This is a genomic window from Mesorhizobium sp. Root695 (assembly GCF_001428185.1).
GTDB lineage: Bacteria > Pseudomonadota > Alphaproteobacteria > Rhizobiales > Rhizobiaceae > Mesorhizobium.
In genome coordinates this window covers 167,524-277,884 of record NZ_LMHO01000042.1, presented here as the reverse complement: position 1 = coordinate 277,884, position 110,361 = coordinate 167,524, and the positions used below count along the sequence as shown (strand labels likewise).

117 protein-coding genes, 1 tRNA gene, 1 other RNA gene and 2 pseudogenes (2 of these 121 cut by a window edge) are annotated in these 110,361 nt (G+C 61.9%); 77 read left to right on the top strand and 44 right to left on the bottom strand.

Annotated elements, in window-relative coordinates; genetic code table 11:
- Positions 1–891, bottom strand: partial view of a DUF6538 domain-containing protein gene (locus ASD99_RS26690; protein WP_156389085.1) — the 5' portion only. Its footprint begins 741 nt before the window's first position; the window shows 891 of its 1,632 coding nt (coding positions 1–891); its start codon is at positions 889–891; the stop codon falls past the left edge of the window.
- Between the two features lie 85 nt (positions 892–976).
- A tRNA-Ser gene (locus ASD99_RS26685) sits at positions 977–1,066 on the bottom strand.
- A 408-nt stretch (positions 1,067–1,474) separates the two neighbouring features.
- Between ASD99_RS26685 and ASD99_RS26680 the strand changes: the two genes are divergently transcribed.
- The 4 genes from ASD99_RS26680 (at position 1,475) to ASD99_RS26665 (ending at position 3,785) form a co-directional block, all read left to right on the top strand.
- Entirely contained in the window at positions 1,475–2,158 is a 684-nt protein-coding gene (locus ASD99_RS26680; RefSeq protein ID WP_056586210.1) for a 50S ribosomal protein L21, read from the top strand.
- 98 nt (positions 2,159–2,256) lie between these two features.
- The gene (gene rpmA / locus ASD99_RS26675) at positions 2,257–2,526 is read left to right on the top strand and encodes a 50S ribosomal protein L27 (protein ID WP_015315190.1); all 270 of its coding nucleotides are present in this window, start codon (positions 2,257–2,259) and stop codon (positions 2,524–2,526) included.
- Positions 2,527–2,645: 119 nt separating this feature from the next.
- Positions 2,646–3,233, top strand: a complete 588-nt coding sequence (locus ASD99_RS26670) for a GNAT family N-acetyltransferase (protein WP_056586213.1) — start codon at positions 2,646–2,648, stop codon at positions 3,231–3,233.
- A gap of 21 nt (positions 3,234–3,254) precedes the next feature.
- A complete protein-coding gene (locus ASD99_RS26665) occupies positions 3,255–3,785 on the top strand; it encodes a GNAT family N-acetyltransferase (RefSeq protein ID WP_056586216.1) in 531 nt (176 codons plus the stop codon).
- Positions 3,786–3,792: 7 nt separating this feature from the next.
- On the opposite strand, the gene ASD99_RS26660 is transcribed toward ASD99_RS26665, so the two are convergent.
- Positions 3,793–4,662, bottom strand: a complete 870-nt coding sequence (locus ASD99_RS26660; RefSeq protein WP_057145409.1) for an endonuclease/exonuclease/phosphatase family protein — start codon at positions 4,660–4,662, stop codon at positions 3,793–3,795.
- A 134-nt stretch (positions 4,663–4,796) separates the two neighbouring features.
- Here ASD99_RS26660 and obgE point away from each other — a divergent pair, with 134 nt between their 5' ends.
- The 5 genes from obgE (at position 4,797) to ASD99_RS26635 (ending at position 10,307) form a co-directional block, all read left to right on the top strand.
- Entirely contained in the window at positions 4,797–5,828 is a 1,032-nt protein-coding gene (obgE, locus tag ASD99_RS26655; protein WP_056586222.1) for a GTPase ObgE, read from the top strand.
- A gap of 4 nt (positions 5,829–5,832) precedes the next feature.
- Positions 5,833–7,008 (top strand): glutamate 5-kinase, encoded by a 1,176-nt coding sequence (gene proB / locus ASD99_RS26650; RefSeq protein ID WP_057145408.1) that lies wholly within the window; start codon positions 5,833–5,835, stop codon positions 7,006–7,008.
- 3 nt (positions 7,009–7,011) lie between these two features.
- Positions 7,012–8,298 (top strand): glutamate-5-semialdehyde dehydrogenase, encoded by a 1,287-nt coding sequence (locus ASD99_RS26645; protein ID WP_057145407.1) that lies wholly within the window; start codon positions 7,012–7,014, stop codon positions 8,296–8,298.
- A gap of 72 nt (positions 8,299–8,370) precedes the next feature.
- The gene (locus ASD99_RS26640; protein WP_056586846.1) at positions 8,371–8,958 is read left to right on the top strand and encodes a nicotinate-nucleotide adenylyltransferase; all 588 of its coding nucleotides are present in this window, start codon (positions 8,371–8,373) and stop codon (positions 8,956–8,958) included.
- A gap of 68 nt (positions 8,959–9,026) precedes the next feature.
- The gene (locus ASD99_RS26635; RefSeq protein ID WP_057145406.1) at positions 9,027–10,307 is read left to right on the top strand and encodes an MFS transporter; all 1,281 of its coding nucleotides are present in this window, start codon (positions 9,027–9,029) and stop codon (positions 10,305–10,307) included.
- On the opposite strand, the gene ASD99_RS26630 is transcribed toward ASD99_RS26635, so the two are convergent.
- Positions 10,308–11,159 carry a mechanosensitive ion channel family protein gene (locus ASD99_RS26630; RefSeq protein WP_057145405.1) on the bottom strand — a complete coding sequence of 284 codons (852 nt, stop codon included), beginning with the start codon at positions 11,157–11,159 and terminating at the stop codon, positions 10,308–10,310.
- 243 nt (positions 11,160–11,402) lie between these two features.
- On the opposite strand from ASD99_RS26630, the gene rsfS reads away from it, so the two are divergent.
- From rsfS to ASD99_RS26580, 10 genes are all read left to right on the top strand, one after another.
- Positions 11,403–11,780: a ribosome silencing factor gene (gene rsfS, locus ASD99_RS26625; RefSeq protein ID WP_056586238.1), complete on the top strand. Its 378-nt coding sequence runs from the start codon at positions 11,403–11,405 to the stop codon at positions 11,778–11,780.
- A gap of 83 nt (positions 11,781–11,863) precedes the next feature.
- Entirely contained in the window at positions 11,864–12,346 is a 483-nt protein-coding gene (gene rlmH, locus ASD99_RS26620) for a 23S rRNA (pseudouridine(1915)-N(3))-methyltransferase RlmH (protein WP_056586241.1), read from the top strand.
- Positions 12,347–12,528: 182 nt separating this feature from the next.
- Entirely contained in the window at positions 12,529–13,854 is a 1,326-nt protein-coding gene (locus tag ASD99_RS26615; RefSeq protein ID WP_056586246.1) for a murein hydrolase activator EnvC family protein, read from the top strand.
- The gene (locus tag ASD99_RS26610; RefSeq protein WP_056586250.1) at positions 13,855–15,186 is read left to right on the top strand and encodes a S41 family peptidase; all 1,332 of its coding nucleotides are present in this window, start codon (positions 13,855–13,857) and stop codon (positions 15,184–15,186) included.
- A gap of 197 nt (positions 15,187–15,383) precedes the next feature.
- A complete protein-coding gene (locus ASD99_RS26605; RefSeq protein WP_056586848.1) occupies positions 15,384–16,565 on the top strand; it encodes a divergent polysaccharide deacetylase family protein in 1,182 nt (393 codons plus the stop codon).
- Between the two features lie 30 nt (positions 16,566–16,595).
- Entirely contained in the window at positions 16,596–17,111 is a 516-nt protein-coding gene (locus tag ASD99_RS26600) for an RNA pyrophosphohydrolase (RefSeq protein ID WP_056586254.1), read from the top strand.
- Positions 17,112–17,198: 87 nt separating this feature from the next.
- Positions 17,199–18,338 carry an alanine racemase gene (gene alr, locus ASD99_RS26595; protein WP_056586258.1) on the top strand — a complete coding sequence of 380 codons (1,140 nt, stop codon included), beginning with the start codon at positions 17,199–17,201 and terminating at the stop codon, positions 18,336–18,338.
- 274 nt (positions 18,339–18,612) lie between these two features.
- The gene (gene rnk, locus ASD99_RS26590) at positions 18,613–19,035 is read left to right on the top strand and encodes a nucleoside diphosphate kinase regulator (RefSeq protein ID WP_056586261.1); all 423 of its coding nucleotides are present in this window, start codon (positions 18,613–18,615) and stop codon (positions 19,033–19,035) included.
- Between the two features lie 14 nt (positions 19,036–19,049).
- Positions 19,050–19,595 carry a hypothetical protein gene (locus ASD99_RS26585; RefSeq protein WP_056586851.1) on the top strand — a complete coding sequence of 182 codons (546 nt, stop codon included), beginning with the start codon at positions 19,050–19,052 and terminating at the stop codon, positions 19,593–19,595.
- A 118-nt stretch (positions 19,596–19,713) separates the two neighbouring features.
- The gene (locus ASD99_RS26580; protein ID WP_056586264.1) at positions 19,714–20,970 is read left to right on the top strand and encodes a D-amino acid dehydrogenase; all 1,257 of its coding nucleotides are present in this window, start codon (positions 19,714–19,716) and stop codon (positions 20,968–20,970) included.
- Positions 20,971–21,081: 111 nt separating this feature from the next.
- Here the strand turns inward: ASD99_RS26580 and ASD99_RS26575 are convergent, their stop codons facing one another.
- Positions 21,082–21,507 carry a phospholipase D-like domain-containing protein gene (locus ASD99_RS26575; RefSeq protein ID WP_057145404.1) on the bottom strand — a complete coding sequence of 142 codons (426 nt, stop codon included), beginning with the start codon at positions 21,505–21,507 and terminating at the stop codon, positions 21,082–21,084.
- A 115-nt stretch (positions 21,508–21,622) separates the two neighbouring features.
- On the opposite strand from ASD99_RS26575, the gene ASD99_RS26570 reads away from it, so the two are divergent.
- Positions 21,623–22,279, top strand: coding sequence for a hypothetical protein (locus tag ASD99_RS26570; RefSeq protein ID WP_244497914.1), 657 nt, complete (start codon positions 21,623–21,625; stop codon positions 22,277–22,279).
- Between the two features lie 30 nt (positions 22,280–22,309).
- On the opposite strand, the gene ASD99_RS26565 is transcribed toward ASD99_RS26570, so the two are convergent.
- The gene (locus tag ASD99_RS26565; RefSeq protein WP_057145402.1) at positions 22,310–23,191 is read right to left on the bottom strand and encodes a LysR family transcriptional regulator; all 882 of its coding nucleotides are present in this window, start codon (positions 23,189–23,191) and stop codon (positions 22,310–22,312) included.
- A 214-nt stretch (positions 23,192–23,405) separates the two neighbouring features.
- Here ASD99_RS26565 and ASD99_RS26560 point away from each other — a divergent pair, with 214 nt between their 5' ends.
- Positions 23,406–24,902 (top strand): CoA-acylating methylmalonate-semialdehyde dehydrogenase, encoded by a 1,497-nt coding sequence (locus ASD99_RS26560; protein ID WP_057145401.1) that lies wholly within the window; start codon positions 23,406–23,408, stop codon positions 24,900–24,902.
- 74 nt (positions 24,903–24,976) lie between these two features.
- Here the strand turns inward: ASD99_RS26560 and ASD99_RS26555 are convergent, their stop codons facing one another.
- Complete coding sequence (locus ASD99_RS26555; RefSeq protein ID WP_057145400.1) at positions 24,977–25,780, bottom strand: SDR family oxidoreductase; 804 nt, start codon at positions 25,778–25,780, stop codon at positions 24,977–24,979.
- Positions 25,777–26,106: a nuclear transport factor 2 family protein gene (locus tag ASD99_RS26550; protein ID WP_056586854.1), complete on the bottom strand. Its 330-nt coding sequence runs from the start codon at positions 26,104–26,106 to the stop codon at positions 25,777–25,779. The genes ASD99_RS26555 and ASD99_RS26550 overlap by 4 nt, the downstream gene beginning before the upstream one ends.
- A 145-nt stretch (positions 26,107–26,251) precedes the next feature.
- On the opposite strand from ASD99_RS26550, the gene ASD99_RS26545 reads away from it, so the two are divergent.
- Entirely contained in the window at positions 26,252–26,572 is a 321-nt protein-coding gene (locus ASD99_RS26545; protein WP_057145399.1) for a winged helix-turn-helix transcriptional regulator, read from the top strand.
- 251 nt (positions 26,573–26,823) lie between these two features.
- Positions 26,824–27,018 carry a hypothetical protein gene (locus ASD99_RS26540; RefSeq protein ID WP_244497912.1) on the top strand — a complete coding sequence of 65 codons (195 nt, stop codon included), beginning with the start codon at positions 26,824–26,826 and terminating at the stop codon, positions 27,016–27,018.
- 9 nt (positions 27,019–27,027) lie between these two features.
- On the opposite strand, the gene ASD99_RS26535 is transcribed toward ASD99_RS26540, so the two are convergent.
- Complete coding sequence (locus tag ASD99_RS26535) at positions 27,028–27,720, bottom strand: GntR family transcriptional regulator (protein ID WP_056586287.1); 693 nt, start codon at positions 27,718–27,720, stop codon at positions 27,028–27,030.
- A gap of 69 nt (positions 27,721–27,789) precedes the next feature.
- On the opposite strand from ASD99_RS26535, the gene ASD99_RS26530 reads away from it, so the two are divergent.
- From ASD99_RS26530 to ASD99_RS34400, 12 genes and pseudogenes are all read left to right on the top strand, one after another.
- Entirely contained in the window at positions 27,790–28,683 is an 894-nt protein-coding gene (locus tag ASD99_RS26530; RefSeq protein WP_057145422.1) for a dihydrodipicolinate synthase family protein, read from the top strand.
- A gap of 190 nt (positions 28,684–28,873) precedes the next feature.
- Positions 28,874–30,124 carry an NAD(P)/FAD-dependent oxidoreductase gene (locus ASD99_RS26525; protein ID WP_162256728.1) on the top strand — a complete coding sequence of 417 codons (1,251 nt, stop codon included), beginning with the start codon at positions 28,874–28,876 and terminating at the stop codon, positions 30,122–30,124.
- A 15-nt stretch (positions 30,125–30,139) separates the two neighbouring features.
- Positions 30,140–31,141, top strand: a complete 1,002-nt coding sequence (locus ASD99_RS26520) for a 4-hydroxyproline epimerase (protein WP_057145397.1) — start codon at positions 30,140–30,142, stop codon at positions 31,139–31,141.
- Positions 31,142–31,475: 334 nt separating this feature from the next.
- On the top strand, positions 31,476–32,378 hold the full coding sequence (locus ASD99_RS26515) for a branched-chain amino acid ABC transporter permease (RefSeq protein WP_056586297.1): 903 nt from the start codon (positions 31,476–31,478) through the stop codon (positions 32,376–32,378).
- A gap of 4 nt (positions 32,379–32,382) precedes the next feature.
- Positions 32,383–33,978 carry a high-affinity branched-chain amino acid ABC transporter permease LivM gene (gene livM / locus ASD99_RS26510; RefSeq protein WP_057145396.1) on the top strand — a complete coding sequence of 532 codons (1,596 nt, stop codon included), beginning with the start codon at positions 32,383–32,385 and terminating at the stop codon, positions 33,976–33,978.
- Positions 33,978–35,507 (top strand): ATP-binding cassette domain-containing protein, encoded by a 1,530-nt coding sequence (locus ASD99_RS26505; RefSeq protein WP_057145394.1) that lies wholly within the window; start codon positions 33,978–33,980, stop codon positions 35,505–35,507. The genes livM and ASD99_RS26505 overlap by 1 nt, the downstream gene beginning before the upstream one ends.
- Positions 35,507–36,235 (top strand): ABC transporter ATP-binding protein, encoded by a 729-nt coding sequence (locus ASD99_RS26500; RefSeq protein WP_056586308.1) that lies wholly within the window; start codon positions 35,507–35,509, stop codon positions 36,233–36,235. Before ASD99_RS26505 ends, ASD99_RS26500 begins: the two co-directional genes overlap by 1 nt.
- A 111-nt stretch (positions 36,236–36,346) precedes the next feature.
- Positions 36,347–36,694, top strand: coding sequence for a DUF6867 family protein (locus ASD99_RS26495; protein ID WP_057145392.1), 348 nt, complete (start codon positions 36,347–36,349; stop codon positions 36,692–36,694).
- Between the two features lie 137 nt (positions 36,695–36,831).
- Positions 36,832–37,950: a branched-chain amino acid ABC transporter substrate-binding protein gene (locus tag ASD99_RS26490; RefSeq protein ID WP_056586314.1), complete on the top strand. Its 1,119-nt coding sequence runs from the start codon at positions 36,832–36,834 to the stop codon at positions 37,948–37,950.
- A gap of 296 nt (positions 37,951–38,246) precedes the next feature.
- Positions 38,247–41,705 (top strand): pyruvate carboxylase, encoded by a 3,459-nt coding sequence (gene pyc, locus ASD99_RS26485; protein WP_056586316.1) that lies wholly within the window; start codon positions 38,247–38,249, stop codon positions 41,703–41,705.
- Between the two features lie 156 nt (positions 41,706–41,861).
- Entirely contained in the window at positions 41,862–42,122 is a 261-nt protein-coding gene (locus ASD99_RS26480) for a DUF2312 domain-containing protein (protein ID WP_027027312.1), read from the top strand.
- A 122-nt stretch (positions 42,123–42,244) separates the two neighbouring features.
- Positions 42,245–42,498 (top strand): annotated as a pseudogene (locus tag ASD99_RS34400) (IS630 family transposase); the annotation flags it as partial.
- 131 nt (positions 42,499–42,629) lie between these two features.
- Here ASD99_RS34400 and ASD99_RS26475 read toward each other — a convergent pair.
- Both ASD99_RS26475 and ASD99_RS26470 read right to left on the bottom strand, forming a co-directional pair.
- A complete protein-coding gene (locus ASD99_RS26475; protein WP_082583429.1) occupies positions 42,630–42,995 on the bottom strand; it encodes a DUF982 domain-containing protein in 366 nt (121 codons plus the stop codon).
- A 336-nt stretch (positions 42,996–43,331) separates the two neighbouring features.
- A complete protein-coding gene (locus ASD99_RS26470) occupies positions 43,332–44,102 on the bottom strand; it encodes a Crp/Fnr family transcriptional regulator (protein WP_244497910.1) in 771 nt (256 codons plus the stop codon).
- A gap of 336 nt (positions 44,103–44,438) precedes the next feature.
- Here ASD99_RS26470 and ASD99_RS26465 point away from each other — a divergent pair, with 336 nt between their 5' ends.
- A complete protein-coding gene (locus tag ASD99_RS26465) occupies positions 44,439–44,771 on the top strand; it encodes a hypothetical protein (RefSeq protein WP_156389083.1) in 333 nt (110 codons plus the stop codon).
- Between the two features lie 81 nt (positions 44,772–44,852).
- On the opposite strand, the gene ASD99_RS33680 is transcribed toward ASD99_RS26465, so the two are convergent.
- Complete coding sequence (locus ASD99_RS33680; RefSeq protein WP_200951046.1) at positions 44,853–45,074, bottom strand: hypothetical protein; 222 nt, start codon at positions 45,072–45,074, stop codon at positions 44,853–44,855.
- A gap of 924 nt (positions 45,075–45,998) precedes the next feature.
- Between ASD99_RS33680 and ASD99_RS26460 the strand changes: the two genes are divergently transcribed.
- From ASD99_RS26460 to glk, 7 genes are all read left to right on the top strand, one after another.
- A complete protein-coding gene (locus ASD99_RS26460) occupies positions 45,999–46,952 on the top strand; it encodes an ABC transporter substrate-binding protein (protein ID WP_244497908.1) in 954 nt (317 codons plus the stop codon).
- The gene (locus tag ASD99_RS26455) at positions 46,949–47,776 is read left to right on the top strand and encodes an ABC transporter ATP-binding protein (protein WP_244482839.1); all 828 of its coding nucleotides are present in this window, start codon (positions 46,949–46,951) and stop codon (positions 47,774–47,776) included. The genes ASD99_RS26460 and ASD99_RS26455 overlap by 4 nt, the downstream gene beginning before the upstream one ends.
- A complete protein-coding gene (locus tag ASD99_RS26450; RefSeq protein WP_056586323.1) occupies positions 47,773–48,540 on the top strand; it encodes an ABC transporter permease in 768 nt (255 codons plus the stop codon). Before ASD99_RS26455 ends, ASD99_RS26450 begins: the two co-directional genes overlap by 4 nt.
- Positions 48,541–48,750: 210 nt before the next feature.
- On the top strand, positions 48,751–49,077 hold the full coding sequence (locus ASD99_RS32795) for a hypothetical protein (protein WP_200951045.1): 327 nt from the start codon (positions 48,751–48,753) through the stop codon (positions 49,075–49,077).
- Complete coding sequence (locus ASD99_RS26440; RefSeq protein ID WP_057145387.1) at positions 49,074–49,763, top strand: dienelactone hydrolase family protein; 690 nt, start codon at positions 49,074–49,076, stop codon at positions 49,761–49,763. The genes ASD99_RS32795 and ASD99_RS26440 overlap by 4 nt, the downstream gene beginning before the upstream one ends.
- On the top strand, positions 49,747–50,445 hold the full coding sequence (locus tag ASD99_RS26435) for a phosphoribosyltransferase (protein WP_320410786.1): 699 nt from the start codon (positions 49,747–49,749) through the stop codon (positions 50,443–50,445). The genes ASD99_RS26440 and ASD99_RS26435 overlap by 17 nt, the downstream gene beginning before the upstream one ends.
- A 342-nt stretch (positions 50,446–50,787) precedes the next feature.
- Positions 50,788–51,780: a glucokinase gene (gene glk / locus ASD99_RS26430; protein WP_057145385.1), complete on the top strand. Its 993-nt coding sequence runs from the start codon at positions 50,788–50,790 to the stop codon at positions 51,778–51,780.
- Positions 51,781–51,886: 106 nt separating this feature from the next.
- Here glk and ASD99_RS26425 read toward each other — a convergent pair whose 3' ends face one another.
- From ASD99_RS26425 to ASD99_RS26410, 4 genes are all read right to left on the bottom strand, one after another.
- A complete protein-coding gene (locus ASD99_RS26425; RefSeq protein ID WP_057145383.1) occupies positions 51,887–52,813 on the bottom strand; it encodes a 1-phosphofructokinase family hexose kinase in 927 nt (308 codons plus the stop codon).
- A gap of 550 nt (positions 52,814–53,363) precedes the next feature.
- On the bottom strand, positions 53,364–54,374 hold the full coding sequence (locus ASD99_RS26420) for an LOG family protein (RefSeq protein WP_082525411.1): 1,011 nt from the start codon (positions 54,372–54,374) through the stop codon (positions 53,364–53,366).
- Positions 54,375–54,607: 233 nt separating this feature from the next.
- On the bottom strand, positions 54,608–54,898 hold the full coding sequence (locus ASD99_RS26415; RefSeq protein WP_056586335.1) for a hypothetical protein: 291 nt from the start codon (positions 54,896–54,898) through the stop codon (positions 54,608–54,610).
- Positions 54,899–54,900: 2 nt separating this feature from the next.
- Positions 54,901–55,131, bottom strand: coding sequence for a hypothetical protein (locus ASD99_RS26410; RefSeq protein ID WP_056586338.1), 231 nt, complete (start codon positions 55,129–55,131; stop codon positions 54,901–54,903).
- Positions 55,132–55,358: 227 nt separating this feature from the next.
- Here ASD99_RS26410 and ASD99_RS26405 point away from each other — a divergent pair, with 227 nt between their 5' ends.
- The 3 genes from ASD99_RS26405 to ASD99_RS26395 all read left to right on the top strand — a co-directional run bounded on the left by ASD99_RS26405 (position 55,359) and on the right by ASD99_RS26395 (position 59,591).
- Complete coding sequence (locus tag ASD99_RS26405; protein ID WP_057145382.1) at positions 55,359–55,910, top strand: nitroreductase family protein; 552 nt, start codon at positions 55,359–55,361, stop codon at positions 55,908–55,910.
- Positions 55,911–56,484: 574 nt separating this feature from the next.
- Positions 56,485–58,902: a phosphoenolpyruvate synthase gene (gene ppsA / locus ASD99_RS26400; protein ID WP_057145381.1), complete on the top strand. Its 2,418-nt coding sequence runs from the start codon at positions 56,485–56,487 to the stop codon at positions 58,900–58,902.
- The gene (locus ASD99_RS26395) at positions 58,899–59,591 is read left to right on the top strand and encodes a CBS domain-containing protein (RefSeq protein ID WP_057145379.1); all 693 of its coding nucleotides are present in this window, start codon (positions 58,899–58,901) and stop codon (positions 59,589–59,591) included. The genes ppsA and ASD99_RS26395 overlap by 4 nt, the downstream gene beginning before the upstream one ends.
- Positions 59,592–59,695: 104 nt before the next feature.
- Here ASD99_RS26395 and ASD99_RS26390 read toward each other — a convergent pair whose 3' ends face one another.
- The 4 genes from ASD99_RS26390 to ASD99_RS33675 all read right to left on the bottom strand — a co-directional run bounded on the left by ASD99_RS26390 (position 59,696) and on the right by ASD99_RS33675 (position 62,441).
- A complete protein-coding gene (locus ASD99_RS26390) occupies positions 59,696–60,142 on the bottom strand; it encodes a pyridoxamine 5'-phosphate oxidase family protein (protein WP_056586351.1) in 447 nt (148 codons plus the stop codon).
- Between the two features lie 124 nt (positions 60,143–60,266).
- The gene (locus ASD99_RS26385) at positions 60,267–60,734 is read right to left on the bottom strand and encodes a host attachment protein (RefSeq protein ID WP_056586355.1); all 468 of its coding nucleotides are present in this window, start codon (positions 60,732–60,734) and stop codon (positions 60,267–60,269) included.
- Positions 60,735–60,847: 113 nt separating this feature from the next.
- Positions 60,848–62,125, bottom strand: coding sequence for an MFS transporter (locus ASD99_RS26380; protein WP_082583426.1), 1,278 nt, complete (start codon positions 62,123–62,125; stop codon positions 60,848–60,850).
- Between the two features lie 142 nt (positions 62,126–62,267).
- Entirely contained in the window at positions 62,268–62,441 is a 174-nt protein-coding gene (locus ASD99_RS33675) for a hypothetical protein (protein WP_156389082.1), read from the bottom strand.
- Positions 62,442–62,714: 273 nt separating this feature from the next.
- Between ASD99_RS33675 and ASD99_RS26375 the strand changes: the two genes are divergently transcribed.
- The 3 genes from ASD99_RS26375 to ASD99_RS26365 all read left to right on the top strand — a co-directional run bounded on the left by ASD99_RS26375 (position 62,715) and on the right by ASD99_RS26365 (position 65,202).
- Complete coding sequence (locus ASD99_RS26375; RefSeq protein WP_056586359.1) at positions 62,715–63,362, top strand: BON domain-containing protein; 648 nt, start codon at positions 62,715–62,717, stop codon at positions 63,360–63,362.
- Positions 63,363–63,896: 534 nt separating this feature from the next.
- Positions 63,897–64,649, top strand: coding sequence for an SDR family NAD(P)-dependent oxidoreductase (locus tag ASD99_RS26370; protein WP_057145377.1), 753 nt, complete (start codon positions 63,897–63,899; stop codon positions 64,647–64,649).
- A gap of 124 nt (positions 64,650–64,773) precedes the next feature.
- A complete protein-coding gene (locus tag ASD99_RS26365; protein WP_056586366.1) occupies positions 64,774–65,202 on the top strand; it encodes a universal stress protein in 429 nt (142 codons plus the stop codon).
- Between the two features lie 787 nt (positions 65,203–65,989).
- On the opposite strand, the gene ASD99_RS26355 is transcribed toward ASD99_RS26365, so the two are convergent.
- Complete coding sequence (locus ASD99_RS26355) at positions 65,990–67,252, bottom strand: glycosyltransferase (protein WP_200951044.1); 1,263 nt, start codon at positions 67,250–67,252, stop codon at positions 65,990–65,992.
- Positions 67,253–67,706: 454 nt separating this feature from the next.
- Between ASD99_RS26355 and ASD99_RS26350 the strand changes: the two genes are divergently transcribed.
- Positions 67,707–68,132, top strand: coding sequence for a L,D-transpeptidase (locus tag ASD99_RS26350; RefSeq protein ID WP_057145374.1), 426 nt, complete (start codon positions 67,707–67,709; stop codon positions 68,130–68,132).
- Between the two features lie 97 nt (positions 68,133–68,229).
- Here the strand turns inward: ASD99_RS26350 and ASD99_RS26345 are convergent, their stop codons facing one another.
- The 3 genes from ASD99_RS26345 to ASD99_RS26335 are packed head-to-tail and all read right to left on the bottom strand — an operon-like array spanning position 68,230 to position 71,394.
- On the bottom strand, positions 68,230–68,937 hold the full coding sequence (locus ASD99_RS26345; protein ID WP_056586381.1) for an ABC transporter ATP-binding protein: 708 nt from the start codon (positions 68,935–68,937) through the stop codon (positions 68,230–68,232).
- Positions 68,930–70,159 (bottom strand): FtsX-like permease family protein, encoded by a 1,230-nt coding sequence (locus ASD99_RS26340; RefSeq protein WP_056586384.1) that lies wholly within the window; start codon positions 70,157–70,159, stop codon positions 68,930–68,932. Before ASD99_RS26340 ends, ASD99_RS26345 begins: the two co-directional genes overlap by 8 nt.
- The gene (locus ASD99_RS26335; RefSeq protein ID WP_156389086.1) at positions 70,156–71,394 is read right to left on the bottom strand and encodes an efflux RND transporter periplasmic adaptor subunit; all 1,239 of its coding nucleotides are present in this window, start codon (positions 71,392–71,394) and stop codon (positions 70,156–70,158) included. The genes ASD99_RS26340 and ASD99_RS26335 overlap by 4 nt, the downstream gene beginning before the upstream one ends.
- Positions 71,395–71,655: 261 nt before the next feature.
- On the opposite strand from ASD99_RS26335, the gene ASD99_RS26330 reads away from it, so the two are divergent.
- The 4 genes and pseudogenes from ASD99_RS26330 to ASD99_RS26320 all read left to right on the top strand — a co-directional run bounded on the left by ASD99_RS26330 (position 71,656) and on the right by ASD99_RS26320 (position 73,458).
- Positions 71,656–72,435 carry a universal stress protein gene (locus ASD99_RS26330; RefSeq protein WP_057145373.1) on the top strand — a complete coding sequence of 260 codons (780 nt, stop codon included), beginning with the start codon at positions 71,656–71,658 and terminating at the stop codon, positions 72,433–72,435.
- 123 nt (positions 72,436–72,558) lie between these two features.
- Positions 72,559–72,648: pseudogene (locus ASD99_RS34995) on the top strand (GapR family DNA-binding domain-containing protein); the annotation flags it as partial.
- A 50-nt stretch (positions 72,649–72,698) separates the two neighbouring features.
- The gene (locus ASD99_RS26325; RefSeq protein ID WP_056586390.1) at positions 72,699–73,139 is read left to right on the top strand and encodes a hypothetical protein; all 441 of its coding nucleotides are present in this window, start codon (positions 72,699–72,701) and stop codon (positions 73,137–73,139) included.
- 7 nt (positions 73,140–73,146) lie between these two features.
- The gene (locus tag ASD99_RS26320) at positions 73,147–73,458 is read left to right on the top strand and encodes a hypothetical protein (protein ID WP_056586392.1); all 312 of its coding nucleotides are present in this window, start codon (positions 73,147–73,149) and stop codon (positions 73,456–73,458) included.
- A gap of 81 nt (positions 73,459–73,539) precedes the next feature.
- Here the strand turns inward: ASD99_RS26320 and msrB are convergent, their stop codons facing one another.
- From msrB to ASD99_RS26290, 6 genes are all read right to left on the bottom strand, one after another.
- On the bottom strand, positions 73,540–73,944 hold the full coding sequence (gene msrB / locus ASD99_RS26315) for a peptide-methionine (R)-S-oxide reductase MsrB (protein ID WP_013529102.1): 405 nt from the start codon (positions 73,942–73,944) through the stop codon (positions 73,540–73,542).
- 101 nt (positions 73,945–74,045) lie between these two features.
- Positions 74,046–74,843 (bottom strand): hypothetical protein, encoded by a 798-nt coding sequence (locus ASD99_RS26310; RefSeq protein ID WP_057145419.1) that lies wholly within the window; start codon positions 74,841–74,843, stop codon positions 74,046–74,048.
- 15 nt (positions 74,844–74,858) lie between these two features.
- Positions 74,859–76,049 carry a vWA domain-containing protein gene (locus tag ASD99_RS26305; RefSeq protein ID WP_056586402.1) on the bottom strand — a complete coding sequence of 397 codons (1,191 nt, stop codon included), beginning with the start codon at positions 76,047–76,049 and terminating at the stop codon, positions 74,859–74,861.
- 3 nt (positions 76,050–76,052) lie between these two features.
- Positions 76,053–76,850, bottom strand: coding sequence for a hypothetical protein (locus ASD99_RS26300; protein WP_057145372.1), 798 nt, complete (start codon positions 76,848–76,850; stop codon positions 76,053–76,055).
- On the bottom strand, positions 76,850–77,296 hold the full coding sequence (locus ASD99_RS26295; RefSeq protein WP_057145371.1) for a GNAT family N-acetyltransferase: 447 nt from the start codon (positions 77,294–77,296) through the stop codon (positions 76,850–76,852). The genes ASD99_RS26300 and ASD99_RS26295 overlap by 1 nt, the downstream gene beginning before the upstream one ends.
- Positions 77,297–77,354: 58 nt before the next feature.
- Positions 77,355–78,218, bottom strand: a complete 864-nt coding sequence (locus tag ASD99_RS26290) for a LysR family transcriptional regulator (protein WP_057145370.1) — start codon at positions 78,216–78,218, stop codon at positions 77,355–77,357.
- Positions 78,219–78,345: 127 nt separating this feature from the next.
- Between ASD99_RS26290 and ASD99_RS26285 the strand changes: the two genes are divergently transcribed.
- Positions 78,346–79,908 (top strand): MFS transporter, encoded by a 1,563-nt coding sequence (locus tag ASD99_RS26285; RefSeq protein ID WP_057145369.1) that lies wholly within the window; start codon positions 78,346–78,348, stop codon positions 79,906–79,908.
- Between the two features lie 41 nt (positions 79,909–79,949).
- Here the strand turns inward: ASD99_RS26285 and ASD99_RS26280 are convergent, their stop codons facing one another.
- Positions 79,950–80,789: an AAA family ATPase gene (locus ASD99_RS26280; protein ID WP_057145368.1), complete on the bottom strand. Its 840-nt coding sequence runs from the start codon at positions 80,787–80,789 to the stop codon at positions 79,950–79,952.
- A 149-nt stretch (positions 80,790–80,938) separates the two neighbouring features.
- On the opposite strand from ASD99_RS26280, the gene ssrS reads away from it, so the two are divergent.
- From ssrS to ASD99_RS26250, 7 genes are all read left to right on the top strand, one after another.
- A non-coding RNA gene (gene ssrS / locus ASD99_RS32785) (6S RNA) lies at positions 80,939–81,094 on the top strand.
- 139 nt (positions 81,095–81,233) lie between these two features.
- Positions 81,234–81,821, top strand: a complete 588-nt coding sequence (locus ASD99_RS26275) for a 5-formyltetrahydrofolate cyclo-ligase (RefSeq protein ID WP_056586876.1) — start codon at positions 81,234–81,236, stop codon at positions 81,819–81,821.
- A 70-nt stretch (positions 81,822–81,891) separates the two neighbouring features.
- Entirely contained in the window at positions 81,892–82,716 is an 825-nt protein-coding gene (locus ASD99_RS26270; protein ID WP_057145367.1) for a YmdB family metallophosphoesterase, read from the top strand.
- A gap of 68 nt (positions 82,717–82,784) precedes the next feature.
- Complete coding sequence (locus ASD99_RS26265) at positions 82,785–83,552, top strand: TerC family protein (RefSeq protein WP_056586414.1); 768 nt, start codon at positions 82,785–82,787, stop codon at positions 83,550–83,552.
- Positions 83,553–83,733: 181 nt separating this feature from the next.
- Positions 83,734–84,483, top strand: coding sequence for a YebC/PmpR family DNA-binding transcriptional regulator (locus tag ASD99_RS26260; RefSeq protein WP_056586417.1), 750 nt, complete (start codon positions 83,734–83,736; stop codon positions 84,481–84,483).
- A gap of 61 nt (positions 84,484–84,544) precedes the next feature.
- Positions 84,545–84,871 (top strand): SelT/SelW/SelH family protein, encoded by a 327-nt coding sequence (locus tag ASD99_RS26255; protein WP_056586420.1) that lies wholly within the window; start codon positions 84,545–84,547, stop codon positions 84,869–84,871.
- 62 nt (positions 84,872–84,933) lie between these two features.
- A complete protein-coding gene (locus tag ASD99_RS26250) occupies positions 84,934–85,479 on the top strand; it encodes a TetR/AcrR family transcriptional regulator (RefSeq protein ID WP_244497906.1) in 546 nt (181 codons plus the stop codon).
- An 85-nt stretch (positions 85,480–85,564) separates the two neighbouring features.
- On the opposite strand, the gene rpmE is transcribed toward ASD99_RS26250, so the two are convergent.
- Entirely contained in the window at positions 85,565–85,786 is a 222-nt protein-coding gene (gene rpmE / locus ASD99_RS26245) for a 50S ribosomal protein L31 (protein ID WP_006327661.1), read from the bottom strand.
- Between the two features lie 206 nt (positions 85,787–85,992).
- Here rpmE and ASD99_RS26240 point away from each other — a divergent pair, with 206 nt between their 5' ends.
- Positions 85,993–87,792, top strand: coding sequence for an ABC transporter transmembrane domain-containing protein (locus tag ASD99_RS26240; RefSeq protein ID WP_057145365.1), 1,800 nt, complete (start codon positions 85,993–85,995; stop codon positions 87,790–87,792).
- Positions 87,793–87,828: 36 nt separating this feature from the next.
- Here the strand turns inward: ASD99_RS26240 and ASD99_RS26235 are convergent, their stop codons facing one another.
- Positions 87,829–89,316 carry a carboxypeptidase M32 gene (locus ASD99_RS26235; RefSeq protein ID WP_057145364.1) on the bottom strand — a complete coding sequence of 496 codons (1,488 nt, stop codon included), beginning with the start codon at positions 89,314–89,316 and terminating at the stop codon, positions 87,829–87,831.
- A gap of 143 nt (positions 89,317–89,459) precedes the next feature.
- Between ASD99_RS26235 and ASD99_RS26230 the strand changes: the two genes are divergently transcribed.
- On the top strand, positions 89,460–89,813 hold the full coding sequence (locus ASD99_RS26230) for a DUF1304 domain-containing protein (RefSeq protein ID WP_056586878.1): 354 nt from the start codon (positions 89,460–89,462) through the stop codon (positions 89,811–89,813).
- A 122-nt stretch (positions 89,814–89,935) separates the two neighbouring features.
- Here ASD99_RS26230 and ASD99_RS35535 read toward each other — a convergent pair whose 3' ends face one another.
- From ASD99_RS35535 to ASD99_RS26185, 9 genes are all read right to left on the bottom strand, one after another.
- Positions 89,936–90,151 carry a hypothetical protein gene (locus tag ASD99_RS35535; protein ID WP_413813953.1) on the bottom strand — a complete coding sequence of 72 codons (216 nt, stop codon included), beginning with the start codon at positions 90,149–90,151 and terminating at the stop codon, positions 89,936–89,938.
- Positions 90,152–90,579: 428 nt separating this feature from the next.
- Complete coding sequence (locus ASD99_RS26220) at positions 90,580–91,611, bottom strand: peptidoglycan -binding protein (RefSeq protein ID WP_056586428.1); 1,032 nt, start codon at positions 91,609–91,611, stop codon at positions 90,580–90,582.
- Position 91,612: 1 nt separating this feature from the next.
- Positions 91,613–92,638, bottom strand: a complete 1,026-nt coding sequence (locus ASD99_RS26215; RefSeq protein WP_056586431.1) for a MotA/TolQ/ExbB proton channel family protein — start codon at positions 92,636–92,638, stop codon at positions 91,613–91,615.
- A gap of 108 nt (positions 92,639–92,746) precedes the next feature.
- Entirely contained in the window at positions 92,747–93,433 is a 687-nt protein-coding gene (gene trhA, locus ASD99_RS26210; RefSeq protein ID WP_056586434.1) for a PAQR family membrane homeostasis protein TrhA, read from the bottom strand.
- A gap of 122 nt (positions 93,434–93,555) precedes the next feature.
- Positions 93,556–94,356 carry an inositol monophosphatase family protein gene (locus tag ASD99_RS26205; RefSeq protein WP_056586436.1) on the bottom strand — a complete coding sequence of 267 codons (801 nt, stop codon included), beginning with the start codon at positions 94,354–94,356 and terminating at the stop codon, positions 93,556–93,558.
- Positions 94,357–94,441: 85 nt separating this feature from the next.
- Positions 94,442–95,008, bottom strand: coding sequence for an elongation factor P (gene efp, locus ASD99_RS26200; RefSeq protein ID WP_013529127.1), 567 nt, complete (start codon positions 95,006–95,008; stop codon positions 94,442–94,444).
- Positions 95,009–95,149: 141 nt separating this feature from the next.
- Positions 95,150–96,190, bottom strand: a complete 1,041-nt coding sequence (locus tag ASD99_RS26195) for a tetratricopeptide repeat protein (RefSeq protein WP_082583423.1) — start codon at positions 96,188–96,190, stop codon at positions 95,150–95,152.
- Between the two features lies 1 nt (position 96,191).
- The gene (locus ASD99_RS26190) at positions 96,192–96,839 is read right to left on the bottom strand and encodes a thiamine phosphate synthase (RefSeq protein WP_056586439.1); all 648 of its coding nucleotides are present in this window, start codon (positions 96,837–96,839) and stop codon (positions 96,192–96,194) included.
- Between the two features lie 133 nt (positions 96,840–96,972).
- Positions 96,973–97,890: a DMT family transporter gene (locus ASD99_RS26185; RefSeq protein WP_057145418.1), complete on the bottom strand. Its 918-nt coding sequence runs from the start codon at positions 97,888–97,890 to the stop codon at positions 96,973–96,975.
- A 132-nt stretch (positions 97,891–98,022) separates the two neighbouring features.
- Between ASD99_RS26185 and ASD99_RS26180 the strand changes: the two genes are divergently transcribed.
- Together ASD99_RS26180 and ASD99_RS26175 are read left to right on the top strand one after the other, a co-directional pair.
- Complete coding sequence (locus ASD99_RS26180; RefSeq protein ID WP_057145362.1) at positions 98,023–98,502, top strand: Lrp/AsnC family transcriptional regulator; 480 nt, start codon at positions 98,023–98,025, stop codon at positions 98,500–98,502.
- A 167-nt stretch (positions 98,503–98,669) separates the two neighbouring features.
- The gene (locus ASD99_RS26175; RefSeq protein WP_057145361.1) at positions 98,670–99,440 is read left to right on the top strand and encodes a sulfite exporter TauE/SafE family protein; all 771 of its coding nucleotides are present in this window, start codon (positions 98,670–98,672) and stop codon (positions 99,438–99,440) included.
- 36 nt (positions 99,441–99,476) lie between these two features.
- Here the strand turns inward: ASD99_RS26175 and ASD99_RS26170 are convergent, their stop codons facing one another.
- On the bottom strand, positions 99,477–100,028 hold the full coding sequence (locus ASD99_RS26170; RefSeq protein WP_056586448.1) for a DUF2269 family protein: 552 nt from the start codon (positions 100,026–100,028) through the stop codon (positions 99,477–99,479).
- 328 nt (positions 100,029–100,356) lie between these two features.
- Between ASD99_RS26170 and ASD99_RS26165 the strand changes: the two genes are divergently transcribed.
- From ASD99_RS26165 to ruvB, 5 genes are all read left to right on the top strand, one after another.
- Positions 100,357–100,737, top strand: coding sequence for a hypothetical protein (locus tag ASD99_RS26165; RefSeq protein ID WP_056586451.1), 381 nt, complete (start codon positions 100,357–100,359; stop codon positions 100,735–100,737).
- A 376-nt stretch (positions 100,738–101,113) separates the two neighbouring features.
- Positions 101,114–101,647 (top strand): DUF1465 family protein, encoded by a 534-nt coding sequence (locus ASD99_RS26160; RefSeq protein WP_056586454.1) that lies wholly within the window; start codon positions 101,114–101,116, stop codon positions 101,645–101,647.
- Positions 101,648–101,722: 75 nt separating this feature from the next.
- Positions 101,723–102,232, top strand: a complete 510-nt coding sequence (gene ruvC, locus ASD99_RS26155; protein WP_056586457.1) for a crossover junction endodeoxyribonuclease RuvC — start codon at positions 101,723–101,725, stop codon at positions 102,230–102,232.
- Positions 102,233–102,245: 13 nt separating this feature from the next.
- Positions 102,246–102,866 (top strand): Holliday junction branch migration protein RuvA, encoded by a 621-nt coding sequence (gene ruvA / locus ASD99_RS26150; protein WP_057145360.1) that lies wholly within the window; start codon positions 102,246–102,248, stop codon positions 102,864–102,866.
- A gap of 43 nt (positions 102,867–102,909) precedes the next feature.
- A complete protein-coding gene (gene ruvB / locus ASD99_RS26145; protein WP_056586463.1) occupies positions 102,910–103,947 on the top strand; it encodes a Holliday junction branch migration DNA helicase RuvB in 1,038 nt (345 codons plus the stop codon).
- A 106-nt stretch (positions 103,948–104,053) separates the two neighbouring features.
- Here ruvB and ASD99_RS26140 read toward each other — a convergent pair whose 3' ends face one another.
- Positions 104,054–105,304, bottom strand: coding sequence for a glycoside hydrolase family 5 protein (locus tag ASD99_RS26140; protein WP_057145359.1), 1,251 nt, complete (start codon positions 105,302–105,304; stop codon positions 104,054–104,056).
- Positions 105,305–105,361: 57 nt separating this feature from the next.
- On the opposite strand from ASD99_RS26140, the gene ybgC reads away from it, so the two are divergent.
- The 6 genes from ybgC to pal form a co-directional block, all read left to right on the top strand.
- A complete protein-coding gene (gene ybgC / locus ASD99_RS26135; protein ID WP_056586469.1) occupies positions 105,362–105,844 on the top strand; it encodes a tol-pal system-associated acyl-CoA thioesterase in 483 nt (160 codons plus the stop codon).
- A gap of 274 nt (positions 105,845–106,118) precedes the next feature.
- Positions 106,119–106,829, top strand: coding sequence for a protein TolQ (gene tolQ / locus ASD99_RS26130; RefSeq protein ID WP_023811854.1), 711 nt, complete (start codon positions 106,119–106,121; stop codon positions 106,827–106,829).
- A 10-nt stretch (positions 106,830–106,839) separates the two neighbouring features.
- Positions 106,840–107,292: a protein TolR gene (tolR, locus tag ASD99_RS26125; RefSeq protein WP_056586475.1), complete on the top strand. Its 453-nt coding sequence runs from the start codon at positions 106,840–106,842 to the stop codon at positions 107,290–107,292.
- A gap of 8 nt (positions 107,293–107,300) precedes the next feature.
- Entirely contained in the window at positions 107,301–108,458 is a 1,158-nt protein-coding gene (locus tag ASD99_RS26120) for a TonB family protein (RefSeq protein WP_057145358.1), read from the top strand.
- Between the two features lie 40 nt (positions 108,459–108,498).
- The gene (tolB, locus tag ASD99_RS26115; RefSeq protein WP_057145357.1) at positions 108,499–109,809 is read left to right on the top strand and encodes a Tol-Pal system beta propeller repeat protein TolB; all 1,311 of its coding nucleotides are present in this window, start codon (positions 108,499–108,501) and stop codon (positions 109,807–109,809) included.
- A gap of 249 nt (positions 109,810–110,058) precedes the next feature.
- Positions 110,059–110,361, top strand: the 5' portion of a protein-coding gene (gene pal / locus ASD99_RS26110; protein ID WP_056586484.1) for a peptidoglycan-associated lipoprotein Pal. Its footprint extends 204 nt past the window's final position; 303 of the gene's 507 nt are visible here — the first part of the coding sequence; its start codon is at positions 110,059–110,061; its stop codon lies off the right edge, out of view.

Here is a 110,361-nt window from a genome sequence, read left to right as displayed (position 1 = left end):
CGACACTGCCCAGTTGCAGAGCGATCGAAGCGACGCGAGATAGGCGTCCTTTATGGTGTTGTTGTCCAGATCGGATTCGACCAGACGGGCTTTCCATGTGAGGCACCATTCGCGCGTGATGTCGGACAAGCGCGGATGTTCTTCTTGAATCCTGGCCATGATGGGACGCCATCTTTTGATGGTTCCGTGGGAGAGCTTCGACTCCTTTGCATACATGTCGAACACATCGAGCGGCGAACGTTGCCCGAGCAAAGGTTCGCCACTTGCGGTGGCTTGGCAGCTCATTTCCAACGAGGGGAACCGTGTCGCCTCCGGGTCCGCCCTGTAATCGCCGCCGGCATTCCTCATGATCTGTTCCCTTCCTTGCAAGATCGCCGCGTTGGCGGCTTGCTTGATACGAACAAGGCTTTCGTGATCGACGCGATAACCCTTCCGGTCCAGATAAGCCTGCACGATCTGCCCGTTGCGGTTCATCCGCATTTTTTCAAGAAACTCTTCGGTCTTTTCGGGTGCCATCCCCATCTTGAAAACGCGAACCTTCTCGGGTTTCAGGAAGGCCCAGTCCATCATGAGCTTGGTCACCCAGTCTGTGGGCTTGCCGGGATTGTCCTCGTGGGCCGCAACCAGTTCGCGATAAATTTCGCCGGCCATGGCGACAGCCTGTTTCTGGCTGACGGTGATGACGCCGCGCCGTAGCTGCGCCCAGCGCGCCTCGATCTCCGCAGCAATTCTTGCATGCGCGACCTTCGCGGAGGCCGGATCGCGCGTCTGCAGGCTGATCTTTTCCACCTTTTTGCCAACGACCTCCTGAAGGTCAGCCGGCACACGTTTGCGGAAGTAGATGACAGTGGAGTCAGGGCGCTTGTGAGGGCGATTCATTCTAAGGACCATGTGTACCGCCTTTGTGTACCAGTTGGGCGGTTACAAATCCTTTAAGCTCAATGGGTTGAGCAATTTCAGGTGCTTAGAAGGCGCGTGGCGGAGAGGGAGGGATTCGAACCCCCGATGGGCTTGCACCCATGCCGCATTTCGAGTGCGGTGCATTCGACCACTCTGCCACCTCTCCGCGGTCATGGTCGGCCGTTGCCGGCGCGGCGCACTAGATAACGGCTGAACGGGCAGGTTACAAGGCCAAATCCGTGAGTTATTTGGCCTGCCCGGCAAGCGGCGGATTCATGGCGGGTCTGGTGCAGGCAGACGCAGGCAAATTGCCGACCGGTCACGCATCGTCGTGCCAGAAGGCGGCAATGCTCCGGGCATGTCGACACGGCTGGGCCGTGCCCGGCAATGACAGTCTCGGCAATGGCGCGGCTGTTTGCCTTGACTCGCATCCAACCTTCGGCTAGGGACAGCGCGCAATCGGCGTGGAGGGTTCTTCCGCGCCGCTTGTTTTTTGAACCCGCAGACTGACAAAAAGACGGCTGAACCGCCAGAGGCGGTTCATCAAGGCCGACCGAACAGCGAAAGGCAAAAAATGTTCGCAGTCATTAAAACGGGTGGCAAGCAGTATCGCGTTGCCGCCAACGATCTCCTGAAGATCGAAAAAGTCGAAGCCAATGTCGGCGATATGGTCGAGATCGGCCATGTTCTCGCGCATGGCGAGGGCGAGAATGTCACGTTCGGCGCGCCGTTCGTCGACGGCGCGGTGGTCACCGCCGAAGTCGTCGAGCAGGGCAAGAACCGCACCGTCATCGCCTTCAAGAAGCGCCGTCGGCAGAATTCGCGCCGCAAGATCGGCCATCGCCAGCTTTTGACCACCGTGCGGATCTCCGAGATCCTGCTGGGGGGCGCCAAGCCGACAAAGACGGCAGCGGTCAAGGCACCTAAGAAGGAAGCCAAGGCGGAGGCCGCCACCGAAGCGAAGGCGGAAGCCGCGCCGAAGAAGGAGCCCAAGGCCAAGGCAGCCGAGACAAAGGCAGCCGAGACCGCGGCAGCGCCGCTGTTCAAGGCGCCCAAGGGCGAGCCAGACGACCTGACCGTAATCAAGGGCATCGGCCCGGTCGCAGCCAAGGATCTCAACGAGCAGGGCATCATCACCTTCGCCCAGCTCGCCAAGCTGACCGACAAGGATGTCGCCAAGATCGACGAGCACATGCCCTTCAGCGCCGACCAGATCAAGGACTGGCGCGAGCAGGCCAAGGAATTGGCGGCGAAGTAATTTTTCTGGCGATTGGGTCGCCGGATCGGACTTGAAACGGAACGCGAACGCGTTCATAAGGCCTTTTAGGCGCCTTGCGGCGCAACGGAGTTAGTTAGATGGCACACAAGAAAGCTGGCGGCTCGTCGCGCAACGGTCGCGACTCGCATTCCAAGCGTCTGGGCGTGAAGAAGTTCGGCGGCGAAGCCGTCATCCCGGGCAACATCATCATTCGTCAACGCGGCACCACGTGGCATCCCGGCGTCAATGTCGGCATGGGCACGGATCATACCCTTTTTGCGCTTGAGACCGGCGCCGTGACGTTCAACAAAAAAGCCAACGGCCGAACCTACGTATCGGTCAACCCGATTACCAAAGCCGCGGAGTAGCCGGTTCCGCACTAGAACACCGGCGCCCATCTCGGGAACCGGTGTCTGGCAAAGCCAGGAAAAGGATCAGGGGAGATGGGTTTCCATCTCCCCTTTTTCTTGTGCCTGGAGGACTTCAAATGGTTGCCGAAGCGGAAGACTCAGAAGACGAAAGTTACGCGATAGACTGCCCGGAGCTGGTCACCGAGCGGCTGGTGATGCGGGCGCCCCACGAAGGGGATATAGCGCAACTGGTCGAGCTAGCCGACAACCGCCATATCGCTGAAATGCTGGCACGCATGCCGCACCCCTATGGTGAGGCCGAGGCGCGTGCCTTCCTCGCCATGACCAAGTCGCGCCACGCAGGCATCGCCTATGCCCTGACGCTGGCCGGCACCGACACTTTCGTCGGTTGCGCGGGTCTCAACACCACCGATCGCGGGCTGGAGCTCGGCTATTGGATCGGCGAGCCCTACTGGAAGAAGGGCTATGCGACCGAAGCAGCCCATGCGCTGGTCGATCTCGCCTTCCAGAGGACGTCGATCCAGGTGCTGCATGCCTCGACGCGGGTCATCAATCCGGCCTCGCGCCGCGTCATCCACAAATGTGGGTTCCAGTATGCCGGCCAGGGCATGCTGAACTCGATCGTCGCCGGCCAGGTGCCGGTCGAGCGCTACCGGCTCGACAGGAAGACGTGGACCAGCTTGCGGAACTGGGTGCATTTTTGATGGATGACGACGGTCAGGCCAATGGTCGACAGCAGCGATATTGAAACGGCCGCGATCGCGCCGATGACGCCTGCGGATGTCGAAAGCTTTCATCGCGCGCTCGATGTCGTAGCGCGTGAGCGAAAGTACTTGTCCTTCCTCGAGGTGCCACCGCTGGATCAAACGCGAAGTTTCGCAATGGACCGTATCGGTAGAGGCGATCCGGGGTTCGTGGCCGTTGTTCGTGGCGAGGTCGTCGGCTGGTGCGACATCTCACGCCATGATCGGCTCATCCATGCTCATCGCGGCACCCTCGGAATGGGGATCATTCCTTCCTATCGGGGGCGTGGCCTCGGACTGCGGCTCATCAATGCGACTTTGGCGCAAGCACGCAAGACCGGCTTTGTCCGCGTCGAGCTTTCCGTGCATTCCGACAATGCTCGCGCCATCTCTCTCTACGACAAGGTCGGGTTTGTCAGGGAGGGCGTGCAGCGTGACGCCGTCCATATCGACGGGGAATATCGCGATGCGATCATGATGGCGATCGTCGAACGTGAAAACGCCGTCGGATGACTGGCCATCAACCCATTTCGACCCAGACCGGCAGGTGATCCGAACCGACTGCCTTTCGGTCGACCCACAGGCGCTGCAGGGATTTGGCAAGCGAAGCGCTGGTGAAGATGTAGTCGATGCGCTTGTGGCGGTTGGGGTCAGTGGGTTGCTTGGGATCAACCCAACTGACGAGATCGTCGCCGGCGGCGTTCAGGCGCAAGGCGGCATCGACGGCAAAGTCGGCGGTCAGCGGCATGCCAAATTCGTGGTCCGGCCGGCCGGCGAGTTCGACATATTCGGGCGATCCGGCCAGCATGTTGAAATCGCCCATGCCGACAAAGGCTTCGGGATGCGGCAATTCCGGCAGGCCGATCTCGGCGACGCCGGACAGCGCGCCGCCTTCGAGCGCATAGTTCAGCATGCGTTGACGCAGGAACTGGATCTGGCTGGCGCGCTCGACAGGGCTGCGGTGATCGAGATGGATGGAATAGAAGCGGATGAAACCAAGCGGCGTCTCGATCAGCGCTTCCAGCGCGCCACGCTGGAAGTTCATCATCTCGAAGCTGCGGCTGCGCGGCAAAAGCAGGTTGCGCGACAGAAGAATGGGGGTCTTCGACAGCACCATGTTGCCGAGCTGGAAGGTTTTCGTGATGGCGCGGCCGTTCTCGACCTGGGAGCCAATATTGGCTTCGAAATTGCTGCCATAGACGGCGAAATAATCGGGCAGCGCCTCGCCGATCTCGGCGACCATGTCGCGGCCGCCGTTCCTGGGATTGTTGCGGGTCACCTCCTGCAGAGCGACCACGTCGGCGCCGCGCACGGCGTCGGTGATGCGCCCGACATCATACTGTCCGTCGAGACCGATGCCGTACTGGATGTTGTAGGTTACAAGCTTCATTCCGGCATCTTTCCGGCCAATCTCAAAGGGCCATTGTCATAAAACGGCCTCGCCCTTCGCCGCGCCTTGGTTTAGAGCAAAGCCCAAGGTTTAGAGCAATGCCGCAAGGCCACTAGTAGAAACTGTACAATCCCATGAAATTTCTCGATCAGGCCAAGGTCTACATACGCTCCGGTGACGGCGGCGCCGGTTCGGTGTCGTTCCGGCGCGAAAAATTCATCGAGTTCGGCGGGCCGGACGGCGGCGATGGAGGTCGTGGCGGCGATGTCTGGCTGGAGGCGGTCGACGGGCTGAACACGCTGATCGACTATCGCTACCAGCAGCATTTCAAGGCCAAGACGGGCGTCCACGGCATGGGCCGCAACATGACCGGCGCCAAGGGCGCCGATGTCACGCTGAAAGTGCCGGCGGGAACGCAGGTATTCCAAGAAGACAACGAGACGCTGATCTGCGACCTGACCGTGGTCGGCCAGCGCTTTCTCCTGGCCAAGGGCGGCAATGGCGGCTTCGGCAACCAGCATTTCAAGACCTCGACCAACCAGGCGCCGCGTCGCGCCAACCCCGGCCTGCCAGGCGAAGAGCTCAACATCTGGCTGCGGCTGAAGCTGATTGCAGATGCCGGGCTGGTCGGGCTGCCCAATGCCGGCAAGTCGACATTCCTCGCCGCCGTCACCGCGGCCAAGCCGAAGATCGCCGATTATCCGTTCACGACGCTGCATCCCGGTCTCGGCGTTGCCCGCATCGACGCGCGCGAATTCGTCATCGCCGACATTCCGGGCCTCATCGAAGGCGCGCATGAGGGCGTCGGCATCGGCGACCGCTTCCTTGGCCATGTCGAGCGCACGCGCGTGCTGCTGCATCTGGTTTCGGCGCAGGAGGAAAATCCGGGCAAGGCGTACAAGACCGTGCGCGCCGAACTCGAGGCCTATGGCCACGGCCTGACCGACAAGGTCGAGATCGTGGCACTTTCCCAGGTCGACACGCTCGATGCCGATCAACGCAAGAAGAAGGCCGCCTCGCTGAAGCGCGCCGCCGGACGCGCGCCGATGCTGTTGTCGGCGGTCACCGGCGAAGGCGTCGAGGCGGTGCTGCGGGCGCTGATGTCTGTCGTGGCCGAGGCGCGGGCGCAGATCGCGGCGCCGGTCGAGACACGCTGGGACAGATAGGACGATGCAGTCGCTGAAAAAATATCGGCGCATTACCGTCAAGATCGGCTCGGCGCTGCTTGTCGACCGCACGACGGGCCTGAACCGCGACTGGCTGGCCTCGCTCGCCGACGACATTGCCGTGCTGGCCCAGGGCGGCGCTGAGATCCTCGTCGTCTCGTCCGGCGCCATCGCACTTGGCCGCACCATCCTTGGCCTCGGCAAGCGGGCCTTGAAGCTCGAGGAGAGCCAGGCCGCGGCAGCCGTCGGGCAGATCGCATTGGCCGGGGCCTGGTCGGATGCGCTCGGCAAGGGCAGCCTGAAATCGGGCCAGATCCTGCTGACGCTCGGCGACACGGAGGAGCGCCGACGCTACCTCAATGCGCGGGCGACGATCTCGACGCTGCTCAAGATGAAGGCGGTGCCGGTCATCAACGAGAACGACACGGTGGCGACTTCGGAAATCCGCTATGGCGACAATGACCGGCTGGCGGCGCGCGTCGCCACCATGATGGGCGCCGACCTTTTGGTGCTGCTCTCCGACATTGACGGGCTCTACACGGCGCCGCCGGCGCGGGACCCTGATGCAAAGTTCATTCCGGTGGTCGATCGGATCACGCCTGATATCGAGGCGATGGCGGGCGCCGCTGCTTCGGAACTTTCGCGCGGCGGCATGCGCACCAAGCTCGATGCCGGCAAGATCGCCACCGCTGCCGGCACCGCGATGATCATCACGTCGGGCACGCGGCTGTCGCCGCTGATGGCGATCGAACGCGGCGAACGCGCTACCTTCTTTCGGCCGAGCAGCAACCCGGTCAAGGGCTACAAGACCTGGATCGCGGGCCAGCTCGAACCTGCCGGCCGGCTGACGGTCGATGCCGGCGCCATTGGTGCGCTTCTATCGGGCAAGTCGCTGCTGCCGGCCGGCGTCAAGCTGGTCAGCGGCAATTTCTCGCGCGGCGACACGGTGGCGATCCTGTCGCCCGAGGGCCGCGAGATCGCGCGCGGGCTGGTTGCCTATGATGCCGCCGATGCCGTAAGGATCGCAGGCCTGAAGACGGCCGAGATCGAAACCGTGCTTGGCTACGAGGCGCGTTCGGCGATGATCCACCGCGACGACCTTGTGGTGAGTCATTCCAGCGATCAAGTACGGGCCAGCGACCAAGTAGGGGCGGGTGACCAAGCAACCAGCGGAGGATGAGCCATGCTGAAACTGCATGAAAAATCCGGGGATGACACCGTGGCAACGATGGCCGATATCGGCCGCCGCGCCCGCGCTGCCGCCCGGCCGCTGGCCATTGCCACGACCGCCGCCAAGAACGCCGCACTCCTCGCCATGGCCAAGGCGATCGTCGCGCGTGAGCGGGACATCCTCGACGCCAACGCCATCGACGTCTCGAATGGTCAGGAATCCGGTCTTTCCGCCTCCTTGATGGACCGGCTGAAGCTCGATCCGGTGCGCATCCGTGCCATGGCCGAAGGCATCAGGGAGATCGCCGCGCTGCGCGATCCGGTCGGCGATGTCATCGCGCAATGGGACAGGCCAAACGGCCTGCATATCGAGCGCGTGCGCACGCCGCTTGGCGTCGTCGGCGTCATCTATGAGAGCCGTCCGAACGTCACGGCCGATGCCGGCGCGCTGTGCCTCAAGGCCGGCAATCCGGTGATCCTGCGCGGCGGCTCGGATTCGCTCAATTCTTCGGCCGCCATCCATGCCTGCCTGGTCGAAGGGCTGCAGGAAACCGGCCTGCCGGGAGACGCCATCCAGCTGGTGCCGACCACCGATCGCGCTGCCGTCGGCGAGATGCTGAAGGGCTTAAGCGGTACGCTCGACGTCATCATCCCACGCGGTGGCAAAAGCCTTGTCGGGCGGGTGCAGAACGAGGCGCGGGTGCCGGTCTTCGCGCATCTCGAAGGCATCTGCCATCTCTACATCGACCGCTCGGCCGATCTCGACATGGCGGTGCGGATTGCGGTCAACGCCAAGATGCGGCGCACCGGCGTCTGCGGCGCCGCCGAGACGCTGCTGGTCGACCGGGCGGTTGCCTCCACGCATCTGGTGCCGATCCTGGACGCACTTCGCGCCGATGGCTGCGAAATCCATGCCGATGCCGAAGTGCTGAAAGTGTTTTTCGACGCCAGGCCGGCGACCGATGCCGACTGGGTGACCGAATATCTCGATGCCATCATCGCGGTGAAGCTGGTCGATGGTGTCGGTGGTGCGATCGAACACATCGAGACGTTTTCCTCGCATCACACCGAGGCGATCGTCGCCGAGGATGCGCATGCGGTCGAGCGGTTCTTCAACGAGATCGATTCGGCGATCCTGCTGCACAACGCCTCGACGCAGTTCGCCGATGGCGGCGAGTTCGGCATGGGCGCCGAGATCGGCATCGCCACCGGCAAGATGCATGCGCGCGGACCGGTCGGCGTCGAGCAACTGACTTCGTTCAAATACCGCGTGCGCGGATCGGGACAGGTGAGGCCTTGAAGCCGTTCGTCGTTAGAGCCTGAGGCCATGCTGGCATCTTCCGAACCGGCGGTACCCTCCCGTTACCTGAAGATGCCACATGCCGAGAAAGGGCTGGCCGTTGGTCTGTTCGGCGGCTCGTTCAATCCGCCGCATGCCGGCCACGCGCTGGTTGCCGAGATTGCGCTGCGACGCCTGGCGCTTGATCAACTGTGGTGGATGGTGACGCCGGGCAATCCGCTGAAGAGCACCAGGGAATTGGCGCCGCTCAGCGAGCGGCTGCACCTGTCCGAGCAGATCGCCAAGAACCCGAAGATCAAGGTCACCGCCTTCGAGGCGGCCCACCACGTCCGCTACACTGCCGACGCGCTGGCGCTGGTCAAGACGCGCAATCCCGGTGTCGACTTCGTCTGGATCATGGGTGCGGATAGTTTGCGCGATTTCCATCACTGGCAGCGCTGGCGCGAGATCGTCATGACCTTCCCGATCGCCGTCATCGACCGTCCGGGCGCGACGCTGTCGTTCCTGTCGTCGGTCGTCGCCAAGACCTTCGACTATGCCCGCGTCGACGAGGGCGATGCGCCGCGGCTTGCCCGCATGAAGGCGCCGGCCTGGACTTTCATCCACGGCCCGCGTTCGTCGCTGTCGTCGAGCGCGATCCGCAAGCTGGCAAAGGGGTGAGCCCACTCGCCTGGCCATGTCGCTTTTATCGCTCCCTTTGCCCGTTTCATGGGCAATCCTGAGCAGGCATGTCGATTCCCAGGAAAAACCGCGGCGAAGCCGAGCCTACGCCGCTGATCGCGATTGCCAGCGTCATCGTGTCGATGGCGCTGATCGCCGTCGGCAACGGGCTGATGTTTGCCTATATCCCGGTGCGGCTCGGCGCCGAGGGTTTTGATCCGACCTGGGCCGGGCTGATCATCACCGGACTTTCGGCCGGCGGCCTCGCCGGCTGCATTCTGACCGGCCCGCTGGTGCGAAGGGTTGGCCATGCCCGCGCGTTCATGGTGCTGTCGGCGCTGATCGCGCTGGCCAATGCCGCTGTCGGCGCAGGAGTCCATCCGCTGCTGTGGATCGCCGCCCGCTCACTCTACGGCTTTGCTATCGTGGGCCTGTTCATCGTTGCGCAGAGCTGGCTCAACGATGCCGTTGCCAATGCCATTCGCGGCCGGGTGATGGCGTTCTTCTACGTTGCTTATGTCGCCGGGCTCGGCGTCGGCTACGCGACGCTGGCGCTGGTCGACATCAGGACGGCGGATGCGCCGCTGATCGGTATCGTCTTCACGGCGCTGTCGATCCTTCCCGTGGGGATGACGCGGCTGGCCCAGCCGCCGGCACCGCAGGCGGCCTCGGTGGCGCTGCGCCGGGCCTGGCGGATTTCGCCGGTCGGGGTTGCCGGTATGCTGGCGGTTGGCGGCCTGTCGATGTCGATTGCGGGTTTCGCGCCGATCCACGCCACGGCCAAGGGCTACAGCCAGGCTGACGTGGCGCTGCTGCTTTCGGCGATGCCGGTCGGCACGCTGATCCTGCAGATCCCGCTTGGCTGGATTTCCGACCGCACCGACCGCCGCTATGTGCTGATCGCCGCATCCGCGCTCGCCATGGTCGCCGGCCTGTTTGCGCTCGGTTTCGACGGCGGCGCGCTGGCGGCGCTGGTGGTCATCTATATCGTGTGGGACGGCGCCTCGGAATCGATCTATTCGCTGGCCAGCGCGCATGCCGCCGATCGTGCCGGCAAGGACGACATGGTGGCGCTGTCCAGTTCGCTGCTGTTTGCCTGGTCGCTGTCGGGCTTCGTCGTGCCCGGCATCGTAACGGCGCTTTCGGCCGTCTTTGGCACGCAGGCGTTCATCTATGTGGCGATCCTCATCGCCGCAGCCTTCTGCCTGTTCGTACTTCTGCGCGTGTTCACGACGCAGGCTGTTCCTGCCGCGGAAACCGGCAGTTTCGCACCGATGACGGCGCAGGCGCCGCTGCCGGTGGAGCTTGCTTTCGCGCCGGACGAGCAGGACCGGCACAGAGCCAGCTGATTATTGCCGGCGGGCTTCCGGTTGCGGCGCTTCCGGCGGCGGCAATGGGATGGAGATGTCTTCCGAGTCGAATTCCTGCTTGGCGTGCTTGGTGAGATCGGTCTGGGTGGCGAAGAAATCCGCCGACGATGTCCAGTAGCACAAGGCAATTGAAACGGTGCTTTCGCCCCAAGTCGCGACGAAAGCGATCGGTCCCGGCTCACGCTTCAGCCGCCGCTCGGCGGCGGCAATGGCAAGCAAAGTCTTCTGGGCGCGGTCGATGTCGTTCCATGACCCGATGTTGAGCGCGATGTCGCTGCGGCGCACGCCGTTGCGCGAGAAGTTGCGCACCGGCTGGTTCCACAGCGTCGAATTGGGCGCCAGGATGTAGACGCGGTCGGCGCTCCTGAGCTTGGTCGCGAACAGGCCGATCTCCTCGATCGAGCCGGCAATCGAACCGACCTCGACGGACTCGCCGATGCGAAATGGCCGCAGCGCCAGAAGCATGACACCGGCGGCAATGTTCTGCAGCGTGCCTTGCAGCGCCAGGCCGATGGCAAGGCCAATGGCGCCGATTGCGGCGATGATCGACGCCGTCTGCACGCCGAATTGGCCGAGCACCATGATGGTGACGAGGATCAGGATGGCGTAGCGGACGATCTTGGAGAAGAAATGCCGCAACGTCGCGTCGAAACCATGGATATGGCCGAGGCCAGCGAAGATCGAACGCTCGGCAAGGCCGGCGATGATGTAGCCGACAACCAAGAGGATGACGGCACCGATGGCCGAGAAAGAGTAGGAAACGATCAGCGTGCTCAACTGCGCGAGGCCGGCCCGGACGGTGAGGAGGGCGTTTTGCGGGTCGATCGCCATGACAAAAATTCCGGTCGGTCGGTGAGCCGATAACCCATGCAGGCGACATGGGTTCCGATCTTTTCCAGCGTGCGGCGGAACCACAGAACCGAGAATACGTTCGTGCGAGGCAGGGTCCCGTCTTGAAACTGTCAGGGAACTCTGCCTATCTAAGTGGTGTCACCTGCTTTTGGGGGTGATTTGGTTGTTCTTGCTGCGAAAGGAAATACACTGAGAACAGCACTGCGGAAGAAGGCCGATATCATGCCTTCGCCGGCCAGGATCAGCGTAGACGACGCCGTGTCCCGCGCCATCAAGACAGTCCTTGCCAGTCTGGAAGACTCCAAGGCCGAGAATATTGTCTCAATCGACATCCAGGGGAAATCGAGCCTCGGCGACTACATGGTCGTCGCTTCGGGCCGATCGCACCGTCACGTCGCGGCTGTCGCCGATCATCTTCTCAAAGCGCTCAAGGATGCCGGGCTCGGCATGGCGCGCGTTGAGGGGTTGGCAGGCGCCGACTGGGTTCTTATCGATTCGGGCGACATCATCGTCCATGTCTTCCGCCCTGAAGTCCGCGAATTCTACAATCTTGAAAAGATGTGGCAGGCGCCGGATCTCGAGGAAGAGACCCTTCACTAAGCCGCCTTTCTTTTGATGCATGTCGTTGCCCACGATCGGTTCCATTTTTGGTGACATGCATTAGCGGCTTTACAGGGGCGAGGATGAAGATATCAGTTCATGCCGTGGGCCGGATGAAAGCCGGCCCCGAGAAGCTGCTCGCCGACCGTTATTTCGAGCGCTTCGCCAAGAGCGGCCCGGCAGTGGGGCTCGAATTTGCCGGCATTGCCGAGATTGCCGAGGGGCGCGCCCAGACCGCAAGCGAGCGCCGGCGCGAGGAAGGCCAGAAACTGCAGATGCAGTTGCAAGCCGGCACCGCGCTGATCCTGCTCGACGAACGCGGCAAAAGCTTTTCCTCGGAAGATTTCGCCGGGCGCCTCGGCCTGTTGCGTGACGGTGGCCGCAAGGCGCTGGTCATCGCCATCGGCGGCGCCGACGGCCACGATCAGTCGCTGCGCGATCAGGCCGAACTGGTGATGTCGTTCGGATTGCTGACCTGGCCGCACCAGCTGGTGCGCGTGATGCTGGGAGAGCAGCTCTATCGGGCGGCCACCATCCTTTCGGGACATCCCTACCATCGTTCGTAAACCTGTGAATTGGTGCGACCTGCCCGGATTTCCGCCCCAATGCCGCGCCAGATTGGACCTTTGGTCTTATGCCTGTCGTTTTCCAGAATCGGGACCTCTTCTGGGCGACATGCATTCGGGAACGGGCCTTTCAAACATGGTTGATGGTTCGTTAACGAAGCCGCAGATAGAGTCGACGCTGGATGTCTGAAGGCTGGAAATCGAGAACGGGCTCATGGCGCGCGCGTTGCGGTATCGCGGCGGCGCTGCTTATGCTGTCGCTGCATGCGGGGCGGGCCGAAAACACGCTCGATATGGCTCCCGATCCGGACCAGAGCCGCGCCGAATACGAACGGGTCTCGAAGGAGATCACGCTGTCGTCCGAACGGTTGGCCAAGCTCTCCGCCGATATCGCGACGATCAAGAAGGATCACGCTTCGATCACCGCCGCATTGATCCAGTCGGCGATGACCGAGCAGAAGCTCGGCCAGGACATCGAGGACATCGGCGCCAAGCTGGAAGGGCTGAAGGGCCAGGAACAGAAGATACGCGCCTCGCTGGTGGCGCGGCGCGACGTGCTGGCTGAAGTGCTGGGCGCGCTGCAACGCATGGGGCTGAACCCGCCGCCGGCGATCCTGGTCAAGCCGGAGGACGCGCTGTCGTCGGTGCGCAGCGCCATCCTGCTCGGTGCCGTGGTGCCGGAACTGCGTCAGCAGACAGATACCCTGCTCGCCGATCTCAAGGAGCAGTCGCGGGTCACGGCCTCGATCGAGGCCGAACGGGCGCGGCTGACGGCGGCGGTCGGCGACCAGGCGGCGGAAAAGAAGCGACTCGGCATGCTACTGGAGGCCAAGCAGAAGCTCGAAGCCGACACGCAAACGCAAATGGCCGCTGAAAAGCAGCGATCCGAGGCGCTGGCGGCCAAGGCCGGCAGCCTAAAGGAATTGATCGCCTCGCTCGAAGCGCAGGCCGACAAGAGCCGCAAGGCTGCCGATGCCGCCAAGGCCGCCGCGGACGGCGACAAGACATCGGCCCCAGCGGAACTGGCGTCGTTGCCGGTGCCGGAAGGGAACCAACTTGCCGCCGCGGCACCCTTTTCGGCGCTGCAGGGACAGATCGCGCTGCCGGTGACCGGCCGCATCAAGCGGCGATTCGGCGCCGATGACGGTAACGGCGCGGTGATGCTTGGCGACATGGTTGCGACACAATCGGGAGCCATCGTCACCGCGCCGGCGGATGGGAATGTGCTTTATGCGGGGCCGTTTCGCTCTTATGGTCAACTCTTGATCCTTAACGCAGGCGACGGCTATCATGTCGTTTTGGCGGGGATGAGCAGAATCAGCGTCGCGACCGGTCAGTCAGTGCTCGCAGGAGAGCCGATCGGAGCGATGGGAGAGGCCCGGGTGGCGAGCACCTCGGCTTCGAAGAATGGAAATGCCACGCCGGAACTCTATGTCGAGTTCCGCAAGGATGGAAAACCCGTCGATCCGGCCCCATGGTGGGCGGACCGTTTTTCTGGAAGGACGTGAATAATGCGGAAACTGTCGCTTCTGTTTGCCGGTGCGCTGATGGGCGCGTCCGCCATGAGCCTTGTCTATGGCACACCCGGCTCGGCGGCGAACGCTGCAGGGTCGGAGACCTACAAGCAACTGGCGATCTTCGGCGATATCTTCGAGCGGGTGCGGGCACAATATGTGACACCGCCAGACGACAAGTCGCTGGTCGAGAACGCCATCAACGGCATGCTTGCCTCGCTTGATCCGCACTCCTCCTACATGAACGCCGAGCAGGCGCAGGATATGCGCGTCCAGACCAAGGGCGAGTTCGGCGGCCTCGGCATCGAGGTCACCATGGAGAACGACCTGGTCAAGGTGATCACGCCCATCGACGACACGCCGGCCGCCAAGGCAGGTGTGCTGGCCGGCGACTATATCGCCAAGATCGACGGCGAGGAGGTTCGCGGCCTGACCCTCAACGACGCGGTCGACAAGATGCGCGGCCTGGTCAACACGCCGATCAAGCTCACCATCCTGCGCCAGGGCGCCGACAAGCCGATCGAACTGACGGTCGTGCGCGACATCATCAAGGTCAAGGCGGTCAAGTTCCGGGTCGAGAACGACATCGGTTACATGAAGATCACCTCCTTCACCGAAAAAACCTATGACGACCTCGAGAACGCCATCGACACCATCAAGAAGCAGGTGCCGGACGACAAGCTCAAGGGCTACGTTCTCGATCTGCGCCTCAATCCGGGTGGTCTGCTCGACCAGGCGGTGAGCGTGTCCGATGCCTTCCTCAATCGCGGCGAGATCGTCTCGACGCGCGGCCGCGATCCCAAGGACGTCACCCGGTTCGACGCCAAGCCCAAGCAGGTTGACGACATCAACGGCAAGCCGATGATCGTTCTGGTCAATGGCGGCTCGGCCAGTGCATCCGAAATCGTCGCCGGCGCGCTGCAGGATTTGCGCCGTGTCACGGTGGTCGGCACACAGTCCTTCGGCAAGGGTTCGGTGCAGACCATCATTCCGCTCGGTGAGAATGGTGCATTGCGGCTGACGACGGCGCTCTATTACACGCCGTCCGGCAAGTCGATCCAGGGCAAGGGCATCACGCCCGACATCAAGGTCGACCAGCCGCTGCCGCCGGAACTGCAGGGCAGGGACCTGACGCGCGGTGAATCCGACCTCAAGGGCCATATCAAGGGCGCCGACGAGAGCACGACCGGTTCGGGGTCGGCGGCCTATGTGCCGCCGGATCCGAAGGACGACCTGCAGCTCATCTATGCCGAGCAGCTGCTGCGCGGCCAGAAGACTGATCCGTCCTTCCCGCCCAATCCGCAAAAGGCCGTTCTCAACCAGTAAGGGTTGCGACCGACAACAGGTCTGGCCGCCTGATGGAAGCAATGCGATGCTGCCGGGACCGAAAGGTTCCGGCAGTTTGATTCGGGGGCAAGGCGAAGCCCTCAAAACAGGGCGCCAGGGGTGCGCCAGGATCGATGAATTCGCGCAGGTCTTTTCGAAGCGGTTTCGGCTTCGGACCCATGCGCCGGGGATTAGGCTTGGCTGATATCGGCAAGGACATCGAACGCCCGCTCGGACAGGCTGTCCGGTCGCCGCGCGCCGGCGGCAAGGTCAGCGGCGGTGCGATCATGGCGACCGTGGTTGTGCTGGCGGTGGTCGGCGTCTCCGGCGCGATCGCGCTCAGGGAAAGGCCGTTTCGAAAGCCGCAAGAGGTTGCCATTTCAACACCGAAAGTGACAGCGGCAGCCGAGACTGCCGCCGCGCCGCCGGCTTTGGGCCCGGTGGCGGCGCCAAAGCCGGAAGCACCGGCCAAAACAGGTGGGCCGCAGATCATCCATGTGCAGACGGAAGAGGGCGATGGCCCGCCCAGGGCAGCGATCGTCATTCGCGACCCCTCGACCATCGGCCAGAACCTGAAGATCGCGCATATTCCCGACAAGGCGCTGATCGAAGCCAGTGAAACCGGGCCATTGCCCGTGCGCGCCGCGGATGGAAGGCGGCCGTTCGACGTTTACGCGCGGCCCTGGTCGGGCGGGCGCGGCGCGCGCGTGGCGATCGTCATCGGCGGGCTTTCGGTTTCGCAGACAGGCACACAGGCGGCCATCGCCAAGCTGCCGGCGGAAGTGACGCTGGCCTTCGCGCCGCAAGGCAACAGCATTGGCCGCTGGATGCAGGCAGCCAGGCAAAGCGGGCATGAGATCGTCATGCAGGTGCCGCTCGAGCCGTTCGACTACCCGAAAGTCAACCCTGGCCGCAACACGTTGACGGTGGCGGCGAGCGCGGACGAGAACCTGAAGAACCTGCACTGGGCGCTGTCGCGGACGACGAATTATACCGGCGTCATGAACTACATGGGCGCCCGCTTTTCCGCCGACGCGGCGGCGATGGAACCGTTCATGGCCGAGCTCGGCAAACGCGGCCTCGCTTATATCGATGACGGCTCGTCGGCGCGCAGCCTGGCGCCGGACCTGGCGCTGAAGGATGGCGTGCCCTTCGTCTCCGGCGACACGGCGATCGACGCCGTGCAGGATCGCGGCGAAATCCTGAAGAAACTGGACAGTCTCGAAGCGACCGCGCGGGCCAAAGGCACTGCCGTCGGCATTGGCTCGGCCTTCGACCTGACGGTCGACACGGTGGCGTCCTGGGTGGCCGAGGCCAAGAAGCGCGGCATCGAGATCGTGCCGATTTCGGCGGTGGCCATCGATCCGCAAAAAGGCTAGCCATCGGAAAACGGCTGGGAAGACAGACTGATGCCAAAAAAGACTGATCGCGAGGCGCTGCCCTATCGGCCCTGTGTAGGGCTGGTGATCCTCAATGCCGAAGGCCTGGTCTGGGTCGGTCATCGCATTGCCGAACCGGACAGCGAATTTGCCGGCACGACGCAGCTTTGGCAGATGCCGCAGGGCGGCATCGACAAGGGCGAGGAGCCGTTGCAGGCGGCCGAGCGCGAGCTCTATGAAGAGACCGGCATGCGCGGCGTCTCGCTGCTGGCCGAGGCGCCCAACTGGATCAACTATGATTTGCCGGACCACCTCGTCGGCATTGCCTTCAAGGGGCGGTATCGCGGCCAGACGCAGAAATGGTTCGCCTTTCGCTTCCACGGCGATGTCAGCGAGATCCAGATCAACCCGCCGCCGGGCGGCCACACCGCCGAGTTCGACGAATGGGCATGGCGGCCGATGCAGGATCTGCCCGACCTGATCGTGCCGTTCAAGCGCCATGTCTATGAGGACGTGGTGGCGGCGTTCCGGCATCTGGTGCAATAAGCGGGAGTAGGGAGTGAATGTTCCGATGCGATCTGTGCCAATTTCTACTGACTACTGACCAGTTCATCCGCCACAAGAAGGGTCGCCATGAACGACGCCCCCAAAAGGTCGCTGCCCGAAGAGGTCACCGCCACAAGTGAAGTGGCGGCTGGTGCTATCCTCACCGTCGATCTCGGTGCGATCCGTGAAAACTACCGGCGGCTGAAAGCGCGGTTGGGCAATGTTCGCTGCGCTGGTGTGCTCAAGGCGGACGGCTACGGCGTTGGCGCCGGCCAGGTCGCGGCGGCGCTGCTGCGCGAAGGTTGCGATACCTTCTTCGTTGCGCTTCTGGGCGAAGGCGTCGCCTTGCGCCGCTCGATCGGGCCGGGCCCTGCCATTTTCGTGTTAAACGGCATTCCACCTGGCGCCGAGCCGGACGCCGTGGCGGCAGACCTTTGCGCCGTCATCAACAGCGTGGGGCAATTGGCGGCCTGGCGTGAGGCGGCCCGGTGCGCCGGCCGAAAACTGCCGGCTGCGATCCAGGTCGACAGCGGTATGTCGCGGCTCGGCATGGCGCCCGGGGATGTAGAGCGCATTGCCGTTGATCCGCATGCCTTCGACGGCATCGACATACGCTTGGTGATGAGCCATCTGGCCTGCGCCGACGAGCCGGAGCATCCGGCCAATGAGCGGCAGCAACTGGCATTCGAGCGGCTGCGCGAGATGTTGCTGGAGGCGCCGGCCTCGCTCACCAATTCGTCCGGCATCTTTCTTGGGGCACGCTTCCACTACGATCTCGCCCGCCCCGGCGCCGCCCTCTACGGCATCAATCCGACACCGGCCAGGCCGAACCCGATGCTGCCGGTGGTACGGCTGGAGGCCAAGGTCGTTCAGACACGCATGCTGGAGGCCGGCGCCGGTGTCGGCTACGGCCACACATTCCACACGACGGCTCCGCTCGCTGCCGCGACGATCTCGCTGGGCTATGCCGATGGCTGGCATCGACGCGCGGCGTCCGCGGCCTGGTTCGAGGGCGCGCGCCTGCCCTTCCTCGGGCGGGTGTCGATGGATTCGATCATTCTCGACATCTCCGCCTTGCCGCCCGGCAAGCTCCGCGAGGGTGATCTCGTCGAACTGCTCGGTCCCTCACAAAGCGTCGATGACGCTGCCGGCCATGCCGGCACCATCGGCTACGAGATCCTGACCAGCCTCGGCCCGCGCTTCCATCGGCGGTATGTCGGCGGTTGAGCGGTTTGGCCGCGCTTGACAAGCGGACGCCTGTCGGCAAGGCTTCGGGCATGAGCAACCTCGCCCATATCAGAACCTTGTTCAGGGTCTGCCCGATCGCGGGATCGTAGCCCCGGCGCGGTCGCCTTTTGGCGCCCGTCCGAACCGGGGCATTTCTACCTGACATCATCATTCTCAAGCCAGACAGCCCCTCGTGGCTGCCGGCTTCATCAAGCCGCCGTCAGTACGGCGACAGGCGCGCATCTGTTCGATGTGCCAATTCATGAGGTTTGCCATGCAACATGCAACGGGATTGCGTCCACCGAGCCGGCTTTTGGTCAGCGATGCCGACCATGACAGGCTGACGGGCCTGGCGCGGGCGTCGCTCGACCGCGTGCCCGAGACGGCCGAAGAGCTGCTTTCGGAGATGGACCGGGCCGTCGTCACGGCGGCGGCTTCCATGCCGGCCAACGTGGTGCGGATGGGTTCCACCGTGACAATCCGCAACGATGGCGGGGATACCCAGCGCATCACCTTGGTCTATCCTGGCGCTGCCGACATCAGCGAAAACAGGATCTCGGTGCTGACGCCGATGGGGACGGCGCTTATCGGTGCATCGGTCGGGGAGACAGTGCGCTGGAGCAGTCGTGGCGGCCGGGAACTGTCGTTGATCGTTGAGGCCGTCGGCACGCTCGCCTATGGCCGGGAGCGGTCCTGATCATGGAGGCGGTGATGACAGGCACGAATTGCTGGCTGACGACGAAGGACTTCGCCGTCCTCGAGATGATGCTGGAGCGTCGGCGGGCTTTCGCGGATCCGATCGTTCCTATGCTTGCAGACAAGCTCTCCAAAGCCGAAGTCGTTTCGATCGATTCGGTCGAAGCCGATATCGTGACGCTAAACAGCAGAGTGGTGTTTCGTATCGATGCCGGCGCTGCCGAGACCCGAACCCTGGTGCAGAACGAGGTGCGCGGACCGGTCGGCTCCAGCCTGTCGATCGTAACGCGGCGGGGGCTCTGCATGCTCGGCATGGCCGAGGGCCAGACGGCATTGATCGAACAGGCCGACGGCAGACGGGAGTCGATCCTGATCGCGGCCGTGCTCTACCAGCCGGAGGCCGCGCAGCGGGCCATCAGGGAGAAATCCCAGGCCGAGGGACGACGACCGCATGGGCTCGCCCTCGTCTACAGCGCCGCGGCCGATTGGCGGCCTCTTGGCGAGAGCGCCGGAATGCGGCAGACAGAGGGGGATGACGACCCCGGTCCCACGGCGGCGTAAACGGCAACAGTGCATGATCTCGAAATCGGCATCGATTTTCGCCGAGGATCATGCGCAAATCGGAAATGCGGTCGCGGCCAAGGCGTCCTGAAGGACGCGCGGCGGCAAGGAGTGAACGATGAAGATCATGGTGCTGGGCGGTGGCGTCATCGGGGTGACCACGGCGTACTTTCTTGCCGAGGCCGGCCACGAGGTGACGGTTCTCGACCGCCAGAAAGGCCCGGCGCTGGAAACCAGCTTCGCCAATGCCGGCGAGATATCGCCCGGCTACGCCTCGCCATGGGCCGGGCCCGGCATTCCACTGAAGGCGATCAAATGGCTGCTGATGAAGCATGGCCCGCTTGTGGTGCGGCCGGCCTTCGATCCGCATATGTGGACATGGCTCATCAAGATGCTGCGCAACTGCACGGCCGAGCGCTACGCCATCAACAAGGCGCGCATGGTGCCGCTGGCAGAATACAGCCGTGACAGGCTGAAGGCGCTGCGCGAGGCGACCGGCATCGCCTATGACGAGCGGACGCAGGGCACACTGCAACTGTTCCGCACGCAAAAGCAGCTCGACGGCACCGGTGGCGATGTCGAGGTGCTGAAGAAGTATGGTGTGCCTTACGAGATCCTCGATCAGGACGGCTGCATCGCGGCGGAGCCGGGCCTGGCCGGGGTGCGCGAAAAGTTCGTCGGCGGCCTTAGGCTGCCGCACGACGAGACCGGCGACTGCAAGATGTTCACCGACAGGCTGGCCGAACTCTGTGTGGCGCGCGGCGTCAAGTTCGAATACGACGTGACGATCTGGCGTATCATCCGCAGCCGCAACCGCATTACCAATCTGAGCACCAGCAAGGGTTGGAAAGCCGCCGACGCCTATGTGATGGCGCTGGGGAGTTATTCGGCAGGGTTCATGCGACGGGTGAAACGGCCGATCCCGGTCTATCCGGTCAAGGGCTATTCGATCACCGTGCCGATCAAGGACGCCGCCGCGGCACCCGTGTCGACGGTGATGGACGAGACCTACAAGGTGGCGATCACCCGGCTCGGGAACCGCATCCGGGTTGGCGGCACGGCAGAGATTTCCGGCTTCGACCTGCGGCTGCATGAATCGCGGCGCCGCACGCTGGAACACTCGGTCGGCGATCTTTTTCCGGGCGCCGGCGCGATGCGGGACGCGACGTTCTGGTGCGGGCTGCGGCCGATGACGCCGGATGGTCCGCCGCTGATCGGCCGCACCGAGCTTTCCAATCTCTATCTCAACACCGGCCACGGCACGCTTGGCTGGACCATGGCTTGCGGCTCGGGCAAGGTGCTGGCCGACATCATCTCCAGCCGGGTGCCGGACATCGATGTCCGCGACCTCGCGCAGGAGCGCTATCTGCGATAGGGCGTGCGTTGGTCAGAACGCTTGCCTGACCCAATCCTCGTCGAACAGCAGCCGATAGGCCACGGGATCGTCACATTGGCGGCGACCGGGTTTGAGTGGGCGACATAGTCGTCATAGATCGGCTTCATTCTGGCGTAGAAGGCCGGGTCCAGCACCATCATGCCGTTCTCCGAATCGTGGAAGAAGCTGCGGTTGTTTGAGATTGACCGACGAGATGGCCACCAGCCTTTCGTCGATCATCATGATCTTGGAATGCAGCACGACATCCGGCGCCTTGAACTCGCGGATGGTGATGCGGTCGCCATATTTTTCGACGAACAGCTCGTTGAGCGCCGTGAGGAACCTGCCGCCGATATCGCCCTTGAGATCGATGCGGCCGACAATGTCGATCCTGATGCCGCGGGTGAGCGCCCGGTCGACAGCCTGGGCAAGCTTGGGCGTCAGGTTGAGGTAGGGATTGACGATGTGGATATGGTGGGCGGCGTCGACCAGCTCAACGAAATAATCTTCCAGCGCATGGCCATGGTCGTAGGGCACCGAAATGAAGTGCCGCGCCGTGCCTGAGGGGCGGGCGCCGTCGGCGACCCCGCTCAGGCCGGCGCAGCATGCCTGATGACACGTTGGCCGGTTCTGTGGCAAGGAAAAGGCGGCGTTGCTGATCCGCCTGAGCTATTGTCGTGTCGGCACAACCTGCCTGGAAGGCGCCACCCTCGCCGGGCATTTGCGAGTACCAGCGATGCGCATCTGCCTTCTCCTCGCGATTGTTGGATTGGTGTCCGCCGCCTCGGTGGCCAACGCCGCCGACAAAACGATCCATGATCAGGATATCGGGTTTTCGCTGACTTTTCCCGAGGGTTGGTTCAACGAGCGGTCTTCCGACGAAGCGCTGCGGCTGACCATAAAACCCGACAATCAGGGCCTTACCTGCATGGTATCTAGCTCGCTTTACAACCCGTTCGCACCGGGTTCGCCATCCGATCCGCGTAAGTTCATCGAGGGCTGGTCGATGGACACCTGGAAGACGATGATGGGCAAATCGTTCAGCACTGCCGATTTCAGCAATGACAGGCTTGCAAGGTTTCCGGACGGCTACCCTGTGCGCGTTGCCGATTTGGACTACACGGTTAGCTATGAGACTGTCAGCCTGCACGGCCATTCCAGGATTGCGTTTTCAATTCGGGGCGCGCGTTACGGTTACGTCAATTGCTCGTTGATAGCCGGAAGCGCCGAAGAGGTGGCGCAGAGATGGGCGCCATTGGCAGACAAGGTTGAGCGTGTGGTGAATTCGTTTGTGCTCGACCCGCCCTAAATGGCGGATTTGCTTTACCGGCTTACGAAATCAGGTGAACAGGCCCCGCTCCCGCTCCACCGCCTTGATGATGAAGCTGGCGACGATCTGGACGCGGCGCAGGGGTCTGACCGATTCATGATAGACCAGCCAGTAGGCGCGGCGGATCGGTGCCACGATGTCGACGGGGATCAGCTCCGGCATCGAGCGGGCGACGAAGGTGTGCAGGATGCCAATGCCGGCGCCCGAACGCACCGCTTCGGCCTGGCCGAGCGCAGAGGAGATGGCGAAGCTGGTGCGCCAGTCCGCGCTGAATTCGGCCGCGTAGTCGAGTGAGGGGCTGACGATGAGGTCCGGCACGTAACCGATCAGTGTGTGCTGGCCAAGCCCGGCGGCGGTTTGGGGCAAGCCATGCGCCTCGGCATAGGCGCGCGAGGCAAACAGCCCGAGCGAGTAGTCGACCAGCTTACCCGCCACCAGCCGGCCCTCCGTCGGCCGCTCGACAGTGATGGCAATGTCGGCCTCGCGGCGCGACAGGGAGAAGGAGCGCGGTACCGGCACTAACTGGATCGTCAGTTCGCGGTGCAGGGCGGTCAATGCGCCGAGGCGCTTGGCCAGGAAGGCAACGCCAAAACCGTCCGGCGCGCCGATACGCACCGTGCCGGAGACATCGTCGCCTTCGCCGGCAACGGTCGAGCGCGCGGCGATCATGTCGCCCTCCATCCGCTCGGCAATGTCGAGAAAGCGCTCGCCGGCCGGCGTTAGCTCGCTGCCGGTGGTCAGTCGGCGAAACAGCGTTGTCCGCAGCGCGTCCTCGAGCGCGGCGATGCGGCGCGAGACGGTGGCGTGGTTGAGTTCCAGCCGTTTGGCCGCGCCAAGAATCTGGCCCGCTCGCGCCACGGCAAGGAAGATGCGGACGTCATCCCAGTTCATGGGAATGGTCCGGATGACAATCGCCGACGCTGCGTTCTGTGAAGGAACTCAATCTCTCAATCCGTGGCAGCAATTGCATCCCGTCATTTGCGGGAATTGATGCTCATCCGTCAATCGTTATCTATTTTCCGCACAACGGTTACGTTCTCCGTCGCGTTGCCATCCGCCGGGCAAAGGCGGACAATACGGCATCACAAACAAAGGGAGAGAAATCATGATCGACTACGGTCATTTCATCGGCGGCAAGCATGTCGCCGGGACCAGCGGCCGCAAGCAGGATGTCATGCAGCCGATGGACGGCTCCGTGCGCGGCACGGTGGCACTGGCTTCGCAGGCGGAACTGCGCGCGGCTGTCGAGAATGCCAAGGCAGCACAGCCCAAATGGGCGGCAACCAACCCGCAGCGCCGCGTGCGCGTGCTGATGAAATTCCTCGAACTGGCCGCCCGTGACTATGACGAACTGGCCGACATCCTGGCGCGTGAGCACGGCAAGACGATCTCAGACGCCAAGGGCGACATCCAGCGCGGCCTCGAAGTTGTCGAAGTCTGCATCGGCGCGCCGCATATGATGAAGGGTGAATTCACCGACGGCGCCGGCCCCGGCATCGACGTCTATTCGATGCGTCAGCCGCTCGGCGTCGTTGCCGGCATCACGCCGTTCAACTTCCCGGCGATGATCCCGCTGTGGAAGATCGCGCCTGCCATCGCTTGCGGCAATGCCTACATCCTGAAGCCGTCGGAGCGCGACCCCGGCGTGCCGATGCGCATCGCCGAACTGTTCCTCGAGGCCGGCCTGCCGGCAGGTATCCTCAACGTCGTCAACGGCGACAAGGACGTGGTCGACGCCATCCTCGACGATCCCGATATCAAGGCCATCGGCTTTGTCGGCTCGACGCCGATCGCCCATTACATCTATTCGCGCGGCACCGCCGCCGGCAAGCGCGTGCAGTGCTTCGGCGGCGCCAAGAACCACATGATCATCATGCCCGATGCCGACATGGACCAGACCGTCGACGCGCTGATCGGCGCCGGCTACGGCTCGGCCGGCGAACGCTGCATGGCGATCTCGGTGGCGGTCCCGGTCGGCAACGACACCGCCAACCGGCTGATGGAAAAGCTGATCCCGCGCGTCGAAGGCCTGAAGGTCGGTCCTTCGACCGACTCTTCCGCCGATTTCGGCCCTCTGGTCACTGCGCAGGCCCTGGAGCGGGTCAAGGGCTATGTCGACACCGGCGTCAAGGAAGGCGCCAAGCTGGTGGTCGACGGCCGCGGCTTCTCCATGCAGGGCTATGAAGACGGCTACTATATGGGCGGCTGCCTGTTCGACAACGTCACCGCTGACATGCGCATCTACAAGGAAGAGATCTTTGGGCCGGTGCTCTCGGTGGTGCGCGCGCCGACCTATGAGAGCGCGATCAAGCTCGCCAACGACCACGAGATGGGCAATGGCGTCGCCATCTTCACCCGTGACGGCGATGCCGCGCGCGACTTCGCCTCGCGGGTTCAGGTCGGCATGGTCGGCATCAACGTGCCGATCCCAGTGCCGATCGCCTATTACACCTTCGGCGGCTGGAAGGCGTCCTCCTTCGGCGACCTCAACCAGCACGGTCCGGACGCCTTCCGCTTCTACACCAAGACCAAGACGGTGACCTCACGCTGGCCGTCCGGTATCAAGGACGGTGCGGAATTCGTCATCCCGACGATGAACTGAGCCCGAAAAACATTCGAATAGCGGAAAGGCGGGTTCATCCCGCCTTTTTCGTTTCTGAGTGCCCGCCATCTTCCTCACACGATTGGGATCGTGCCGCCATCGATGACGTATTCGGCGCCGTGGATTGCCGAGGCGCGGTCCGAAACAAGGAATGCCACCAGCTCGGCGACCTCGTGCGGCCATGCCGGCCGGCCGATCGGGATGCCGCCCAGCGCATCCATGATGCCTTGGCGCGCGGTTTCCTCATCCGAACCGGAATGGGCGGCCAATCGCTTCACCATGGCTTCCGAAGCGGAAGTGTGGATCCAGCCCGGCGCCACGGTGTTGACACGGATGCCTTTTGGGCCGAGCTCCTTGGACAGCGCCTTGCTGTAGGTGGAAAGGGCTGCCTTCGCCGCCGCATAGGCGATGGTGGATTCGTGCAGCGGCAGGCGGCGCTGGATCGACGATATGTGGACGATCGCGCCTGAGCCTTGCTCGATCATGTGCGGGACAAGCAGGCGGTCGAGCCGCACCGCCGCCAGCAGGTTGAGGCTGAGTTCGTCCTGCCAGAGCTGATCGGTCAGTCCGGCAAATCCGCCACCGGGGCTCTTCGACCCGCCGACGCTGTGCACGATGATGTCGACGCCACCAAGCCGCTCCATGACCTCTGCGGCCACTGTTTCGGTACCTGCCAAAGTGCTCACATCGGCCTGCACAAACAGCTTTGGCGATAGCGCATCGGGAAGCGCCGAGCGGGCAGTGGTAAGGACGGCCGCGCCCGCCGCCGAAAGCCTGGCAACGATGGCCTCGCCGGCACCCTTGGTGCCGCCGGTGACCAGAATGCGCTTGCCGGCAAATTCCCGATCGTCGACGGTGAATTTCTGCGCGATGGTCATGCGCCGATCTCCAGCCGTGTGATCCGGTCATCGGCCAGGGTGAAATTGTAATGGAGCGTCGCCGGGCTGCCGGGGAAATTGCCTGAGACGATGCCGGCGATCCGCCATGCATCGCCATTGACTGTCGCGTCGACGACCTCGACGGTCACCCGGTATTTGCTTGTCGTTGCTTCCATCCAGCTGCGGATGGCGGCCGGACCCCGATGGGTTTCGCCTTCGTCCCTGACCCTGGCGTCCGATGAGAAAGAGACGAGCATGGCGTCGATGTCATGCCTGTTCTTGGCGGCGAAATAGTCGGTCAGCGGCTGAGGAAGTTTTGCGGTCATCATTTCATCTCCGGTCCCAGTTCTGGAAGGTCTGCGGCCTTGTTCGGCTCCTAAAATGAGATAAACTGAAAAAATGACAAGAACCGACGTAAAAGTAAGGTACTTACCTGAAAGTAAGGTTGGGTCTGAAAGCAAGGGCGAAGCGTTGACGCCGTTGTCGGCGGCGAGCGGCGTCGAGAATGTGCTGCGCATCCTCGAAGGCCGCTGGAAGCTGGTGATCCTGTTTCACCTGTTCGGCGGCAAGGTGCTGCGCTTTTCCGATCTCGAACGGGCGATCCCGGCGATCTCGCAGAAGATGCTGATCCAGCAGCTGCGGCAGATGGAGGCCGACGGAATTGTCCGCCGCATCGTCCATCATCAGGTGCCACCGAAGGTCGAATATTGCCTGACCGACTGGGGGCAGGCGCTATGTCCGGCTCTCGACGCACTGCTGAAATGGGCAGCACTTCGCGAGCCGGAAGCCTGACGCGGATTGCGCCTCGCAACGCGCGGCAAGGATGCTTGTTTTCGCATCGAGACCTCACCTGGAACGTCCCGGCATATTAAGGCTGCCCATGTGCCCCCTTTGCCGGAACGTCAAGGCGAAAGGGGTGCCAGATGGCACACAAATTTTCGTTTCGATGGATCAGGAGCCGTGATCGGCGCCACACTGGCGCTGTCGACTCTATCCGCGCGGGCGCTATTCATCTGCGGGGGCCATAGTATCTTGTCGCGGGATTGGCGCAGGCCTTTCAACACAAGCAGATCGGCCACGGTGTGGTCGGGCAAGCCGCCATTGCCGAGGTCTATGTTTCGGCAAGCGGGACATGGACCATGCTGGCGACCGACGTGCAGGGCCGAAGCTGCATCTTCGCGACCGGTGACGGATGGGAGAATACCGTCACCGTCACGGCGACGGCGCAAGGGATCTGAACCGTTCGATCAGCGCGTTGCGGCCACCTCGGCGTGGCCGCGCAGCAGCGCCATCAGGCGCTTGGCGTCCTTGGCCGCGGCCTCCTCGTCGCCGTCGAGGATCGAGCGGATCAGCGCGACATGGTGCTCGGCGGATTCGGCAAGACCAGTGTCGGCCTTGTAGCGGAACCAGAAACGGCGGCTGTGAGTCTGCAAGGGGGCGGCCAAACGGGCGGCGAACGGATTGTCAGCGGCCAGCGCCAGTGCTTCGTCGAGTGCCTTGTCGGCCTGGATGAAGGCAAGCACGTTGCCCGAGATGACCGCCTTCTGCATGGCGAGCGCTGCTTCGTGAAACAGGTCGGCGGCCTCGCGGGTGACGAAGCGGGCGGCCGAACGGGCCAGGACCACCTCGACGCCGCGGCGCGCATCGAGCACGCGCAGCCAGTCGCCGGGATGGAGTGGAGCGATCGCGATGCCGGCGCGCGGCCGCACGTCGAGCAGCCCTTCCCAGGCCAGCCGCTGGATCGCTTCGCGCACCGGCGTCCTGCCAAGCCCGAGCCTGTCGATCAGGGCGCCCTCGGTGACGAAGCTCGCCGGCGCCAGTTCGAGCGTGACGATCATGTGCTCGAGCACATGATAGGCTCTGGTCGCGGCCGGCTCGGTTGGGATGCTTGCTTCCACGGATATCAAACGCGCTCTCCTGATATATCTTGAATATATCATAACGGAATCCGTATTGACAGACCGTTTCTTAACAGATATATGGCTGATATATCAGATGGAGCAATGATCATGTGGAACGGAGTTTTTCCTGCCGTCACGACCAAATTCACCGCGGATGATCGTCTCGATCATGCCGAGATGGAGCGCTGCTTTAACCTGCAGATGGAGGCCGGCTGCGACGGCATCATCGTCTGTGGGTCGCTTGGCGAAGGGCCGATGCTGTCGCCCGACGAGAAGATCGAGGTGCTGAAGACCGCGCAGAAAGTTGCAGGCAAGAAGCCGGTGCTGCTGACCGTCAACGAGGCCGGCACCCGCGAGGCCGCCAGCATCGCGAAGCGCGCCGCCAAGGAAGGTGCCAACGGCCTGATGGTGGTGCCGAGCCCAATCTATCACACCAATGCGGAAGAGACGGTCGCGGCCCTGCGCGCCGTCGCGCAGGCCGGCGACCTGCCGGTCATGATCTACTCCAACCGGCTCGCCTACCGCGTCGACGTCACCGTCGACCAGATGGAGGAACTGGCGTCGGACAAGCGCTTTGTCGCGATCAAGGAATCCTCGGACGACATCCGTCGTTCGACCGAGATCATCAATCGCCTGGGCAGCCGCTACGACCTGTTCACCGGTGTCGACAACCTGGCCTTCGAGGCGCTGTCGGTCGGCGCCATCGGCTGGGTGGCCGGACTGGTCACCGCGTTCCCCCGCGAGACCGTCGCCATCTACCAGCTGATGAAGCAGGGCCGTCGCGAGGAGGCGCTCTCCATCTACCGCTGGTTCCGGCCGCTGCTCGATCTGGATGTTTCGACCTATCTGGTACAAAACATCAAGCTTGCCGAAGTGTTCGCGATCAACACAAATGACCGCGTGCGCATGCCGCGCCAGCCGCTGACGGGCGAGCGCCGCAAGGCAGTCGAGAAGATCGTCAAGGATGCGCTCGCCGTGCGGCCGAAGCTGCCGCAGTTCTAAGGGTCGCAATGCCGCAGTCCCCGTCATCCGACCGCTACGCGGCCACCTTCTCCCCGAGGGGAGAAGAGGTCGCCAACGCCGGCGTCAGCCTCTTCTCCCAACCGGGGAGAAGGTGGCCCGAAGGGTCGGATGAGGGGGCTGGCTGCAAGGATCGATGCGAAGGTCGGGACATGCAGCGCGGCGCGCGGTCATGAGCAACGATGCTGCAATCGACATCGCCATCGTCGGTGGCGGCATCATCGGCATCTGCGCCGCCGCGTCTCTGGCCGAGGCGGGGCGCAAGGTCACGATCTTCGATCGCACTGGCATTTGCGAGGAGACGAGCTCCGGCAACGCCGCCGCCTTTGCCTTTTCCGACGTGCTGCCGCTGGCCCATAAGAGCATGATGCGGCAGCTGCCGAAATGGCTGGCCGATCCGCTCGGCCCGCTCAGCATCCCGCCCGCCTATCTGCCGAAGCTTTTGCCCTGGCTGATCCGCTTCTGGCGCGCCGGTACGCCGGGAAAATACGAGGCGAGCCTTGCCGCTCAAGCCGGCATGATGAAGCTCGCCGAAGCGGAATGGATGGGCCTGCTCGATCGCTCCGGTACGCGCTCGATGCTGCGCGAGGACGGCTCACTGGAGCTCTACGAAAGCGGGGCCGAGTTTCAGGCTGGGCTGCATGGCTGGGCGGCGCGTGAGCGTTTCGGCATCGGCTTCCGCCATGTCGAGGGCGAGGAACTGGCCGCCTTGCAGCCGGGGCTATCGCCGCGCTTCATCAAGGGCACATTCGTGCCGGGATGGAAGACGGTCGCCGATCCGAAACTGCTCGGCAAGGCGGTGTGGGCCCATGCACAGGCCAAGGGCGCCCGCTTTGAGCTGGCTCGGATCAGCCAAGTCGTGGCGGATCAGAATGGTGCGACACTGACGTTGGCGGACGGCACGACAAGGCAGGCCCGACACCTTGTCATCGCCGCCGGCGCCTGGTCGCATCTGCTGGCGCGGCAACTTGGCGATCGCATTCCGCTGGAGACCGAGCGCGGCTACAACACGACGTTGCCAACGACCGCCTTCGACGTGAAGCGGATGCTGATCTTCTCCGGCCATGGCTTCGTCATCACGCCGCTCGAAACGGGCCTGCGCGTCGGCGGCGCCGTTGAACTCGGCGGCATCGAGCGGCCGCCCAATTACAACAGGTCGAAAGCACTGCTGCAGAAGGCGCAGAAATTCCTGCCGGGGCTCGATCCCACGGGCGGGCGCGAATGGATGGGTTTTCGTCCGTCGCTGCCGGATTCCGTGCCCGTCATCGGCGGCGCGCCAGGAAAGCGGTCGGTGATCTATGCGTTCGGCCACGGCCATCTCGGCCTGACCCAGGCCGCGGCCACCGGACGGTTGATCAGAGATCTTGTCCTGGGGCAGACTCCGCCCATCGATCTGGCTTCCTTCAGTCCACAACGATTTTGATTTTCGAGGAGCGTCATGGCCAAGAAATCCTTCTTCTGCATAGACGGCCACACCTGCGGCAATCCGGTGCGCCTAGTCGCCGGCGGCGGCCCGTTGCTTCAGGGCTCGACGATGATGGAGCGGCGGGCGCATTTTCTGGCCGAGTATGACTGGATCCGCACCGGGCTGATGTTCGAACCGCGCGGCCATGACGTCATGTCCGGCTCCATCCTCTATCCGCCGACGCGCGAGGATTGCGATATCGCCATCCTGTTCATCGAAACCTCCGGCTGTCTGCCGATGTGCGGACATGGCACCATCGGCACGGTGACGATGGCGATCGAGCACGGGCTGATCAAACCGAAGACGCCGGGCGTGCTCAGGCTCGACACGCCGGCCGGCCTGGTCATTGCCGAATACAAGCAGGTCGGCGACTATGTCGAAGAGGTGCGCATCACCAATGTGCCATCCTTCCTCTACGCCGAGGGCTTGACGGTCGAATGCCCGCAGCTCGGCGAAATCACCGTCGATGTCGCCTATGGCGGCAATTTCTACGCCATCGTCGAGCCGCAGAAGAATTATCGCGACATGGCCGACTATTCGGCGGGAGACTTCATCGCCTGGAGTCCGGTGGTGCGGCAACGGCTCAACGAAAAATATTCCTTCGTGCATCCCGAGAACCCGGGCATCAACCGGCTGTCGCACATGCTGTGGACCGGCAAGCCGACCGTGGCCGGGGCCGACGCGCGCAATGCCGTGTTCTATGGCGACAAGGCGATCGACCGCTCACCATGCGGCACCGGTACCTCGGCGCGCATGGCGCAGCTTCATGCCAAGGGCAAACTCAAGGCCGGCGACAGCTTCGTCCATGAATCAATCATCGGTTCGCTGTTCAAGGGCAAGGTCGAAAAGGATGTCACCGTCGCCGGCAAACCGGCCATCATTCCCTCGATCGGCGGCTGGGCGCGGATGATCGGATTGAACACCATCTTCATCGACGACCGCGATCCGTTCGCGTATGGTTTTGTGGTCAAGTGAAGGGAAACCTGACCCAGGGGAAAGAAACGGAACGAAAAACGGAGCGTGTCAGCAGCGCAACGATTCTTCTCATCACCTAATTTTTACGGCGATTTCTTCGAAATTGGGCGCATGATGCGACCGAATCGTCAAAGACATTGCGTTATGCCAATGGTAGGGTCCGCGATAGTCCAGGGGTCGGATAGGAGAAAACGGGCAATCGAACGGCGTGCCGCGAAAACACGCATGACGATTGAAAAATGACGTTGCAATCCGGGCTCGAAACTTTACGACTAGGGGAAATACGAAAAGGAATGCGTCTGCATGGGCGACATTCCAGGGGAGCCATGTACACATGCAGTACTTTGTCCAGCAGCTTATCAACGGGCTGACGCTGGGATCGATCTATGGGCTGATCGCGATCGGCTACACGATGGTCTACGGCATCATCGGCATGATCAATTTCGCCCATGGCGATATCTTCATGGTGGGCGCCTTCACGGCGCTGATCGTTTTCCTGATCCTTGGCGCGCTGTTCTATTCGGTGCCGGTTGTGGTGGCGCTGCTGGTCATGATGATCGTGGCGATGCTGCTCACCAGCCTTTACAATTGGACGATCGAGAAGGTGGCATACCGGCCGCTGCGCGGTTCGTTCCGGCTGGCGCCGCTGATCACCGCCATCGGCATGTCGATCGCGCTGTCGAACTTCGTCCAGGTGACGCAAGGGCCGCGCAACAAGCCGATCCCGCCGATGGTTTCGCAGGTTTACAACATCAACGGCATCAGCGTGTCGCTAAAGCAGATCATCATCGTCGTCGTCACGGCGCTGCTCTTGGCGCTGTTCTGGTATCTGGTCAACAGGACTTCGCTTGGGCGGGCGCAACGGGCCTGCGAGCAGGACCGCAAGATGGCGGCGCTGCTCGGCATCGATGTCGACCGCACCATCTCGATCACCTTCATCATGGGTGCGGCCCTTGCCGCGGTCGCCGGCACTTTGTTCCTGATGTATTACGGCGTCATTGCCTTCTCGGACGGCTTCACGCCTGGCGTGAAAGCCTTCACGGCGGCGGTGCTGGGTGGCATCGGTTCGCTGCCGGGTGCGGTACTCGGCGGGCTGATGATCGGCTTCATCGAGAGCATGTGGTCGGCCTATTTCTCGATCGACTACAAGGACGTCGCGGCGTTCTCGATCCTGGCGATCGTGCTGATCTTCCTGCCTTCCGGCATATTGGGCCGGCCAGAAGTCGAAAAGGTCTGAGACCATGGCCGTCACCGTTTCTCCGGAGCGCGACAGCGTCGCCACCCCCGTGCAGCGCGCCACGCGCGAGGCGCTTTATGCCGGCGCCATATCGTTCGGCCTCTTCGTGCTGTTCATCGGCCTGAAGACGGGCCAGAACATTTCCAATGAACTGGTCCTGACGACGCGCTGGGGCCTGCTTGCCGCAGTGGTGATCGCCACGGCTGTCGGGCGGTTTCTTTATGTCGCTTATGGCCAGCCCTTCATGGCCAACCAGAAGATCACCGACGTCGCCACCGGCCTGCTGCCGGTCAGTGTGGCGTCACGCTTCTTCCAGTTGCCTGCCTTCTTCGTGGCCATCATCGCCGCGGCACTGCTATTCGTGTTCAACAGCTCTCTCGCCGGATGGGTGGGAGCTGAGCCGGCCGGCTATCTGCAATTCCTGCGCGCTTTGGCTGTCATCTATGTGCTGGCTTGCGTGATCTATTATTTCAGGGCCTTCATCCATGCCAACTTCACCAAACTCGGCATTGCCGCGCTTGTGCTGTACCCGATCCTCGTGGTCGCGGTGCTGTCGCTGAGTGCCTGGTCGATTGTCGGAGGGCTGCAGGGTTCGCTGAAATGGGTCGATAATTTCGGCATCCAGATCCTGATCTATGTGATGCTGGCCTGGGGCCTGAACATCGTCGTCGGCCTCGCCGGCCTGCTCGATCTCGGCTACGTCGCCTTTTATGCGATTGGCGCCTACGCCTATGCGTTGCTCGGCACCCAATACGGCCTGTCGTTCTGGATCCTGCTGCCGGCAGCGGGTGCCATGGCCGCCTTCTGGGGGGTGCTGCTCGGCTTCCCGGTGCTGCGCCTGCGCGGCGACTATCTGGCGATCGTCACGCTGGCTTTCGGCGAGATCATCCGGTTGGTGCTGATCAACTGGCGCGAGGTCACCAACGGGTCGGCCGGCATTTCCGGCATTCCCAAGGTGAGCTTCTTCGGCCTGATGTCGTTCAACGTGTCGGACCCGAACTACATCGCCAAGGTGTTGGGCATCGCCCAGTCGGGTGCGTATTACAAGATTTTCCTCTATTACCTGATCCTGGGCCTGTGCCTGCTTACCGCCTTCGTCACCATCCGGCTGCGGCGCCTGCCGGTCGGCCGCGCATGGGAAGCGCTGCGCGAGGACGAGATCGCCTGCCGGTCTCTGGGCATCAACACGACGACAACCAAGCTCACGGCTTTTGCCACAGGCGCCATGTTCGGTGGCTTCGCCGGCTCCTTCTTCGCCGCGCGGCAAGGCTTCGTCAGCCCGGAATCCTTCGTCTTCCTGGAATCGGCCATTATCCTCGCAATCGTCGTGCTCGGCGGCATGGGCTCGCTAGTCGGCATAGCGGTTGCCGCAATGGTGATGATCGGCGGCACCGAGGCGCTGCGTGAACTCGACTTCCTCAAGCAGATCTTCGGGCCAGACTTCACCCCGGAACTCTACCGCATGCTTCTGTTCGGCATGGCCATGGTCATCGTCATGCTGTGGAAGCCGCGCGGTTTCGTCGGCAGTCGCGAACCGACCGCCTTCCTCAAGGTGCGAAGAGCTGTCTCTGGCTCCTTCACTAAGGAAGGGCACGGCTGATGAATGCGAGCACATCCATGAACGAGGCCATCCTGCAGGTCGATCACCTGTCGATGAAGTTCGGCGGCCTGGTCGCCATCGGCGACCTGTCCTTTACCGCCAGGCGCGGCGAGATCACCGCACTGATCGGACCCAACGGCGCCGGCAAGACCACCGTGTTCAACTGCATCACCGGCTTCTACAAGCCGTCTGAAGGCATGATCACGCTCAACCGCAACGACGGATCGAGCTATTTGCTCGAACGTCTGCCCAACCATGAGATCCCGGCGCGCGCCAAGGTGGCGCGCACCTTCCAGAACATCCGCCTGTTCTCGGGCATGACGCTCCTGGAGAACCTTTTGGTTGCCCAGCACAACAAGCTGATGAAGGCATCGGGCTATACGATCCTTGGCCTGTTCGGCTTCAGCAGCTACCGCAAGGCCTCGGCCGAATCGGTCGAGCTTGCCAAGCACTGGCTGGAGAAGGCCGATCTTGTCGACCGTGCCGACGATCCGGCCGGCGACCTGCCCTATGGTGCGCAGCGCCGCCTCGAGATCGCCCGCGCCATGTGCACGGGTCCGGAGCTTCTGTGCCTGGACGAGCCGGCGGCCGGTCTCAATCCGAAGGAATCGGCGGCGCTCAACGAACTGCTGATCGACATCAAGAGCACCACGGGCACCTCGATCCTGTTGATCGAACACGACATGTCGGTGGTCATGCAGATATCCGACCATGTCGTGGTGCTGGAATATGGCCGCAAGATCTCCGACGGAAGCCCGCAATCTGTGCGCACCGATCCGCGCGTCATCGCCGCGTATCTCGGCGTCGACGACGAGGAAGTCGAGGCGGTTCTCACCGAAGTCGGCGACGAAGACGTCATCGAACAGCTCGATACAGGGCCGGATGCCGCGCATGGTCCGGGGACATCGTCTTCGTATCTCGCCGGGCCGGTGACCGACACGGTCGGCCACAGTTCGGGCGAGCGGGTCACGGTGGCCAAGGGCGCATCAAAGGCCGGTCAGGTCGACGCAAGGTCGCTCGCCGCAGTAAACAAGGCGGTCTCGCCGGCTGCGACCCCGGTTCCGGCGGCGAAGGCAAAGCCTGCTCCGAAAGCGGCGTCAAAAGCGGCAACCGGCACGGCGGCGAAGTCGACCGCACCGGCCAAACCGGCAGCCAAGGCTCCGGCGGCGACGGCTGGGGGAATCTCCAATCGGTTGACAGCGCCTCGCGGCGGCAAGGCCGACAACCTGACCCGCATCAAGGGCATCGGTACGGTCAACGAGAAGAAGCTCAACCATCACGGCATCTTCCACTTCGACCAGATCGGCGCCTGGAAAAAGGCCGACGTCGAGGCCGCCGAAGCCTATCTCGCCTTTGACGGACGCATCGCACGTGAGGAATGGGTCAAGCAGGCCAAGCTGCTCGCCCAGGGCAAGAACACGGAATTCTCGCGCCGCGTCGATGCGGGCAAGGTGGCGACCAGCCATGCTTCCGGGAAGAGTACGACCGCTGCCAAGCCTGTGGCAGGCAAGCGTGGAGGGGGCAAGTGATGGCCGCGACAACGCTGCTCGATATCAAGGGCGTGCAGACCTATTACGGCAACATCCGGGCGTTGAACGGTGTCGATGTCACCGTCAACCAGGGTGAGATCGTGGCGCTGATCGGCGCCAATGGCGCCGGCAAGTCGACGCTGATGATGACCATTTTCGGCGCGCCGCGCGCTCGCGCCGGCACCATCACCTTTGCCGGCACCGACATCACCCAGATGCCGACGCACGAGATCGCCCGCTTGCGCATTGCCCAGTCGCCGGAGGGGCGCCGTATTTTCCCGCGCATGACGGTGATGGAAAACCTGCAGATGGGCGCCAGCCTCGACAACCTCAAGCACTATGATGAGGACGTCGAGAAGGTGTTTGCCCTGTTTCCGCGGCTGAAGGAGCGCATCGCCCAGCGCGGCGGCACGCTGTCGGGCGGCGAGCAGCAGATGCTGTCGATCGGACGCGCGCTGATGGCGCGGCCGAAGCTGCTTTTGCTCGACGAACCATCGCTGGGTCTGGCGCCGCTGATCGTCAAGCAGATCTTCGACGCCATCCGCGAACTGAACCGCACCCAGGGGCTGACCGTGTTCCTGGTCGAGCAGAACGCCTTCGGCGCGCTGAAACTCGCCGCGCGCGGCTATGTCATGGTCAACGGCAATGTGACGATGAGCGGCACCGGCAAGGAACTGCTCGCCAATCCGGAAGTGCGCGCCGCCTATCTCGAAGGCGGACATCACTGAGTTTGCAGCGGAATGTGTGCATGCGGTATTCCGCTCCAAGTTGTTTGTTTGTCGCATGATCTTTTCCGAAAAGTCTGCAACTTTTCGGGATCATGCTAAGGAGACTTCACCATGCAGGGCATACTCTACGAGGAGCCGTCGATCTGGCAGTTCTTCTTCGTCACCTGTCTGCTGGGCGGCTGGGCGGCGTGGATGACCGGCAAGGCCAGCGCCCAGACATGGCGCAGCTTCATCCAGCTGTTCGCCTACATGCTGGGCCTCGGCCTCGGCATCCGATTCATCCATCACGCGCTGTTCGGCGGCACGATGTTCTCGCTGCACTACTACATCGTCGACACCATCGTACTGATGATCCTCGGCTTCGTCGGCTATCAATACACGCGCACCAACCAGATGGTGACACAGTATAATTGGCTCTACGAAAGAGCTTCAATCTTGAGCTGGAAACCGAAAGGTTGACGTTCATCATTAACGTCGCTTCGGAATTGAATCGGCGTGACAAGTGCCTGAAAATCGGCAAACTATGCTTTCTGCGATAAGGGTGGGCATCGCATGAAAGCTTCATCCACGCCCACTCCGTAAATGGGAGCGTTTAAATGAAAAAGTCACTTTTGTCCGCCGTCGCCCTGACCGCGCTCGTCGCGTTCAATGGTGCCGCGTGGGCTGACGTAATGATGGGCGTCGCCGGCCCGATCACCGGCCCGAACGCGGCCTTCGGCGCGCAGCTGCAGAAGGGTGCGGAAGCGGCTGTCGCCGACATCAATGCCAAGGGCGGCATCAACGGCGAGCAGATCAAGCTCGAAGTCGGCGACGACGTCTCCGATCCGAAGCAGGGCATCTCGGTCGCCAACAAGTTCGTCGGTGACGGCGTCAAGTTCGTGGTCGGCCACTTCAACTCCGGCGTCTCGATTCCGGCATCGGAAGTCTATGCGGAAAACGGCATCGTCGAAGTGACGCCGGCCGCGACCAACCCGCAATTCACCGAGCGCGGCCTGTGGAACGTGTTCCGCACCTGCGGACGCGATGACCAGCAGGGCAGCATCGCCGGCGCCTATCTCGCCGCGAACTTCAAGGACGCCAAGATCGCCGTCGTGCACGACAAGACCACCTATGGTCAGGGCCTCGCCGACGAAACCAAGAAGGCGATGAATGCCGCCGGCGTGACGGAAGTCATGTACGAAGGCATCAACGTCGGCGACAAGGACTTCTCGGCACTGATCGCCAAGATGAAGGAAGCCGGCGTTTCCATCATCTATTGGGGCGGCCTGCACACCGAAGCCGGCCTGATCATCCGTCAGGCGGCCGACCAGGGCCTCAAGGCGACGTTGGTTTCCGGCGATGGCATCGTGTCGAACGAGCTGGCTTCCATCGCGGGCGACGCGGTTGCGGGCACGCTCAACACGTTCGGCCCCGATCCGCGCCTGATCCCCGCCAACAAGGAACTCGTCGAGAAGTTCCGCGCGCAAGGCTTCGAGCCGGAAGCCTATACGCTCTACTCCTACGCTGCCGTTCAGGCGATCGCCGAAGCAGCGACCGCTGCCAAGTCAAACGACCCGCAGGCAGTTGCCAAGGCGCTGCATGAAAACGGCCCGTTCAAGACCGTGCTCGGCGACCTGTCCTATGACGCCAAGGGCGATCCGACGCTGCCCGGCTACGTCATGTACGAATGGAAGAAGGGCGACGACGGCAAGTACACCTACATCCAGAAGATGTAAGCTCGTCAGTCTCGATTTCTACAGAATGCCCGGCGCCTCGCGCCGGGCATTTTTCTTTGAGCCGCGTTTGCGTTCAGAGGGTCCGAAAGCCGATACGGCCGGGCCTTTAGCCGGAAAATGATCATGCCTTGAACGGCAGTGCCGGCCGCCTTCTTTGCGTGTTCGGATGAATGCGACGGAGTTTTGTCGCAAAGATTCCATTTCAATCGGTTTAAACGTGCGTCAATTTTGTTTGCACTGCAGCATTTTCACGCTAATCATTGCGCCGATTTCTCATCGTCGCTGGAGCCCAGTCCTTGGCCATCACGAAGATCCTCGTCGCCAACCGGTCCGAAATCGCCATTCGCGTTTTTCGCGCGGCCAACGAACTCGGCCTCAAGACCGTGGCGATCTGGGCGGAGGAGGACAAGTACTCCCTGCACCGCTTCAAGGCCGACGAGAGCTACCAGGTCGGACGTGGGCCACATCTGACCCGGGACATGGGACCGATCGAAAGCTATCTGTCGATCGAGGAGGTGATCCGCGTCGCCAGGCTTTCGGGCGCCGATGCCATTCATCCCGGCTACGGGCTGTTGTCGGAAAGCCCCGAATTCGCCGACGCCTGTGCCGAGGCCGGCATCACCTTCATCGGGCCGAAGCCGGACACGATGCGCCGGCTCGGCAACAAGGTCGCGGCACGCAATCTCGCCATCGAGGTCGGCGTGCCGGTGATCCCCGCCACCGATCCGTTGCCGGACGACATGGACGCGGTCAAGAAACTGGCCAAGGAAATCGGCTACCCCGTGATGTTGAAGGCATCATGGGGTGGCGGCGGCCGTGGCATGCGCGCCATCCGCGCCGAAGCCGACCTTGCCCGCGAGGTTACGGAAGGCAAGCGTGAGGCGAAAGCGGCCTTCGGCAAGGACGAGGTCTATCTCGAAAAGCTGATCGAGCGCGCCCGACATGTCGAGGTGCAGGTGCTGGGCGACACGCATGGCAATGCCGTGCACCTGTTCGAGCGCGACTGCTCGATCCAGCGCCGCAACCAGAAGGTCGTCGAACGGGCGCCGGCGCCATATCTTGAAATGTCGCAGCGCGAGGAGCTCTGCGGCCATGCGCTGAAGATCGCCCGCGAGACCAGCTATATCGGCGCCGGCACGGTCGAGTTCCTGCAGGACGCCGACACCGGCAAATTCTACTTCATCGAGGTCAACCCGCGCATCCAGGTCGAGCACACCGTCACCGAGCAGGTGACCGGCATCGACATCGTCAAGGCGCAGATCCATATCCTCGACGGCTTTGCCATCGGCACGCCGGAATCGGGCGTGCCGGCACAGAAGGACATCAGGCTGAACGGCCACGCCTTGCAGTGCCGCATCACCACGGAAGACCCCGAACACAACTTCATCCCGGACTACGGCCGCATCACCGCCTATCGCGGCGCGACGGGTTTCGGCATCCGCCTCGACGGCGGCACCGCCTATTCGGGCGCGGTCATCACCCGCTTCTACGATCCGCTGCTGGAGAAGGTGACGGCGTGGGCGCCGACGCCGGCCGAGACCATCGCCCGCATGAACCGGGCACTGCGCGAATTCCGCATCCGCGGCGTCGCCACCAATTTGACCTTCCTCGAAGCGATCATCAACCACCCGAGCTTCGCCGACAATTCCTACACGACCAAGTTCATTGACACGACGCCGGAGCTGTTCCAGCAGGTCAAGCGGCAGGACCGTGCGACCAAGCTGCTCAACTACCTGGCCGACGTGTCTGTCAACGGCCATCCCGAGACGCGCGGCCGGCCGCAGCCGAAGGCCGATGCGGCCGCACCCGTGGTGCCCTATCTCAACGGCAACGTACCGGGCGGCAGCAAGCAGAAGCTCGACGTGCTGGGCCCGCAGAAATTCGCCGCCTGGATGCGAGATCGCAAAGAGGTGCTGGTCACTGACACGACGATGCGCGACGGCCATCAATCGCTGCTGGCGACGCGCATGCGCACGCATGACATTGCCGGCATAGCGGGGACCTATGCGCGTGCCCTGCCGCAGCTTCTGTCACTCGAATGCTGGGGCGGCGCGACCTTCGACGTCGCCATGCGCTTTCTCACCGAGGATCCATGGGAGCGGCTGTCGCTGGTGCGCGAGGCTGCGCCCAATCTTTTGCTGCAGATGCTGCTGCGCGGCGCCAACGGTGTCGGCTACACCAATTATCCCGACAATGTCGTGCAGCATTTTGTCAGCCAAGCAGCGGCCGGCGGCATCGACCTGTTCCGCGTCTTCGACTGCCTGAACTGGGTCGAGAACATGCGCGTCGCCATGGATGCGGTCGGCGCCGAGGGCAAGCTGATCGAAGCGGCGATCTGCTATACCGGCGATATCCTCGATCCGGCGCGGGCGAAATACGACCTCAAATATTATGTCGGCCTGACCAGGGAACTGCAGGCGGCCGGCGCCCACATCATCGCCGTCAAGGATATGGCCGGGCTATTGAAGCCTGCCGCGGCTCGGGTGCTGTTCAAGGCGCTGCGCGAGGCGACCGACCTGCCGATCCATTTCCACACGCATGACACGTCAGGCCTGTCGGCGGCGACGGTGTTGGCGGCGGTCGACAGCGGCGTCGATGCCATCGACGCGGCGATGGATTCGCTGTCGGGCAACACCTCGCAGCCATGCCTCGGCTCCATCGTCGAGGCGCTGAAGGGCACCCAACGCGACCCGGGTCTCGACCCGCAATGGATCAGGAAAATTTCGTTCTACTGGGAGGCGGTGCGCAACCAGTACGCTGCCTTTGAAAGCGACCTCAAAGGGCCGGCCTCGGAAGTCTATCTGCACGAGATGCCGGGCGGACAGTTCACCAACCTGAAGGAACAGGCGCGCTCGCTCGGGTTGGAGACGCGTTGGCACGAAGTGGCGCAGACCTATCACGACGTCAATCTGATGTTCGGCGACATCGTCAAGGTGACACCGTCGTCCAAGGTTGTCGGTGACATGGCATTGATGATGGTCAGCCAGGATCTGACCGTCGCCGATGTCGAAAATCCCGACAGGGATATAGCCTTCCCGGACTCGGTCGTCTCGATGCTGCGCGGCGATCTCGGCCAGTCGCCCGGCGGCTGGCCGGCGGCGCTGCAGAAGAAGGCGCTGAAGGGCGACAGGCCGATCACGGTGCGGCCCGGGTCGCTGCTCAAGGCAGCCGACCTCAAGGCCAGCCGCAAGGAGATCGAGGAGAAGCTCGAGCGCAAGCTTTCGGAGTTCGAATTCGCCTCGTGGCTGATGTATCCCAAAGTGTTTACGGATTTCGCCGGCGCGCAGGAAACCTACGGTCCGGTCAGCGTCCTGCCGACGCCGACCTATTTCTACGGCATGAAACCGGAAGACGAGATCTTCGTCGACATCGAGAAGGGCAAGACGCTGGTGGTGCGGTGCCTTGGCATCGGCGATGTCGACGAGAAGGGCATGGCCACCGTGTTCTTCGAACTCAACGGCCAGCCGCGCCGTGTGAAGGTGCCCGACCGGGCGCACGGCGCGTCCGCCGCCAAGGCCCGCCGCAAGGCCGAGCCTGGCAACGAGGCGCATGTCGGTGCACCCATGCCGGGCGTCGTCTCGGGGCTTTCGGTAGCCGCCGGCCAGGCGGTCAAGGCCGGTGACGTGCTGCTTTCCATCGAAGCGATGAAGATGGAGACGGCGTTGCATGCCGAGCGCGACGGCACGGTCGCCGAGGTGCTGGTCAAGGCCGGCGACCAGATCGATGCCAAGGATTTGCTGATCGCCTTCAATTGAGAGCTCGCAAAACGGACTGGCTGTCGACTTCTGGCGGCAGCCCTTGTGACTTGGTCGATAACAGCTTGACCCGCCGTCGCCGGTCGGGCATCGAACCGGCTCAAATTTGCCGCAGCAGTTCCCGAGTCGCGGCGCAGTAACGATGTGGAGAAAAACATGGCCGACGATATCACCGAGACCAGCCAGACTGTTGCCGCCGGCCAGCTGCGTGCCTTCATCGAGCGCATAGAGCGGCTCGAGGAAGAGAAGAAGACCATTTCAGACGACATCAAGGAAGTGTTCGCCGAGGCCAAGGGCACCGGCTTCGACACCAAGGCGATGCGCACGATCATCCGGCTGCGCAAGAAGGACCAGGCCGAGCGGCAGGAAGAGGAAACCATCCTCGATCTGTACAAGGCCGCACTCGGAATGGTGTAAGTTTCACTCATCTGTGGAGCGATCTTGTCGCGCCATTCTGTGCGGCGTAGGATTCTCACAGCTGCTGGTTTGTGGTTCAAGATGCTGGTTGAACGGAGCCAGCATCTGAAGGCGCGAGCCCCATAGAACGATCTTCGCGACTTGAAGTTAGCGCAGTGGGCGCAGGCGAGAGCTGCCGTGTGAAGGCATCTCGCTGTTGCGTTGCTGTTTCCTCGGGGTGAATTGGTCGCAGCGGTACCGTTCCACAGGGTCGATGGCGCCTGGCAAGATGGGAGGGCACCGCAAGCGTGTTCTGGAAGCTCCTCGAACCTTCATCGTGGAGAGGATCAATCGGACCTCTGATCTGACGCTACATCGGCTGAAAGAGGCGTTGGCCGTGCTTCGGGGTCCTCGAAGGATCGGGGCGGGCGATCACAGTGAAGGTGATGGTGGCGGAAGCCGAGGTGCTCGATAGCGTATAACGGACGATGACCGCCTCGGCCGCCGCACTGACGTAGTAACGTCAGCTCAAGTTCGTCGCAGGGATTCCGGCGAACCCTCTGATCGAAGTTTCGCTCTCTCGTTCTTGACTGTCTTTCGCAGCACACCGCCGGGGCCAGCTTTAGTGTCTTTCCCCAAAGGCGGAGGCGTCGCGACGTTCTCAAGAATCTTCACCGATTTGGCGAAACTGACGAAAGCATCGTGGGCGATTGAAACGCGTATTTGACCGTTGGAAGCACAGTCGCACGCACGAACGACCGTGTCGTAAATCGGCCCTCTGCGGCCCTTGGGCCATTCTTCCAAGAAGTTTAATGCGTCGATCAGGCTGCTGATTTCTTCCCTGACCTTCCCGTTCTTGACGAAAATGGGACGGTCGAAAATCCGGTCTTTCATGGATCTTCTCCCTTTGATTGAATGATCGACCCCAAGATTTTCAGTCTCTCAGGAAAATGAACGGCAGCGTTGATCCCTATCAATGAGGGTGAAATTCGTGGCTGCAAATTGCCAAACGCGGATGTTCAGCATGCAATTCTCGACGAGCTCTTCCCGCTTCAGTGCTGGCGGTGAGCTTGGCAGTGTCCTATCGTCCGCTCGCGAACTTGGGATCGTTGCGGTTGCTCTCGTGGTTCGGGCGCGGGCAGCTTAAGGCTTGGCAACTTCCGCGACGACCACCCGCTGGGCTTGGCGAAAAGACCTGCCGGAGGTCGTCACACAGACCAGTGATTCGGATCAATGAAATCCCGTACTTCTTGGAAGTCCATTCGCGGCCGCTAGCCTCTCATAGGGAGATCGACTTGATTGAGCTGCTATTGCTGGCCGGATCGAAAGGTCGTCGCGACCCGACATCCTGACGAGTTGTCTCTTGTTGAGGATCTCAAAATCCTGCGCATTGCGGATTTTGATGATGCCGCGGCGGCTCATCTCGTGAATGACGCGACTGATGGTTTCCCCGGTTGTCCCAAGATAGCTGGCCATGTCACGGCGACTGATAGGTAAGTGGATCGAGAGGTTCGCACCAGAGACCCATTCGTCTGGTTCGCCACGACGACAAAGCATCAACAAGAAACTCGCAACTCGCTCCGGCATCGTCTGGCAGCCAAGCAGCAGCATCCAATTGCGCGCTGCGTCCAGTTCATCCAGTGTGTTCAGCATCAGTTGATGCTCGAGTTCAGGAAAACGCTCCGTCAATCTCTCAAAGGCGCGCCGCTCATAACAACAAAGGATCACATCGGACGCCGCCTCAATGGCGTAGTCGGAAAGGCCTCCGAAGACGCGGCCGAAGAAGTCTGAGCGAAACAGCAGGCCGACGAGTTGCTGGCGTCCGTCTTCCAACGACTTCTGCATGCGCAACACGCCGGACACGACGATGCCGACAAAGGATGTAGCCTCCATCTCGGCAAGCACCGTTTCGCCGAGTCGATAGGTCCGGTGATGGGACAGCCTGGCGAGTTCCCTCTGTAAGTCGACATTGACCCTGCTGCAGAGCGAGGTTTTGCGCACGGCGCATCGATCACAGGGCGTCAGAGCTCGGAGGAAAGGCAAGGGTTCCATAGCATTCTCCAACTCACGGTTGTGCCAAAGAGGGACCTCAAAATAGAGCCGACCAGAAAATCAAGTTCGAAAAACACTTCTAAGGCAGCCTAAAGCCAAAACTCGTCCTAGTTTCCATTGTCGTCTTTGTTCTGGATCAAATTGAAATCAGCTGTGCTTCAGTGGCACCGCCACAGGCGCCGGAATTGGATTGGACAGCAGGGGATATACGGCCTAGTATTTTTCGGTCGGGAACATTCAGACCAAAAAAGAGCACTTTTAGGGACCAGATCGTGTGATCGCTATGTGGCACATGCCAACGTCGCTCGCTTTCACGAGATGCTTTCTCACAAACTAAGCCCGGAACAGCGGCATGTCGTTGAGGGTCTGCTTGCAAAGGAAGAGCTAAGGCTCCTGGTTCTCGAAGCATCAGAGGAAAGCGCGTTTCGCTCGGGTCTCAAACTGGTCGCCGCGGCGCTCTCGACGCATCACGCCGGCGAAACGATTTCAACCAAATCCACGATCGAAGCCGTGCGATGGGCTTGGCCGGACTGCAACGAAAACGACGATGAATTGACCGCATGCGTCGTGCAGTATGCAAAGGAACGGCAATTGGTTGTCCTCTTTGACGCGCGGTAGGCGAGCCAGCCCGGTCCTTGGAAGTTGGTCCCGTCGAGCTTCAACTCATTTTTTGCGACAGGGATTAGCTCAGATTATTTCTCAAGTCAGATGCGGTGATTGCACAACGGCAAAAATACCACGATTCTCCAACTCTTCGTTGACGTCATTCGGCAATGGCCGGCAACCACAATGCACGGCATGTTTCAAATGCCAAACCAGTCCTTCATCCGAGGTGCGGAGTTGCGGTGGCTCGTTCGACAGGTGCCATTTCAAGTTTATTTTGGCCTGCCTTGATGGAAAGCGAATTGCTTCGTGAAACATCGGCCCGCTCCCTTTGTTTGAACAACGGTACCGGCTGAAGTCGAATGCGTCGTTGATCCACGTCAAGAGTCATCGCGATGAGTGTTGTGACATGTAAGGGATCGAACAGCGTCGCTCGCTCCGCAAAGCGTCGGTGGCAGGGGCGGCCAGTTGCTTTTCGCTTGATCCCAACAGGATGCGAATGCGAATGGACAGGTCTTTGACGACCGAGCCCGCACTTTGTGGTCCGTCGCGACACCGCCGGAAACAAATCGGCACAGATCGAATGGAAGACCATCGGACCCGACGGCGGCACTTCGTAGAATCCCCTAAGGGTACAACCGAATTGTTGGGCAGGCGCTTTTGCGCTGAAGTTCAAGGCGCAACGACGTCCCCATCTTCAATTGAAGTGCCTGATGGTTGTCGGACGTCAACTCAACGATAGGCCGACATGGGAGTGGTCTGATGTTCTGCGCACACCTGACATCCAAAGCTATCGCAATCGCAGCCTCTTTTTGCAGAGGGCCACTCATTGCAAGCGCACTGCAAGGGCTTGTGACAGATCTGTTCGACCCGTACCGGCCCGAGCTTTACTATATGCGCGGGCCAGGACCGAGATGGCATAAGAAGCACGCTCGTGACAATGCATTGCTTACGTGGGAACGCGATCGAGGTTTCTGATGATCCGGCTGTACACTGGCCAACAGTTGATCGGTATCAATGCGTCGACAGGGTCGGTCCCTATGGATTGGCGCCTACGTGTCATAGGGCTCAAAGCATTGGAGGGAAATCGTGCTCGGAGAGCTGCACCGGCGCGTTGAGAGCGTGCTTTGGGCTGTCCTCAGGATCCTCCGCCGGACGCCGCGCCCATTGATTGGCCGGATAGAAATCCACACGGGTCGACGCATTTCGTTGTCCCCCTCGCACCTTCAGCCTCGGCGGTTGTTGGCGCTGACGGCCGTGGGCGTGTTGGCGTTTGCAACATCGACGGCTTGCGGGGAGGGCATCACCCTGCGAGTTGGTCATTTTCCGAACATCACCCATGTTCAGGCGCTGGTCGCCAGAAATTTTGAGCGGCAGGGCCGGAGCTGGTTTGCGCCGCGCATCGGCCAGGATGTCAAGGTCGAATGGTACGCTTACAATGCCGGTCCGAGCGCCATGGAAGCGATCTTTGCTGGAAGCCTCGACCTTGCCTATGTTGGACCGAATCCGGCTATCAATGCTTATGCACGCTCTGACGGGCAGGAAATTCGCGTGATCGCCGGAGCGGTAAACGGAGGATCGGCACTCGTTGTGCAGCCCGATTCGAACCTCGCCGCCCCATCGGACTTTCGCGGTAAACGGATCGGCACCCCTCAGTTCGGAAATACGCAGGATGTCGCTGCGCGGGCTTGGCTCATGGTAGGTGGACTGCGGATCACGCAGACTGGCGGCGACGCGCTGGTCCTACCGACGGCCAATCCTGATCAGCTGGCGCTATTCAAGACCAGACAACTCGATGCCGTTTGGACCGTTGAGCCGTGGGTAACGCGCCTTGAGCAAGAAGCCGGTGGCAAGGTGTTGGTGGAGGAGAAGAATGCAGTTACGACCATCCTCGTGTCGCGTGCTGAGTTTCTATCGTCGCATCGGAAGACTGTAGCTCGCTTCGCAGCCGCCCACCGGGATCTGACTGACTGGATCAACCAGAATCCTGCCGAAGCCCAGCGCATGGTCAGGGAGGAACTCAGGCTCCAGTTCAGGACCGACATGGCGCCGGAGCTTATAGCACGTGCGTGGTCGCGTTTGACGGTGACCAGCGACATCTCGCTTGAAGCTTTGCAGAGATTTGTCAGCAGCGCTCAGCAAGTCGGCTTCCTGCATGCCGTACCCGACTTATCTCGTCTTCTTGACGTTCCATGAACATGGCTGAAGCGCAATGGCAGGGCGTGATGCCCGAGCATGCCTCTGGAGCATCAAGCAAGCTCATCGTGGAAAGCGTGTCGAAGTGGTTCCGCACTCCGCGGGCAACCGTACACGCACTCGACAGCATTTCGATGCAGGTCGCGGCGGGCGAAGTCGTTTGCCTTGTCGGGCCGAGCGGTTGTGGCAAGTCAACGCTCCTCGATATCATTGCCGGGCTGACCAAGCCGGACTCTGGACACGTGCTTGCCGACGGTCACCTGGTTACTGGTCCCGGGCGGCAGCGGTTGGTCGTGTTCCAGGAGCCGTCGCTGTTTCCGTGGCTGGACGTGTTCGGCAACGTCATGTTCGGCCTGAAACTCTGCCCCGAGCTCACCAATGATGGGCGGCGCGAGATTGCACACCGGTTCCTTGGCTTGGTCGGACTGGAGAAATTCGAGCGGGTGCATGTTCACGAATTGTCGGGTGGCATGAAACAGCGCGTGGCTTTGGCGCGCGCCCTTGCCGCTGATCCACAAGTGCTTCTTATGGATGAGCCGTTTGGCGCGCTCGATGCGATGACCCGGGAGCATCTCTACGACGACGTTCAGCGCATCTGGCGCGACGCCGGCAAGACGATTGTTTTTGTCACTCACAACATGCGTGAGGCAGTCTGCCTGGGTGATCGGGTACTGCTCATGTCGCAGGCGCCGGGAAAGATTATCCAGGCGTTTGACATTCCGTTGCCGCGGCCGCGAAGCATCTATGACGTCGAACTGGTTGGGTACGCCGCGCGCATCGCCGATGCCCTTCGCGGCACAGTAGGAGGAGGGGTGCCTGAATGAGGCGTATTGTTGTCCCCTCACTCTTTTTCATGGCCTTGCTGGGAATTTGGGGCATCGCTGCTGGCAGCGGGCGGTGGTCGCCCGTTCTGTTTCCATCGCCATGGAGCGTTGCTGAGTATCTTTGGGGAGCTCTGTTGGATGGGACTCTTGTCGAGGCGATTTTTGTCACGATGAAGCGGCTTCTGGCTGGCTATGCGATCGGCTTGCTGATCGGTTTGCCGCTAGGGTTGCTCACCAGTTCTTCACAAATGCTGGAGGACACGATTGGAGCGCTAGCGCTCGGGCTCCAGACGTTGCCGAGTGTATGTTGGGTACCCCTCGCACTTCTGTGGTTCGGCCAGACCGAAGGCGCGATGCTGTTCGTGGTCGTCATGGGAACTGTTTGGTCCGTTATCATCGCCACCGACCATGGCGCACGCACAATTCCGCCGATCTATGCCCGCGCGGCGCGAACCATGGGATCGCAGGGGCTGCATCTGTGGACCAGGGTGATGCTGCCTGCATCCTTGCCGTTCCTGGTGAGCGGCATGAAGCAAGGTTGGGCTTTCGCGTGGCGTTCGCTGATGGCGGCAGAGATTTATGTGACCATCCTGACGGGATTTGGCCTTGGTCAACTGCTGCACTATGGGCGGGAGCTGCAGGCGATGGATCAGGTAATCGGCGCCATGGCGATGATCGTGATCATCGGGTCGTTGGCCGACAGAATTCTGTTTTCGCCTTGGGAGCGATTTCTTCACCGGCGTTGGGGAACGAATGTCGAGTAACCCACGGAAGGGGCGGCCTTGTGATCGCAGCGAGGTCGATCGTCAACTTTCGTCGCCTTGTTCGCCAAGTCTTGCAGGCAGCATTCACATTCATTGATCGGCATCAATGCCGCGCTCGGCGTCTCATGAATAGGTGCAGCGTGTAGGCACTACTATGGACTTTGCATCGGACCGACAGGCGTCGTCCCGCAAGCCTAGGGATTGAATTCGATGGCAGCGATTGATTTCGAAGAGGCCTTGAACGACCCAGCATCGGTTTTTGGTCAGCCGGAGAATGTCTTGGCGCCAACAACGCTATCAAAGGAACAGAAGTTCGAGATCCTCCGTCGCTGGCAGTACAATGCGGAAGAAGAGGCCGTCGCTCTCGAGGAAGGCATGCCTGGCGAAGAGACTGACGTGCTGCGTCAAGTTCTGGTCGCACTTGGAACCCTCGCCGGCCCCATTGATGTCGAACATCGTGCGCCCTCGAAGCAGCACGGCCAACCGCAAAGCTCTGTCACGGTCCCGAAATTAGACCGACCTGGAGCGAAGCGGTGAGCAGGAGTCCCAAATCGTACCCCAGCGATCGCGCGGAAGTCGCCGAGGTTTTGATCCCTCCGATTGGATTGGTCGGATCGCTGCGCATTCCGCAACAGTCACGTGGCATCATTGCCTTCGCTCACGGCAGCGGTTCAAGCCGGTTCAGCCCGCGCAACACCTATGTGGCGGAAGCCCTCAATCATGCCGGATTTGCCACTTTGCTGTTTGATTTGCTGACGAAGGACGAAGAGGCGGACAGATCCAATGTTTTCGACATCCCGCTGCTCGCAGAACGCCTGACTACGACCTTGAATTGGACCTTCGCGGACCCGCGGACGGATAAATTGCCAGTGGGATTGTTTGGCGCAAGCACTGGTGCCGCAGCCGCCCTCGTTTCGGCCGCGGCGCTCGGAGACAGGATAGGCGCGGTCGTGTCGCGCGGCGGACGACCAGATATGGCGGCGGCTGCACTCGAAGAGGTGCGTGCGCCGACATTGCTGATTGTCGGCGGCAACGACCAGGATGTTCTTGCGCTGAACAGATCGGCGCTGGCGCGTCTCACCTGTCCCAAGGAGTTGAAGGTTATTCCGGGCGCGAGTCATCTTTTTTCAGAATCTGGTGCGCTCGATGCTGTTGTCGCCGAGGCAAGCGCGTGGTTCACGCGCCACCTCTCGCCGGCAGCCCGCCATGCGAGAGAAGGTTGATCCCATGCCGTTCGCAGATCGCTCCGAGGCAGGAAAACGGCTGGGCAAGGCCCTTGATCGCTATCGAGGCGACAATGTCGTGGTACTGGCCTTGCCTCGCGGCGGCGTACCGGTGGCGGCGGAGGTTGCCTCCTATCTGGAGGCTCCTCTTGACCTGCTTCTGGTGCGTAAGATCGGGGTACCAACCCACCCCGAACTTGCCATGGGCGCGATCATCGACGGCGATGATCCCATCGTTGTGCGCAACGCAGATGTCATTCGCCTTGCCTGGGTGTCGGCGGCAGAGTTTGACAAGTCATGCGAGAGGGAACTCGCTGAAATCGAACGTCGACGTCGCCTTTATGCTGGCAATCGCCACCCTCTCGATGTCAAGAGCCGGATTGCCATCATTGTCGACGACGGGATAGCAACAGGCGCGACCGTTCGGGCTGCGATCCGTGGCTTACGGCGACGCAAGCCCTGCAGCATCGTAGTGGCGGTTCCGGTGGCCCCGCCTGAGACGATCGAGGCGCTGAGGAAAGAGGCCGACGATGTCGTCTGTCTTGAAGAGCCCGAATTCTTTCAGGCGATCGGTCTTTATTATCGCGATTTCCATCAATTGAGAGATCAGGACGTGATCGCCTTGATGGACGCCGCACAGGCAAGGGTGTCCGCGGGAACGCCCCCTGCGGTCGATAAATAGTGGCTCAGCCATATTCCTGACCGTTGCGTGGACCGCGCCCATGATTGAGATCAGCGCTGGAAGCGGCCGACGATTTCCGTGAAAGCCAGGACATGGGGCTGTAGCGCTGCCACGACCTATCCGCGCAGGTCCAGGATTTTATGCGAGACGCTCACTCTTGAAGCTCGAGCAGAGACCCGGATCGTCTGTTGACGTGAATCAAAATGCCTTTGAGTGCCTGTGCTAGCATTCAAATGTCTAGGTGTGGCGACAACGCCTGCCTGCCTTTGCGAATGATCAGTTGGAATTCAACGGAGCATCCTGTTGCGTTGAATCTATCCCTTTGAAGTGAGCGCTGGAATCATGACCCTAACGGACAAATCTCGCATCGCTCTTGTGGCTGACATAGGCGGAACCAACGCGCGGTTTGCGATTGCGGACATCGATGAACTCACAATCAAACATTTCGCCAGCTTTCGCTGCGACATGTTCCCATCGCTCCAGACCGCGATCAAAGCCTACATGGATTGCATCCCGCATCGGCCTTCGATCGCTGGTTTCGCTATTGCCGGTCCGGTTACGGAACAGACTGTCCGCATGACGAATCTCCCATGGTCCTTCTCGCGCAAGGATCTGTGCTTAGCAAGCGGCGCGAAGTACGTTCATTTGGTCAATGATTTCGAGGCGCTCGCCATGTCTTTGCCCTTCTTGGGGCCACACGACCTCCACAAGATCGGCGGAGGAGACCCGGTGGATCGTGCGCCGAAAGTCGTGCTGGGACCGGGCACGGGTCTGGGTGTTGCGGGTCTTGTCTCTTCTCCGTCAGGCTGGATCGCATTACCCAGCGAAGGCGGCCACATTTCCTTCGCGGCCGAAGATGCCGATGAACTCTCACTCATCAAGCTCATCGCAAAAAACGAAAAGCACGTGTCGGCGGAGCGCTTGATTTCGGGTCCTGGGCTCGTGCAGATCTACCAGGCGCTGGCGTCGATGCAGGGGGGCGCGGCGGATTTAGCGTCGGCACCCGAGATCGTAGAACAGGCGCTGCACGGTGAGAATCGCCTCGCGCTCGAGGCGCTCGGATATCTTGAGAGATGGCTAGGTCGTTTCGCGGGCGACATGGCCCTTGTCTACGGCGCTCGGGGCGGCGTCTATCTCGGCGGCGGCATCCCCGCGAGGGTTTTCGACCCTTCAGAAGCCACCGCTTTCCGTTTGGCGTTTTTCCACAGGGAGTTTCAATACAAGGGGCGCCTGTCGTCCTTTCTTGAGCCGATCCCGATCTTTGTGATCAAGGCGCTGGACGCGGGATTGCGAGGTGCGGCAGTAGCGCTGTCCCAAGCGGAATTTTTGTCCTGACACATTGGGAAGCATTTCGCGGGAGGTCCGCGTCCAGGTCTTGTCCGACGAGCCTGCCACCAGATCTCGACGCCAGAGAAGCTCGCTCAGCGCATTGGTCCATCCGCTATTTTGACAGTGCAGCCGCGCTCAGGTCGAACACGTCCTTTTGACGGCAAAGTTGAAATCCGGGCCTCATTATTGCAGCGGCACCGGCCGCAACGCCCAATCTGAGCGCCTCCCCAGGGGCCTTACCTTCGGAGAGTGCCCAGATCATTGCTCCGAGGAAGCTGTCTCCCGCGCCGACGGTAGAGCGCGCGCGCACAGGGATCGCAGGTACGCGCAGTACACCCTGAGCGCTGGCAAGGAGTGCTCCGTCTGCGCCCATGGTAACCGCGACCAACTCTGCCGCACCGCCGGCCACGATGTCGGACGCAGCTTGGCGGACACCCATTTCATCAAGTTTGTGGCCGACAAACTGCTCCAACTCCCCAAGGCTCGGTTTCACCAGGAAGACACTAGAATGCTTGAGCGTCGTACCGAGACCGGTGCCGGAACTGTCGAGAACAAATTTCGCACCGCGCGCTGCTGCCAACTTGGCCATTCGGCCGTAAATGTCGGAAGCTGTGTTCTTGGGTAGACTTCCGCTCGCAATAACGTACTGCCCTGTGTGGGACGCAATTATATCTAGACACGGCTTCAATTCTCCGGGTCGCACTGAGGGCCCTTCGGGAACAAAGCGATATTCGAGGCCCGTGCTGCGTTCGCGAACCATGAAGCTGATCCTGGTATCGCCCCTGATCGGCACCAGGTGACCGAGCACTCCTTCCTTTTGCAGCAGGCGCGCCAGTAGCGAGCCTGTCTCTCCTCCTGCAAGGAAGTAGGCTTCGGCTTCTCCTCCTAACGCCGTGATGACGCGGGCGACATTGATACCGCCACCGCCGGGATCAAACCTTGTGTCGGTGGTTCGCACCTTGCGGGTCGGGCGCACGGCTTCCGTTTCGCTTGAAACGTCGACCGCCGGGTTGAGCGTTATGGTTAGGATCCGTGTCACGAGCTGTTCGGCAATCCTTCACACCCAACCGGTGCAGCAACTGACGCGCTTATGTATCGCGTGCGCCAATTGGGACTGGCTATCTTAAAAACAGCTTGCTCGGACCCGGCCTGTCGCCGCCTTGACCTAGCGCAAACATCAACACGAATACACCTTGACCTCGACAACATCTATTGCCGCCAGGCCAAGGCGTTCGGCGTCGGCTGGTTGAAATGCGCCCTGTCCCGAGGCTCGCAAAAAATTAGGTTCCTGATGGGCCTCATCGAGGAGCATGACGTCAGAGGTGAAGGCCGGTTGCGGGATCGAAAATCTTTGCGCGGTTCATGTTGACCTCGAACCGGAACATCGTTCCTACGGGCACTTTGTCCTGTCTCAAGGCGCCGAAGCAGTTCATCCGCGGGTACTGACGCCAGCACGCACTCTACATGCGGCAGCTCGAACTTGAGTGACGGTCTGAAAGAATCCGCAGTCAGTCAGGATGCGCCGACCGGTGCACTCGAGAAATGACAGGAGCCCGTGACACCACAGCGCGAGCCATGGATAGAAATCCTCATGTGCCGGCGCCCCCAACAGGATAGAGCGGCTCTCCAGCTGCCGCATGCCACCGAAGAATGCCCTCCCAGATTTCCTCCGCGGTTTCGGCAAACCAGAAGAGATCGCGATCCTCGGGATCGATGACCCCTTCCTCGACCAAGAAATCGATGTCGATTGCGCGGCGCCAGAATTTCTCACCCACGAGGATGATTGGGATCGGCTTGATCTTGCGGGTCTGAACGAGGGTCAGAGTTTCGAACAGCTCGTCGAACGTTCCAAATCCGCCGGGGAAGGCGATGAGAGCCTTGGCCCGCAGCAGGAAATGAAGCTTCCGGATGGCAAAATAGTGCACCCGAAAGCATAGTTCCGGGCTGACATACGGATTGGGGTATTGCTCGTGCGGTAGGCTGATGTTGAGGCCCACCGATGGCGCGCCGAGATCGAAGGCGCCGCGATTGGCGGCCTCCATGATCCCTGGTCCGGAACCGGTCATGATGACGATGCGGCGATCTTGCTGATCATGGTTGGCACGGCTGACCAATCTGCCGAACTGACGTGCGACATCGTAGAAGTGGGCCTTTGCTGCGATGCGTTCGGCCGCGCCGAGGCGTAAGCTCGCGTCAGCGTCCGGTTGCGCGATCTCCCTGTCACGAAGTGCCCGGAGGTTACGCTGCGCGGCAGTAGGCTCGCAGATGCGGGTGCTACCGAAAACGACAATCGTTCCGCGAATGCCGTGCTGGCGCAGCAGCATTTCTGGCTTCAGATAGTCAATCTCAAGCCGCGGGCCACGGGTGTCATCGTTCTCGAGAAAGGCGGGATCCTCGACGGGCAGCCGATAACTGGGACTGGCTAGAATGGCCTCAAGCCGGCGCGCTGCCCCGGGATCGTCTTCGGGAGGCTTGGGGGTTTGCCAGGGCAACGGCAGCTGCCTCTGCGATGGGTGGGGTGGCGAAGGAACAGGATGAATATCCACGGTCGCCTGCTGTTTGCGTTTCGATTTGCGATCCTCGGATCGGCCCCGGTCCATTTTGATGGCGTTCCTCGGATCAAATGTGCTGCACGGCAGAATTCATTTAGGCGGCGTCGACGGCATGCGTCGCAAGGACGCGAGCAGACGATCGCGGGGCGTCATTTCAATCCCGTCTCAGTCCCGTCTCAGTCCCGTCGGAGGATAGCGGTCGAATGAGCGTGCCCTTCGCTCCCCAGGACTTCACCTTCGCCGGGACGGGACCGCGGAGGGCGGTCCCGCAACGATTCAGCTCACGGCTGCTGCGCGCGCTTCACCGCTTTGGCAAGCGCATTGACAGCATCTGCCGAACTCATGTCGGAGTTGAAGAAGTTCGTCACGAGGTCGAGGAACTCGCCACGCACGGTGCGCGAGACCGCCATCTCATGAGCCATGGAAGGCACCAGCGAGTTGTCCTTGATCGCCGCCAACAGGTCTTCGTGCGACTTCAGCGCGCAGGAATCGAACTTGTTCAGCGGCACGTCGGTACGCGCGGGGATCGAGCCTTTGGCAAGGTTGAAAGTCTCCTGGAAAGCAGGCGACATGATCAGGCTTGCCAGGACCTTCTGGCGGCGTCGCCGCCGCCGCCGGCGATCGGTGAGTCGATCCAGGTGCCTCCCTGGGCCTCAAATGATTTCTTCAGTTCGCCGACGGCTTTTGCCTCACCGCCCGATGTCCACCAGTGAAGCACCTCCACGGTGCCGTCCGCTCGCGCGGCGGTGGATGCCATCGCCAGTCCAAGCCCAAACGCGATCGCCACGCCAATGAACAGTTTCATTTTAACCTCCCATCAGGTCGGATCGGTCCGACTTAAAACAAGCCTGCGACGGATGCGTGGTGACGTCGTTGATTTGCGTCAAATTGGGATGTGGGCGCAAATCGACTACTCAGCCTTCGCCGCCGCGCCGCAGCATAACGAATGCAAAAGCCCCCGCATTGAGATGCATCAAACCGTGGCCCGTGTCGTCACGGTAGACTGACGCGAAGCCAGCTTTGGAGCGTGTGATGGAACTGATGGAAGCATTGCGCACTCGGCGTGCCGTGCGCGAGTTCACGGGCGTTCCTATAGAAGAAGACGTAATCGAAGAACTGATAGGGGCCGCCATCCTGGCGCCGAGTGCCGTCAACCTTCAGCCATGGGGCTTCGCCGTCGTCCAGGGAGTCGAGCGCCTGCATGGGCTTTCGGCGGAAGCCAAGCACCATGTGCAGGCACACCTGCCCCCCGGCTCACCGCTTGCCATTCATGCTGCCGACCCGGCCTTCGCGGTCTTTCACGGCGCGGCCGCGCTTGTGGTCATCTGTGCCATCAATGATGAGAGCCAGTCATCCGAGGACTGCTGCCTGGCCGGCGAGAATTTCATGCTGGCTGCGCATGCAAGAGGTCTTGGGACGTGCTGGATCGGTCTTTCGCGACCGTGGCTGAACGATCCGGCAGTGAAGGCCAAGCTCGGCATCCCAGCACGCTGGCACGCGGTCGCACCGATCATTCTCGGCCATCGCGGTACGCTGCCACCACCGACCCCGCGCGGGAAAGCCAGAATCGTATGGAGCCGGTGACGCATATGTACACAACGATCAATGGTGCGGAACCTGAACGCACCGCCCGGATATTCGCTCCTCAGCCCGCTGCGGCGACGATCTGGGACTGAGGGGGGAGCACTTCGGCCGCGGTCACGGCGCGTGCGGTGCCTGCTATACGCTGGTCAACCATAAGGCCGTCCCGGCCCGTGTCACGGGCCTCGATCATGTCGTCGGCAAAGAGCTCGTCCCGAACGAGGGGTGGCAAAGGGAGAGGTTCTGCGCCCGGCTCAGCAGGCCTTCCTTGATGAGGACGCGATGCAGCGCGGTGCCTGAACCAGCGGCATGGTCATCTCCGCGGTGGCGCTGCTGGAGCAGTCACTCCAACCCGACGAGAACGAAACCCGCGAGGCACTCGCTCCGAACTCGCCATGGCCGACGCATGACATAGACCGGTTGCTGGCCAGTGCGGCGCGCTGTCCATGCCGACATACCGATGGCAGTAGATCGACAAGGGCATTCGGACGGACGCCCCTCTTTGAAATTCTTGACTGGGATCAAAGCTTCTGACCGCGAAGTTGGCAGACTGACAACAACGTCAGAGGAGAGTCGAATGAGTGGGCGGTCTTCACGAGCCGACAAGCTAGCAGTCCGATTTGAAGAGATCGGACGCGGTGATGTCGGCCGTGTCGGTGGCAAGAATGCTTCACTCGGCGAGATGGTGCAGGCTCTGGCGCCAAAAGGCATTCGTGTCCCGCCTGGTTTTGCGACCACGGCTGATGCCTACTGGGATTTCATACAAGCGAACCGGCTAAAGGGGCGCATCCAAGAGCTGCTTGGCGCACTGGGTGCAGGTAAGGCTTCTCTTGCGGAAACAGGCCGGGCGATTCGGGAATTGTTTCTGCATGGTGATTGGCCCGAGGAAACCGCGACCGCAATCACTACCGCCTATCGCGAGCTTTGCCAGCGCATTGGAAAAGCAGAGGTCGATGTCGCCGTGCGTTCGAGCGCGACCGCCGAGGATCTGCCCGACGCGAGCTTCGCCGGCCAGCAGGAAACCTTCTTGAACATTCGCGGCGACAAGGCGCTATTGGTGGCATGCCGCCGCTGCTACGCCTCGCTCTTTACCGATCGAGCCATCAGCTATCGCCAGGCAAAAGGCTTCGACCACATGAGCGTCGCCCTTTCAATCGGCGTGCAGCAGATGGTCCGTTCGGATCTTGGCGGATCGGGCGTCATGTTCTCGATCGACACGGAAACCGGCTTCAAGGATGTGGTCGTCATCGACGCCGCCTGGGGGCTGGGCGAAAATGTTGTGCAGGGCGCCGTCGATCCCGACGAATATCAAGTCTTCAAGCCCCTGCTCTCCGCTCCCGCTCTTGTCCCCATCATCGGCAAGAAGTGCGGCGGCAAGGCGCAGAAGATGATCTACGCCACCGGCGAGAAGCCAACCCGCAACGTGCCAACCTCGAAGATCGAGCGCACGGCTTTCGTGCTTGAGGATCAGGATATCCTGGTGCTTGCCAGATGGGCTACTGCGATCGAGGCCCATTACGGCTGTCCGATGGACATGGAATGGGCAAAGGACGGCGAGACAGGCGAGACCTTCATCGTCCAGGCGCGGCCAGAGACAGTCCAGTCCCGTCGCGAAGTGGCAGCATTCAGGTCTTACACGATCACGCGAAAGGGCAGGAAGCTCATTACTGGCCTTGCTATCGGCGATGCGGTCGTCGCAGGCCGCGTCTGCTTGATCGAAAATGCCCGCGATATCGCCAACTTCGTAGACGGTGCAATCCTCGTCACCGGAACCACCGATCCGGACTGGGTACCGATCATGAAGCGGGCAGTGGCGATCGTCACCGATCACGGCGGGCGCACATCGCATGCCGCCATCGTCAGTCGCGAACTCGGCTTGCCAGCAATCGTCGGTACCGGCAACGCGACCGAATTGCTGCATGGCGAGCAGGTGGTAACGGTGTCCTGCGCCGAAGGTGACCAGGGGTTTGTCTACGAAGGGACGGCCGACTTCGAAACGGAAATGGTCGACATGACAAACCTTCCAGAAACGCACACCCAGATTATGCTCAATCTGGCAAATCCGGCCGCCGCGCTGCACTGGTGGCGTCTTCCTGCAGACGGCGTAGGTCTCGCACGCATGGAGTTCGTGGTGAGCAACCACATCCGCGTCCATCCGATGGCGCTGGTGCACTATGAGCAGCTCAAGGACGAGGGTGCCAAGCGCGAGATTGCGGAATTGACGGTCGGCTATGCGGACAAGACGGACTATTTTGTCGACCGGCTGGCGCGCGGGCTGTCGCGCATTGCGGCGGCGCTTTACCCGAAGCCCGTCATCGTGCGCATGAGCGATTTCAAGACCAATGAATATGCTGGGCTGATCGGTGGCGCGCAGTTCGAGCCAAAGGAGGAAAACCCGATGGTCGGGTTCCGAGGCGCGTCCCGCTACTACTCCCCACGTTACCGAGAGGGCTTCGCGCTGGAGTGCCGAGCCATCCGCCGGCTGCGGAACGAAATGGGATTTCGGAACGTCATCGTGATGATCCCGTTTTGCCGGTCGACGCATGAGGCCGACCAGGTGCTCGAGGCCATGGCAGCGAACGGACTGAGGCGCGGTGAAGATGGCCTGGAGGTTTTCGTCATGTGCGAAATCCCGTCAAACGTCATTCTCGCGGCGGAATTCGCAAAACGCTTCGATGGCTTCTCGATCGGATCGAACGACCTTACGCAGCTTACTCTTGGCGTCGATCGGGACTCTGCCGAGCTCGCGAGCCTGTTCGACGAACAGGATGCCGCGGTCAAATGGATGATCTCAAGCGTCATCAGTGCGGCCCGCAAGTCCGGCGCCAAGATTGGCCTGTGTGGGCAAGCGCCAAGCGATCATCCCGAATTCGCGACATTCCTCGTCGACTGCGGCATCGACTCGATCTCGGTCAGTCCCGACAGCTTCATCGCGGTGAAGCGCAAGGTCGCCATGGCGGAAGCGGCGGCCAAAAACAGTGAGGTAAGACAATGAGAGCCAGCGACATCATGACCATGGGGGCGACGACCGTCCGTCCCGACACAACGATAGAACATGCCGCGCGCGTCATGCTTGAGCATCGCATCAGCGGCCTGCCGGTCGTCAACGCACAAGGCAAGCTGCTGGGCATTGTTACCGAGCGCGACCTGTTGCGTAGGGAGGAGATCGGAACCGCGCGTCACCGCCCAAAATGGCTCGAAATCTGGCTGAGTAGGAGCCAGCTGGCGCAGGAGTATGCTCAGGAGCATGGACGGGAGGTCGAGCACGTCATGAGCCGCGACGTCGCAAGCGTTGGCCCGGATGCGCCGGTCAGCGAGATCGTCGACCTGATGGAAAAGCGTGGCATCAAGCGGCTGCCGGTCGTCAGCGATGGCAAAGTGATCGGCATCGTCAGCCGCTCCAACCTATTGTCGGCGCTGTCGCGCCATGCTGGTGAAATCCCTTTATCGGTCGTCAACGACTTGGAAATCCGCAAGCGCATTATGGAGGAAGTTGAAAACAAGGCCTGGATGCTTGACGTCGCGATCGACGTCGTCGTTCACGACGGTGTTGTCCATCTCAATGGCACGGTCGCGGATGAAAATGTGCGCGCAGCGATACGCGTCGCAGCCGAAAACACGTCGGGCGCTGTCCGCGTGGTAGACAACATCCGCGTTGTCACCCCTTCAGCGGGCGATACGTGAGTGTCCCTCGGGGCGCAATAAAAGCCGTCTCCAGTATCCTGACAACGCTGCCGAAGATTATGGCGCCGGCGAAGGCCCCAATTACGCCCTTGGCCGCCCGCTCGTCACTCCTTCGCTTCGCGCCCCGAAACCTCATCGAGAACTATACGAAAGAATATGTGCCGAGCATCGTCGGCCAAGGGAGGCGTGGCCGGCTTCAGGGCGCCCGGCTCCCACCAATTCGAATGAGTGCTGAGCAACGACCAAGCATGATCCCGCTCCCGCTTGTGCCCAATCCTCTCGGGCAGCTCCTCATAGCGTCCGTCCGCGATGACGCTCTTCCACTGACCTCTTTGTCGCGGACTTTCGACGAGCACCGACACATGCGGATTGGCACGCATCCAGTCGATCTTCTTGCCCGGAATGGAGAAGGCATAAAGTACTTCATCCGCGTACGCGTAATAGATGGGAACTACATAGGGGCGCCCGTCCTTGGCGCAGGCCAAGCGGGCCAAATTGTGCCCGGCCAGCACCTTTGCACATTCGGCCACACTTAGGGTGCGTATCAACATCGTCTATCACCCGGTAGGGTCAAGAAGCTTGGAATTCGCATAGGCACAGTCGGTTGCCAGATCGATCCGCGGAGAGAATAGGGCGAACTCGGTGGACGACGAGAAGCCTGCTAGCCACTGGTCGTCAATCCACGGACAGGTGCTTGATCTCGAGCTTCCGGATCGCGTCCCGAAGCTCATGTGACGGCAGCTTGGTGAAATCCTTGGCTATTTCCGCCGTCGTGATCTTAAGAAGACTCTCCGGAAAGGCTTGGCGAAGGTCGCCTAACATCTGGGGAGCCGCAGCGACCACGAGCTGGTCGAAATCTCCGGCAACATGATGACTGTGCAAGGTGTGAGCCAGCATCGCAGCAAAGGCCCGGTCCTGCTCGCGCACAGGCTCGGAATGATATTCCATCGCCGATCGTCGCGCCCCTGTCGAAGCGAAGCTGCGACCCGGCTTGTCGGCCATGATCTCGCGCAATTGCCGTGGTTCCGAATGGAACACCAGATCCTCTTGTTTGTCAGGCGTCTTCCCAGTCGACAGGACATCGCGCAGAATTCGCGCTCGTGCTCCATCTGCGACCAGAACCCAAATCCTCCGCGATTTCATGATAGCCTCGTTCCAACCATTTGTTTTGAATTATACACCGGTCAAGCAATTCGGCCTTGATCCGTGTCAATGCGACTTTATCGCCGCCAAATTGGTTCATCGGATAACGTGCGTTAGGGCCGGGTTTCGGATTGACTGGACATTGCGCCTTCTTCGGTCTCAGTCTTCTGATCGCGCCCAAGGGTTGGAAAATGCCAACGAACCAGGCCAAGACCAAGGAGCGCCAGCGTGGTGAAACCCGCGCCCGCCAGGAAGGTCATTTGCGGCCCAAAAGTCTCCCAGAGCGTGCCTGCCAGCAGGCTGGCCCCTAGCAGTGCGAGCCCGCCCGACAGATTGAACATTCCGAAGGCTGTGCCTCTCAGTTCCGGCGGCGCCGTATCGGCGACCAGCGTTGCCAGAAGCCCTTGTGTAAACCCAAGATGGAGGCCCCAGAGAGCGACGCCGAGCGCGACACCGGCAAGGTTTCCCGGGCGCGCCAGGACAAGGTCCGCAGCAATCAGAATCAAAAAGCCGAGAATTAGCATTGTCAGGCGATTGACTCGATCGGAGAGCGCGCCCGCCGGATAAGCCGCGAGTGAGTAGATCACGTTCATGACCACGAGGACCAGGGGAATGAGAACGATCGGCAAGCCCATTGCTTGCGCGCGCAGTATGAGAAAGGCCTCGCTGAATCTGGCCAGAGTGAACACCGTGGCGACGCAAACGACGAGCCAGAAGGAAGAGCCAAGGCTCCGCAACTCAGGCAGACTCAAGGGCGCGCGCACCTCGTGCAGACCTGCAGGTCGCGCTGGCTCTTGGACCACAACGAGCAGCAAGGCCACCGCCAGCGCGCCAGGTAGGATCGCGACCCAGAACACGATCCGAAACTGATTGGAGGTCAGCCACATGAAGCCAATCGCCAGCAGCGGCCCGACGAATGCGCCAACCGTGTCGAGCGACTGACGAAGACCGAAACTGGCGCCTCGCAAGTCGGGCGGAGCAATATCTGCAATCAGAGCGTCACGGGGTGCGTCGCGGATTCCCTTACCGATCCGGTCGACAAAGCGCGCCGCCATAACCCAGCCGACTGACGAAGCCAGCGGGAAAACCGGCTTCGTGACGGCGGCGAGGCCGTAACCGATGACGGCCAGCAGCTTGCGCTTTCCCAGCCAATCAGACAGCGCACCGGAGAAGACCTTGGTGATGGCGGCCGTCGCTTCAGCAACGCCTTCGATAGCCCCGACCGTCACCATCGATGCCCCCATGATGGTCACGAGGTAGATCGGCAGTAGAGCATGGATCATCTCCGACGAGACGTCCATCAACAGCGAGACGAAGCCCAATGCCCAGATCCCTGCAGGGATGGTCCGAAGGCGGGTGGGGGCATTCTCTGACGTCTCGAAGTGTTCCATGCCTTCCCTGTCAGCAGATAGATCTTGTCGCAACCACCACCATTCCAGATCGTTTTCGACGTTGCAGATTCATCATTGAACCAATCCCTTCACAGCGCGCTGATGGCGCCAGTCCACATCCAGGGTTCCCGCTAGGGATGCTTCAACCAATCACCAATGCGGTCAGGGAACCCAGTCGAAGTTCTGTTGGCGTGGTCGCGACTTTCCGAACAGGAATGTGGATGCCGACCGTAGTCATGATGCTCTCCCCAATTTGAAGGCTCTGATGGGAGGCAATGAACAGGAAGACCGGGCCGGCAGCTTTGATGCGGGTCAAAAGGAAATCTTTGCACCCGCGGCATCTGAACTGCCTCGCAAAGAGTCCGAGCAGGCAGAAGAATCGTGTTTGACGCGTATCGCGGTAAGACGGCGCGGATACAGATTGTCGCGAGCGTCCAGAATTTACCAGTTGAGGAGTTCATTCGCGTTCCATCGATTTTCCGATTTGGAAACACATTGCCCTTTTGATCCTCATCAAAGCGGCGGCCGCTCCTTTCTGCATTTTGACATTGTCAAGTGAGTGGGTGCGACCCGCTGGTGGAGGTGCAACATGAACGACAATATCTTGCGACAGAACATTATCGATGAGTTGGAGTTCGAGCCCAGCATCGATGCGGCCGACATCGGCGTCGCCGTCGACAACGGTGTGGTCACACTGACTGGCCATGTCTCGACCTTTGGGCAGAAGGCCGCAGCGGAAAATGCGACACTCTCTGTCAAGGGCGTAAAAGGTCTCGCCCAGGAAATCGAAGTGCGGCCCTTCGGCGCCAATGTAACCGCTGATGACGAGATCGCTAGGCGTGCTCTGCATACAATCAGCTGGAACACGGTGGTTCCCGACGGAGCGGTGCAGGTCAAGGTCCAGAATGGCTGGGTGACACTCACTGGCAAGGTGGACTGGCAGTACCAGAGGGTCGCAGCGTTCGCCGCCATAAGGTATCTGGCTGGCGTGCTTGGCGTCTACAACAACATTGAGGTAAGGCCCCGCGCGTCAGTGTCGGATGTAAAAAAGCGCATCGAAGACGCATTGAAACGCAACGCCGAAGTTGAAGCCAAGGCAATAGAAGTCAAGGTGTCCGACGGCAAGGTCACGCTCGATGGCAAGGTACACACCTGGGCCGAGCGGAGTGCGACAGTGAGGGCCGCCTGGGCCGCGCCTGGGGTCCATATGGTCGATGACCGCATTATGATCGCCTGATGTGTTTGGACGTTAGAGCGAAGCGGATCATGTCTGCTCCCCTTTTTTTGGGAAGCTTGGCAGGTGTCGTTAAAGCGATGGTGCTCGAAATGATCACAACTCCTTTGAATGTGATCGACAGTCTCGATCCAATTCCAGGGTAGGCAAGATTAGGTTGAACGTCGAGGCATGCGCTGTCTGCCGGACCAATCTGCACGTCGTCGACAGTGATCTGCTTCATCGGAACTGCCGCTCGACCCCGGTCATGACATTCTTGGCATCATTGATTTGGTTGGTGAAGGCACTGCCGCACCACGCGCACGATCGCAGTATGAGCGCGCTGTTCGACGCACGAAAGCATGCGTGCTGAATGTATCACCGGCATTGCGAGATTCTGTTTAGACGCTTGCCAAGCGGCTTACCGCTACTTTCGCAAGTGGAAAATCTCCTGGGATCGCTTTGGGGCCATTGGCGTTCCCTGCGGCCGCAGTTTTGACGACGATCAAGTCGTCATTTTGCGCATGCCGCTAGAGTGGCACGCAATGGAGTGACGTGATGAGAGATTTCGAAGGGAAGACCGCGATCGTGACCGGGGCTGGATCAGGCATCGGCGCGGCAATCGCCATTGAACTGGCGGCACGCGGTGCGCATGTCGTTGCCGCCGACATAGATATGGTGGCTGCAGAAACAACGGTGACCAAAATCGCTTCGACGCTTGGCAATGCGCGTGCCTGTCGGGTCGATGTCGCAGATCCGCGCTCGGTCGAGCAGATGGTGGTGTTCGCAGTCGAGATTTTTGGCGGGCTCCAGTTCGCCGTGAACAATGCCGGCATCGGCGGGCCAAGCGAGACGACGGCCAATTATCCCCTTGAGGACTGGCAGAAAATCATCGACGTCAATCTCAATGGCGTCTTCTACGGTCTGAAATATGAAATAGCCGCGATGCTGAAATCCGGCGGAGGCGCGATCGTCAACATGTCGTCCATTCTCGGCTCCGTTGGTTGGGAGAATGCCTGTGCCTATGTCTCGACCAAGCATGCGCTCATCGGGCTGACGAAGACAGCCGCCATGGAATATGCCGGCCACAACATTCGTATCAACGCCGTTGGGCCCGCCTTCATCGATACACCATTGCTGACGAAGAACCTGGATGCCGAAACGATCGGGCAGCTGGCGGCCTTGCATCCAGTAGGCCGCCTGGGGACACCTGAGGAAGTCTCGGCACTGACGTGCTTCCTGTTGTCCACCAATGCCAGCTTCATCACCGGCAGCTACCATCTCGTGGACGGTGGGTACACAGCCAAATGACTTAGGCGCTGACTGATTGACCCAAAATCAAGACAGCACGTGCAAACTGCTCGATGCAATCGAGAGGCATGCTGCCTGAATTAGCGATTTAGTGCCGAGGTCTGTTTTTGAATGGAGGAGCGCGATGCGGCGCATATTGCTTGCCACGGATGGTTCGACGGGAGCCCGTCGCGCGACTGAGGTGGCGGCAGAGCTGGCTCGGGTTACGGGAAGTCGCTTGTCCATCCTGACCGTTGGCGGAAATGTTTCCGGCGACGAGGTGAGGCAGCTTGCACGCGCCGAGGGAAATGCCGCCGATGCGCTTGAAGAACTCTCGAACCAGGCGTTGCGTCAGGCCAAGGAGCGAGCAGAGGGGGCCGGTGTCCCGGATGTCCGTGTGCAAATTGGGTGGGGTGATCCTGCGGAGGTGATCATCGAAACGGCTCGACGAGAGCAGGCCGATGCAATCGTGATAGGTCGACGAGGCCAGGGACGCCTTGCGGGATTGCTCCTCGGAAGCGTGTCGCAGAAGGTAGCGACCCTCGCTCCATGCGTCGTCATCATGGTTCCTTGACCACGGTTTGATGCAGGTGACGAGCGGTACTTTCGCGCCAATAAGCGCAACGTACGTCTATCAGCCTGTGCCACTCTTCGCCCCCGAAGGCCGACGGCGGAGAGTTCGCGCTTCGGCGTCCGCATCAACGGCTTCCAGTCTGGTTCGTATCAAAACGGACCATTCCAACAGTCCTTTCCGATCGAGCCCCTTTGGTATCCACATTGGCTCACCGACGGACATGCCCTACGGTCGCAAGCGGGTGAGGCAATTCTCGCTGGTCCCATCGGCTCGCCATGACGCATTTGGGATCACTCGCAACTTAGACCGGAACGATCAAGAACTGAAGTTGCGACGCCAATCGGACCGTGCCTGGCTTCACCTCGTGATAAGGGCCCAGTGGTCCGTCCACTGCAATCACCCCGAATTTTGTTGCCGAGAGGTGTTCAGCCATAAATTTGCAAGCGTCACCCCTATGAGAATGTGCGGAGCGATGACTTCTCCCCGAAATGACTGACCAACGAAAACTGTCGCGTGGCGCCCCTCAGCCAGAGCAAACAGGGGGAAGTATTTGCCATGCCAAAACAGAGCCAGCACTGGGGCCCCTTCTGCCAACAGCCGGTCGAGGAGTAGAATCTGCTCGGTATTCTTTCGCCATAAGGCAGACCACACTCTCAGGATCACCTCTGCACCGATGCTTGTGGCCGCATCGCGACAAGCGCGCATTATCCTGCGGGACCGCCGTTCCTGATCAGGCTTTTCACGATGCAACGGAGTGCTCATTTGCTTATGAATGCAGCGTCCGCCATTACGACGCCGATGTCAGGACAGCCTCACCGATCGCGTGCGCGAGGTTTCGAAGAATTTTGTATTCCTCGCCAAGGCCGCGCTTTGCGGCCTGCCAGTTGTTGTCTTTGCTCGCTCTCGCTGCCCTGTGCGCCTTCAGCACGGATGCATAAAGTGTCAACGCCATTTTTGTGGTTGCATCGTTGGAAAAGCGCTTCGACGTCTGGATTGCCGCTTCTCGTAGCGTCTTTCGTTCGGCGACACTGCGACCGACCACCCAATGGAGCGCATGCGCAAAATGATCGGCGGGCGAGTTGGCTGGAAGGAGCCGTCCGTTGCGGCTGTCGGTCACAACCTCACGAGCACCAGGGGCGTCCAGCGCTACAACGGGGATACCAGCCGCCATCGCCTCGACGAGGACGAGGCCTTGCGTTTCGGAATGCGAGGAGAATGCAAAGACATCCATTGCCGCATATGCGTCGGCAAGTTCTGTCCCCGTAAGCGCGCCCACCAGATGGACCCGGCTGCCTAAGCCTGCTCCGGTCAAAGTGTCCTGGATGTGCGCCATTGTCTCTCCGCAGCCCACAACAAGGAAATGAGCACCTGCGTGAGAGGTCAGGAATTGTTTCACGGCTTCAGTCAGGTATTCGAGATTTTTCTCAGGCGCCAGGCGCCCGACGTGACCAACAACAAAGGCATCGCTCGGAATCCCGCTGGCAGACCGCAGGCGCTTGCCGTCGCCATGGTCGAACCGGGTAGCATCAATTCCTGTGGGCACCACGGTTACAGGTGTCTTGACGCCATGTTCTGTGAGAAACTGCGCCATGCTTTGGCTTGGCGCGATGACGGCGTCACAAAGATCGCAATAGCCGAGAGCCAGGCTAAGAACGAGCCGTTTGAGAGCTGGCGAATCCTGCGCAACGTAATGCCCATAGAGTTCGTACCGGGTATGGTACGTGTATACGATCGGCAGGTCGCGCGTGGCCGATACGCGAAGAGCCGTGTCGCCCAGAAGGAATGGGTGATGGGAATGCACGATGTCGGGTTGGAAGACGCCCAAGGCCTCGTCGAGCGAGCGACTGAGCGGGATCGGCACCGAGAAATCGCTGCCTCCGAAGCGCTGAAGAGCCGGAATTCGCAGTACGTCGATTTCATCTTCTGGTGCGCCGTCAAACTCGGGCGCGATGATCAGAACCCGATGGCCGGCCGCCCGCAGATTTTCGGCAAGCCAAGTGACACTATTGGCTACGCCGCCAATATAAGGGGTGAAGGTATTCGTGAGCATCAATATATTCATCGAAGCCGCAGTCCCCGGGAGATTTGTCACCGATCCACCTAGCGCTGCTGATCCATCGCCGCATTGATCGGCATCATATGGACGAGCTTGGATCATCGACGACGAAGAGGGGCTACTCCGCAGGGTTTGTTGGCCAATGGGTACTCAACACGCCGACATCCCCATAAGAGTCAAAGGCGAGGTTGCATCCTAGCCGACACGCCACATTCTTACGGGGTGTTGCTCAGCCAGGCATCCCCAGCCCACCTCGGCAACTGACAGGGAGGCGTTCGCAGTGCCACGGTACTAGCCGACGTCAATCGAAACGAAGCTGGCATAGCGTTCCCAAGTTCAGTGCAAACGGGCCTCTGAACATGGCCGTGATGTAGATCAAATCGTTCGCGCAGGAAAATCAATAAGAAGAGAGTTCCATGATTGTGTCGTCTTCTGCAGAGGAAAGACATTGCGCATTAGGTTTGCCCTCGCGGCCCTGTTGTTTGCATTTTTCCCCGCTACGGATGCATTTGCCGCAAAAGTCGAAGTTCTGATCGACCTTTCAGAGCAAAGAATGATGGTCGAAGTGGGCGGCGAAAATCGCTACAGCTGGCTTGTCTCCACGGCGCGGCGAGGCTACCGGACGCCAATCGGGCTCTTTCACCCGGTAAGGCTTGAGCGGATGTGGTTTTCAACGCGGTATGATTTATCGCCGATGCCATATTCGATTTTCTTTCGCGGCGGATATGCCATCCACGGCACGAACGAGATCGGCAAACTTGGGCGTCCCGTATCTCACGGTTGCGTGCGGCTTCACCCCGCTAATGCGCGTCGCCTCTTCGAACTGGTCAGACTGTATGGCAAGGGCGCGGCCGAAATAACCATCAGGCCATAAGACCATTTGTGGCGGGCGGGTGGTTACGAGGCATGCAAAATCCCACGACAGCCAATTGTCATCTCACCGTACGTATCGCGTGCTCTGTGCCTTGGTCTCATTTGGCCTTCACCCGACGATCCTGGTCTTGCGTAATCCTGCCGTCGACGACCTGGATGATGCGGTCGCAACGGCCAGCGAGATCGTGATTGTGGGTGACGATAAGGAAGGTCGTCCCACGCTCCGTGTTGAAGCGCCGCATCAGATCGAAGACGGCATCGGCCGAGACGGTGTCGAGATTGCCGGTCGGTTCATCGGCGAGCAGCAGCGCAGGATCCATCGCCAACGCACGTGCGATGGCTACGCGTTGCTGCTGACCGCCCGACATGTTCAATGCTCGATTGTTGCGCCACTTACCGAGGTCGACCCAATCCAGCAGTTCGTCGGCGCGCTGTTCCATCGCGGCGTCTGGCCGGCCATGGTCCACCAGCATCGGCATCATCACGTTCTCCCGTGCGGTGAAGGCGGAGATCAGATAATGGTACTGGAACACGAAGCCGATCGTATGGCCACGCAGGCTGGTCAAGGACGCTTCCGACAGCTGTGTCGTGTCCTCGCCGTGGATCGACAGCCGGCCGGAGGTCGGGCGATCGAGCAGCCCAATGATGTTGAGCAGCGTGCTCTTGCCCGATCCGGAAGGCCCCATCAGCGCCACGAACTCGCCCGGTCGTATGGTGACGTCTATGCCGTGTAGCACTTCGGTCTCGACCGGGGTGCCTACATTGTACGATTTGCGAATGCCCTCGAGAGCAAGCAGATCAGCCATGGATGGCATCCACCGGATCAAGGCTCGCGGCGCGCAGCGCCGGCACGATGCCGGCGATCACCCCCGTAATCGTCGCAAGTGCCGCCGAAGATACGAACAGGCTTGGCTCGATATAAAGCGGGAACAGTTCGGAGCCGTCGGCCTGGCGTGCATAGCGATGCCACACCATGAGAGCGGCTGCACCAATGGCTGATCCGGCAAGCGAGCCGACGAATCCGAGGACGCCGCCCTGGATCAGGAAGACCCTCAGTATCTGTCCGCGTCCGCATCCCATGGCGCGAAGAATGCCGATGTCCTTGGACCGCTGAAGCACGGACACCACCAGCACGGCCGCAATGCCGAATGCCACCGAGAGCCCGACAAAGATGCGGATCAGCGCACTGGAGAGGTTCTGGGCGCGGATCGCGGTGAAGAATTGGGCGTTGGTCTTGATCCAGCTGTCGGCCTCTACCGGCAGCGTCGCCTGAATGTCCTGTGCGATGGTCTCCGCCGCATAGACGTCGGTGACGGTGAGATCGATTGTCGTCACGCCGCCAAGCAGGCCGAGCAGGCTTTGAGCTGTCCGAAGTGCCACATACGCGTTGCGCTCGTTCGCGCCCTTGTTGCCGAGATCGAATATCCCTCTGATTGTCAGGGTTCGGCTGCCGCCCGCGGCGGTGGCTACGTTGACCTTGTCACCGATCGTGGCGCCGATATCCTTGGCGAGTTCGAGGCCGACGAGAATGTCGTCGGAGCCAAGGTCTGAATTGCCGGCGACGATATAGTCCGGCACACGCACTATGCGGAAATAGCTGTCCGGCTCCATTCCAAAGATGCCGACACTGCGGCTGGCGTCGCCGCGCACCGCAAGCGCGGAACCCGACACGGTAGGCGATGCGATCACCACATCCGGTCGCGCCCTCATCGTGGCCAGGATCGTTTGCCACTGATCGATGGAGAGGATGCGTTGCGTCGGTTGCTGAACGATTGCGGCCTCGATTACTCCATCATCATGCAATCTCAGCGGCCGGGCGACCTCCTGTGGTGCCAGAAGCTGGATCTGTGGCTGCGAGGTGAGCACACGGTTGGTGAAATTGGTCTGGACGCTCGTCAGCATGGCCGACATGAACACGATCACACCGACGCCGATGGCGATGCCGCTGAGGATGAATCCCGATTGCATTCGTCCTTCAGCGAGGAACCGGAGTGCCGCGATCCACGCAAATGTCAGCCATGGCTTCATGATGCCACCGGCCTGATGCGCTGGCCAGCCCTGACGCCGGCGGCGACGGGAACAACGAGTTCTCCCTGCGAAAGTCCGTCTAGGACCTCTATCCGGTCACTCGTGCGCAGGCCGGTTCGAACCGCCTGTTCGCGCGGCCGGCCGTCGCGGACGACAAGAACCCAAGGTGAAGCGGATGTGGGATCATGCACCACTCGCGCCGGAACGATCAGGGTCGATGCGCGCTCGTCGATCTCGACATCCACCGAGACGGTCATGTCCTGGCGCAGATAGGTTGGCGGGGACGCGGCGGTGAGTTTCACCTCCACCGATGCACGTGTGATGTCGACCGATGGGTTGATGTAGGACACCTGGGCATTGAAGCGCTGGTCGGGATAGGCGTCCGCTGAAACCAATGCGTCCTGACCCACCCGAAGCAACCCCAGGTTCTTCTCATCGATCTGAAGCACCAGCTGGATATCACCGGCGGGCGCGAGCACGAGGAGCACATTTGCGGGCTGAACCACGGCGCCCCGTTCGACATTGCGTGTGATGAGGGTTCCGCCTCGCGGCGCGGTGATGGTGGCATAGCCAAGGCGCGCTTGCGCCGTGACGATATTGGCCCGCGCTTGATTAAGCTGGGTCTGTGCCATCACGTAGTCGCTGCCACCGGGCTGCGCGGTATAGACTCCGAGCTCGGCCGTGCGGACCTGGGTGCGCGCGACGTCGAGATCCCTGGTTGCCGCGTCCAGCGACTCGCGTGTGCCGAAACCTGTCTTGGAAAGTTGCTCAGCTCTTTGATAGGCGGCTTGGGCATTGACCAGCGTCGCCTGCGCCTGCTTCAGCGCTTCCTGCGCTGCCGGCAACGTGAACTCGCGCATCTGCCGCATCCGGGCCTCCGCCTGTTCAGCTGCGCCCTGCGCTTCAACGACCGCGGACTTCAATTCGCTCGACTCGAGCACAATGAGCGGCTGACCTTGATTGACCGCTTGCCCTTCTTCGACGAGCACATCTTCAACCGTACCGGTAACCTGGCTTCCAATATTGACGCGGTAGGGTGTCTCGACGTGGCCACTTGCCACGACGGTTCTTAGGAGGTCGCCACGGATCACAGGATAGACGACGACTTCAGGACCGACCAGCCAGCGGGCCAGCGCCAGAGCAAGGGCGACCGCCAGCAGGACCAGCCCGCCAAGCAGCCATTTGTGAAGCCAGACGAAATGTCTGGCCGCCGATATGTTCGGCTTGTGTGACATCTCGGGACGCAAATCGGTGTTGGTCTGCAGCATGGCGGCCTCGAAGACTGAAATCTCAGAATTCATTATGGGGGCGCCACGCCGGTCACCTTGTGCCAGATCAATTCTGCCTGCGACTGTCGGCGTCTGGGTGACGTTTTTGCCGCGGCGAGAGTAACACGAAACGTGCGGCCGGTTTGATCCGCCTCAAAGCGCGGCTGCGCCCATCGCGCTTGGATGGGACTTGCTCGGAAACAGCCGGCAAACGGGAGAAGGCGTCACATGGGCTACAAAGATATCCTGGTGTTCCTCGACGGTTCCGTCGGAAACGCGGCGCGGGTGGATTTTGCTCTCTCGCTGGCAAAAGCACACGGCGCAAGATTGACTGGCGTCGACGTCGACTCCGCTGCAGCTTTCGCCGGCGAGTGGTCTGAACGCGCGAAATCGCTTGAAGAGACATTTCACGCCAGTGCGAACCGATTTGGTGTCGACGTTCGCTTCAAGGTCGCGGATCGTACCTCCCAGGAATGGAAGAACTACTATACACCCTATGCAGACCTGGTGATTGCCACCCAGCCCCACCGTGAGGTCGCCGACATGATCCTGCCTGAGGTGCCCGGGGATTTGTTGACGTCGGCAGGTGTGCCGATGATCCTGCTGCCACGCGACTGGCGGCCGAGACCCGTCGGGGAAGAAGTCGTGATTGCCTGGTCACCGAGCGGGCAAGCCTCCCGTGCGGTGCATGATGCGATGCCCCTTTTGACCCGAGCGCGGAAAGTGACGGTGTTCGCGTTCGCTCCGCCGGCCGATATAAAGGATACGGATATCGAATTGCTGCGCGATCATCTGCTTGCCCATGGCGTCAAAGCCGAGACCGACCGGTGGACGGACAGCGGCGACCTGTCGGCAATCGAGGCGCTGTTCGCTTCGCGCGCTGCGGAGGACGCCGACCTGATCGTGGCCGGCGCATATAGCCATTCGCGAATCCGTGAGGCCTTGTTCGGCGGAATGACCAAATCCCTGCTCGAGCAATTCTCGCTGCCGGTGTTCGTCTCGCACTGAATGTGCAATTGGCTGCGCAAATAGCCGAGCGATGCCCTGCGCGGCTTGCTACGATTTATGGCGAATGATGGCTGCTCCGATGAGGTCCTCCGGGGGCGGGGGGTTGTAATATCATTTTATCGATTGCTGATGCTGCGCAAGAAGGACCAGGCCGAGCGCCAGGAAGAGGAAACCATCCTCAATCTGTACAAGGCCGCACTCGGCATGGTGTAAGACTAGCCGGCCCCGGCACCGAAGCGGGTGCCGGAGATACGGTTTGAGCCATGAGCGAATTCGATTTCGGCGCCCGCCGCGCCTCTGAATTCCGCCAGCGCGGCTTCTGGACGCTGTTCGCCGAGCGGCATCCGGAAGAAAGGGCTCTGATGGCGAGGCGCGGCCCCTGGTTCTGGCAGCGCGGGCTGCCCGACTTCGCCTTGGTCCTTTCCATGTATGTCGCGCCGGCGCAGAACCATGTCGGCGTCTTCTTCGGCCGCAACGAGAAGTTCGGCGCCACGCAAGCCTGGTCGCGGTTGAAGCCGTTCCAGCCGGCGATCGAAGCCAGGCTGAAGCTCAAGCCGGAACAGAGTTGCGAGGGCCTCGGCATCAATTCGATGTGGCGGGTGAATTGTTATGCCGAGGACAATTGGCCCGCCATGGCCGACTGGCTGGTGACCGAATGCTCGCGTATCGAGCACGCGGTGACAGAAGTCCTGGGACAGGGGTAGATATCAGGTGTTGCCAAAAGGCGTCGGATCCTTCTTTCGCTCACGCTGGCAAGGGCTGGTGCCGCTCGACCGGCTGTTCTGGCGCGATCTTGTCCTTGTAGGCACGGCGATCAGCCTCGCCGCATCAGCGCTGGCGCTCGGCCTGCTCGGGTTGAAGTTGCCGCTCGGCCTTGTGCTGGCGGTGCATTTCGCGTCGGTGCCCTACAGCCTGTTCCTGACCATGGCCGTGTGGCGAACTACCGAAAAGATTACCGGTGCCAAGGCCTGGATAATGACGCTGGGCGCCACGCTGTGGCTGGTGGCGATGATCCTGGTCTGATCGTCTGCCCGAGGCGCGACGGATATTCCAACAAAAAAGGGCGGCCGAAGCCGCCCTCTCGTATTGCCGAACCCGGATGGCTCAAGCCGCCGGCTCGAATTTCAGCGCCACGCCGTTGATGCAATAGCGTAGGCCGGTCGGCGGCGGGCCGTCCTCGAAGACATGGCCGAGATGGCTGCCGCAGCGGGCGCAGTGGCATTCGGTACGGACCATGCCGTAGCTGCGATCGACGGTGTTTTCGACCGAGCCCGGCACCGGGTCGTTGAAGCTCGGCCAGCCGGTGCCGCTCTCGAACTTCAGCTTGGATTCAAACAAGGGCTGGTCGCAGCCGACGCAGGAAAAAGTGCCGGCGCGCTTCTCGTAGAGCAAGGCGCAGCTTCCCGGCCGCTCGGTGCCGTGGCCGCGCATGACGGCATATTGCTCCGGCGTCAGCCGGGCGCGCCATTCGGCGTCGGTACGGGTTACGGGGTAGGTGTGGGTGTCCATCTGATCTCCTCAGCCTTGCCGGCTCGTTGTTGATTGCAACCTCATATTCGCACCAAGATAGGCATTTGTTACGGCATTTGCCCGCATTTTCGATCGTGACCTTATCCGATAGCTGCGAGATAACGGGCGACCGATGTGCCTAATGCCGCTTTTGCATCCCCAATGACATTCTGGCCCCACCATGCGCCGTAGATATGGTCGAACTGGAACGACTCCAGTGCCGCCGCGATGCGGCGCACCGCTGTCGCGTTGAGCGGAATCTGGTTCGGGTAGCTGTACATGAAGCTGACATGGCGGCGGGTCGGCGTCACCTGCAATATGTCGCCGGATAGCAAGGCGTTGCCGCCATCGCGTTTCCAATGCAGCACCTGGCCGCCGGCGAAGTGGCCGCCGCAGCGGATGAGCTTTAGCGAAGAGTTTCTGGCCAGCGTCCCCCCCTCCCAACTGACGATCGCCTTGTGAGGCCGCATGATCCAGCGGCGGTCGTCGGCGTGGAGATAGATAGGCACACCGCCAAACGCCTCGCTCCAACAGGCCAGCACCGAATAATAATGACAGTGCGAGATGGCGATCGCTGTCAGGCCGCCGCGGCGGTTGATCTCGACCACCGCTTCGTCGGTCACCATCGAGATGCAGTCCCACAGCACATTACCGTGCGGCGTCTGCGCCAGCAGCGCCCGCTGGCCGATGGCGAAGCGCGGCTCGATGCCGAAGGCGAGCACGCCGGCATCGTCCTTCATCACAAGCCGATGCCCTTCAGCAAGTTCCTGCGGCGTGATCCAAGCCTGCCCATCCCAGCGCACATATTGCCGCTCGTCCTCGCAGATCGGGCAGTGCTCCGGCGGCGTCTCGGTCGCCGCGAATTGGACGCCGCATTGCAGGCAGAGAAAGCAGGTCATTTCCTGACGATCCATTCAATGCTTCCTTGAAAGCTGCTTCGTCGCGCCTTCCAGCCCAGTCAAGGTCAGCGGGAACATGCGGCCGCCAAAGATGTCGCGGATCATCACGATCGAATGGGTAAAGCCCCAATTCTTAGGGTTTTCTGGGTTCAGCCATACCGCGTTCGGCCATTGCCGCAGCAGGCGACCGAGCCAGACGGCTCCGGCCTCCGGATTCCAGTGCTCGACCGAACCGCCGGGATGGGCGATCTCGTAGGGGCTCATCGAGGCGTCGCCGACGACGATCACCTTGTAGTCCGGCCCGTATTTGCGGAGCAGGTCGAAGGTCGGAATCACCTCGGCATGCCTGCGGCGATTGTCCTTCCACACGCCCTCATAGAGGCAATTGTGGAAATAGAAATATTCGAGCTGGCGGAACTCGGCGCGGGCGGCCGAAAACAGCTCCTCGACGCTCTTGACGTGGTCATCCATCGAGCCGCCGACATCGAAGAACATCAGGAGCTTCACGGCGTTGCGCCGTTCCGGCCGCGTCTGCACGTCGAGATAGCCGTGCTCGGCGGTGGCGTGGATGGTGCCGGGCAGGTCGAACTCCTCCTCGGCGCCCTCGCGCACCCAGCGGCGCAGGCGCTTCAGTGCGATCTTGATGTTGCGGGTGCCGAGCTCGACCGCATCGTCGAAATTTTTGAATTCCCGCTTGTCCCAGACTTTGACCGCGCGGCGGTTGCGGCTTTCATGCTGGCCGATGCGCACCCCTTCGGGATTGTAGCCATAGGCGCCGAAGGGCGAGGTGCCGCCGGTACCGATCCATTTCGAGCCGCCCTGGTGACGGCCTTTTTGCTCCTCGAGTCGCTGCTTCAGGGTCTCCATCAGTTTCTCGAAACCGCCGAGCGCCTCGACCAGCTTTTTCTCCTCGTCGGTCAGGTGCTTTTCGGCGAGGCGGCGCAACCATTCCTCGGGGATGTTGGCGACATCGACGGCATCCGGCCCGCCCAGCGCTTCGATGCCCTTGAAGACATGCGCAAACACCTGGTCGAAGCGGTCGATATGGCGCTCGTCCTTCACCAGCGCCGCACGGGCGAGGTAATAAAAACCTTCGACGTCATAATCGACCAGCCCGGCTTCCAGCCCTTCCAGCAGCGACAGATATTCCCGCAGCGAGACGGGAACACGTGCTGCCTTCAGTTCGAGGAAGAAGGGGATGAACATGGTCTATCCATCGAAGAGGGAAGTCGGCAAGGCGCGAAACCATCGTCTGGCGGGCAATATCGGGAAGTCGACGAGATCCTGGCGGCCGAGCCGCAGGAGTTCTCGCAGGAAGGTGCCGCTATCCTCCTGGTGGTTGCGATAGGCAACCGCCAGTTCGTTCAATTTCGCAGGCGTTTGCGTGACCTCGTCAGTCATGTTGTCACCAATTGCCTCCGCTACAGCGGACACGGAGCTGGTCAGTTCGCTAAAATGTTCCGGGACACACAGAATCCTTCCAATGTGCCCGAGTTCGTGGAGTTCGTAGTTCAGCTGATGACACAGACCATCCAGATGAGCATATTGATAGCGTGGATGGGTTGGGTCCAGCAGGAATGCGACCTCACTGCCATCGACGTCATGGGATAGATTGCCAAAACCATACACCCAAGCTTCAGGGTTGGCGGGTTCCCGCTGCCGCCACTCCTGCCAGAGTGGCCCGATCAGGCGCTGAAATGCTTGTTCAGGCAATTGCCAGTTGTCTGGTGCAGGCCAACGATTCCAGTAGCGTTCGATTGCGCCGATGAGATGCCGGACGACCGACAGACGAACCTCAAACGGATCCGAAACGATCTGTTCGATGAAAGCATCAAGTTGCGCAAAGGATTGTTTTCTCAGCCCGCGCTCCCGCAACTCAAGATACGCGATGTAGCTGGCATAGAGCGGCTGGAACTCGCTTTCCTGCAAGACAGCGCGGATGCGTTCCAGCGCTTCAAACCGGTCAGCGTTCCAGATCAGCCTTGTGCGCTCTGCCGGCGATTTCATTACAGCAGGTCATACTCAATGAAGCCCGTCCGCCGCGCGACATGATCGTAGAGCTTGCGCGCGGTGGTGTTGGTTTCGTGGGTCATCCAGTAGACGTTCTTGACGCCGATCTTGCCGGCTTCCTGCTTCACCGCTTCGATGAGCGCCGCGCCGATACCTTTGCCGCGCACGTCGAGGTCGGCGAACAGGTCCTGCAGATAGCAGTTGTTTTTCTCCGACCAGCCGGAGCGGTGGTAGAGATAGTGGGTAAGACCAACCGCCTTGCCGTCGAGCGTGGCGATGAAACCTTTCGGCTCGAACTCGCCTTCCGTGAACAGTCGTTTCCAGGTGATGGCGTAGACCTCTTGCGGCAGCACCGTCTCGTAGAAGGCGAGGTAGGCGGTCCACAGCCGCTGCCAGTCTGCGTGGTCGCTCTGCGCCAGCGGGCGCACGGTGATTTCGGTCATTCCGGTTCCTCCAAAAGCCTGATCCGTTGCGATGGAATCAGATCGCATCCAGCTTCGCCTAAACGATCGGCGAATTGTACTCGCGAAATGCGGTCGCCAGCATATGCAGCGCCTCACGCGCTCGCGGCGCCAGTGTGTGCGAATGCAGGACCACTTCGGAAGGAGAAATTGCTGGCAGGCCGAGCTTGCGGCCGACCTCGATCAGACCGGGCGGAGCGACGCGGTGGGCCAGCGCCGAGACGGCAAAGCCCGCCGATACTGCAATGTTGACGGCTGCGCCGCCGCCGCCGACGAAGGCCTCCTCCCAGGCGATGCCTGCTTTGTCCAGCGCCTCGATTGCCCGCACACGGTCCGGGCAGCTGCATATGGTGCTTAGAAGAGCAAGACGTAGCGGGGTTTCGCGCTGCCATTCGAAGGAAGGCGCCGCGAACCAGCCATAGTGGTTGCGCGACAAGGTCCGGCCCGGGCGGCTGTCGCCTTCGCGGTGCACGATGACCGCATCGAGCTCGCCGTGATCGAAAGCTTCCTTCAGCACGGTGCTGGTGTCGATCCTCAGACTGAGCGTGAGCGACGGATCGTGCGCATGCAACTGGGCGATCAGCACGGAAAGCTCAGGCCCCGCGGCATGATCGACGAAGCCGAGCGCAAGCCGGCACGGTGCCGCGGAAAACTCGGCCATTGCGCGTTCATGGGCGGCAAGAAAGTCGCGCGCTGACGGGAGGAAAACAGCCCCCTTTGCCGACAGGCTGACGCGGCGCGGTGTGCGTTCGATCAGCCGCGCTCCCAGCTTTTCCTCAAGACGGCGCAGCTTGACGCTGATCGTCGCCTGGGTGCTGCCGAGCGCTGCGGCGGCACGGGTAAAGCTCTTGAGATCGGCCACCATCACGAAGGTGCGAACGGCATCGACATCAAGGGTGGTCATTCCAGCCATTCCATTTTGTCATTTCTGAAATAGACAAGCATAGCCTTTTTTCATGGTCAAGCCTCGTCTATGTCATCTCCAGCAGTTTGAAAAGTATTGCCTACAGCTCCGACAGAAAGTGATCGATATGAGGTTTGACCGAAACACCGTTGCGCTTGCGGGGGCTTGCCTTGCCTCGCTGCTGTTTGGCCTCGAAATCTCAAGTGTCCCGGTGATCCTGCCGAAGCTGGAAAGCGTGCTCGCCGCCGACTTCAGGGATTTGCAGTGGATCATGAACGCCTACACCATTGCCTGCACCACAGTGCTGATGGCGACGGGGACGTTGGCCGACCGTTTCGGCCGCAAACGCGTGATGGTGATCACCACCATCGCTTTCGGCGCCGCCTCCCTGCTGTGCGGCCTGGCTCCCAGTGCTCCGCTTCTGATCGTCGCACGCTTTTTGCAAGGGCTGGCGGGAGGGGCGATGTTCACCTGCAGCGTGGCCGTGCTGTCCCACCAGTTTCAAGATGGCGGTGAACGCGGCAAGGCCTTCGTTGCCTGGAGCGTCGTCTCCGGCATCGGGCTCGGTTTTGGCCCCGCCATTGGTGGGTTGATCGTCGCCTTCTCGAGCTGGCAATGGGTGTTCCTCATCCATGTGCCCTTGGCGATCCTTGCGCTGGTCTTCATCGGCGCCGGTGTCACGGAATCACGCGATCGAAATGCCCAGAAGCTTGATCGGGCGGGCATCTTGACGCTTTCGCTTGCGGTGTTCGGCTTCTCCTATCTGATCACGCAAGGCGCCGATCTCGGGTCGGGCGCCCGCATCGGAGTGACCATTGCGGCCGCACTGTCCTTCATCGCGTTCCTTGTTGCCGAGAAGATCAGTCCCTATCCGATGTTCGATTTCTCCGTCTTCCGCATCCGCCAGTTTTCGGGAGCGATCATGGGCGGCATCGGCATGAATTTCAGCTATTGGCCGTTCATCATCTATCTGCCGATCTATTTCTCCGGAGTTCTGGGCTACGACAGCACCACGACCGGCCTGTTGCTGCTCGTCTACACGCTTCCCCTGATGCTTATGTCGTCCACTGCCGAGGGCCTGCGGGCGCGCTATCAGGCGCGGATCGCCATTCCGCTCGGGCTGTTGACATTGGGGATCGGCTTTATCGCCATGCGGATAGGGTCCGGGCTGGAGGGAGCCAATTGGCTGACCATGCTGCCGGGCACGCTGATTGCCGGCATCGGCATCGGCCTGACCAATTCACCGACCACCAACACCACCACCGGCTCGGTGTCACCGGATCGCGCCGGCATGGCTTCGGGCATCGACATCAGCGCGCGCCTGATCACGCTCGCCATCAACATTGCGGTGCTGGGCCTGCTGCTGACGCTGGGGATTGCCTCTTATCTCAGAAATGCATTTGGCGCGGCTTTCGACGCCAATGAACTGCGCGCGCTGGCGGAAAAGATCGCCACCGGAAATCTCGATGGCCTGACGCAATACGCGCCCAGGCTGGCGACACTCGACCCGTCCGGCACCATCGTGCACGACGCCCTGGTCAACGGTTTTGGCTGGGTCATGCTCTATAGCGGGATCGGCGTTCTTGTCCTTGCCGCCATCAGCTTCATCATCTTCGGTGCGAAGGCTGTCGCGCCGCAAGCGGCAAGCGGGCATTCTTCGGCTCAGACCGCGAGCGAGGCCTGCCCGTAAGGGCCTCGCCCGGTGACGTCGCTTGCCGCAGCGCTAGAGCCCTAGCCCTGCCTTCGCGCCATGAAGGCCAGCCGCTCGAACAGGTGCACGTCCTGTTCGTTCTTCAACAGCGCCCCATGCAGCTTGGGCAGCGCGTTCTTCGGATCGGCACGCAAATCCTCCGGCGCGATGTCGTCGGCGACCAGCAGCCTTATCCAGTCGAGCGCCTCGGAGGTCGACGGCTTCTTCTTCAGCCCCGGCACATCGCGGATCTCGTAGAACTGGGTGAGCGCCGCGCGCACCAGGTTCTGCTTGATGCCGGGATAGTGGACATCGACAATTCTGTGCAGCGTCTCGACGTCGGGAAAGCGGATGTAGTGGAAGAAGCAGCGTCGCAGGAACGCGTCTGGCAGCTCCTTCTCGTTGTTGGAGGTGATGATGACGATCGGCCTGACGGCAGCACGGATCGTCTCGCCGGTCTCGTAGACGAAGAACTCCATCCGATCGAGTTCCTGCAGGAGGTCGTTGGGGAATTCGATGTCGGCCTTGTCGATCTCGTCGATCAGAAGCACGACCTTCCTGCCCGCCGCGAACGCCTCCCACAATTTGCCGCGCTTGATGTAGTTCTTGATGTCGTTGAACCTGATATCGCCAAGCTGGCTGTCGCGCAGGCGCGAGACGGCGTCATATTCGTAAAGGCCCTGCTGCGCCCTGGTGGTCGACTTGACGTGCCATTCGATGAGGTCGAGGCCAAGGGCGGCCGCCACCTGGCGCGCGAGTTCCGTCTTGCCGGTGCCGGGCTCGCCCTTGACCAGCAAGGGCCGCTCCAGTGCGATCGCGGCGTTGACGGCCACCATCAGATCCTTGTCGGCGACATAGGCCGCCGTGCCTTCGAAACGCATTTTTGCTCCTTGGTTGGTCATCGCGACCGTAAGGACGCGGCTCAGCCTGTGCAAGGGTGAGGTGTTGGCGGCGGCGAGGGCCTGAACCCGATACGGAAAGAATGCCCGTCTCACTGGCGCTTGGTCGACCGGGAGCCTATATTGGCTGGGACGGTCTGTGCTTCCCGGCAGGAGAACATTTTCCCCGGGGCCTTAACGATCCTTAGGGAGCTGTCCCTGGGAAGACCCGTGGGTTTTCTCACACGGCGCCCACCTACTTTGTAGGTTCCCGGGATCGCTCTCTCCACCGGTTGTGTGGATCGTCACTTATCGAAAAAGCCATATTTGGCGGATTTCGTCGTCGCGCCGCTTTGTGCGGTGCTCACGAACGAAAAGTTCGCTCCGCTCCTCCAAAACGTCGCTCCTAAAACTCCATCCAAATCTGACCTTTTCTATCGTCGGCGCATGACATCCTCGAAAGATCTGAAAAAGCAGCTTCGACGCGAGGCCCTCGGGCGCCGCGATGCGCTCGATGAATTCTGGCGGGTGGAGGTCGCACTTGAAATGGCCGAGACGGCGCGCGATCACCTCGTCGTCGAGCCGGGCCAGATCGTTTCCGGTTTCTGGCCGATGCGTTCCGAAGTCGACGTTCGGCCGCTGATGTTCGCCTTGCGCGAAAAGGGCGCACGGCTTTGCCTGCCGGCCATTCTCGACAAGACCACCATCGTTTTTCGCGAACTGGTGCGCGGCGCGCCGATGGTCGAAATGGGCTTCGGCACGGTCGGTCCGCACGAAGAAGCCGAGGTGCTCGATCCCGCAGTGATGCTGGTGCCGCTTGCCGCTTTCGATGCGCGCGGCCATCGCATCGGCTATGGCGCCGGCTACTACGACCGGGCCATCGCCAGGCTGATCGACAAGGGAAAGCCGCCGCGGCTGATCGGCATTGCCTTCGACTGCCAGGAAGTGGCGCTGGTACCGGATGAGAACCACGACGTCATCATTCCGGAAATACTGACCGAGAGCGGGTTGCGTCGCTTCGCGCCAAAATTGTAGATAAGTACAAGGGACGCATGATCTTTCACTGGCGTCACGCAGCTTTCGCTGACCTTCGGTGCGGGATCATATGAGACTTCTCTTCCTCGGTGACATGGTTGGAAAGACGGGACGCACGGCGGTGTGGGAACAGCTGCCTGGCCTGATCTCCGACTTCAAACTCGATTTCGTCATCGTCAACGGCGAGAACGCCGCCGGCGGATTCGGCATCACCGAAGAGATCTTTCGCGAAACCATCGCGGCCGGTGCTGATGTCGTCACCACCGGAAACCATGTCTGGGACCAGCGCGACGCTCTCGCCTTCGCGCCGCGCGAAGAGCGCTTTCTGCGCCCCTCCAACTTTCCCAAGGGCACGCCCGGGCGCGGCTCCGGGGTCTACATCGCCAGGAGCGGCGTGCGCGTGCTGGTCGCCAACATCATGGGCCGGGTGTTCATGCATCCCGAGCTCGACGATCCGTTCCAGGCCGGCGAACGCGAGCTTGCCGCCTGCCCGCTAGGCGAGCAGGCGGATGCCGTGATTATCGACTTCCACGCCGAGGCGACCTCGGAAAAGATGTGCTTTGCGCATTTCGTCGACGGCCGCGCCAGTCTCGTCGTCGGCACCCACACCCACCAGCCGACCGGCGATCACCAGATCCTCAATGGCGGCACCGGTTATATTTCCGACGCAGGCATGTGCGGCGACTATGATTCCTCGCTCGGCATGGACAAGGAGGAACCGCTCAACCGGTTCCTGTCGAAAGTGCCGAAAGGGCGTTTCGAGGCAGCCAACGGACCAGCGACATTGTGCGGGGTCGGCGTCGACATTTCCGACCGCACGGGGCTGGCCGAGCGGATCGCGCCGTTTCGTCGCGGCCCGCGGCTGGAGGAAACCGCGCCATCCTTCTGGTCGTGACATTGATATAGGCGCGCGCAGTACCTAATTGCCGGCGACACTGCTCTAGATCGTAGGGGACGACCTCCATGCAGCTCATCGAATTCCTGGCGCCGCATTTCCAATTCGTGTCCGACCCAACGGCATGGGTCGCGTTGCTGACGCTGGTGGTGCTGGAGATCGTGCTCGGCATCGACAACCTGATCTTCATCTCGATCCTGACCAACAAGCTGCCGGAAGCGCAAAGGGCCCGCGCCCGCCGCCTCGGCATCTCGGCGGCGCTGATCATGCGGCTGGTGCTGCTGGCCACCATTTCGATCATCGTCCAGTTGACGGCGCCGGTGTTCACTGCCTTCGGCCATGGCTTTTCCTGGCGCGACCTGATCCTGATCGCCGGCGGCCTGTTCCTGGTCTGGAAGGCGACCAAGGAGATCCATCACACGGTCGATCCCGACGATCACAAGGACTCGATGTTGGGCGAGACGCTGCAGATCAGCCTTGCCGGCGCGATCTTCCAGATCCTGCTGCTCGACCTGGTCTTCTCGATCGATTCGATCATCACCGCCGTCGGCATGACCGACGAGATCGCCATCATGTACATCGCCGTGATCGTCGCGGTGAGCGTGATGATGCTGGCGGCCGGGCCGCTTGCCAATTTCATCGCCAAGAACCCGAGCATCGTCATGTTGGCGCTGGGCTTCCTGCTGATGATCGGCATGACGCTGATCGCCGACGGCATGGGCTACCATGTGCCCAAGGGCTATATTTACGCGGCGATGGGTTTTTCGGCGCTGGTCGAAGGGCTCAACATGCTGGCGCGGCGGCGAAGGAAAGCGAAGTCGGGCGGTGGGCACTGAGGTCGCGACGGCTGGACGAATTGAGCCGATTTATCTATAAGCCGGCCATTCCGACAGAGAACGCCGTGCTTCCACGAGTTGCACCTGGGACGCTCTGAAATTTTGAATTCGGGCATTGCAGAAGACGAGGTGAGATCACTTCGCTTCGGGATGCTCTAGCCGAGAAGACGACAGGGGTGCCATGGCTGGCCATTCACAGTTCAAGAACATCATGCACCGCAAGGGCCGCCAGGATGCGGTGCGGTCGAAAATGTTTTCCAAGCTGGCGCGCGAAATCACCGTCGCCGCCAAGAGCGGGACGCCCGATCCATCGATGAACCCACGCCTGCGCCTGGCCGTGCAGAACGCCAAGGCGGTGTCGATGCCGAAGGACAACATCCAGCGCGCTATCAACAAGGCCTCGATGGGCGATGCCGAGAACTACGAAGCCGTGCGCTACGAGGGCTATGGTCCAGGCGGCGTCGCCGTCATCGTCGAAGCGCTGACCGACAACCGCAACCGTTCGGCCTCGAACGTGCGCGCCGCCTTCACCAAAGCCGGCGGGGCGATGGGCGAAACCGGCTCGGTGTCGTTCATGTGGGACCGCGCCGGCGAGATCTACTATCCGGCATCGGCCGGCAGCGCCGACAAGATCATGGATGCGGCGATCGAAGCCGGCGCCGATGATGTGGAGTCGGATGAGGAAGGCCATACAATCTACTGTGCCTTCGAAAATCTCGGCGAAGTGTCGAAGGCGCTGGAAGGCGCGCTCGGCGAGGCTGAATCGGTGAAACCGATCTGGCGGCCGCAAAACAATGTTCCGGTTGACGAGGAGCGAGCACAGTCGCTGATGAAGCTGGTTGCCACGCTCGAGGATGACGATGACGTGCAGAGCGTCTACGCCAACTTCGAAGTCGACGACGAGACCATGGCCAAGCTCAGCGCGGCATGAGTGAAGCTCAGCCTGGCATGAGCGGAGCTCAGCTAGAGACATAAGCGGAGCTTGGTCTGACATGAGCGAAAAAGCGCTTCCCGCCATCCGCATCACTTATTGCACGCAGTGCCAGTGGCTGCTGCGTGCAGGCTGGATGGCGCAGGAGCTGCTGTCGACTTTCGGCACCGATCTCGGCGAGGTGACGCTGGTGCCCGGCACTGGCGGCATCTTCACTATTTCCTGCAATGAAACGCTGATCTGGGACCGCAAGCGCGATGGCGGCTTTCCGGACGCGGCCAAGCTCAAGCAGCTGGTCCGTGATGTCATCGACCCGGATCGCGATCTCGGCCATGCCGGCCGCAAGGGTCACACGTCAAAAGACCAGACGCAGAAGGACCCCGCCTGAGCGGGGTCTTTTGTGTATCGTGGGCGCCCAGCCGGCAGCGCAGCCGCGAGCGGGTCGAACGCATGCTGGCCGCGGCCTCGGCGCTGATTGCCGAGCAAGGCAGCGATGCCATGCGCATGGGTGAGGTGGCGGAACGGGCAGGGGTGTCGATCGGTTCGCTCTACCAGTTCTTTCCGGACAAGCGGGCGATCATCTGGGCCCTGGCCGAGCGCTACACCGCCGAGAGCCAGGTCTGCATCGCCGCAGCACTGGCTGACGTCAGCGACGCAGAAGGGCTGGGCCAAGCGTTTTCGGGACTGGTCGATATCTACTACGGATTGTTCCTGGCGGAGCCGGTGATGCGTGACATCTGGTCAGGCACGCAGGCCGACAAGGCACTGCGCCAGCTGGAACTCGCCGACAGCCGGGCCAATGCCGAATTCCTCACCGCGGTGCTGAAACGGCTGCGGCCGGCAGCCGATCCGGCGGCGCTGGAAACCACGGCGTTCCTCGTCTGGCAAATGGGCGAAGCCGCCATGCGGCTGGCGATTTCCGTCGAGCGGCAGGAGGGCGACAGGCTGGTCGCCGCCTACAAGCGCATGGCGCTCAGGGAATTGCTGGCTGAATAGGGCCGTGGAACCGTGTCACAGGCTTAAAATCGCAACAAAAAACCCGCCTCGTGAGCGGGTTTCTGATTGCGGAGCGCTGTTTGGTTTAGAGGCCGAAACCTTCGAAACGCTTCTTGAACTTCGACAGGCGGCCGCCACGGTCGAGCAGGGTCTGCTGGCCGCCGGTCCAGGCCGGGTGGGTAGTCGGGTCGATATCGAGGTTCATCGTATCGCCTTCCTTGCCCCAGGTCGAACGGGTCATGTATTCGGTGCCGTCGGTCATGACGACCTTGATGGTGTGGTAATCGGGATGAATGTCGGTCTTCATGGGCTCGGTTCCTGGCTTGCCGGCGCTGGCGACGGGCATAAGCCTGCGTCGATGCGCCCCTTTTTAAAACTCGAAGCCGCAGCTATTGAGGAGCCACGGCTTCTAAAACGGTCGGCGAGCCTATACATCAGCCGGAATTGAATCACAAGGCCGCGGCAAGCGCATATTGAGGCGCGGACCCCAAGGGCGGCTAGAGGAACATCGGGATGGCGCAAATCAGCAGCGCAGACGAGCGCAGGCGCTCGCTCAAGCCGCTCAGGCGCCTGTTTCCTTACATCACGCAGTATCGCAGGCTGGTCATCGGCGCCATCATCTCGCTGGTCATCGCCGCGACGACGACACTGGCGCTGCCGCTGGCGGTGCGACGCATGATCGATCATGGCTTCTCGTCGTCCAGCCCAACCTTCATCGCCGAATATTTCGCCGCGTTGGTGGCGATGGCCGCCCTGCTGGCGGCGGCATCGGCCGGACGCTACTATTTCGTCATCACGCTCGGCGAGCGCGTCGTCGCCGACATCCGCCGCGATGTCTTTGCCCATGTCACGACGCTGTCGCCGTCCTTCTTCGACACCGCCCAGTCGGGCGAAATCGTGTCGCGGCTCGCCGCCGACACGACGCAGGTCAAGTCGGCGGTCGGGGCGACGGCCTCGGTGGCGCTGCGCAACCTCATCCTCGGCCTCGGCGCGGTGGGGATGATGGTCATCACCAGCCCGAAACTGTCCGGCCTGGTCATTGCCGCCATACCCGTCATCGTGCTGCCGCTGGTCGCCTTTGGCCGCTCGGTGCGGCGCAAGTCGCGACAGGCGCAGGATACGCTTGCCGATGCCACCGCCTATGCCAGCGAGCAGATAGGCGCGGTGCGCACCTTGCAGGCCTTCACCAATGAGAAGCTGGTCACCGGGCGTTTCTCGGCCGCGGTGGAAGCTGCCTTCGAAGCGGCGCGCTCCTCGATCTTCGCGCGCTCCTTCCTCACCTTCTTTGCCATTTTCACCATCTTCTCGTCCGTCGTGGCGGTGCTGTGGTTCGGTTCGCGCGACGTGCTCGAAGGCTCGATATCGCCGGGCACGCTCGGTCAGTTCCTGCTGTATTCGGTGTTTGCCGCCGGCGCGCTGGGCGCCCTATCGGAAGTCTGGGGCGAGCTTGCGCAGGCGGCGGGCGCAGCCGAACGGCTGACCGAGATCCTGGCAGAGAAGCCGGCGATCCAGGCTCCGGCCGATCCGAAGCCGCTGCCTGCGGTCGCCAAGGGTGCGATCGTCTTCGACAATGTCTCCTTCTCATACCCGGCAAGGCCCGACCGCGCTGCCGTCCATGGCTTGAGCTTTCAGGTCATGCCCGGCGAGACGGTGGCGATCGTCGGCCCGTCAGGGGCCGGCAAGAGCACGGTCTTTTCGCTGATCCTGCGTTTCTACGATCCCGAAACCGGCAAGATCCTGATCGACGGCGTCGATGTGCGCGAGGCCGATCCTGTTTCCGTCCGCGAGCGCATCGCCATCGTGCCGCAGGACGTCACCATCTTTGCGGCAAGCGCGCGGGACAATATCGGTTTCGGCAGGCCGGGAGCCAGCAAGGCCGAGATCGAGACGGCGGCGAAAGATGCGCTTGCCGACGAATTCATCCTCAAGCTCGAAAACGGCTATGACAGTCAGGTCGGCGAGCGCGGCGTGACGCTGTCCGGCGGCCAGCGCCAGCGGGTGGCGATCGCCCGCGCCATCCTGCGCGACGCGCCGATCCTGCTGCTCGACGAGGCCACCTCGGCGCTCGACGCCGAAAGCGAGACGCTGGTGCAGATGGCGCTGGAACGCCTGATGCAGGGCCGCACCACCATCGTCATCGCCCATCGCCTGGCAACGGTGCTGAAGGCCGACAGGATCCTGGTCATGGATGGCGGCTCGATCGTCGAGGAGGGCACGCATCAGAGCCTGGTCGCCAAGGGCGGCATCTATGCGCGGCTGGCCAAGCTGCAGTTCGAAACCGGCGCCAGCGCCTTCAGAGGGGCGGCGGAGTAGTCAGAACCATCTGCGTTCCTGATGTGCCGACCGTCCTTACGCGGCTCCGTATCGCTGCTTCAGATGGTTCACGAAATAGGTGGCGTTGAGCTTTTCGCCGGTGGCGCGTTCGAGCAGGTCCGGCGTCGACCAGCGTGACCCCTGCGACCAGATCTTTTGGCGGCGCCAGTCGTTGATCGCCTCGAAATTGCCCTTGGCGAGGTCCTCATCGGCGGCAGGATGTTCCCGTGTCAGCGCCGCCCATTGCTGTGCCGCCATCATCGCGCCCAGCGTGTATGACGGAAAATAGCCGAAGGCGGCGCCCGGCCAATGCACGTCCTGCCTCGGCCCGTCGGCCGGATTGTCGATGGTGGAAAGACCGAGATAGTCGCGCATCTTGGCGTCCCAGGCTTCGGGCAGGTCGGCCACTTCAAGCCTGCCCGCGACGAGCTCCTGCTCCAGTTCGTAGCGCAGGATGACATGCAGGGGATAAGTCACCTCGTCGGCATCGACACGGATCAGGCCGCGCTCGACGCGATGCACATGCGGCAGGATGTCGTCGAGCGACCAGGCTTCGCCGAGATGCTTTTCGACCACCGGCAGCGCCCAGCGCCAGAAGGCCGGGTTGCGGCCGAGCTGCTTTTCGACGAACAGGCTCTGGCTTTCATGCACGGCCATGCCGCGCGCCTTGCCGAGAGGCCAGTGCGACCATGCCTTCGGCAGGTTCTGTTCGTAGAGCGCATGGCCGGTCTCGTGCAGCACGCCCATCAGCGCCGACAGGAAATCAGACGTCTTGTAGCGGGTGGTGATGCGCACGTCGCTCGGCACGCCGCCGCAGAAAGGATGATGCGACACCGACAGCGACCCGTGCGTCAGGTCGAAGCCGACCGCCGCCATCATGGCAAGGCCGAGCTCGCGCTGCCGGTCGATCGCATAGGTGCCCGAAAGCGGTTTCAACGGGCGCTTGCGCAGCCGCGCGTCCTGGATCGCCAGCGCCTCCGGCACAAAGCTTTTCAGGAAAGCCTTGAGATCGGTGAACACAGGCGTGATGTCGGCGGTGCGGTTGCCGGGATCGTATTGCTCCATCAGCGCGTCATAGGGGGCAAGGCCGAGCACGTCGGCACGCAGCCCCGCCTCCTCGCGCACCAGCGCCACCACGCCCTCCAGCGCCGGCTGGAAGCCAGCCCAGTCGTTCTTGGCACGCAGGTCGCGCCACAGCTGCTCACAACGCATGCGCGCGGTCGTCTGGCGTTCGACGAATTCGACCGGCAGGCAGGTCAGGTTGGTGTATTGCCGCCGCAGTTCGGCGACGGCGGCGCGCTGCTCTTCACCCAACGCTTCCTGTTCGGCCACAGCGATCCAGTCCGCTATCTCCGGCGCCGTTGCCCTGGTGTGATACATGCCGGCCAGTGCCGACATCGCCTCGGCGCGCTTCTCGCCACCGCCGACGGCCATGTGGGTCGCTTCGTCGGCGCCGAGGATGGCCAGCGCATGCTCGAGCGCTTCGAGCTTGTGGCCGAGGTCATCGAGTTTCTGAAAGGACATGGCGGCTTCCGTGATTGGGGACGGCGCGAAAAGATACCAACGCAAAGGTGTTTGCAACCCTCAGGCACCAGGCGGCGGATGCATCTTGCGCAGGTAAGGTCACGCGTGAAATGCTGCCGGTGACACATGAAGGGGCGAACAACATGATCGGCAACATCCTGGTCGGGCTGGTGGCCTTGATCCATGTCTACGTCGTCTACCTGGAGATGGTGCTGTGGGACACGCCGCGCGGGCACAAGGCTTTCAATCTGACGCCCGAATTCGCCAGCGCTTCGAAGGTGCTCGCCGCCAATCAGGGGCTCTACAACGGCTTCCTCGCCGCCGGCCTGATCTGGGGGCTTTACCTCGGTACGGCCGGTTTCCAGGTCAAGCTGTTCTTCCTGTCGTGCGTGGCTGTTGCCGGCCTCTATGGCGCGGCCACGGTCGGCCGGAAGATCCTGTTCATCCAGACCGTGCCGGCGGTGATTGCCCTGATCGCGGTCTGGCTTGGCTGGTAAGCAAAGAAGGACGCCTGCGGATTTGACTCCCGAAGGCGTCAGGCGGTCCCTTCCTGTTGGACCGTCTCAGGCGCTACGATTTCAGCCGCTCGGGTAGTTACCGCCGTCGGCACCGTCGCCCATCAGGAAACACTGCCGGTATTAAGCCTCAGCTGCTGGTCGACATTGTCGAGGCGGCGCTGCAGATCATGGTATTGCGCGGCCGGTATCCTGCCATGATCCGACGCCGCGATCTTCTCGGCTGCCTGGCTAATGTGCGCCGTGCGCATTTCCAGCCGCTTGGCCACGGCCGGCGTGATGTTGTTGGCCTGCTTGGCGGCGACTATGCCTTCGCGCACGCCCTGGACCTGTTGGATGAGACCCTCGACGCGCAGGTCGGTGAAATCGGTCGGGTCGGTCGCGTCGAGAGCGCCCTTGTTGTGATGGCCGCAGCATAGGCGTCAGCAAGCGGAACGGCGATGAGGAACGCTGTGAGTGTTGCACTTCTAAGCGAGGTCTTGGGAGTGAAAGAGCGCATCACCCGTCTCCTCTTGTAGAGGAAGGCGGTGGTCGTTCCGCCTGCCTTCTGGCCGTGGGCCGTCCGGTTCCGTCGCGTCGCGATGAGGGGGATTCATCGCCGGCGGTTCTCGGCCCAGGCGGGAAGCTAGGACCGCTCTGCGACAATGTGTAATTAGAAAAAGATAATCTTTTCAGGCCTTTCCGGCTCCATTCTGCGCCCTAGAGTTGAGCCGGCGAACAAATTCGCGTGGGTTCGCGTGATGATGGATCAACGTTCGGTGAGCTTCAGTTCAATACGGCGGTTCTTGTTGCGCGCCTCTTCGGTGTCGGCGGGATCGAGCGGCTGGAACTCGCCGAAACCGGCGGCGACCAGGCGGTTGGCCGGCACGCCGTTCTCGATCAGGAATTTCACCACCGAGGTCGAACGCGCCGTAGACAGCTCCCAGTTGTCGCGGTAGCGGCCGGTGCCGGAGAGCGGCTTGTTGTCGGTATGGCCGTCGACGCGCAGCACCCAGTTGATCTCGGGCGGGATTTCCTTCTGCAGCTCGATGATGGCGTCGGCGAGTTTCTTCATCTCGACCTTGCCGGCATCGTTGATCACCTCGGAGCCGGTCGGGAACAGCACTTCCGACTGGAAGACGAAGCGGTCGCCGACGATGCGGATGTTCTCGCGGTCGGCGAGAATCTCGCGCAAGCGGCCGAAGAAGTCGGAGCGGTAGCGGTTCAATTCCTGCACACGCTGCGCAAGTGCGACGTTCAGGCGGCGGCCGAGATCGGCGATCTTGGTGTTGGAATCGCGGTCGCGGGTTTCGGAGACGTTGAGCGCATCCTCGAGCGCGCCGATCTGCTTGCGCAGAGCCGCGATCTGCTGGTTGAGGATCTCGACCTGGCTCAGCGCCTGCTGACTGATCTGGCGCTGGCTGTCGAGTTCGCCGCCGAGCGCCGCGGCGCGCTGGTTGGCGGCGTCGCCGGCACCAGCACCTTGCGCCAGCAATTGTTCGAGCCGGCTCTTCTCCGCTTCCGTTGCCGACAGGGACGCCTGCAGATTGGCCAGCGAATCATCCTTGTCCTGCGCCGTAGAGCGCTCCAGCGCCAACAACTGGGTCAGCTCGTTGATCTGCGAGTTGAGGCGCGAGAGCGCCGTATCCTTGCCGGAGATTTCGCGTCCCAGCAGGAACTGCGCCAGCACGAAGACCGTGAGCAGGAACATGATCGCCAGCAGCAGCGTCGACAGCGCGTCGACGAAGCCCGGCCAGTAGTCGATGCGGCGATCGGTGCGCCGGCCCCTGGCAAGTGCCATGTTAGTGGACCCCGGGCTTCTTCAGCGCGTCGGCGATCTTTTCCAGCGTGTTGCGCATCGCCTTCTGCTCGTCGGATTGGGCCTCGACCCAGTCGCGCATGATCTGCTGTTCCGAGCGCATGTTCTTGACCAGGCCGGAAATGCCGTCGGCGAGATTGGCCATCGCCGTGGCGACGCGCGGATTGGAACCGCCGCCATTCTCCTGCATGCTGCGCAGCCGTTCGGACAGCACCCGGATCTCGTCGGAGGATTCGGTTTTGGCCGGGTCGGAGACGACGATGTCGGACGACAGATCGGTGACCGAGGACAGCCAGTTTTCCAGCTCGGTGTAGAAGCGCGTCTGGGCGCGGCCGGCCTGCAGGTCGAGGAAGCCGAGCACCAGCGAGCCGGACAGGCCGAACAGCGAGGACGAGAAGGCCGTGCCCATGCCGGCCAGCGGCGCCGAAAGCCCCTGCTTCAGGGAATCGAGCACCGCGGCGGCGTCACCCGTGCCAGGATCGAGCGATTCTATGGTCTCGCGGATCGACCCGATGGTGTTCAACAGGCCCCAGAAGGTGCCGAGCAGGCCGAGAAACACCAGCAGGCCGACGAGATAACGCGAGGTGTCGCGGCTTTCGTCGAGGCGGGTGGCAATGGAATCGAGCATGGTACGCATCGAACTGGTCGAGAAGGCCGTCGCCGAGGAGCGGCCGATCATCGCCTTCATCGGCGCCAGCAGCACCGGTTCGGTGGTCTCCGAGCCGGCACGGAAGGAGTTGACCCAGCGCACTTCGCGAAACAGCCGCCCGACCTGGGCGAAGGCCAGCAGGATGCCGACCACCAGCACGCCGACGATCAGGCCGTTGAGACCGGGATTGCTGCCGAAGGCGGTCGAAATCTGGCGGGTCAGGATAGCGGCGATGAAGGCGACGATGACCAGGAAGATCACCATGGTCAGCAGAAAGACCTGCGGGCTCGACAGTTTGTGGGGGTCGTAGATCAGGACATCAGAACGTCTGCCCATGCCGAAGGATCTGAGAAAAGCCATCCGTGCCCCGTTTCCGATGCCGCCGCCGATCACGTAAACCGCGACTCTAAACGGAATTGTGACCAAATTGAATGGCGCTTGGCAATATTGCCGCGTCGATAGTCTGTGTCAGAGGCGATTGATGACCAGACAGTCAACCATGGCGGCCAGATGCAGGCCGGCGCCGGTGACAACGAAACCGTGCCACAGTGCATTGTGGAAGCGCAGGCCTTTCCAGGCGAAGAAGATGACGCCGCAGGAGTAGACGATGCCACCTGCGACGATGAGCGCGATCGATGTCGTCGGCAGTGTTTGGACAAGTGGCCTGACCAGGACGATCCCGCTCCAGCCGATGGCGAGATAGAAGCCGATGGCCAGCCGATCGAAACGGCCGGGAAAAAACACCTTGATGGTAATGCCCAGCACGGCTGCGGTCCAGACGAGGACGATCATCCAGCGCGCCAGCGGCGAGCCTCCGAGCTGGGCCAGGAAAGGCGTGTAGGTCGCGGCGATCAGGAGATAGATCGCGGCGTGGTCGAAACGCCGCAAGACCCATTTCGCCGGCGACGACACCGGCCATAGGTTGTAGGTCATTGACACCGACAGCACGGTGAGCAGCGAAACCACGTAGAAGGTGGCGGCGATGTATTCGCCCGGTCCGACACGAAAAGCCGCCAGCGCCAGCAGTGCGGAACCGGCCGATATCGCCAGCACGATGCCGACCGCGTGGACGATGCCGTCGGCGATCATCTCGGCGCGCGAATAGTGCCAGCGTCCGATGAACGGGATGTCGGGGATGGGCTTGATGTCGTTCACTGCCGGGTTTCCTGCGCCGCGCACCACAAATCTGTGCGCTCACCGAGCAGTATTTCAAGTCTTGTTTGCGGTTTTACGACTGCGGCGCTTCAGCGCGCCGTCATGTCAGCGCGGCTTGCCTGTCAACGAGAAGGGAGCGGCTTCTTGACGACCTTGAGCAAAGCGCGTTGGATGACCTCGTTGCCGGCGACAACCGAGCCGTTGTCGAGCATGTCCTGGCCGCCATCCATGTCGGAGACGAAGCCGCCCGCCTCGCGGATCAGCAGAAGCCCGGCGGCGATGTCCCAGGCGGACAGGCCGGTTTCCCAGAAGCCGTCCATGCGGCCGGCAGCGACATAGGCGAGATCGAGCGAGGCGGAGCCGAGGCGGCGGACGCCGGAAACCTCGGCCATGACATTGCGCAGCTCTACGAGGAAATTGCCATGGTGGCCGCGGCCGAGATGCGGCATGCCGCAGCCGATCACCGTATCGACCAGCTTGATGCGGCCGGCGACGCGCAGGCGGCGATCGTTCATGAAGGCGCCGCCGCCACGTTCGCAGGTGTAAAGCTCGTCCATCGCCGGATTGTAGATGACGCCGGCAACAATCTGCCCCTGCCGTTCCAGCGCGATCGAAACGGCAAAGAGCGGGATGCCATGCAGGAAATTGGTGGTGCCGTCGAGCGGGTCGACGATCCAGCGATGCTGGCCGTCGTCGCCTTCCACCGCGCCGCGCTCTTCCATCAGGAAGGCATAGCCTGGCCGTGCCTTGGACAGCTCGGCAAAGACGATATCCTCGGCCTTGCGGTCGGCCTGGCTGACATAGTCGCCGGGACCTTTCATCGAGACCTGAAGGTTCTGCACCTCGCCGAAGTCGCGCGACAGCGAGCGGCCGGCTTTCATTGCGGCCTGGACCATGACGTTGAGAAGGGCTGAGCGTGCCATAGTGGATCTTCCTGGTGCTGCACTTAAGCTCTGGCTTGATGCATGTCGGTGACCCAAAACCGAGGCCACTTTTGGGCGACATGCATCAGTCCGCGCGGCGCACGTAAGTGATTTCGTTGGTGTCGACGATGATGCGCTCGCCGGCGCCGATGAATGGTGGCACCAGCACACGGATGCCGTTTTCCAGGATCGCCGGCTTGTAGGACGAGGCCGCCGTCTGGCCCTTCACCACCGGGTCCGCCTCGGTGATGGTCAGCGTCACATAGTCGGGCAGCGAAATGCCAATCGGCCTCTCTTCGTAGAGCTGGACCGTCACCATCATGCCGTCCTGCAGGAACGCAGCGCGATCGCCGACGAAGTCCTTGTTCAATTCGAGTTGCTCGTAGCTCTGGGTGTCCATGAACACCAGCGCGTCTTCCTGCGCATAGAGGAAGGAAAAGTCCTTCAGGTCGAGCCGAATCTGTTCGACCGTCTCGGCCGAGCGGAAGCGCTCGTTGAGCTTGGTGCCGTTGATGAGGTTCTTCAGTTCGACCTGATTGTAGGCGCCGCCCTTGCCGGGCTTGACGGTGTTGGTCCTGACCGCCACCCAAAGGCCGCCATCATGCTCGATGACATAGCCCGGACGGATTTCGTTGCCATTGATTTTGGCCATGATGAGGTGATCCGGAATGGATACCAACGGCCTGGCCGTTGATATGGGATGTTCGCTGGGAAAGCGATTTCGGGCTCCCAAGACCACAAATCGTCCGAAGAGGCAAGGGAGCGCCAAGTCGGCGCCGAACCGGAGAGGCCGTCAGGGCAGGCGGTTTGCCTTCTGCAGGGCCTGCTTGGTTTCGTCATCGCTCAGCCCTTGCAGGAAGTCGTCCATCTGCGGATCGATGAGACCGGCCCGGCGGGCGACGATGTACCAGGCACCGGCCAGGACAAGGTCCGGATCGGTGCCAATGCCTTGCATATAGAGTTTTGCGAGGCGGTTCTGGGCGGCGACATTACCGCCCTCCGCCGCCTGCTTCATCCAGCCGAAGGCGGATTTCAGGTCGCGCACACCGCCGCGGCCTTCGATCATCCAGGCGGCGAGATCGATCTGCGCGGTGTCGTAATTCTGCCGTGCCGCCTGCGCCAGCAGGCGCCTTGCCTGCACATCGTCTCGTTGCTTGCCGCCGACGCCGTTCGCGTAGATCTGCGACATCGCATATTGCGCGTCGGCGAGGCCGGTCGCGGCGGCGCGCTCGTAGTAGGAGACCGCCTTGGCTATGCCGGCGTCGCCGGGGTCCTGCTCGACCAGCATCTGCGCGAAATTGAACTGCGCCAGCCGGTTGCCGGCTTCGGCGGCGGCCTGCATCAGTGCATAGGCCCCCTTTTCGTCCTTCTTCACGTAGCGGCCATCGAGCAGCATGAGCGCATACTGGAACTGCGATTCCGGCACGCCCTGTTCGGCGGCCAGCGCGTACCATTTCGCTGCTTCCGCCGAATTGAGCGGCACACCGAGCCCGCGCGACAGGATCTCGGCCACCAGCGTCTGCGCCGCCGGGTCGCCGTTTTGCGCCCGGACCAGCGCGAGATTGTAGGCTGTCTTGTAGAGACCGCGCTGGAAGGCGCCATAGGCAGCATCCGCGGGTTTTGCGCCGAAGCGATCGGGGTTTATTGTGTCGGCCGACGGCAGCGGCGCCGGTTCCGCAGTGGTGGCGGGCTGTGGCAGCGGCTTGTCGATAGGCTTGTCGCTGTGGATGCCGATTTCCGGCTTGGGTTGCGGCAGCGGGATGCTCTCCGCGGCCGCCGCCTGGACCATCAGCACCGCAAGCAGAGCCTGGAGGGGAAGCCTCGCCGAGGGCACGTCAGTCCTCGAAGCGCGGCGCGGTCTCGTCGAGCAGCGCGTTGGCGGTGGCGACCGCTGTCTTGGGATCGGTGCCGTCGGCGAACACGGCGCTCGACAGCGCCACGAATTCAGCACCTGTGGCGCCCACTGCTTCCACCGAGGCGATGTCGGACCCGGCCATGACAATGCACGGGATCTGGATCATGTCGGCCCACCATCTGCCGAGCGACAGATTGCGCGGATGCGGTTCGGGCTTGTTGTCGTAACCGAAGCGGCCAAAGAAGATGTAATCGGGCCGTGTCTCGCCAAGCTCGAGCGCGTCGTCGCGCGTCTTGGCGCCGCCGGTGCCGACCATCATCTTTGCCTGGAAATGCTCGATCGTCTCGGCGAGTTCGGCCTTGGAGACTTCGACATGGATGCCGTCGGCCTGGACGCGGCCGGCTATGCGGGTGTCGCCGGCGATGATGACAGCAACGCCGGCGGCTTGCGCTGCCGGCACGATCTGTTCGGCGAAAGCCTGGAAGGAGGCCTCGTCCATGCCGTTCTCGGGCAGGATCAGCGAAGCGACGTCGCCGCCTTCGAATGCCGCGGCGATACGGGCCGCCGGCACGCCGGGCGGCGCGATCAGTACGATGCGACAGCGGTTGGGGGGCGTTGCGTCATTCATGGTTCTTCGGGTCCCGCGTTTCGCCTATGCCGGGCGAAGATGGTTGGATTGCGGCATAGAGCAAAGTGCCCGCCTTGAACAGGCGGGCAGCCGGGATCGCGATGTTTGACCCGCCGGCCAGCCGGCGGCCGCTTCACTTGATGGGGTGCGGGCTTACGACGGGCGGTTTGCCCTTCCACAGCGTCCAGCCGAGATTCATGCCGGCGGCGGCGATCAGGATGGCGGTGGCGCCGACGATCTGGCTCAGATGCAGCCGATGGCCGAAGGCCACGACATCGACCAGAATGGCGACGACGGGATAGATGAAGGACAGCGATCCCTGCAGATGCGTCGGCAGCTTCTGGATGGCGCCGTACATCAGTATGTACATCAGGCCGGTATGGACGATGCCGAGCGTCGCCAGCATGGCCCAGCTCCAGGCATCGGCCGGAAGCTGGGAAAGATTGGCGAAAGGTGCCAGCATGACGACGCCGACGCAGACCTGGATCAGCGCGATGAGGTGCGGCGGCGTGCCCTTGAGCTTCTTGGTAACGATGGCGGCAACGGCCCAGAAGAAGGCCGCGCCCAGCGCCATGACGATGCCGGTAAAATAATCCGTGCCGGCCATGCCGGCATTGGGGCCGGCATCGGGGGCCGACTGCACGATCAGCACCATGCCGGCGAAGGCGATGGCCAGCCAGGTCAGCTTGGTCAGGGTCAGGCGTTCGGCGAAGAAGAGCGCACCGAAGCCGACCAGCATGAAGGGCTGCGTGTTGTACACAGCGGTGGCGATCGAAATCGACGCGCGCGAGAAAGCGCTAAACAGCAGCAGCCAGTTGACGACTATGGCGACGCCGCCGACCGCGGCGATGGCGATGATGCGCAGCGACAGCCTGTTGCGCAGCAAGCCCATCGCGGTGCAGATGATGAGCAGCGTCAGCGCGCCGAAAGTGCAACGCCAGAACACCACATCCATGATCGGCTGGCCGGACAGGACGACGAACCATCCGATCGTTCCCAGGATCGCCATCGCGGCGGACATTTCGACCGTGCCACGCGCTGTCTCGTTCACAACAAACCTCCGCATCAGTTGGGCCAGCATAATCTCATGCGGTCGCGAAGCTTTCCATCGGACGAGAAAGGAGATATGGGTAAATTACCTAATTATATTAGGCCATGGGCCCAAATCATCGAGAAATGTAAGATGCTGGACGATCTCGACCGAAATCTCCTTGAAATCCTGGTCAAGGATGCGCGGACCTCGCTGAAGGAACTGGCCGCCCAAGTCGGGCTGTCGTCGCCAAGCGTTTCGGAGCGGCTTCGACGGCTCGAAGAGCGCGGCGTCATCCGGGCGTTCACCGTCGAGATCGATCCGCTGGCGCTCGGCTATACCTTGCAGGCCATCGTGCGCATCCGGCCTCTGCCCGGCAAGCTGCACATCGTCCAGAAGCTGATCGAGGAGATTCCCGAATTCGGCGAATGCGACAAGGTGACGGGCGATGACTGCTTCGTCGCCCGCCTGTTCGTGCGATCAATCGGTGATCTCGACGGGATTCTCGACCGTATCGCCGACAAGGCCGAGACAAGCACCGCCATCATCAAGGCTCAGCCGATCCGTCGCCGGCCGCCGCCGCTCGATGCGGCCTCGTCTCGTGACAGGGCTAGGGTCTTGCAGGCGTCCTGAGCCGGACCGGCCACGCCCTGGTTTCAGAGGGCTGATCGCAGCGGGTGGAAAGCCAGCAGCCGGTGGGCCGTATGTGCGGCCGCCACGCTCATATTTGCTGTCGCTCCCCCCGGCATTCTGGGTTATTCAAACGTCGACACGCTTTCCCTCCGGACCAGTCCCCTCCCATGTCAGGCCTGCTTCTCGATCCGTGGTTCTACGCGGCCGCCCTTCCGGCGGTCATTCTGGTCGGCCTGTCCAAGGGCGGCTTTGGCGGCGCTGTCGGCTTTGTCGGCGTGCCGCTGATGGCGCTGACCATGCCGCCGGTGCAGGCGGCGGCCATCCTGTTGCCGATCCTGTGTCTGATGGACATCGTCTCGGTGTGGACATGGTGGGGCGTCTATGACCGCAAGATGCTGGTCGACATGATGCCGGGCGCCGTCATCGGCATCGGCCTTGGCTGGCTGACGGCGGCACTGGTGACCGAAGAGGCCGTGCGGCTGATCGTAGGCGCCGTCGCCATCATTTTCGTCCTGCGCTGGCTCTATCTGCAGTTCCGCCACGGCGCCGACCACGCGGCCGCGCCCAGCCGCGTCGCCGCCGGAGTCTGGGGCACGGTTGCCGGGTTCACCAGCTTCGTCGCCCATGTCGGCGGCCCGCCCTTCCAGGTCTATGCCTTGCCGATCCGGCTCGATCCGAAAGTTCTGTCGGGCACCGCCGCGATCTTCTTTGCCGCCACCAATGCGCTGAAGCTGGTGCCCTATTTCGCGCTCGGCCAGTTCGACACCGCCAATCTGACGGCATCGGTGGTTCTGATGCCGCTGGCGCCTCTGTCGACCATCGCCGGGGCGTGGCTGGTGCGCCGCATGCGGCCGGAAACATTCTATCCCTTCACCTACGCAACCGTCGCGGTCGTGGCGCTGAAGCTGCTGTGGGATGGCATCGCCGGCCTGATGTAGAAAGGCCGCCGCGCAGCCTTTCCTCACCATCAGGAGTCACGCGGGGCTTGGCACGAGACGACGGCTGCCACCAAAGGCCAGCGCGGCGCCCACCACAACGACCAGCACCATGCCGGCGAGGATGCCGATGTCATGCACGGTCGGCTTGAGCACCATATCAGCGATGATCACCAGCATCACCGCATAGTCGAAGCGTGCCGCGCTCATCATGCGCTCACCGATGGCAAGAACGGCCGGTGTGACGCCCTCCTTGGCGATCATCGCGCCCATGCGCTCGCCGGTCGGCTTGAAGATCAACATGCCGATCGAAAAGGTCGTGGCGTAGCCGGTCAGGCCGATCAGGATCCACAGATCGGAGAAGCCAACCCAGAACCAGCACATGATGAGGCCGAAAATCAGCGTCAGCATCGACATCGGTGCAAAAAACCTGCCGCCCAGTTGGCCGCTGGCGCGCATCGCCTGCAGCTTGTCCTCGATGTTGCCCGCCCGCTCAGCAAGCACGCCGAGCAGGAACAGCACGAAGCCGCCACCAACCCAGAGAATGGCCGAGATGACGTGGAGGAATTTAACAATCGAGTACCAGTCCATGATTTGCTCCTGCAGTGTTCCGGTCAGGTTTGCGACGGCTCGGATTTGCACCGGCCGTCGGAGGAGCGGGCCTTTAGCGCGGCGCGTGTTTCGGAACGATGTCGCGAGAAAACCAGCTCTGTTTCAGCGCAATGAAGAAGCGGCTGAGATACTGAACGCGCTATCTGATTTCCTGCTAATATACGAATCGTCGGGAGGGGGTTGGCGCGACATCGTCCGGAAACATAGCCGATGCTAGTGCGCTAACGCCGGGAGCCCGGCGGCGACAGCAGTCGCCTGACGATCAACCCATTCCCGCAACCGGGAAAAGGCACTTCGAGGGGACATTATGCAAGGGGTAGCACGGAATTTCTTCACGCTGGCCATCATCTATGCGTTGTGCGGCATGGCGCTCGGCATCCACATGGCGATCAGCGAAGACCATGGCCAGATGCCAACCCACGCCCACACGATGGTCGCCGGGTGGCTGATGTCAGCGGTCTTCGCGTTCTTCTACCATCTGTTTCCGGCCGTCGGGCAGAAGGTCCTGGCCAAGGTTCATTTCTGGCTGACTGCCATCAGCGGCATCGGGCTCATGATCGGCCTCTACATTCTGCTCGCCGGCAATCCGGGGATAGAACCGCTGCTCGGGATTTCCTCGATAGGGTTCTATGCGGGCATGCTGCTGTTTGCCTTCATCGCTTTGCCGGCGGTCTGGAAGACGGCCTGAGCTAAACCAGAGGCAGTGAGGCTGTACTGTTACGGCACAGGATGGCGACGTTCGGTCAAAAAACATCCGCGCCGTTAAGGCTTCATTAAGCTTTACAGGTGTTTACTATGTTCATCCAGTGATCTGGATTCTTACCGAGTGGTTGGAGCCACTTTGTTTGACGCCTCCCTGTTAAACTCCTGAGAGCCGCCTTATCCGCGGCTCTTTTTTTGCCCGCATTTCAGAAGCGCCCGACGTCGGCTCGCCGTTAACCTTCTGTTAAACATGTGCTTGCCTTCACCGGTGACGAAGCGCATTTTCAAGCTTCAGTCAGATAGGGTTCCGGGTGTATCGGCAGGGAGCCGAATCAGCCGGTTGCAAGTGCAGGGGCGTATCAATGAACGAGCCTTCGAAGGGCAGTGCGAAAACCGTCAAACTGGCGGAGCGCCGGGTTTTCTCGCAATCCTTCAAGCCGCTTTATCAGGAAGGCATGGGCCTGGTCGAACAGGCGGCGGAATATCTCGACGGCAAGGGCCGGGCCGAGGCGAAGAAACTGTCCAGGCTGGCGGCCACGCTCTATGCCGCCGAATCGATGCGGCTGACCACCAGGCTGATGCAGGTTGCCTCCTGGCTGCTTTTGCAGCGCGCCGCGAATTCCGGCGAGATGACCCGCGACCAGGTCGCGTCGGAAAAGTCCAAGGTGCGTCTCGACACCGCTTCCGCCCATGACGAAGCCGCCGGCTGGGCCGAACTGCCCGAGGATTTCCTGGACCTCGTCACCCGCTCGCTGCGCCTGCAGGCACTGGTGCGCCGCATGGACGAGGAGATCTATGGCTCCGGCGCCGTGGTCGACATGCAACCGATGGCTCGCCGCTCCAATCCGGTTTCGGACCAGATCAGCCTGCTGAACACGGCTTTCGCCCGCGGTTAAACCTCGGTCACCCTTCTGTTTCTGGTTTGTTCACATTTCGCTGGCATCGCTGTCCGCCGGAGGTAAAGTTGGCGGATGGGGGAAGCGATTCGCATCATCGGTATTGATCCGGGGCTCAGGCGCACCGGCTGGGGCATCGTCGAAAGCCTCGGCAATTCGCTGCGCTTCATTGCGTCCGGCACCGTGAAGTCCGACGACAAGGCGGCACTGGCGACGCGGCTGTGCCAATTGCATGACGGGCTCGCCGAGATCCTGCACACCGCCATGCCGCAAGAGGCAGCCGTCGAACAGACCTTCGTCAACAAGGACGCCGTGGCGACACTGAAGCTCGGCCAGGCACGCGGCATCGCCATGCTTGTGCCGGCGCGTGCGGGCCTCGTCGTTGCCGAATATGCGCCCAATGCGGTCAAGAAGGCGGTGATCGGCGTCGGCCATGGCGACAAGAAGCAGATCCACATGATGGTGAAAGTGCTGTTGCCGAAAGCCACTTTCGATACCGAACATGCCGCCGACGCGCTGGCCATCGCCATCTGCCATGCGCATCACCGGCAGAGCGTGGCCTACCGGATGGCAATGCTGGCGTGAGGGGTCATCAAGCATGATCGGCAAGCTCAAGGGCACGCTCGACGAGGTCGACGACGATCATTGCCTCGTCGATATCCATGGCGTCGGCTACGTCGCCTATTGCTCGGCGCGCACGCTGGCCGCGCTGCCTTCGCCCGGCGAAGCGGTGGTGCTGTTCATCGAGACCTATGTGCGCGAGGACATGCTGCGCCTCTACGGCTTCCAGTCGCAGCTCGAGCGCCAGTGGTTCCGGCTGCTGATGAACAATGTGCCGGGCGTTGGCGCCAAGGTGGCGCTGGCCATCCTGTCGACGCTGGCGCCGGCCGATCTCGCCAATGCCATTGCGCTACGCGACATCGCCATGGTTTCTCGCGCACCCGGCGTCGGCAAGAAGGTGGCCGAGCGCATCGTCACCGAGCTGAAGAACAAGGCGCCGGCCTATGCCGGCACTGCCTCGGGCACCATCGGCCTGAAGCAGGAGCTCGGCGACGGCGTGGCATCCGCGCCGATCACCGATGCCGTGTCGGCGCTGGTCAATCTCGGCTATTCGCGCGATACCGCCGCCAATGCGGTGGCGGCCGCGCTGAAGACGGCGGGCGAGGATGCCGATGCGCCGAAGCTGATCCGCTTTGGGCTGAAGGAACTGGCGCGGTGAACCCCTGCTTGTTCAGCACTCAACGCTGTGCAAGGAAGGCAACATGAGCCTGTCGCCTCGCCTTATTGCTCCCGAAAAACGCGGCGAGGATGCCGAGCAGACCTTGCGGCCGCAGACACTCGACGATTTCGTCGGCCAGGCCGCGGTGCGGGCCAACCTCAAAGTGTTCATCGAGGCGGCCAAGGGCCGTAACGAGGCGCTCGACCATGTGCTGTTCGTCGGGCCGCCGGGCCTCGGCAAGACGACGCTGGCGCAGATCATGGCGCGCGAGCTCGGCGTCAATTTCCGCTCGACCTCCGGCCCAGTCATCGCCAAGGCCGGCGATCTCGCCGCGCTGCTGACCAATCTCGAGGAAGGGGATGTGCTGTTCATCGACGAGATCCACCGGCTGAGCCCGGCGGTGGAGGAAATCCTCTATCCGGCGATGGAGGATTTCCAGCTCGACCTGATCATCGGCGAGGGACCGGCGGCGCGCTCGGTCAAGATCGACCTCGCCCGTTTCACTCTTGTCGCCGCCACCACGCGGCTTGGTCTGCTCACCAACCCGCTGCGCGACCGTTTCGGCATTCCCGTGCGGCTCAATTTCTACACCGTCGAGGAGCTGGAGCTGATCGTGCGGCGCGGCGCGCGCATCCTGCAAATGCCGCTCGGCGACGATGGCGCACTGGAGATCGCGCGCCGTGCGCGCGGCACGCCACGCATCGCCGGCCGGCTGCTACGCCGCGTGCGCGATTTCGCTTCGGTCGCCGGCGACGGCCATGTCGACCGCAAGATCGCCGACGAGGCGTTGACCCGGCTGGAGGTCGACGCGCTCGGCCTCGACGCGCTCGACCGACGGTATCTGTCGATGATCGCGCGCAATTTCGGCGGCGGGCCAGTCGGTATCGAGACGATCGCCGCCGGCTTGTCCGAGCCGCGCGACGCCATCGAGGACATCATCGAGCCCTATCTGATCCAGCAGGGCTTCATCCAGCGCACGCCGCGCGGCCGCATGCTGACGGCCAATGCCTGGCGCCATCTCGGCCTCGACGCGCCGAAGGATCTGGCGCAGCAGCAGATCAACCTGTTCCAGGAAGAGTAATTTTCAAGCGCGCCGCTACGTTGTCTCGGGCGAGCCTGGCTTTCAGCATTGCGCCGATGCGTTTGGAATGCTCCCGGAATCTTCTCGATCGATCTTGCCTGAACGGTCAACGCAGCCCGCGGATCACGTCCATTACGTCAGGCTCCGCCTTGTCGCCGTTGAAGGCATCGATGATGCCAAAAGCGCCGCCATAGCTCCACACCGACCAAGAGAAGCCGTGCGCCTCGGCGCGCGCGATCATGTCCCTGACATAGGCTGCCCGGAACTCGGCGGGCATCACATAGGCGTTGCCATATTCCTGGCGGATCATGCCGAACTCGCCCAGCGTGACGTTCTCAGGCTTGACACCGTTGGCCTTCGCCCACGCCTCGACCTTTTTGAACGGCGCATCCATCAAGCCGAGCAGCTTGTCGGGGCTGTCCATGCTGGCGGCCTGTTCGTCGAGATAGGCAAGCAGGCCGCTCTGCCGAGTCCACGGCGCCTCGGCCTTGATCCTGGCGCGGATGGTGTCGAGCGTCACCTCGAGCTGTGTCCGCGGCACCGCGGTCAGCGGATAGGGCAGGCCAGTCACATAGGGGATGAAGTCGCCGGCCCAGGTCGCGCCCTGATGAGTGAGCAGGAACGGATCGTAGGAATGGAAGGTCCAGATGACGTTGTCGTCCGGGATCGTCTTCGGGTCGATCTTCTCAAGCGAGCTCGCGGCGGAATAGCAGGCACCCGTCAGCACCAGGGTCAGTTTCGTCGCCGAGGACCGCGCCGCGGCGAACAGTTTGCGCTGGCGGTCCGGCCACAGGCTGGTGCCGTCGCTGTCGCAATCGACGATCGGTTCGTTCATCGGCTCGAAAGCGACTTGAGCCGGATCTTCGCCAGCCAGCGTGCGGGCTATCCTGCGCACCATCCCGACATAGAGATCGAAGGTCCGCGGGTCTTCCATCACTTGCGCCATGCCGATCTTGCGGCTGCCGCCGGCGGGGATCAGGTGCATGTCGACGATCACCTTCAGGCCGGCGCGGTTGATCATGCGCACCGAATCCAGCACGCTGGCATAGAGGTCGTCCCGCAACGCCACGGTCTGGCCGGACAGGAAAGGCGACGGGTCGACCGGCATGCGCAGGAAATCGAAGCCCGCGTCCTTCAGTGCCTTGAGATCGTTCTCCCCAAGGAATTTCCGCCATTCCGGATAGGGCAGGATGGCCTTGGCGTCGCCCCACTGGTCCTCGCCCGGCCACGTAACCCACTGGTCGAGGTTGAGGCCGCGCTTCATCAAGAAGGTTGCCGCGTGGCTGGGCCACGCCAACGCCGCGAGCACAAGCAGCGCCGCCGTCAAGGTCTTGATCATCGCCGTCAACAGTGCCATCCGATGTTATGTCACGCGGGGAACAGGTGCCTCGCCGGGGCTGAAAAAGGAAGCGCAATGGGCGATCATGGTGAATCGGCGACGCTGCTGGCCGGACTTTCCGGCGCGCTGACCGCGTTCGGCCACCGGCTGATGGCGCGGGTCTATTACGCCGACACCGATTTCTCCGGCGTCGTCTACCATGCACGCTATCTCGAATTCTTCGAACGCGGCCGCTCCGACTATCTGAGACTGACCGGCGTGCACCACACCGAGCTTGCCGACGGCAAGCATGGCGAAAGAATAGTCTGGGTGGTGCGGCGCATGGAGATCGACTTTCGCGGCCCGGCCCGCATCGACGACATCCTGACGGTCGACACACGCACCGAGGACATTTCCGGGGCGCGCATCTTCATGGCGCAGCAGCTTAAGCGCGGCGAAGAGGTGCTGGTCGAGGCCAGGGTCGAGGCGGCGATCATCGGCGAGAATGGCCGCCCAAGGCGCTTTCCCAGGGAATGGGTGGCCGCATTCATGCCCAAGGCCTTACCCGCGGCCGATTAGCCCCATTGCGATCAACGGCGACGGCTTGCGCATTGTTCACTGGGCGTGGCAATGCGCCGCGCCTTATATACTAACCCATCCTTAACCATAACGGTTCATGAAGAGATTGGTGAAGATTGGCGTTATCGGAGCGCCTTCCTTTCACCAATATTTGCCCTGAAAAGGCCGAGAACGGCACAGTTTGGGGTTGTTCCGGTAGCTTCGTGCGAACCGACCACAAGGGATGCCAGGGGCCAGCCGCCAGCTTCGCCCGGAAAATCTTAAGGACGTAACGATGGAAAATATCGCACTCGCCGACCCGGGCGCGCAATTGTCGGTTTGGTCGCTGTTCGTTTCGGCCAGCTGGGTGGTCAAGCTGGTCATGATCGGCTTGCTCTGCGCCTCGGTCTGGACCTGGGCGATCATCGTCGACAAGCTGGTTTCCTACGCCCGCATGCGGCTGGCGCTCAACCGGTTCGAGCAGGTGTTCTGGTCGGGGCAGTCGCTGGAGGAGCTCTACCGCACGCTCGCCGACCGCAAGACCACCGGCATGGGCGCAATTTTCGTGGCTGCGATGCGCGAGTGGAAGAAGAGCTTCGAGAAGGGCGCGAAAACGCCACTCGGCCTGCAGACCCGCATCGACAAGGCGATGGACCTGGCGCTGACCCGCGAAATGGAGAAGCTGGAGGGCCGCCTCGGCTTCCTCGCCACCACCGGCTCGGCCGCACCCTTCATCGGCCTTTTCGGTACAGTCATCGGCATCATGACGTCGTTCCAGGCGATCGCCGGCTCCAAGAACACCAGTCTCGCGGTGGTTGCGCCCGGCATCGCCGAAGCGCTGCTAGCGACGGCCATCGGCCTGCTCGCCGCCATTCCCGCCGTCATCGCCTACAACAAGCTGTCGTCCGACGCGAGCAAGATAGCCGTGCGCATGGAAGGGTTCTCGGACGAGTTCTCCGCCATACTCTCGCGCCAAATCGATGAAAAAGTGGCCCCCAAGGCCTGAGGAGTAGCAGATGGGTATGTCCATGGGCATGGGAGGACGCGGCGCGCGCGGCCACAGGCGGCGCGGCCGTCACCATGCACTGATGTCCGAGATCAACGTCACGCCGATGGTCGACGTGATGCTGGTGCTGCTGATCATCTTCATGGTCGCGGCGCCGATGCTGACGGTCGGCGTGCCGATCGACCTGCCGGATACGCAGGCCAAGGCGATGAATGCCGACACGCAGCCAATCACCGTCTCGATCAACGCCGCCGGCCAAATCTATCTGCAGGAAACCGAGATCCCGATCGAGGAGTTGGTGGCCAAGCTGCAGGCAATCTCGAAGACCGGCTATGAGGAGCGCATCTTCATCCGTGGCGACAAGTCCACCGACTATGGCACGGCGATGAAGGTGATGGCCCGCATTTCGGCCGCCGGCTACAAGAACATCGGCCTGGTTTCACTGCAGGAACAGGATCAGTAGACAAGAAGATGAAGACCGGCCTCACCACATCGGTGATCTTGCATGCGGCGGCGCTGACGTTCGGCCTGTTCACGCTGACGGCGCCGGCCGCGCTTCCGTCCTCCGACGTCGAGTCGGTCGCGGTCGACATCGTACCGATGGAAGCCGTTGCGCAAACGTTGCAGGGCGACAAGAAGGCCGTGATGCATGAAAAGCCGGCACCTGTGCCGACGCAGCGCCCGGACATCGTGCCGGATGCGCAGAAGGTCGGCGAGAACAGCGTCGATACCGACAAGCCGATAACGCCGGAAGCCAAGCCGAAGCCCGTCGACATGACCTCGGCTCCCCCGCCCGCGCCGACCCCGATCGAGAAGCCGAAGCCCGAGGACGTGCCGAAGCCGCAGGAAAAGCCCAAGCCTATTCCGGCAACCGAAGTGGCGCCGGCGCCGACGCCCAAGGAAGAGGTCAAGCCCGAGCCGGTCAAGCAGGCAGACCCCAAGCCGACGCCGGCCAAGCCGGCGCCGACCCCGCCGCCGCAGGACAAGACCGCGGCCATCGATCCGACGCCCGAGGTCAAGCCTGACGCCGTCGCCGAAGCCATAGCGCAGGAGCCGCCTGCCGAGGCGACGCAGCTGCCCGACTCGGCGCCCGCGCCGGAAGCCCGGCCGAAGCCGCAGACGGCGCAAGCCGAAAGCGCCAAGGCGCCGGAGCGCAAGGATGCCGACAAGCCGGTCAAGGAGGCGTCGTCGAAGCCTAAGTCCGACGACAAGCAATTCAACGCCGACGAGATCTCAGCTCTCCTTGACAAGCAGAAGCCATCCGGCGGCGGCGCCAAGCGCTCGACCCAGCAGGCGTCGCTCGGCGGCGACAAGGACCAGGGTCAGAAGCTTTCCAGGTCCGAAATGGGCGCCCTGGAAAGCCAGCTTGGCGGCTGCTGGACCCTTCCTGTCGGCCTTGAAGGTTCCGAGAACTTCGTCGTCGTGGTGCGGTTCAACCTGGATGCCTCCGGCAAGCTGGCCGGGCGCCCGGCGGTCGAGAAGTCGAGCGGAAGCCGCCAGTTCGACGAGAGTGCCGTTCGCGCGGTGCAAAAATGCGATGTCACCGGCCTGCAGGTTCCGGCCGGCAAGCAGGACATCTGGGCCGACGTCCGCGTCACCTTCGATCCAAGGGAGATGCTCGGCCTCTAACGCCTGAGTGTCCGAAAATCAGTATGAGAAGCGAGAAGACATGAAATCAATCCTCAAACCGCTCCTGATGGTCGCAGCAATGGCGACGGGCATGACCGCGGTCGGCACGTTGCCGGCGCTGGCGCTCGTCGAGCTCAACGTCAACAAGGGCAATGTCGAGCCGCTGCCGATCGCCATCACGGATTTCCAGGGCGGCGACGCGCTTGGGGCGCAGATTTCGCAGATCGTCACCGCCGACCTGAAGCGTTCGGGCCTGTTCGCGCCGATCGACAAGAGCGCCTTCATCGAGAAAATCACCAACCCCGATGCAGCGCCCCGTTTCGACGACTGGAAGGTGATCAACGCGCAGGCGCTGGTCACCGGTAGCGTCAGCAAGGAAGCCGACGGCCGCATCCGCGCCCAGTACCGGTTGTGGGATACCTTTGCCGGCCAGCAGATGTCCGGCGAGCAGTTCTTCGCCAACGACGCCAATCAGCGGCGCGTCGCCCACATCATCGCCGACGCGATCTATGAGCGGCTGACCGGCGAGAAGGGTTATTTCGACACCCGCGTCGTCTTCATCGACGAATCCGGCGCCAAGAACGCGCGAAAGAAGCGCCTCGCCATCATGGACCAGGACGGCGCCAACGTCCGCTATCTCTCGGATGGCAGGTCGATCGTGCTGACGCCGCGTTTCTCGCCGAACCGGCAGGAAATCACCTACATGTCCTATGAAAGCGGCCAGCCGCGGGTGTACCTGCTGCAGATCGAGACCGGGCAGCGCGAACTGGTCGGCAATTTCCCCGGCATGACCTTTGCGCCGCGCTTTTCGCCCGACGGCCAGAAGGTGATCATGAGCCTGCTGCGCGACGACGGCAATTCCAACATCTTCGCCATGGATCTGCGCAGCCGTTCGACGACGCGCCTGACCAACTCGACCGCCATCGATACCTCGCCCTCCTATTCGCCCGACGGCAGCAAGGTGGTGTTCACCTCCGACCGTGGCGGCCGTGCGCAGATCTACGTGATGGGCGCCGACGGCTCGGGTCAGACCCGCATCTCCTTCGGCGACGGCGTCTATTCGACGCCAGTGTGGTCGCCGCGCGGCGACCTCATCGCCTTCACCAAGCAGACCGGCGGCGAATTCCAGATCGGCGTCATGAAGACCGACGGCTCGGGCGAGCGCATCCTCTCCTCCGGCTTCCAGCAGGAGGGGCCGACCTGGGCGCCGAACGGCCGCGTGCTGATGTTCTTCCGCGATTCGGCAGGGGGGCCAAAGCTGGTTTCCGTCGATCTTACCGGCCGCAACGAGCAATCGATCCCGACCGCGAATTTCGCTTCGGACCCGGCCTGGTCGCCGCTGCTGGAATAGGTTCGGCTGAATTGCCACACATGCTGAAAAGGGGCCGTTTCGGCCCCTTTTCCATGCCTTGGTCGCGTTTTGGCCGTATTTACGCCTAGGGTCCGCGTGAAATGTGGCTTCAGGCCAAACGGCTGCGGACGGGCAGCCTAAACCAAATTTTAACCGTGTTTCTTGAATGCCGGTTAACCCAAACGTGGTTACTGGGTGATCAACGAAATCACTCGAATACGATCACTCGAAATGCGAAGGAGAGGCGGCATGGGCCGTATCGCAGCACTTACCAGAAACCCGGTCATGATCGCGCTGGTGGCGATGCTCGCCATCGCCGGTTGCGCCTCGAAGAAGACGCCGAACAACGCGGCCGATCTTGGCCTTAACGGCGCGGGTGCTGCAACACCCGGATCGGCGCAGGACTTCACCGTCAACATCGGCGACCGCATCTTCTTCGATACGGACTCGACCTCGATCCGTGCCGACGCGCAGACGACCCTGGCTCGCCAGGCTCAGTGGCTGAACCAGTACAAGCAGTATGCCATCGTCATCGAAGGCCATGCCGACGAA

Excerpts from the sequence above, each read along its gene's own strand:
- ASD99_RS26680 (WP_056586210.1), top strand. The coding sequence starts at position 1,475 with ATGTTCGCAGTCATTAAAACGGGTGGCAAGCAGTATCGCGTTGCCGCC.
- rpmA (WP_015315190.1), top strand. The coding sequence starts at position 2,257 with ATGGCACACAAGAAAGCTGGCGGCTCGTCGCGCAACGGTCGCGACTCG.
- ASD99_RS26670 (WP_056586213.1), top strand. The coding sequence starts at position 2,646 with ATGGTTGCCGAAGCGGAAGACTCAGAAGACGAAAGTTACGCGATAGAC.
- ASD99_RS26665 (WP_056586216.1), top strand. The coding sequence starts at position 3,255 with ATGGTCGACAGCAGCGATATTGAAACGGCCGCGATCGCGCCGATGACG.
- ASD99_RS26660 (WP_057145409.1), bottom strand. The coding sequence starts at position 4,662 with ATGAAGCTTGTAACCTACAACATCCAGTACGGCATCGGTCTCGACGGA.
- obgE (WP_056586222.1), top strand. The coding sequence starts at position 4,797 with ATGAAATTTCTCGATCAGGCCAAGGTCTACATACGCTCCGGTGACGGC.
- proB (WP_057145408.1), top strand. The coding sequence starts at position 5,833 with ATGCAGTCGCTGAAAAAATATCGGCGCATTACCGTCAAGATCGGCTCG.
- ASD99_RS26645 (WP_057145407.1), top strand. The coding sequence starts at position 7,012 with ATGCTGAAACTGCATGAAAAATCCGGGGATGACACCGTGGCAACGATG.
- ASD99_RS26640 (WP_056586846.1), top strand. The coding sequence starts at position 8,371 with ATGCCACATGCCGAGAAAGGGCTGGCCGTTGGTCTGTTCGGCGGCTCG.
- ASD99_RS26635 (WP_057145406.1), top strand. The coding sequence starts at position 9,027 with ATGTCGATTCCCAGGAAAAACCGCGGCGAAGCCGAGCCTACGCCGCTG.
- ASD99_RS26630 (WP_057145405.1), bottom strand. The coding sequence starts at position 11,159 with ATGGCGATCGACCCGCAAAACGCCCTCCTCACCGTCCGGGCCGGCCTC.
- rsfS (WP_056586238.1), top strand. The coding sequence starts at position 11,403 with ATGCCTTCGCCGGCCAGGATCAGCGTAGACGACGCCGTGTCCCGCGCC.
- rlmH (WP_056586241.1), top strand. The coding sequence starts at position 11,864 with ATGAAGATATCAGTTCATGCCGTGGGCCGGATGAAAGCCGGCCCCGAG.
- ASD99_RS26615 (WP_056586246.1), top strand. The coding sequence starts at position 12,529 with ATGTCTGAAGGCTGGAAATCGAGAACGGGCTCATGGCGCGCGCGTTGC.
- ASD99_RS26600 (WP_056586254.1), top strand. The coding sequence starts at position 16,596 with ATGCCAAAAAAGACTGATCGCGAGGCGCTGCCCTATCGGCCCTGTGTA.
- alr (WP_056586258.1), top strand. The coding sequence starts at position 17,199 with ATGAACGACGCCCCCAAAAGGTCGCTGCCCGAAGAGGTCACCGCCACA.
- rnk (WP_056586261.1), top strand. The coding sequence starts at position 18,613 with ATGCAACATGCAACGGGATTGCGTCCACCGAGCCGGCTTTTGGTCAGC.
- ASD99_RS26585 (WP_056586851.1), top strand. The coding sequence starts at position 19,050 with ATGACAGGCACGAATTGCTGGCTGACGACGAAGGACTTCGCCGTCCTC.
- ASD99_RS26580 (WP_056586264.1), top strand. The coding sequence starts at position 19,714 with ATGAAGATCATGGTGCTGGGCGGTGGCGTCATCGGGGTGACCACGGCG.
- ASD99_RS26565 (WP_057145402.1), bottom strand. The coding sequence starts at position 23,191 with ATGAACTGGGATGACGTCCGCATCTTCCTTGCCGTGGCGCGAGCGGGC.
- ASD99_RS26560 (WP_057145401.1), top strand. The coding sequence starts at position 23,406 with ATGATCGACTACGGTCATTTCATCGGCGGCAAGCATGTCGCCGGGACC.
- ASD99_RS26555 (WP_057145400.1), bottom strand. The coding sequence starts at position 25,780 with ATGACCATCGCGCAGAAATTCACCGTCGACGATCGGGAATTTGCCGGC.
- ASD99_RS26550 (WP_056586854.1), bottom strand. The coding sequence starts at position 26,106 with ATGACCGCAAAACTTCCTCAGCCGCTGACCGACTATTTCGCCGCCAAG.
- ASD99_RS26535 (WP_056586287.1), bottom strand. The coding sequence starts at position 27,720 with ATGATATATTCAAGATATATCAGGAGAGCGCGTTTGATATCCGTGGAA.
- ASD99_RS26530 (WP_057145422.1), top strand. The coding sequence starts at position 27,790 with ATGTGGAACGGAGTTTTTCCTGCCGTCACGACCAAATTCACCGCGGAT.
- ASD99_RS26525 (WP_162256728.1), top strand. The coding sequence starts at position 28,874 with ATGAGCAACGATGCTGCAATCGACATCGCCATCGTCGGTGGCGGCATC.
- ASD99_RS26520 (WP_057145397.1), top strand. The coding sequence starts at position 30,140 with ATGGCCAAGAAATCCTTCTTCTGCATAGACGGCCACACCTGCGGCAAT.
- ASD99_RS26515 (WP_056586297.1), top strand. The coding sequence starts at position 31,476 with ATGCAGTACTTTGTCCAGCAGCTTATCAACGGGCTGACGCTGGGATCG.
- livM (WP_057145396.1), top strand. The coding sequence starts at position 32,383 with ATGGCCGTCACCGTTTCTCCGGAGCGCGACAGCGTCGCCACCCCCGTG.
- ASD99_RS26505 (WP_057145394.1), top strand. The coding sequence starts at position 33,978 with ATGAATGCGAGCACATCCATGAACGAGGCCATCCTGCAGGTCGATCAC.
- ASD99_RS26500 (WP_056586308.1), top strand. The coding sequence starts at position 35,507 with ATGGCCGCGACAACGCTGCTCGATATCAAGGGCGTGCAGACCTATTAC.
- ASD99_RS26495 (WP_057145392.1), top strand. The coding sequence starts at position 36,347 with ATGCAGGGCATACTCTACGAGGAGCCGTCGATCTGGCAGTTCTTCTTC.
- ASD99_RS26490 (WP_056586314.1), top strand. The coding sequence starts at position 36,832 with ATGAAAAAGTCACTTTTGTCCGCCGTCGCCCTGACCGCGCTCGTCGCG.
- ASD99_RS26480 (WP_027027312.1), top strand. The coding sequence starts at position 41,862 with ATGGCCGACGATATCACCGAGACCAGCCAGACTGTTGCCGCCGGCCAG.
- ASD99_RS26475 (WP_082583429.1), bottom strand. The coding sequence starts at position 42,995 with ATGAAAGACCGGATTTTCGACCGTCCCATTTTCGTCAAGAACGGGAAG.
- ASD99_RS33680 (WP_200951046.1), bottom strand. The coding sequence starts at position 45,074 with ATGTTTCACGAAGCAATTCGCTTTCCATCAAGGCAGGCCAAAATAAAC.
- ASD99_RS26455 (WP_244482839.1), top strand. The coding sequence starts at position 46,949 with ATGAACATGGCTGAAGCGCAATGGCAGGGCGTGATGCCCGAGCATGCC.
- ASD99_RS26450 (WP_056586323.1), top strand. The coding sequence starts at position 47,773 with ATGAGGCGTATTGTTGTCCCCTCACTCTTTTTCATGGCCTTGCTGGGA.
- ASD99_RS32795 (WP_200951045.1), top strand. The coding sequence starts at position 48,751 with ATGGCAGCGATTGATTTCGAAGAGGCCTTGAACGACCCAGCATCGGTT.
- ASD99_RS26435 (WP_320410786.1), top strand. The coding sequence starts at position 49,747 with ATGCGAGAGAAGGTTGATCCCATGCCGTTCGCAGATCGCTCCGAGGCA.
- glk (WP_057145385.1), top strand. The coding sequence starts at position 50,788 with ATGACCCTAACGGACAAATCTCGCATCGCTCTTGTGGCTGACATAGGC.
- ASD99_RS26420 (WP_082525411.1), bottom strand. The coding sequence starts at position 54,374 with ATGGACCGGGGCCGATCCGAGGATCGCAAATCGAAACGCAAACAGCAG.
- ASD99_RS26415 (WP_056586335.1), bottom strand. The coding sequence starts at position 54,898 with ATGTCGCCTGCTTTCCAGGAGACTTTCAACCTTGCCAAAGGCTCGATC.
- ASD99_RS26410 (WP_056586338.1), bottom strand. The coding sequence starts at position 55,131 with ATGAAACTGTTCATTGGCGTGGCGATCGCGTTTGGGCTTGGACTGGCG.
- ASD99_RS26405 (WP_057145382.1), top strand. The coding sequence starts at position 55,359 with ATGGAACTGATGGAAGCATTGCGCACTCGGCGTGCCGTGCGCGAGTTC.
- ppsA (WP_057145381.1), top strand. The coding sequence starts at position 56,485 with ATGAGTGGGCGGTCTTCACGAGCCGACAAGCTAGCAGTCCGATTTGAA.
- ASD99_RS26395 (WP_057145379.1), top strand. The coding sequence starts at position 58,899 with ATGAGAGCCAGCGACATCATGACCATGGGGGCGACGACCGTCCGTCCC.
- ASD99_RS26390 (WP_056586351.1), bottom strand. The coding sequence starts at position 60,142 with ATGTTGATACGCACCCTAAGTGTGGCCGAATGTGCAAAGGTGCTGGCC.
- ASD99_RS26385 (WP_056586355.1), bottom strand. The coding sequence starts at position 60,734 with ATGAAATCGCGGAGGATTTGGGTTCTGGTCGCAGATGGAGCACGAGCG.
- ASD99_RS26380 (WP_082583426.1), bottom strand. The coding sequence starts at position 62,125 with ATGGAACACTTCGAGACGTCAGAGAATGCCCCCACCCGCCTTCGGACC.
- ASD99_RS26375 (WP_056586359.1), top strand. The coding sequence starts at position 62,715 with ATGAACGACAATATCTTGCGACAGAACATTATCGATGAGTTGGAGTTC.
- ASD99_RS26370 (WP_057145377.1), top strand. The coding sequence starts at position 63,897 with ATGAGAGATTTCGAAGGGAAGACCGCGATCGTGACCGGGGCTGGATCA.
- ASD99_RS26365 (WP_056586366.1), top strand. The coding sequence starts at position 64,774 with ATGCGGCGCATATTGCTTGCCACGGATGGTTCGACGGGAGCCCGTCGC.
- ASD99_RS26355 (WP_200951044.1), bottom strand. The coding sequence starts at position 67,252 with ATGCTCACGAATACCTTCACCCCTTATATTGGCGGCGTAGCCAATAGT.
- ASD99_RS26345 (WP_056586381.1), bottom strand. The coding sequence starts at position 68,937 with ATGGCTGATCTGCTTGCTCTCGAGGGCATTCGCAAATCGTACAATGTA.
- ASD99_RS26340 (WP_056586384.1), bottom strand. The coding sequence starts at position 70,159 with ATGAAGCCATGGCTGACATTTGCGTGGATCGCGGCACTCCGGTTCCTC.
- ASD99_RS26335 (WP_156389086.1), bottom strand. The coding sequence starts at position 71,394 with ATGTCACACAAGCCGAACATATCGGCGGCCAGACATTTCGTCTGGCTT.
- ASD99_RS26330 (WP_057145373.1), top strand. The coding sequence starts at position 71,656 with ATGGGCTACAAAGATATCCTGGTGTTCCTCGACGGTTCCGTCGGAAAC.
- ASD99_RS26325 (WP_056586390.1), top strand. The coding sequence starts at position 72,699 with ATGAGCGAATTCGATTTCGGCGCCCGCCGCGCCTCTGAATTCCGCCAG.
- msrB (WP_013529102.1), bottom strand. The coding sequence starts at position 73,944 with ATGGACACCCACACCTACCCCGTAACCCGTACCGACGCCGAATGGCGC.
- ASD99_RS26310 (WP_057145419.1), bottom strand. The coding sequence starts at position 74,843 with ATGACCTGCTTTCTCTGCCTGCAATGCGGCGTCCAATTCGCGGCGACC.
- ASD99_RS26305 (WP_056586402.1), bottom strand. The coding sequence starts at position 76,049 with ATGTTCATCCCCTTCTTCCTCGAACTGAAGGCAGCACGTGTTCCCGTC.
- ASD99_RS26300 (WP_057145372.1), bottom strand. The coding sequence starts at position 76,850 with ATGAAATCGCCGGCAGAGCGCACAAGGCTGATCTGGAACGCTGACCGG.
- ASD99_RS26295 (WP_057145371.1), bottom strand. The coding sequence starts at position 77,296 with ATGACCGAAATCACCGTGCGCCCGCTGGCGCAGAGCGACCACGCAGAC.
- ASD99_RS26290 (WP_057145370.1), bottom strand. The coding sequence starts at position 78,218 with ATGACCACCCTTGATGTCGATGCCGTTCGCACCTTCGTGATGGTGGCC.
- ASD99_RS26285 (WP_057145369.1), top strand. The coding sequence starts at position 78,346 with ATGAGGTTTGACCGAAACACCGTTGCGCTTGCGGGGGCTTGCCTTGCC.
- ASD99_RS26280 (WP_057145368.1), bottom strand. The coding sequence starts at position 80,789 with ATGCGTTTCGAAGGCACGGCGGCCTATGTCGCCGACAAGGATCTGATG.
- ASD99_RS26275 (WP_056586876.1), top strand. The coding sequence starts at position 81,234 with ATGACATCCTCGAAAGATCTGAAAAAGCAGCTTCGACGCGAGGCCCTC.
- ASD99_RS26270 (WP_057145367.1), top strand. The coding sequence starts at position 81,892 with ATGAGACTTCTCTTCCTCGGTGACATGGTTGGAAAGACGGGACGCACG.
- ASD99_RS26265 (WP_056586414.1), top strand. The coding sequence starts at position 82,785 with ATGCAGCTCATCGAATTCCTGGCGCCGCATTTCCAATTCGTGTCCGAC.
- ASD99_RS26260 (WP_056586417.1), top strand. The coding sequence starts at position 83,734 with ATGGCTGGCCATTCACAGTTCAAGAACATCATGCACCGCAAGGGCCGC.
- ASD99_RS26255 (WP_056586420.1), top strand. The coding sequence starts at position 84,545 with ATGAGCGAAAAAGCGCTTCCCGCCATCCGCATCACTTATTGCACGCAG.
- ASD99_RS26250 (WP_244497906.1), top strand. The coding sequence starts at position 84,934 with ATGCTGGCCGCGGCCTCGGCGCTGATTGCCGAGCAAGGCAGCGATGCC.
- rpmE (WP_006327661.1), bottom strand. The coding sequence starts at position 85,786 with ATGAAGACCGACATTCATCCCGATTACCACACCATCAAGGTCGTCATG.
- ASD99_RS26240 (WP_057145365.1), top strand. The coding sequence starts at position 85,993 with ATGGCGCAAATCAGCAGCGCAGACGAGCGCAGGCGCTCGCTCAAGCCG.
- ASD99_RS26235 (WP_057145364.1), bottom strand. The coding sequence starts at position 89,316 with ATGTCCTTTCAGAAACTCGATGACCTCGGCCACAAGCTCGAAGCGCTC.
- ASD99_RS26230 (WP_056586878.1), top strand. The coding sequence starts at position 89,460 with ATGATCGGCAACATCCTGGTCGGGCTGGTGGCCTTGATCCATGTCTAC.
- ASD99_RS26220 (WP_056586428.1), bottom strand. The coding sequence starts at position 91,611 with ATGGCACTTGCCAGGGGCCGGCGCACCGATCGCCGCATCGACTACTGG.
- ASD99_RS26215 (WP_056586431.1), bottom strand. The coding sequence starts at position 92,638 with ATGGCTTTTCTCAGATCCTTCGGCATGGGCAGACGTTCTGATGTCCTG.
- ASD99_RS26205 (WP_056586436.1), bottom strand. The coding sequence starts at position 94,356 with ATGGCACGCTCAGCCCTTCTCAACGTCATGGTCCAGGCCGCAATGAAA.
- efp (WP_013529127.1), bottom strand. The coding sequence starts at position 95,008 with ATGGCCAAAATCAATGGCAACGAAATCCGTCCGGGCTATGTCATCGAG.
- ASD99_RS26190 (WP_056586439.1), bottom strand. The coding sequence starts at position 96,839 with ATGAATGACGCAACGCCCCCCAACCGCTGTCGCATCGTACTGATCGCG.
- ASD99_RS26180 (WP_057145362.1), top strand. The coding sequence starts at position 98,023 with ATGCTGGACGATCTCGACCGAAATCTCCTTGAAATCCTGGTCAAGGAT.
- ASD99_RS26175 (WP_057145361.1), top strand. The coding sequence starts at position 98,670 with ATGTCAGGCCTGCTTCTCGATCCGTGGTTCTACGCGGCCGCCCTTCCG.
- ASD99_RS26170 (WP_056586448.1), bottom strand. The coding sequence starts at position 100,028 with ATGGACTGGTACTCGATTGTTAAATTCCTCCACGTCATCTCGGCCATT.
- ASD99_RS26165 (WP_056586451.1), top strand. The coding sequence starts at position 100,357 with ATGCAAGGGGTAGCACGGAATTTCTTCACGCTGGCCATCATCTATGCG.
- ASD99_RS26160 (WP_056586454.1), top strand. The coding sequence starts at position 101,114 with ATGAACGAGCCTTCGAAGGGCAGTGCGAAAACCGTCAAACTGGCGGAG.
- ruvC (WP_056586457.1), top strand. The coding sequence starts at position 101,723 with ATGGGGGAAGCGATTCGCATCATCGGTATTGATCCGGGGCTCAGGCGC.
- ruvA (WP_057145360.1), top strand. The coding sequence starts at position 102,246 with ATGATCGGCAAGCTCAAGGGCACGCTCGACGAGGTCGACGACGATCAT.
- ruvB (WP_056586463.1), top strand. The coding sequence starts at position 102,910 with ATGAGCCTGTCGCCTCGCCTTATTGCTCCCGAAAAACGCGGCGAGGAT.
- ASD99_RS26140 (WP_057145359.1), bottom strand. The coding sequence starts at position 105,304 with ATGGCACTGTTGACGGCGATGATCAAGACCTTGACGGCGGCGCTGCTT.
- ybgC (WP_056586469.1), top strand. The coding sequence starts at position 105,362 with ATGGGCGATCATGGTGAATCGGCGACGCTGCTGGCCGGACTTTCCGGC.
- tolQ (WP_023811854.1), top strand. The coding sequence starts at position 106,119 with ATGGAAAATATCGCACTCGCCGACCCGGGCGCGCAATTGTCGGTTTGG.
- tolR (WP_056586475.1), top strand. The coding sequence starts at position 106,840 with ATGGGTATGTCCATGGGCATGGGAGGACGCGGCGCGCGCGGCCACAGG.
- ASD99_RS26120 (WP_057145358.1), top strand. The coding sequence starts at position 107,301 with ATGAAGACCGGCCTCACCACATCGGTGATCTTGCATGCGGCGGCGCTG.
- tolB (WP_057145357.1), top strand. The coding sequence starts at position 108,499 with ATGAAATCAATCCTCAAACCGCTCCTGATGGTCGCAGCAATGGCGACG.